Origin of the sequence: Pseudomonas sp. ML2-2023-3 (assembly GCF_037055275.1) — a bacterium.
In the GTDB taxonomy this organism is placed as follows: domain Bacteria; phylum Pseudomonadota; class Gammaproteobacteria; order Pseudomonadales; family Pseudomonadaceae; genus Aquipseudomonas.
In genome coordinates this window covers 4,628,179-4,743,521 of sequence record NZ_CP146343.1, presented here as the reverse complement: position 1 = coordinate 4,743,521, position 115,343 = coordinate 4,628,179, and the positions used below count along the sequence as shown (strand labels likewise).

Annotated in this window: 97 protein-coding genes, 6 tRNA genes, 1 pseudogene and 1 riboswitch (2 of these 105 only partly in view); of the genes and pseudogenes, 52 read left to right on the top strand and 52 right to left on the bottom strand. The window is 57.4% G+C overall.

Going from position 1 to position 115,343, the window contains the following annotated elements; all coding sequences use genetic code 11:
* A protein-coding gene (locus tag V6P94_RS21860) for a DegQ family serine endoprotease (RefSeq protein ID WP_133077673.1) crosses the window boundary here: on the top strand, positions 1-693 show its end. It extends 729 nt beyond the left edge of the window; 693 of the gene's 1,422 nt are visible here — the last part of the coding sequence; its start codon lies off the left edge, out of view; its stop codon occupies positions 691-693.
* A gap of 148 nt (positions 694-841) precedes the next feature.
* On the opposite strand, the gene V6P94_RS21855 is transcribed toward V6P94_RS21860, so the two are convergent.
* From V6P94_RS21855 to arcD (V6P94_RS21795), 13 genes are all read right to left on the bottom strand, one after another.
* Positions 842-1,330, bottom strand: coding sequence for an RDD family protein (locus tag V6P94_RS21855; RefSeq protein WP_133077672.1), 489 nt, complete (start codon positions 1,328-1,330; stop codon positions 842-844).
* Positions 1,331-1,422: 92 nt separating this feature from the next.
* Positions 1,423-1,635, bottom strand: a complete 213-nt coding sequence (locus V6P94_RS21850) for a cold-shock protein (RefSeq protein WP_019822293.1) — start codon at positions 1,633-1,635, stop codon at positions 1,423-1,425.
* 377 nt (positions 1,636-2,012) lie between these two features.
* Complete coding sequence (gene gcvT, locus V6P94_RS21845; RefSeq protein WP_326397470.1) at positions 2,013-3,137, bottom strand: glycine cleavage system aminomethyltransferase GcvT; 1,125 nt, start codon at positions 3,135-3,137, stop codon at positions 2,013-2,015.
* Positions 3,138-3,154: 17 nt separating this feature from the next.
* The gene (locus V6P94_RS21840) at positions 3,155-4,531 is read right to left on the bottom strand and encodes an L-serine ammonia-lyase (RefSeq protein ID WP_133077670.1); all 1,377 of its coding nucleotides are present in this window, start codon (positions 4,529-4,531) and stop codon (positions 3,155-3,157) included.
* A 144-nt stretch (positions 4,532-4,675) separates the two neighbouring features.
* Complete coding sequence (gene gcvP / locus V6P94_RS21835) at positions 4,676-7,534, bottom strand: aminomethyl-transferring glycine dehydrogenase (protein WP_338648683.1); 2,859 nt, start codon at positions 7,532-7,534, stop codon at positions 4,676-4,678.
* Positions 7,535-7,544: 10 nt separating this feature from the next.
* Entirely contained in the window at positions 7,545-7,928 is a 384-nt protein-coding gene (gene gcvH / locus V6P94_RS21830) for a glycine cleavage system protein GcvH (RefSeq protein ID WP_326397472.1), read from the bottom strand.
* A 322-nt stretch (positions 7,929-8,250) separates the two neighbouring features.
* On the bottom strand, positions 8,251-9,294 hold the full coding sequence (locus V6P94_RS21825; RefSeq protein ID WP_338648682.1) for a transposase: 1,044 nt from the start codon (positions 9,292-9,294) through the stop codon (positions 8,251-8,253).
* A gap of 304 nt (positions 9,295-9,598) precedes the next feature.
* Positions 9,599-11,107: a sigma-54-dependent transcriptional regulator gene (locus V6P94_RS21820; protein WP_219262913.1), complete on the bottom strand. Its 1,509-nt coding sequence runs from the start codon at positions 11,105-11,107 to the stop codon at positions 9,599-9,601.
* A 151-nt stretch (positions 11,108-11,258) separates the two neighbouring features.
* On the bottom strand, positions 11,259-11,618 hold the full coding sequence (locus tag V6P94_RS21815) for a DUF5064 family protein (RefSeq protein WP_133077254.1): 360 nt from the start codon (positions 11,616-11,618) through the stop codon (positions 11,259-11,261).
* 55 nt (positions 11,619-11,673) lie between these two features.
* On the bottom strand, positions 11,674-12,603 hold the full coding sequence (gene arcC, locus V6P94_RS21810) for a carbamate kinase (protein WP_338648681.1): 930 nt from the start codon (positions 12,601-12,603) through the stop codon (positions 11,674-11,676).
* Positions 12,604-12,714: 111 nt separating this feature from the next.
* Positions 12,715-13,725 carry an ornithine carbamoyltransferase gene (locus V6P94_RS21805; protein WP_133077256.1) on the bottom strand — a complete coding sequence of 337 codons (1,011 nt, stop codon included), beginning with the start codon at positions 13,723-13,725 and terminating at the stop codon, positions 12,715-12,717.
* A 77-nt stretch (positions 13,726-13,802) separates the two neighbouring features.
* Positions 13,803-15,059, bottom strand: coding sequence for an arginine deiminase (gene arcA / locus V6P94_RS21800; protein WP_326397473.1), 1,257 nt, complete (start codon positions 15,057-15,059; stop codon positions 13,803-13,805).
* 33 nt (positions 15,060-15,092) lie between these two features.
* Positions 15,093-16,520: an arginine-ornithine antiporter gene (gene arcD / locus V6P94_RS21795; RefSeq protein ID WP_133077258.1), complete on the bottom strand. Its 1,428-nt coding sequence runs from the start codon at positions 16,518-16,520 to the stop codon at positions 15,093-15,095.
* A 453-nt stretch (positions 16,521-16,973) separates the two neighbouring features.
* Between arcD (V6P94_RS21795) and arcD (V6P94_RS21790) the strand changes: the two genes are divergently transcribed.
* Positions 16,974-18,401: an arginine-ornithine antiporter gene (gene arcD / locus V6P94_RS21790; RefSeq protein ID WP_133077259.1), complete on the top strand. Its 1,428-nt coding sequence runs from the start codon at positions 16,974-16,976 to the stop codon at positions 18,399-18,401.
* A gap of 94 nt (positions 18,402-18,495) precedes the next feature.
* Here the strand turns inward: arcD (V6P94_RS21790) and V6P94_RS21785 are convergent, their stop codons facing one another.
* From V6P94_RS21785 to gap, 7 genes are all read right to left on the bottom strand, one after another.
* Positions 18,496-18,915, bottom strand: a complete 420-nt coding sequence (locus V6P94_RS21785) for a YbaN family protein (RefSeq protein ID WP_133077260.1) — start codon at positions 18,913-18,915, stop codon at positions 18,496-18,498.
* Between the two features lie 55 nt (positions 18,916-18,970).
* Positions 18,971-19,579 carry a biliverdin-producing heme oxygenase gene (locus tag V6P94_RS21780; protein ID WP_133077261.1) on the bottom strand — a complete coding sequence of 203 codons (609 nt, stop codon included), beginning with the start codon at positions 19,577-19,579 and terminating at the stop codon, positions 18,971-18,973.
* 111 nt (positions 19,580-19,690) lie between these two features.
* Positions 19,691-22,288, bottom strand: a complete 2,598-nt coding sequence (locus tag V6P94_RS21775) for a TonB-dependent receptor (protein ID WP_326397474.1) — start codon at positions 22,286-22,288, stop codon at positions 19,691-19,693.
* 118 nt (positions 22,289-22,406) lie between these two features.
* Positions 22,407-23,312: a FecR domain-containing protein gene (locus tag V6P94_RS21770; RefSeq protein WP_257623035.1), complete on the bottom strand. Its 906-nt coding sequence runs from the start codon at positions 23,310-23,312 to the stop codon at positions 22,407-22,409.
* Positions 23,313-23,411: 99 nt separating this feature from the next.
* Positions 23,412-23,930, bottom strand: a complete 519-nt coding sequence (locus tag V6P94_RS21765) for an RNA polymerase sigma factor (RefSeq protein WP_133077264.1) — start codon at positions 23,928-23,930, stop codon at positions 23,412-23,414.
* 280 nt (positions 23,931-24,210) lie between these two features.
* Positions 24,211-24,675 (bottom strand): methylglyoxal synthase, encoded by a 465-nt coding sequence (locus V6P94_RS21760; protein WP_133077265.1) that lies wholly within the window; start codon positions 24,673-24,675, stop codon positions 24,211-24,213.
* Positions 24,676-24,679: 4 nt separating this feature from the next.
* Positions 24,680-25,681, bottom strand: a complete 1,002-nt coding sequence (gap, locus tag V6P94_RS21755; protein WP_133077266.1) for a type I glyceraldehyde-3-phosphate dehydrogenase — start codon at positions 25,679-25,681, stop codon at positions 24,680-24,682.
* Positions 25,682-25,890: 209 nt separating this feature from the next.
* Here gap and edd point away from each other — a divergent pair, with 209 nt between their 5' ends.
* The 4 genes from edd to V6P94_RS21735 all read left to right on the top strand — a co-directional run bounded on the left by edd (position 25,891) and on the right by V6P94_RS21735 (position 30,968).
* Positions 25,891-27,717, top strand: a complete 1,827-nt coding sequence (gene edd / locus V6P94_RS21750; RefSeq protein ID WP_133077267.1) for a phosphogluconate dehydratase — start codon at positions 25,891-25,893, stop codon at positions 27,715-27,717.
* Positions 27,714-28,670 (top strand): glucokinase, encoded by a 957-nt coding sequence (locus V6P94_RS21745; protein ID WP_133077268.1) that lies wholly within the window; start codon positions 27,714-27,716, stop codon positions 28,668-28,670. Before edd ends, V6P94_RS21745 begins: the two co-directional genes overlap by 4 nt.
* A 116-nt stretch (positions 28,671-28,786) precedes the next feature.
* The gene (locus V6P94_RS21740; RefSeq protein WP_326397475.1) at positions 28,787-29,518 is read left to right on the top strand and encodes a response regulator transcription factor; all 732 of its coding nucleotides are present in this window, start codon (positions 28,787-28,789) and stop codon (positions 29,516-29,518) included.
* Positions 29,508-30,968 carry an ATP-binding protein gene (locus V6P94_RS21735; RefSeq protein ID WP_133077270.1) on the top strand — a complete coding sequence of 487 codons (1,461 nt, stop codon included), beginning with the start codon at positions 29,508-29,510 and terminating at the stop codon, positions 30,966-30,968. Before V6P94_RS21740 ends, V6P94_RS21735 begins: the two co-directional genes overlap by 11 nt.
* Here the strand turns inward: V6P94_RS21735 and V6P94_RS21730 are convergent.
* Positions 30,937-31,584: an AP2 domain-containing protein gene (locus V6P94_RS21730; protein WP_326397477.1), complete on the bottom strand. Its 648-nt coding sequence runs from the start codon at positions 31,582-31,584 to the stop codon at positions 30,937-30,939. The two genes, V6P94_RS21735 and V6P94_RS21730, sit on opposite strands and share 32 nt — an antisense overlap.
* Before the next feature lie 354 nt (positions 31,585-31,938).
* On the opposite strand from V6P94_RS21730, the gene V6P94_RS21725 reads away from it, so the two are divergent.
* The 6 genes from V6P94_RS21725 (at position 31,939) to V6P94_RS21700 (ending at position 38,633) form a co-directional block, all read left to right on the top strand.
* A complete protein-coding gene (locus tag V6P94_RS21725; RefSeq protein ID WP_133077272.1) occupies positions 31,939-33,228 on the top strand; it encodes an ABC transporter substrate-binding protein in 1,290 nt (429 codons plus the stop codon).
* Between the two features lie 103 nt (positions 33,229-33,331).
* Positions 33,332-34,240: a sugar ABC transporter permease gene (locus V6P94_RS21720; protein ID WP_326397478.1), complete on the top strand. Its 909-nt coding sequence runs from the start codon at positions 33,332-33,334 to the stop codon at positions 34,238-34,240.
* Between the two features lies 1 nt (position 34,241).
* Positions 34,242-35,087, top strand: a complete 846-nt coding sequence (locus V6P94_RS21715) for a carbohydrate ABC transporter permease (protein WP_326398999.1) — start codon at positions 34,242-34,244, stop codon at positions 35,085-35,087.
* A 3-nt stretch (positions 35,088-35,090) separates the two neighbouring features.
* Positions 35,091-36,251, top strand: a complete 1,161-nt coding sequence (locus V6P94_RS21710) for an ABC transporter ATP-binding protein (protein WP_133077273.1) — start codon at positions 35,091-35,093, stop codon at positions 36,249-36,251.
* 83 nt (positions 36,252-36,334) lie between these two features.
* The gene (locus V6P94_RS21705; protein WP_133077274.1) at positions 36,335-37,672 is read left to right on the top strand and encodes a carbohydrate porin; all 1,338 of its coding nucleotides are present in this window, start codon (positions 36,335-36,337) and stop codon (positions 37,670-37,672) included.
* Between the two features lie 97 nt (positions 37,673-37,769).
* Positions 37,770-38,633 carry a D-hexose-6-phosphate mutarotase gene (locus V6P94_RS21700; RefSeq protein ID WP_133077275.1) on the top strand — a complete coding sequence of 288 codons (864 nt, stop codon included), beginning with the start codon at positions 37,770-37,772 and terminating at the stop codon, positions 38,631-38,633.
* Positions 38,634-38,712: 79 nt separating this feature from the next.
* On the opposite strand, the gene V6P94_RS21695 is transcribed toward V6P94_RS21700, so the two are convergent.
* From V6P94_RS21695 to V6P94_RS21680, 4 genes are all read right to left on the bottom strand, one after another.
* Positions 38,713-41,478 (bottom strand): RHS repeat-associated core domain-containing protein, encoded by a 2,766-nt coding sequence (locus V6P94_RS21695; protein WP_338648677.1) that lies wholly within the window; start codon positions 41,476-41,478, stop codon positions 38,713-38,715.
* 175 nt (positions 41,479-41,653) lie between these two features.
* Complete coding sequence (locus V6P94_RS21690) at positions 41,654-45,217, bottom strand: toxin TcdB middle/N-terminal domain-containing protein (protein WP_338648676.1); 3,564 nt, start codon at positions 45,215-45,217, stop codon at positions 41,654-41,656.
* 21 nt (positions 45,218-45,238) lie between these two features.
* Entirely contained in the window at positions 45,239-46,564 is a 1,326-nt protein-coding gene (locus tag V6P94_RS21685) for a SpvB/TcaC N-terminal domain-containing protein (RefSeq protein ID WP_326397482.1), read from the bottom strand.
* 481 nt (positions 46,565-47,045) lie between these two features.
* Positions 47,046-47,906, bottom strand: a complete 861-nt coding sequence (locus tag V6P94_RS21680) for a MurR/RpiR family transcriptional regulator (RefSeq protein ID WP_173667433.1) — start codon at positions 47,904-47,906, stop codon at positions 47,046-47,048.
* Positions 47,907-48,111: 205 nt separating this feature from the next.
* On the opposite strand from V6P94_RS21680, the gene zwf reads away from it, so the two are divergent.
* The 3 genes from zwf to V6P94_RS21665 are packed head-to-tail and all read left to right on the top strand — an operon-like array spanning position 48,112 to position 50,964.
* Positions 48,112-49,581, top strand: a complete 1,470-nt coding sequence (gene zwf, locus V6P94_RS21675; protein WP_219262906.1) for a glucose-6-phosphate dehydrogenase — start codon at positions 48,112-48,114, stop codon at positions 49,579-49,581.
* Positions 49,568-50,281: a 6-phosphogluconolactonase gene (gene pgl / locus V6P94_RS21670; RefSeq protein ID WP_133077278.1), complete on the top strand. Its 714-nt coding sequence runs from the start codon at positions 49,568-49,570 to the stop codon at positions 50,279-50,281. The genes zwf and pgl overlap by 14 nt, the downstream gene beginning before the upstream one ends.
* Positions 50,282-50,298: 17 nt before the next feature.
* Positions 50,299-50,964 (top strand): bifunctional 4-hydroxy-2-oxoglutarate aldolase/2-dehydro-3-deoxy-phosphogluconate aldolase, encoded by a 666-nt coding sequence (locus V6P94_RS21665; protein ID WP_133077279.1) that lies wholly within the window; start codon positions 50,299-50,301, stop codon positions 50,962-50,964.
* Between the two features lie 184 nt (positions 50,965-51,148).
* Here V6P94_RS21665 and V6P94_RS21660 read toward each other — a convergent pair whose 3' ends face one another.
* Positions 51,149-52,339: an aminotransferase class V-fold PLP-dependent enzyme gene (locus V6P94_RS21660; protein ID WP_338648674.1), complete on the bottom strand. Its 1,191-nt coding sequence runs from the start codon at positions 52,337-52,339 to the stop codon at positions 51,149-51,151.
* Positions 52,340-52,350: 11 nt separating this feature from the next.
* Positions 52,351-52,587 (bottom strand): DUF3820 family protein, encoded by a 237-nt coding sequence (locus V6P94_RS21655; protein WP_019829144.1) that lies wholly within the window; start codon positions 52,585-52,587, stop codon positions 52,351-52,353.
* A gap of 207 nt (positions 52,588-52,794) precedes the next feature.
* Here V6P94_RS21655 and V6P94_RS21650 point away from each other — a divergent pair, with 207 nt between their 5' ends.
* Positions 52,795-53,262: a PA2169 family four-helix-bundle protein gene (locus tag V6P94_RS21650; RefSeq protein WP_133077281.1), complete on the top strand. Its 468-nt coding sequence runs from the start codon at positions 52,795-52,797 to the stop codon at positions 53,260-53,262.
* A 133-nt stretch (positions 53,263-53,395) separates the two neighbouring features.
* Here V6P94_RS21650 and V6P94_RS21645 read toward each other — a convergent pair whose 3' ends face one another.
* Together V6P94_RS21645 and V6P94_RS21640 are read right to left on the bottom strand one after the other, a co-directional pair.
* Positions 53,396-53,866 carry a MaoC family dehydratase gene (locus V6P94_RS21645; protein WP_019829146.1) on the bottom strand — a complete coding sequence of 157 codons (471 nt, stop codon included), beginning with the start codon at positions 53,864-53,866 and terminating at the stop codon, positions 53,396-53,398.
* Positions 53,867-53,942: 76 nt separating this feature from the next.
* The gene (locus V6P94_RS21640; RefSeq protein WP_326397485.1) at positions 53,943-54,887 is read right to left on the bottom strand and encodes a lysophospholipase; all 945 of its coding nucleotides are present in this window, start codon (positions 54,885-54,887) and stop codon (positions 53,943-53,945) included.
* A gap of 209 nt (positions 54,888-55,096) precedes the next feature.
* On the opposite strand from V6P94_RS21640, the gene fadD2 reads away from it, so the two are divergent.
* Together fadD2 and fadD1 are read left to right on the top strand one after the other, a co-directional pair.
* Positions 55,097-56,785 (top strand): long-chain-fatty-acid--CoA ligase FadD2, encoded by a 1,689-nt coding sequence (gene fadD2 / locus V6P94_RS21635; RefSeq protein ID WP_133077283.1) that lies wholly within the window; start codon positions 55,097-55,099, stop codon positions 56,783-56,785.
* 359 nt (positions 56,786-57,144) lie between these two features.
* The gene (gene fadD1 / locus V6P94_RS21630; protein ID WP_133077284.1) at positions 57,145-58,836 is read left to right on the top strand and encodes a long-chain-fatty-acid--CoA ligase FadD1; all 1,692 of its coding nucleotides are present in this window, start codon (positions 57,145-57,147) and stop codon (positions 58,834-58,836) included.
* A 145-nt stretch (positions 58,837-58,981) separates the two neighbouring features.
* Here the strand turns inward: fadD1 and V6P94_RS21625 are convergent, their stop codons facing one another.
* Positions 58,982-59,359, bottom strand: coding sequence for a hypothetical protein (locus V6P94_RS21625; protein ID WP_326397486.1), 378 nt, complete (start codon positions 59,357-59,359; stop codon positions 58,982-58,984).
* A 279-nt stretch (positions 59,360-59,638) separates the two neighbouring features.
* On the opposite strand from V6P94_RS21625, the gene V6P94_RS21620 reads away from it, so the two are divergent.
* Positions 59,639-60,592, top strand: a complete 954-nt coding sequence (locus V6P94_RS21620; RefSeq protein ID WP_133077286.1) for a YihY/virulence factor BrkB family protein — start codon at positions 59,639-59,641, stop codon at positions 60,590-60,592.
* A 2-nt stretch (positions 60,593-60,594) separates the two neighbouring features.
* Positions 60,595-61,134, top strand: a complete 540-nt coding sequence (def, locus tag V6P94_RS21615; RefSeq protein ID WP_133077287.1) for a peptide deformylase — start codon at positions 60,595-60,597, stop codon at positions 61,132-61,134.
* Here the strand turns inward: def and V6P94_RS21610 are convergent.
* Positions 61,088-61,537 carry a GNAT family N-acetyltransferase gene (locus V6P94_RS21610; protein ID WP_326397487.1) on the bottom strand — a complete coding sequence of 150 codons (450 nt, stop codon included), beginning with the start codon at positions 61,535-61,537 and terminating at the stop codon, positions 61,088-61,090. The two genes, def and V6P94_RS21610, sit on opposite strands and share 47 nt — an antisense overlap.
* A 591-nt stretch (positions 61,538-62,128) precedes the next feature.
* On the opposite strand from V6P94_RS21610, the pseudogene V6P94_RS25135 reads away from it, so the two are divergent.
* Positions 62,129-62,899 (top strand): annotated as a pseudogene (locus V6P94_RS25135) (PAS domain-containing protein); the annotation flags it as partial.
* A complete protein-coding gene (locus V6P94_RS25130; protein WP_371928113.1) occupies positions 62,876-63,448 on the top strand; it encodes a methyl-accepting chemotaxis protein in 573 nt (190 codons plus the stop codon). The pseudogene V6P94_RS25135 and the gene V6P94_RS25130, both read left to right, overlap by 24 nt.
* Positions 63,449-63,469: 21 nt before the next feature.
* Here V6P94_RS25130 and V6P94_RS21600 read toward each other — a convergent pair whose 3' ends face one another.
* The gene (locus V6P94_RS21600) at positions 63,470-64,501 is read right to left on the bottom strand and encodes a LacI family DNA-binding transcriptional regulator (RefSeq protein ID WP_133077290.1); all 1,032 of its coding nucleotides are present in this window, start codon (positions 64,499-64,501) and stop codon (positions 63,470-63,472) included.
* A gap of 229 nt (positions 64,502-64,730) precedes the next feature.
* Between V6P94_RS21600 and V6P94_RS21595 the strand changes: the two genes are divergently transcribed.
* Positions 64,731-65,264 carry a gluconokinase gene (locus V6P94_RS21595; RefSeq protein ID WP_133077291.1) on the top strand — a complete coding sequence of 178 codons (534 nt, stop codon included), beginning with the start codon at positions 64,731-64,733 and terminating at the stop codon, positions 65,262-65,264.
* 85 nt (positions 65,265-65,349) lie between these two features.
* Complete coding sequence (locus tag V6P94_RS21590) at positions 65,350-66,702, top strand: GntP family permease (protein WP_019829158.1); 1,353 nt, start codon at positions 65,350-65,352, stop codon at positions 66,700-66,702.
* 112 nt (positions 66,703-66,814) lie between these two features.
* Here V6P94_RS21590 and alaC read toward each other — a convergent pair whose 3' ends face one another.
* Positions 66,815-68,023, bottom strand: a complete 1,209-nt coding sequence (alaC, locus tag V6P94_RS21585; RefSeq protein ID WP_219262900.1) for an alanine transaminase — start codon at positions 68,021-68,023, stop codon at positions 66,815-66,817.
* A gap of 199 nt (positions 68,024-68,222) precedes the next feature.
* Here alaC and V6P94_RS21580 point away from each other — a divergent pair, with 199 nt between their 5' ends.
* Positions 68,223-68,714: a GyrI-like domain-containing protein gene (locus V6P94_RS21580; RefSeq protein WP_326397490.1), complete on the top strand. Its 492-nt coding sequence runs from the start codon at positions 68,223-68,225 to the stop codon at positions 68,712-68,714.
* Here the strand turns inward: V6P94_RS21580 and V6P94_RS21575 are convergent.
* From V6P94_RS21575 to V6P94_RS21560, 4 genes are all read right to left on the bottom strand, one after another.
* Positions 68,711-69,217 (bottom strand): N-acetyltransferase, encoded by a 507-nt coding sequence (locus V6P94_RS21575; protein WP_133077294.1) that lies wholly within the window; start codon positions 69,215-69,217, stop codon positions 68,711-68,713. The genes V6P94_RS21580 and V6P94_RS21575 overlap by 4 nt on opposite strands.
* Positions 69,218-69,337: 120 nt before the next feature.
* Complete coding sequence (locus V6P94_RS21570) at positions 69,338-70,516, bottom strand: GAF domain-containing sensor histidine kinase (protein ID WP_326397492.1); 1,179 nt, start codon at positions 70,514-70,516, stop codon at positions 69,338-69,340.
* Positions 70,517-70,665: 149 nt separating this feature from the next.
* Entirely contained in the window at positions 70,666-70,971 is a 306-nt protein-coding gene (locus V6P94_RS21565; protein ID WP_133077296.1) for a PepSY domain-containing protein, read from the bottom strand.
* Between the two features lie 96 nt (positions 70,972-71,067).
* Positions 71,068-72,192 (bottom strand): glycerophosphodiester phosphodiesterase, encoded by a 1,125-nt coding sequence (locus V6P94_RS21560; protein WP_133077297.1) that lies wholly within the window; start codon positions 72,190-72,192, stop codon positions 71,068-71,070.
* 232 nt (positions 72,193-72,424) lie between these two features.
* On the opposite strand from V6P94_RS21560, the gene V6P94_RS21555 reads away from it, so the two are divergent.
* Positions 72,425-72,748 carry a DUF2025 family protein gene (locus V6P94_RS21555; RefSeq protein ID WP_133077298.1) on the top strand — a complete coding sequence of 108 codons (324 nt, stop codon included), beginning with the start codon at positions 72,425-72,427 and terminating at the stop codon, positions 72,746-72,748.
* Positions 72,749-72,788: 40 nt separating this feature from the next.
* Here the strand turns inward: V6P94_RS21555 and V6P94_RS21550 are convergent, their stop codons facing one another.
* Complete coding sequence (locus tag V6P94_RS21550) at positions 72,789-73,856, bottom strand: diguanylate cyclase (protein WP_326397497.1); 1,068 nt, start codon at positions 73,854-73,856, stop codon at positions 72,789-72,791.
* Positions 73,857-74,130: 274 nt separating this feature from the next.
* Between V6P94_RS21550 and V6P94_RS21545 the strand changes: the two genes are divergently transcribed.
* Positions 74,131-75,156, top strand: coding sequence for an MBL fold metallo-hydrolase (locus V6P94_RS21545; RefSeq protein ID WP_133077300.1), 1,026 nt, complete (start codon positions 74,131-74,133; stop codon positions 75,154-75,156).
* 12 nt (positions 75,157-75,168) lie between these two features.
* On the opposite strand, the gene V6P94_RS21540 is transcribed toward V6P94_RS21545, so the two are convergent.
* From V6P94_RS21540 to V6P94_RS21525, 4 genes are all read right to left on the bottom strand, one after another.
* Complete coding sequence (locus V6P94_RS21540; RefSeq protein WP_133077301.1) at positions 75,169-75,486, bottom strand: helix-turn-helix transcriptional regulator; 318 nt, start codon at positions 75,484-75,486, stop codon at positions 75,169-75,171.
* Between the two features lie 277 nt (positions 75,487-75,763).
* The gene (locus tag V6P94_RS21535) at positions 75,764-77,014 is read right to left on the bottom strand and encodes a ribonucleotide-diphosphate reductase subunit beta (RefSeq protein ID WP_095035466.1); all 1,251 of its coding nucleotides are present in this window, start codon (positions 77,012-77,014) and stop codon (positions 75,764-75,766) included.
* A 504-nt stretch (positions 77,015-77,518) separates the two neighbouring features.
* Entirely contained in the window at positions 77,519-77,776 is a 258-nt protein-coding gene (locus V6P94_RS21530) for a heme utilization protein (protein WP_219262896.1), read from the bottom strand.
* A 143-nt stretch (positions 77,777-77,919) separates the two neighbouring features.
* The gene (locus tag V6P94_RS21525) at positions 77,920-78,183 is read right to left on the bottom strand and encodes a DUF2790 domain-containing protein (RefSeq protein WP_133077303.1); all 264 of its coding nucleotides are present in this window, start codon (positions 78,181-78,183) and stop codon (positions 77,920-77,922) included.
* 415 nt (positions 78,184-78,598) lie between these two features.
* Between V6P94_RS21525 and acs the strand changes: the two genes are divergently transcribed.
* From acs to argR, 7 genes are all read left to right on the top strand, one after another.
* Positions 78,599-80,554: an acetate--CoA ligase gene (gene acs, locus V6P94_RS21520; RefSeq protein WP_326397499.1), complete on the top strand. Its 1,956-nt coding sequence runs from the start codon at positions 78,599-78,601 to the stop codon at positions 80,552-80,554.
* A gap of 556 nt (positions 80,555-81,110) precedes the next feature.
* The gene (locus V6P94_RS21515; protein WP_133077306.1) at positions 81,111-81,884 is read left to right on the top strand and encodes an ABC transporter substrate-binding protein; all 774 of its coding nucleotides are present in this window, start codon (positions 81,111-81,113) and stop codon (positions 81,882-81,884) included.
* 91 nt (positions 81,885-81,975) lie between these two features.
* The gene (locus V6P94_RS21510) at positions 81,976-82,665 is read left to right on the top strand and encodes an ABC transporter permease (protein WP_133077307.1); all 690 of its coding nucleotides are present in this window, start codon (positions 81,976-81,978) and stop codon (positions 82,663-82,665) included.
* Positions 82,662-83,360 carry an ABC transporter permease gene (locus V6P94_RS21505; protein ID WP_016782124.1) on the top strand — a complete coding sequence of 233 codons (699 nt, stop codon included), beginning with the start codon at positions 82,662-82,664 and terminating at the stop codon, positions 83,358-83,360. Before V6P94_RS21510 ends, V6P94_RS21505 begins: the two co-directional genes overlap by 4 nt.
* 3 nt (positions 83,361-83,363) lie before the next feature.
* Entirely contained in the window at positions 83,364-84,476 is a 1,113-nt protein-coding gene (locus V6P94_RS21500) for a succinylglutamate desuccinylase/aspartoacylase family protein (RefSeq protein ID WP_338648669.1), read from the top strand.
* Between the two features lie 23 nt (positions 84,477-84,499).
* On the top strand, positions 84,500-85,264 hold the full coding sequence (locus V6P94_RS21495) for an ABC transporter ATP-binding protein (protein WP_019823425.1): 765 nt from the start codon (positions 84,500-84,502) through the stop codon (positions 85,262-85,264).
* 115 nt (positions 85,265-85,379) lie between these two features.
* Positions 85,380-86,360: a transcriptional regulator ArgR gene (argR, locus tag V6P94_RS21490; RefSeq protein WP_133077309.1), complete on the top strand. Its 981-nt coding sequence runs from the start codon at positions 85,380-85,382 to the stop codon at positions 86,358-86,360.
* A 2-nt stretch (positions 86,361-86,362) separates the two neighbouring features.
* Here the strand turns inward: argR and V6P94_RS21485 are convergent, their stop codons facing one another.
* Both V6P94_RS21485 and V6P94_RS21480 read right to left on the bottom strand, forming a co-directional pair.
* A complete protein-coding gene (locus V6P94_RS21485) occupies positions 86,363-87,310 on the bottom strand; it encodes an NEL-type E3 ubiquitin ligase domain-containing protein (protein WP_326399002.1) in 948 nt (315 codons plus the stop codon).
* Positions 87,208-91,116, bottom strand: coding sequence for a dermonecrotic toxin domain-containing protein (locus V6P94_RS21480; RefSeq protein WP_338648668.1), 3,909 nt, complete (start codon positions 91,114-91,116; stop codon positions 87,208-87,210). The genes V6P94_RS21485 and V6P94_RS21480 overlap by 103 nt, the downstream gene beginning before the upstream one ends.
* Before the next feature lie 471 nt (positions 91,117-91,587).
* Between V6P94_RS21480 and V6P94_RS21475 the strand changes: the two genes are divergently transcribed.
* The 7 genes from V6P94_RS21475 to astE all read left to right on the top strand — a co-directional run bounded on the left by V6P94_RS21475 (position 91,588) and on the right by astE (position 99,429).
* Positions 91,588-92,808, top strand: a complete 1,221-nt coding sequence (locus V6P94_RS21475) for an aspartate aminotransferase family protein (protein ID WP_326397503.1) — start codon at positions 91,588-91,590, stop codon at positions 92,806-92,808.
* A 168-nt stretch (positions 92,809-92,976) separates the two neighbouring features.
* Complete coding sequence (gene aruF / locus V6P94_RS21470; protein ID WP_133077313.1) at positions 92,977-93,996, top strand: arginine/ornithine succinyltransferase subunit alpha; 1,020 nt, start codon at positions 92,977-92,979, stop codon at positions 93,994-93,996.
* Between the two features lie 55 nt (positions 93,997-94,051).
* Positions 94,052-95,089 carry an arginine N-succinyltransferase gene (astA, locus tag V6P94_RS21465; protein WP_133077314.1) on the top strand — a complete coding sequence of 346 codons (1,038 nt, stop codon included), beginning with the start codon at positions 94,052-94,054 and terminating at the stop codon, positions 95,087-95,089.
* Positions 95,086-96,552: a succinylglutamate-semialdehyde dehydrogenase gene (astD, locus tag V6P94_RS21460; protein WP_326399004.1), complete on the top strand. Its 1,467-nt coding sequence runs from the start codon at positions 95,086-95,088 to the stop codon at positions 96,550-96,552. The genes astA and astD overlap by 4 nt, the downstream gene beginning before the upstream one ends.
* Positions 96,553-96,700: 148 nt before the next feature.
* Positions 96,701-98,047, top strand: a complete 1,347-nt coding sequence (astB, locus tag V6P94_RS21455; RefSeq protein ID WP_326397504.1) for an N-succinylarginine dihydrolase — start codon at positions 96,701-96,703, stop codon at positions 98,045-98,047.
* Between the two features lie 67 nt (positions 98,048-98,114).
* Positions 98,115-98,405, top strand: a complete 291-nt coding sequence (locus V6P94_RS21450) for a hypothetical protein (protein WP_019823410.1) — start codon at positions 98,115-98,117, stop codon at positions 98,403-98,405.
* A gap of 13 nt (positions 98,406-98,418) precedes the next feature.
* Positions 98,419-99,429 carry a succinylglutamate desuccinylase gene (astE, locus tag V6P94_RS21445; protein ID WP_133077317.1) on the top strand — a complete coding sequence of 337 codons (1,011 nt, stop codon included), beginning with the start codon at positions 98,419-98,421 and terminating at the stop codon, positions 99,427-99,429.
* 127 nt (positions 99,430-99,556) lie between these two features.
* Here the strand turns inward: astE and V6P94_RS21440 are convergent, their stop codons facing one another.
* On the bottom strand, positions 99,557-100,069 hold the full coding sequence (locus V6P94_RS21440; protein WP_133077318.1) for a 6,7-dimethyl-8-ribityllumazine synthase: 513 nt from the start codon (positions 100,067-100,069) through the stop codon (positions 99,557-99,559).
* A 131-nt stretch (positions 100,070-100,200) separates the two neighbouring features.
* Positions 100,201-100,370, bottom strand: a riboswitch (FMN riboswitch).
* A 215-nt stretch (positions 100,371-100,585) separates the two neighbouring features.
* Here V6P94_RS21440 and ltaE point away from each other — a divergent pair.
* The 10 genes from ltaE to mgtE all read left to right on the top strand — a co-directional run bounded on the left by ltaE (position 100,586) and on the right by mgtE (position 108,567).
* Entirely contained in the window at positions 100,586-101,590 is a 1,005-nt protein-coding gene (ltaE, locus tag V6P94_RS21435; protein WP_133077319.1) for a low-specificity L-threonine aldolase, read from the top strand.
* 146 nt (positions 101,591-101,736) lie between these two features.
* Positions 101,737-104,355, top strand: coding sequence for an alanine--tRNA ligase (gene alaS, locus V6P94_RS21430; protein ID WP_219263248.1), 2,619 nt, complete (start codon positions 101,737-101,739; stop codon positions 104,353-104,355).
* 83 nt (positions 104,356-104,438) lie between these two features.
* A complete protein-coding gene (locus V6P94_RS21425) occupies positions 104,439-105,674 on the top strand; it encodes an aspartate kinase (RefSeq protein ID WP_019823401.1) in 1,236 nt (411 codons plus the stop codon).
* 187 nt (positions 105,675-105,861) lie between these two features.
* A complete protein-coding gene (gene csrA / locus V6P94_RS21420) occupies positions 105,862-106,050 on the top strand; it encodes a carbon storage regulator CsrA (protein WP_003175645.1) in 189 nt (62 codons plus the stop codon).
* Positions 106,051-106,111: 61 nt separating this feature from the next.
* Positions 106,112-106,202 (top strand) — tRNA-Ser (locus V6P94_RS21415).
* Positions 106,203-106,308: 106 nt separating this feature from the next.
* Positions 106,309-106,385 (top strand) — tRNA-Arg (locus tag V6P94_RS21410).
* A 70-nt stretch (positions 106,386-106,455) separates the two neighbouring features.
* Positions 106,456-106,532, top strand: a tRNA-Arg gene (locus V6P94_RS21405).
* Positions 106,533-106,602: 70 nt separating this feature from the next.
* Positions 106,603-106,679: transfer RNA gene (locus V6P94_RS21400), tRNA-Arg, on the top strand.
* Between the two features lie 70 nt (positions 106,680-106,749).
* Positions 106,750-106,826 (top strand) — tRNA-Arg (locus V6P94_RS21395).
* A 298-nt stretch (positions 106,827-107,124) separates the two neighbouring features.
* Positions 107,125-108,567, top strand: coding sequence for a magnesium transporter (mgtE, locus tag V6P94_RS21390; protein WP_133077321.1), 1,443 nt, complete (start codon positions 107,125-107,127; stop codon positions 108,565-108,567).
* Between the two features lie 112 nt (positions 108,568-108,679).
* On the opposite strand, the gene V6P94_RS21385 is transcribed toward mgtE, so the two are convergent.
* The 5 genes from V6P94_RS21385 to V6P94_RS21365 form a co-directional block, all read right to left on the bottom strand.
* The gene (locus V6P94_RS21385) at positions 108,680-109,006 is read right to left on the bottom strand and encodes an Arc family DNA-binding protein (protein ID WP_133077322.1); all 327 of its coding nucleotides are present in this window, start codon (positions 109,004-109,006) and stop codon (positions 108,680-108,682) included.
* Between the two features lie 273 nt (positions 109,007-109,279).
* Positions 109,280-109,456: a PA3371 family protein gene (locus tag V6P94_RS21380; protein WP_219262041.1), complete on the bottom strand. Its 177-nt coding sequence runs from the start codon at positions 109,454-109,456 to the stop codon at positions 109,280-109,282.
* A 29-nt stretch (positions 109,457-109,485) separates the two neighbouring features.
* On the bottom strand, positions 109,486-109,716 hold the full coding sequence (locus V6P94_RS21375; RefSeq protein WP_326397505.1) for a hypothetical protein: 231 nt from the start codon (positions 109,714-109,716) through the stop codon (positions 109,486-109,488).
* A 233-nt stretch (positions 109,717-109,949) separates the two neighbouring features.
* On the bottom strand, positions 109,950-110,678 hold the full coding sequence (locus V6P94_RS21370) for an aspartate/glutamate racemase family protein (RefSeq protein WP_133077324.1): 729 nt from the start codon (positions 110,676-110,678) through the stop codon (positions 109,950-109,952).
* A 55-nt stretch (positions 110,679-110,733) separates the two neighbouring features.
* Positions 110,734-112,275: an NCS1 family nucleobase:cation symporter-1 gene (locus tag V6P94_RS21365; protein ID WP_133077325.1), complete on the bottom strand. Its 1,542-nt coding sequence runs from the start codon at positions 112,273-112,275 to the stop codon at positions 110,734-110,736.
* A 616-nt stretch (positions 112,276-112,891) separates the two neighbouring features.
* On the opposite strand from V6P94_RS21365, the gene V6P94_RS21360 reads away from it, so the two are divergent.
* A tRNA-Arg gene (locus V6P94_RS21360) sits at positions 112,892-112,968 on the top strand.
* Between the two features lie 59 nt (positions 112,969-113,027).
* On the opposite strand, the gene V6P94_RS21355 is transcribed toward V6P94_RS21360, so the two are convergent.
* Entirely contained in the window at positions 113,028-114,215 is a 1,188-nt protein-coding gene (locus V6P94_RS21355; protein WP_326397506.1) for a fumarylacetoacetate hydrolase family protein, read from the bottom strand.
* Between the two features lie 133 nt (positions 114,216-114,348).
* Positions 114,349-115,343, bottom strand: partial view of an IlvD/Edd family dehydratase gene (locus V6P94_RS21350; RefSeq protein WP_326397507.1) — the 3' portion only. 790 nt of this gene lie beyond the right edge of the window; the window shows 995 of its 1,785 coding nt (coding positions 791-1,785); its start codon lies off the right edge, out of view; the stop codon is at positions 114,349-114,351.

Below are 115,343 nucleotides of genomic sequence, written 5' to 3'. Positions count from 1 at the left end.
ATGGGCGTGTCCTTCGCAATCCCTATCGATGTGGCGATGGACGTTGCCAACCAGCTCAAGGCTGGCGGCAAGGTTAGCCGTGGCTGGTTGGGCGTGGTGATTCAAGAGGTCAACAAGGACCTGGCCGAGTCCTTCGGTCTGGAAAAACCTGCCGGTGCCCTGGTAGCCCAGGTACTGGATAACGGTCCGGCTGCCAAAGGCGGTCTGCAAGTCGGCGACGTGATTCTGAGCATGAATGGTCAGCCGATCGTCATGTCGGCAGATTTGCCGCATCTGGTTGGCGCACTCAAGGCCGGCAGCAAAGCAACGCTTGAAGTGATTCGTGACGGCAAGCGCAAAAACCTGGACCTGACTGTCGGTGCCATCCCCGATGACGCGAAAGACATTGCTTCGGGCACCGGTGCCGAACAAAGCAGCAACCGTCTGGGTGTGTCCGTGGCGGACCTGAGCGAAGAGCAGAAGAAAGCCAACGACATCAAGGGCGGTGTGATCATCACTGACGTTCAGGACGGTCCTGCTGCCTTGATCGGCCTGCAACCAGGCGACGTGATTACTCATCTGAACAATCAGGCGATTACCAACGGCAAGGAGTTCACTGAAATTGCCAAGGCATTGCCGAAGAATCGTTCAGTGTCGATGCGGGTTCTGCGCCAGGGTCGCGCCAGCTTCATTACCTTCAAGCTGGCGGAGTAAGTCTCTGTAGTCGCTGCCGAAGGCTGCGATGGGTTGCGCAGCAACCCTTGCTTGAAGATCCTTCGGATCTTCAAGCAGCCCGCTCCTACAGAGTCATGAGATGCAACGCAGTAACAAAAAAGCTCGTATCGAGAGATACGGGCTTTTTTTATTTCTTTGGCTTGGGGATCCGTACCAACTGAGTGTTGGAATACATGTCATGCCAGGTGCGGTTTTGCTTGTCGAATACCGACCAGATGAACCCCAGCCCCAGACACAGCCATGAGCCGATAGAGACGATAAAGCGCAGCAAGGCCTGCCACAGGCTGATGGCCGTGCCGTCCGCGTTCTGTACGCGTATGCCCCAGACCTGCATGCCCAGGGTTTGCCCGGAGTGAGTCCAGAACTTGGCAAAAAAACCGAACAGGACAAAGAACAGGATGGTTGAGAGCAGCGGGTCGCCATCCAGAGCGCCGGCTTCTGACAGCGCCCTCATTTTGGCTTCGCCGATAAAGCTCATCATGATCAGCTTGTAGATAAAGGTGGTGACGATCAGCAAGGCGGTACACAGCAGAAAGTCATAAAACATGGCTGCCAGGCGGCGCCCCAGGCCAACGGCGGGAAAATCGCCTTGGGGTCTAAGTGGTTGTTTCGACATGGCAGGGTCTCGTGAAGGAAAAACGCCATCTTACGGAATTACAGCCATAAAAAAGCCTCTGATGTCACCATCAGAGGCTTTTGTGTACGAGATCAGCCTTCGGCTTGAACTTCGTCAGCCTGCAGGCCTTTTTGGCCTTGAACCGAGATGAAGGTCACTTTCTGGCCTTCTTTCAGGCTTTTGAAGCCGTTGCCCTGAATGGCACGGAAGTGCACGAACAGGTCCGGACCGCTTTCCGGGGTGATAAAGCCAAATCCTTTCTCGTCGTTAAACCACTTGACGGTACCGCTCTGACGTTGGGACATTTCTTAATTCCTTGACGCTAACAATTAATGACAGCCTCTTTCACATGAAAGAGTACTGGTGCTGGGTTGCAGGAAAGTAAGAGACGCAGAACGGGTGTAGCAAACTTAGAGCTACTGCCCAGGTCACGATTCCAGCGACCCATGCAAACACAGTGGGCAAACTCTACGAAACTGGAATTGAAAAAACAAGCCCCTCGAATAACCCCGTAAACCGGGTTATTAACATAGGCGATGAAGTTATAAGTGAAGGTTAATCATAGGCGGGTTCAATTGTTTTCGTGTTTAAAACAGTGTGTTCGCTATCGAAAGTTAAAGGCGGTTTTAGCAGTTGCATGCCCTGAAAGTATCAGGAACATGCAACGCGCTAGAGTGAGGGCTTAACCTCTGTAATAACGTTGCGCGACAAACGGCATTTTCGACACTTTCATCGGTACGCGTTTGCCTCGCACGATCGCCCAGACTTCAGTGTCCACTGGCGTGAACGCGATATCCAGATAACCCATTGCCAGAGGCGAGCCCAGAGTCGGGCCAAAGCCGCCGCTGCAAACGGTGCCAATCACCGTGCCGTCGGCATCGACAATTTCAGCGCCTTCACGCACCGGTGTACGTTCTTGTGGCAACAAGCCCACGCGCTTGCGGGCAACACCGTTCTGCTGCTGCGCGAAGATGGTTTCGGCGCCCGGGAAGCCACCGGCACGAGGGCCGTCTGCACGGCGGGCCTTGGAGATGGCCCAGAGCAGGCTGGCTTCAATCGGCGTGGTGGTGTCGTTCATGTCGTGGCCGTACAGGCACAGGCCCGCTTCCAGACGCAGGGAGTCCCGAGCGCCCAGGCCGATTGCCTGCACTTCTGGCTCAGCCAGCAGGCGACGAGCCAGCTCTTCGGCGCGATCAGCAGGGACTGAGATCTCAAAGCCGTCTTCGCCGGTATAACCCGAGCGGCTGACGTAGCAGTCAGCGCCCAGTAACGTCACCGGGGCAAATTGCATGAAGGTCATTTTTGCCACTTCCGGTGCCAGGCGTTGCAGCACGTTGACGGCTGCCGGGCCTTGCAGGGCGAGGAGGGCGCGCTCTTCAAACAGCGGCTGGATCTGGCAGTGGGCGCTCAAGTGCTTGCGCAGATGGGCCAGGTCCTGATCCTTGCAGGCGGCGTTAACCACCAGGAACAGCTCGTCATTACCCAGGTTGGCAACCATCAGGTCATCGAGGATGCCGCCCTGTTCGTTGGTGAACATGGCATAGCGCTGCATGCCTGCTGGCAGATCGATGATATCGACCGGTACCAGGGCTTCCAGTGCCCTGGCTGCATCAGCGCCGGTCAGGCGAATCTGGCCCATGTGGGAGACATCAAACAACCCGGCTTGTTCACGGGTGTGCTGGTGCTCTTTCATCACGCCGAGCGGGTACTGCACGGGCATGTCGTAGCCGGCAAATGGCACCATGCGGGCACCGAGTTCAAGGTGCAGTGCGTGCAGCGGGGTTTTAAGCAGTTGTTCGGTGGACATTCCAGACTCCTTGAAAATCAGCACTCAATAATGTTTACAGCCAGACCGCCGCGAGCGGTCTCCTTGTATTTGCTTTTCATGTCGGCGCCGGTCTGGCGCATGGTGCGGATAACTTTGTCCAGGGACACAAAGTGTTGGCCGTCGCCACGCAGGGCCATGCGTACGGCGTTGATCGCCTTGACCGAACCCATCGCGTTGCGCTCGATACACGGCACTTGCACCAGGCCGCCAATCGGGTCGCAGGTCAGGCCGAGGTTGTGCTCCATGCCGATTTCAGCTGCGTTCTCGACTTGCTGCACGGTGCCGCCCAACACTTCACACAGCGCGCCTGCAGCCATTGAGCAGGCCACGCCGACCTCGCCCTGACAGCCGACTTCGGCGCCCGAGATAGAGGCGTTCTCCTTGTACAAAATGCCGATGGCGGCGGCAGTCAGCAGAAAGCGCACCACCCCGTCTTCGTTGGCTCCGCCGATAAAGCGCATGTAGTAATGCAACACGGCAGGAATGATCCCGGCCGCGCCGTTGGTGGGGGCGGTGACCACGCGTCCGCCATTGGCGTTTTCTTCATTGACGGCCAGTGCGTACAGGTTGACCCAGTCCAGTACCGACAGCGCATCGCGCAAGGCGGCCTCGGGGTTGCTGCACAGTTGACGGTGCAGTGCAGCGGCCCGTCGCTTGACCTTCAGCCCACCGGGCAAAATGCCTTCGTTGCGGCAACCCGCACTCACGCAGTCCTGCATCACTTGCCAGATATTCAGCAAGCCGGCGCGGGTCTCGGCCTCGGGGCGCCAGGCGCTTTCGTTGGCCATCATCACTTCACTGATCGACAGGTCATGAGTGACGCAATGGCGCAATAAATCCTTGGCGGTCTTGAAGGGGTATTGCAGCGGGGTGCTGTCTTCGACGATACGGTCAGCGCCCGCGGCGCCTTCATCCACCACAAAGCCGCCACCGACCGAGTAATACTCGCGGCTGCGGATCTGGATGCCGGCGGCATCCAGCGCCCTGAAAATCATGCCGTTGGGATGGTAGGGCAGGGGTTTGCGAATCATCGCCAAGTGGGATTTTTCGTTGAAATCGATGGGGTGTTCGCCCAGCAGGTTCAAGCGCCCGCTGTTGCGAATGGCAGCCAGACGTTCGGCCACGGTATCGGTGTTGACGGTGTCCGGGTGCTCGCCTTCAAGCCCCAGCAACACGGCCTTGTCGCTGCCGTGTCCTTTGCCGGTGGCGCCAAGGGAGCCGTAGAGTTCAACTTTTACGCAGGCGGTGTGTTGCAACAGCTCATCACGGCGCAGACCTTCGACAAAACGCGCAGCTGCGCGCATGGGGCCGACGGTATGGGAACTGGAAGGGCCGATGCCAATCTTGAACAGGTCGAACACGCTTAACGACATAGGGTTCTCCGGTTTCTTATAGGTTTATTGGCAAAAAATAACCTGTAGTCGCTGCCGCAGGCTGCGAAGGGTTGCGAAGCAACCCGTTTTTTTGAAAACCCTGCGGTCCCCAACGCAGCCTGCGGCAGCGACTACAAGTCTTGCTTACGCCTCCTGATAGCTCTCGATCGACGGGCATGCGCACACCAGGTTGCGGTCGCCGAACACGTTGTCGACCCGACCGACCGGTGGCCAGTACTTGCCTTCGATCAGGGATGCAACCGGGTACACCGCTTGCTCGCGGCTGTAAGGGTGGGTCCATTCACCGACTATTTCAGCCGCGGTGTGGGGCGCGTTTTTCAGCGGGTTATCTTCCTTGTCCAGACCGCCGCTTTCGACTTCGCGAATTTCTTCGCGGATGCAGATCATGGCGTTACAGAAGCGGTCCAGCTCTTCCTTGGACTCGCTTTCGGTCGGCTCGATCATCAGCGTGCCCGCGACCGGGAACGACATGGTCGGAGCGTGGAAGCCGAAATCGATCAGGCGCTTGGCCACGTCGTCGACGCTGATCCCGCTGGTTTCCTTGAGCGGGCGCAGATCCAGGATGCACTCGTGTGCAACCAGGCCGTTGCTGCCCGAGTACAGCACCGGGTAATGCTCTTCAAGACGGCGGGCGATGTAGTTGGCGTTTAGGATGGCCAGTTGCGAAGCACGCTTGAGGCCTTCGCCGCCCATCATGCTGATGTACATCCAGGTGATCGGCAGAATGCTGGCGCTGCCGAACGGTGCTGCGCAGACCGCGCCTTCCTTGCGTTCCATTGCCGCGTGACCCGGCAGGAACGGCGTAAGGTGGGACTTGACGCCAATCGGGCCAACGCCCGGGCCGCCACCGCCGTGGGGAATGCAGAATGTCTTGTGCAGGTTGAGGTGGGACACGTCGCCGCCGAACTTGCCCGGTGCGCACAGGCCCACCATCGCGTTCATGTTGGCGCCGTCGATGTACACCTGGCCGCCATTGTCATGAATGATGCCGCAGATTTCGCGGATGCCTTCTTCGAAAACACCGTGGGTCGACGGGTAGGTGATCATCAGCGCGGCGAGGTGATCGCGGTGCTCCAGGGCCTTGGCGCGCAGGTCTTCAATGTCCACGTTGCCGCGAGCGTCACAGGCAGTGACCACCACGCGCATGCCGGCCATGTTGGCGGTTGCCGGGTTGGTGCCGTGGGCCGAGGACGGAATCAGGCAGATATCACGGCGCTCTTCGCCACGGCTCTGGTGGTAGGCACGAATGGCCAGCAGACCGGCGTACTCGCCCTGGGAACCGGCGTTCGGTTGCAGGGAGATGGCGTCGTAGCCGGTGGCCGCGCAGAGCATGGCTTCCAGTTCGGTAGTCAGTTGCAGGTAGCCCTGGCTTTGCTCGGCAGGCGCAAACGGGTGCAGGTTGCCGAACTCGGCCCAGGTGACCGGGATCATTTCGCTGGCAGCGTTGAGCTTCATGGTGCACGAGCCCAGCGGAATCATGGTGCGGTCCAGCGCCAGATCCTTGTCGGCCAGCTTGCGCAGGTAGCGCATCAGCTCGGTTTCGGAATGGTAACGGTTGAATACCGGGTGGCTGAGGATCGGCGACTGGCGCAGCAAGGCCTCTGGCAGGGTGCCAGTGACGGTATTTGCCAGATCGTCAAAGTCAGGCAGGGCCTGGCCATCAGCGGCGAACAGGGCCCACAGGGCAACCACATCGGACTCGCTGCTGGTTTCATCCAGCGACAGGCCCAGATGCTGGTCGTCGATCACACGCAGGTTAATGCCCTGTGCGTGAGCCCTGTCGTGCAGGGCTGCGGTGTCGCCGCCGGTGTTGAGGGTCAGGGTGTCGAAGAAATGTGTTTGCTCGACGGCCAGCCCCAGCGCACTCAGGCCCTGGGCCAGAATCGCGGTCAACTGGTGAATGCGCTGCGCGATCTGGATCAGGCCCTTGGGACCGTGGTACACGGCGTACATGCTGGCGATGTTGGCCAGCAGCACCTGGGCGGTGCAGATGTTGCTCGTGGCCTTCTCGCGACGGATGTGTTGCTCGCGGGTTTGCATGGCCAGACGCAGTGCCGGTTTGCCGTGACGGTCAACCGAAACACCGACCAGACGCCCCGGCATGTCGCGCTTGTACGCGTCACGGGTGGCGAAGTAGGCGGCATGGGGGCCACCGAAACCCAGTGGCACGCCAAAGCGTTGGGCGCTGCCGATGGCCACGTCCGCGCCGAACTCGCCCGGAGGTGTGAGCAGGGTCAGGGCCAGCAGGTCGGCGGCAACCGCCACCAGTGCGTTGGCGGTATGGAAGCGCTCAACCAGTTCGCGGTAATCAAACACGTCGCCGTTGCTGGCCGGGTATTGCAGCAGGGCACCGAAGTAGGCCGTCACGTCAGTCAGTTCGCGCTCGTCGGCGACCACAACCTCAATGCCTAGCGGCTCGGCACGGGTACGCAGCACGTCAAGGGTTTGCGGGTGGCAGTGGCTGGAAGCAAAGAAGCGGTGGCTGGTTTTGTTCTTGCTCAGGCGTTTGCAGAAGGTCATCGCTTCGGCAGCGGCGGTGGCTTCGTCGAGCAGCGAAGCGTTGGCAATCGGCAGGCCGCTGAGGTCGCTGATCAGGGTCTGGAAGTTAAGCAGGGCTTCGAGACGGCCTTGGGAGATTTCAGGCTGATACGGCGTGTAGGCGGTGTACCAGGCCGGGTTTTCCAGCAGGTTGCGCAAGATCGGAGAAGGGGTGTGGCAGTTGTAATAGCCTTGACCGATATAGGTTTTGCACACTGTGTTCTTGGCGGCGATGGCCTTGATCGAAGCCAGTGCGTCGGCTTCGCTCAGACCGGCCGGCAGGTCGAGCACGCTGGTGCCCTTGATGCTTTCCGGGATTACGCTGGCGCTGAGGCCTTCAAGGGAATCAAAGCCGAGGGTGGCGAGCATCGCCTGCTCATCGGCCTGGCGCGGGCCGATGTGGCGCGCGATAAATTCATTGGCAGTGCTGAGATTAAGGGTCATGGCAGGCTTCTCAGTTGTCGTCTTGGGCTTTGATCAGGCGGTCGTAGGCGTCCTGATCGAGCAGTTGGCCTACAGCGTCGGCGTCGGCGGGCTTGAAGCGGAAGAACCAGCCCTGACCCAGCGGGTCTTCGTTGACCAGTTCCGGGCTGCTGTCCAGTGCCGGGTTGACTTCGAGCACTTCACCGTCCAGAGGCATGTACACGCCACTGGCCGCCTTGACCGACTCAACGGTGGCGGCTTCTGCGCCCTTGTCGTAGGGCTGCAACTCAGGCAATTGCACAAATACCACATCACCCAGAGCGTTTTGCGCAAACGCGGTAATCCCAACAGTTACGCTGCCATCGGCTTCGGCGCGCAGCCATTCGTGGTCTTCAGTAAAACGCAATTCGCTCATGGAAACTCCTCAGGGCCAGACATGTCTGGTGGTCACAGGTAAATGCTCGTGCAGCTCGAGCTTATGGAGGAGTTCACTGCAAGATGGTTGCCAGTTTGAAAATGTCGTTATTTATCAATGGCTTGTATGCTTGTTGAAGGGCGCTGGCAGATAGCTGTGTAGCGAAATCGATACAGTCTATGGGGCATGGAAAAATCCAAGAGGATCAAAGCCTTGCGCAGTATGGGTGCAGAGGGTGTGTATCGAATTCGTTCCGCTGGAGTGAATTCGATACAAGTCTTTGGGCTTTTCTGTGGGAGCAACTGTCATTGAGGATTTATTTTCAAATAATCCTTTCGGACATGGCTTCGCCAGCGATACCGCGTAGCGGTATTACTGGCGAAGCCCTCGCTTCAGTAAAGTGCCCCTCATTTGTTATCAAAATGCGGGGCCTGAGATTTCTTCTCCCTCCAACCCGTGCCATCTCGCAGCATTGCTTAAGACGAATCAATAGCTTGCGCATGCATGCCACAACAGCGACCTTCGCAAGCTTGCCTCGCGCTCGCAGAGCCTCATATTCGGCTTTGACTTGCGGATCGTGCTGGACCATTGACCAGGTCGACATATAGGTTGCGCCACGCACTGTATAGCGCCCGCCCTCGATTGATCTGGGGCCGCTCTTCTTGCCACTATCGTTGTTGTAGGGCGCTAACCCTGCCAAAGCCGCAATCTTGCGTCCCGACACGGTTCCGAGCTCAGGAAGAAATGCCAAGAGCGTTCCGCAGGTGATGGCTCCGATCCCTTTCACCGACCTCAGTCGTCTGGCTTTCTCCTGATCCAGCACGGTCGAGGCATCTTCAATCTCCTTACCCAATGACTTGATCTGGCCCTCCAGGTAAGCGATGTGATCGGTGTAAGTGGATATGGCTTTAGCGCATGTGGTTTGCTTCATCCGGCGCTTGTCGCTGTCCCGGCTCTTGACCAAGCTGCCTCGCAGCTTGAGCAATTCGCCCAGCTCATCCCGATCCTTATTCGGTTCAACATGCGGCAAGTCCTCGAAATCTCTCGCAAACTTCGCCAGCATCTGAGCATCGATCTTATCGGTTTTAGCTATCTTGCCCATAGCTCTCGCATAGTCGCGAGCGCGTTTGGGATTGACGCGAAAGACATTCAAACCCTCCAACCGCAAGGCTCTGAGCAATGCCCTTTCATAGCCGCCGGTGGCTTCAAGCAAGATCCGCCCCACCTCAAGCTCGTTCAGGCATGTGATCAGCCGAGTGAAGCCCTCAAGGTCATTACTGACCTGAAACTGCGGGTAATTTGCAGGAAGAAACCCCACATCCACAGTCGCTTTCGAAACATCGAGACCAACGTAGTAGGAAATCATCGCCAAGTCCTCTTACACTCAAGAAGTGAGAGCACTCTGACCTATCCCTAGCTTGTGATTTCGAGTTTGCCGCTCATCCAACTGTTCGGGCTTCTTGTCAGAGTGAGAGGTGGATGGCGACTTGGCTCCCACTCGTGCTTTAAGCACCGCTGGCTTTCAGTCTGCCATCCACTGCTCTCACCCTTCTGAGTTTAAGAGACCTTGAAGACACAAGCTGGCTTGCCTGCGATGCTTCGGCGAGGTATTTCAGGCTTGCCGCGCTTATACCATCGCGAGCAAGCCCGCTCCCACAAGGGGGTGAGCCTCAGGCTTTGCCCGGGATGCCGTACTTGCGCAATCGGTGGGCAATGGCGGTATGACTGGTCTGCAGGCGACTAGCCAGTTGGCGCGTCGAGGGGTAGCTGACGTAGAGCTTTTCCAGGAGTGCCTTTTCGAAGGTTTCAACGGCGTGTTCCAGGGTTTCAACCTCGCCGTCGCTTTGGCGTGCAACCGACGTGCCGGCAATGTCCAGATCGCCAATGTCGACCAGGGTGCTTTCGCAAATGGCGGCAGCGCGAAAGATCACGTTCTGCAACTGGCGCACGTTGCCGGGCCAGCGGTTGCCCAGCAGGGCCGGGTAGGTCCCGGGCGCCAGGCGGCACACCGGACGCTGGATCTGGGTGCAGGCCTGCTGCATGAAGGCGCGGGCCAGCAGCAAAATGTCCTGGCCGCGCTCGCGCAGGGGCGGCACTTCGATGTTGAGTACGTTCAAGCGGTAGAACAGGTCTTCACGAAACGTGCCCTCGTTGACCATTTTTTCGAGGTTGCGGTGAGTGGCGCTGAGGATGCGCACATTGACCTTGACCTCGCGCTCGCCGCCCACCCGCCGGAAGCTGCCGTCATTGAGAAAACGCAGCAGCTTGGCTTGCAGGTAGGGCGACATCTCAGCGATTTCGTCGAGAAAAACCGTGCCGTTGTTGGCCAGTTCCATCAGTCCCGGTTTGCCGCCGCGCTGTGCGCCGGTGAAGGCCCCGGGGGCATAGCCGAACAGTTCGCTTTCGGCCAGATTTTCCGGAAGTGCGGCGCAGTTGAGGGCCAGAAACGGCGCGCCAAAGCGGTCGCTGATGGCATGGCAGGCACGGGCGACCAGTTCCTTGCCGGTGCCGGTTTCACCCTGGATCAACAAGGGCGCGTCCAGGGCCGCCACACGCTGCGCCCGGGCTTTGAGCGTGCGAATGGCGGGTGAGTCGCCCAGCAGGGCATCAAAGCCTTCAGCGTGATCGTGATGCAGCGCAGCCAGGCGTTCGCCGATACGGCTTGGTTGGTAAAGGGTCAGCAGGGCGCCCGCATCGGTTATCGGGGTGGCATCGAGCATCAACGGATGGCCATTGAGCGTGACTTCGCGCAATGGCAGGCGAAAGCCGTTTTCCAGCAACACAGCCAGCAGTCCGGGGTCGCTGAACAGCTCGCCGATACTTTCGCCGGTCGGCTCTCGGCCATACAAGGCCACCAGTGCCGGGTTGGCCAGCAGCACATGGCCCTCGCTGTCCAGCGCCAATACCGGATCGGTCATGGCGGCGAGCAGGGCATCGAGTTGCAGGTGGCGGCGCTGGCCGGGAAGGATATCGACCACGGTCACGGTCTGCACACCCCTGACCCCGAACAGCGCTTCTCGCAGTTCGTCGAGTACTTGCGGGCTCAGGGTCGGGGCGTCGATATACACGTTGGGCGGGACCATCTCCACCGCATCCAGATTGAGGTTACGCCCGCCCAGCAACGCCAGGACTTCCTGGGTGATGCCGACACGGTCGATGAAACTGACATGGATACGCATGGGAACGGCAAACACTTCTGGCCAGCAGGGATGGCCAGTATGCCTTGGTGGGGGAGATAGGTGAAATTCCGTGGGAGCGGGCTTGCCCGCGATGGTACCAGCGCGAGCAAGCCCGCTCCCACAAAAGCGCAGCCACCATCAAGTGGCTGAATTACTCCAGATGTTCTGGTTTGATCGGATCACCCGGCTTGTGGTTGAGCTGGGCCAGGACGTCGGAAAACATCTTGTCGTAGTAACCGTGCATCGCGCGGATGTCAGCGGTTTTGGGAATGCCATGCTTGACGGCAATCCGGAAAGCGTCATGGGCAAAGTTGTAGGCCATGTCCTTGGGCAGCGTGAACGACTCTTTGAAGTCCTTCTTGTTGATCTGGCCATGCATGTCGAACTGCATCGACTTGCCTTCCTTGGGATCCTGAACGACCTGGTAATCAATCTTGATGTCATACCCAAAGTCGCCCGGTTGCAGCGGTTCGCGATGAATATGCAGGTGACCGGGTTCGAACGAGGCCATAGGGTTACTCCTTGATGCTATGGGAAAGGGCAGGCCCCTGGGCCTGCCCTGGGGCTCAAAAGTAAGTGATACCCGGTTTTTCGGTGCTGACCCGAGTACCGGCCTTACCTTGAACGATTGCTTCGATATCCGCCAGTGCGCCGATCACTGCGGTCTTGCCGGTTTTACGGGCAAACTCGCAAGCAGCTTCGACTTTCGGTCCCATTGAACCCGAGGCAAAACCGAGTTTTTCCAGTTCGTCCGGATGGGCCTGGGCAATGCCTTTCTGGGTTGACTTGCCCCAGTCAATAAAGGCCGCATTCACGTCTGTGGCGATCACCAGCAGGTCGCTGTCCAGCTGTTGGGCCAGCAGCGAGGACGCCAGGTCCTTGTCGATCACCGCTTCAATCCCCCTGAGCTTGCCGTCTTCGCCGTACATGGTCGGGATACCGCCACCGCCCGCACAGATCACGATGGTGCCTTTTTCCAGCAGCCATTTGATCGGGCGAATTTCGAAGATGCGCTTGGGTTTAGGGCTGGCGACCACGCGCCGGAATTTGTCGCCGTCCGGAGCAATGCTCCAGCCTTTTTCTGCGGCCAGGCTCTTGGCTTCGCTTTCGGTGTACACCGGACCGATCGGCTTGGTCGGGTTCTGGAACGCCGGGTCTTTTGGATCGACTTCAACCTGGGTCAACAGCGTGGCGAAAGGCGCTTCGGGTGGCAGCAGGTTGCCCAGCTCTTGCTCGATCATGTAGCCGATCATGCCTTCGGTTTCAGCGCCCAGCACGTCCAGCGGGTAAGGAGCAACGGCGGTGTAGGCGGCGGCTTGCAGCGATAGCAGGCCGACCTGAGGGCCATTGCCGTGGGCCACTACCAGTTCATTGCCGTGGGCTATGCGAGCGATTTGGGCGGTAGCGGTCTGGATGTTTTCGCGCTGGTTCTCTGCGGTCATGGGCTGTCCGCGACGCAAGAGGGCGTTACCGCCCAGTGCAACGACGATACGCATAAAAAATATCCTTTTAAATGTGTGGGAGCCGTGTGTGTGGGAGCGGGCTTGCATCGCGCGCAAGCCCGCTCCCACGGTAGTCATGCGTTCACATGACTACCGTGGACAGGCTTAGATATCAGCCAGTGCCGCGACCAGAATCGCCTTGATGGTGTGCATGCGGTTTTCAGCTTGCTCGAAGGCGATATTGACTGGGGACTCAAACACTTCCTCGGTCACTTCAATGCCGTTTTTCAGGTTTGGATGGTGCTCGGCCACGTCCTTGCCGACTTTGGTTTCACAGTTGTGGAACGCAGGCAGGCAGTGCATGAACTTCACGCGTGGGTTTTCTGCCGCTTTGATCATGTCGCTGTTGACCTGATAAGGCAGCAGCAGCTTGATGCGATCGTTCCAGGCTTCGACCGGTTCGCCCATCGATACCCAGACGTCGGTGTGGATAAAGTCCACGCCCTTGACTGCCGCTTTAGGGTCTTCGGTGAGGGTGATTTTGGCACCGCTTTCCTTGGCGAATTCCTGGCACTGCTTAACGAACGCTTCTTCTGGCCACAGGCTTTTCGGTGCGGCGATACGTACGTCCATGCCCAGTTTTGCGCCGATCAGCAGCAGCGAGTTACCCATGTTGTTGCGGGCATCGCCCAGGTACGCGTAGCTGATGTTGTGCAGCGGCTTGTCGCTGTGTTCACGCATGGTCAGCACGTCGGCGATCATTTGCGTCGGGTGGAATTCAGCGGTCAGGCCGTTGAACACCGGTACGCCAGCGTACTTGGCCAGTTCTTCCACGATGGCCTGTTCAAAACCACGGTACTCGATGGCGTCAAACATGCGGCCCAGAACGCGGGCGGTGTCTTTCATGCTTTCTTTGTGACCGATCTGCGAAGAAACCGGGTCGATGTACGTCACGTGTGCGCCCTGGTCGTGGGCCGCCACTTCGAACGCGCAGCGGGTGCGGGTCGAGGTTTTTTCGAAGATCAGCGCAATATTTTTGCCTTTCAAGTGCGGCTCTTCAGTACCGGTGTACTTGGCGCGCTTGAGATCGCGGGACAGATCGAGCAGGAAGTGCAACTCACGTGGTGTGTGGTGCACCAGGCTCAGAAGGCTGCGGTTTTTCATGTTAAAAGCCATGGTGATCTCCTTGGTTTCGGGTTAACCGGCTTGCACCGGCCCCTTTTGGGGGCCGTGCAAGCAATCAAATGGGTTACTTAATAGTCGATTGGGTCACGTACGATCGGGCAGGTCATGCAGTGACCGCCGCCACGGCCGCGTCCCAGTTCGGAGGCGCTGATGGTGATGACTTCAACGCCCGCCTTGCGCAGCAGGGTGTTGGTGTAGGTGTTGCGGTCGTAGCCGATTACCACGCCAGGCTCCAGGGCGACCACGTTGTTGCCGTCATCCCACTGCTCGCGTTCTGCCGCGAAGGAGTTGCCGCCGGTTTCGACGACCCGCAGTTTTTTCACGCCCAGGGCCTTGGCCACGACGTCGAGGAAGTGACCTTCTTCACGGCGCACGTCCACGCCGCCGTGTTTCTTGTCGTCCGGGTACACCGAGAACGCAACGATCTGGTTCACGACTTCAGGGAAGATGGTGACCAGGTCGCGGTCGCAGAAGCTGAACACGGTGTCCAGGTGCATCGCAGCGCGGGACTTGGGCATGCCGGCAACGATCACGCGTTCTACGGCGCCATGCTTGAACAGGTTCTGCGCCAGTTGGCCGATGGCCTGGCGCGAGGTGCGCTCGCCCATGCCGATCAGTACCACACCGTTGCCGATGGGCATTACGTCGCCACCTTCAAGGCTGGCATTGCCGTGGTCGACAGTCGGGTCGCCGTACCAGACCTGGAAGTCGGCGTTGGTGAACTCGGGGTGGAACTTGTAGATCGCAGTGGTCAGCAGGGTTTCCTGACGACGCGCCGGCCAGTACATCGGGTTCAGCGTCACGCCACCGTAGATCCAGCAGGTGGTGTCACGGGTGAACTGGGTGTTGGGCAGCGGTGGCAGGATAAAGCTGGTGTGACCGAGAAAGTCACGGAACATCTGGATGGTCTTGCCACCAAAACTGTCGGGAAGGTCGTCTGCCGACACACCGCCAATCAGGTATTCGGCTGCCTGGCGAGGCTCAAGGCTCTTGATCCATGATTTGACTTCGTTGACCAGGCCCACACCCACCTGATTCGGTGTCACTTTGTGGTCCAGGATCCAGTCCAGGGCTTCTGGAATGGCAACGATATCGGTCAGCAGGTTGTGCATTTCCAGCACATCAATGCCGCGGTCGCGCATTTTGGTCACGAAGTCGAAGTGGTCACGCTTGGCCTGATTGACCCACAGCACGTCATCGAACAGCAGCTCATCGCAGTTGCTTGGGGTCAGGCGCTGGTGAGCCAGGCCTGGGGAACACACCATAACCTTATGCAGCTTACCGGCTTCGGAATGCACGCCGAACTTCACTTTTTCCGTGGTCATTACAGTCATCCTCCAAAGTACACAAACAGGTTGTTACAGGGTCAGGAATCCGTCGTAGAGGCCATAGGCAGCCACCAGGGCGCCGATCACTACTGCGGCAAAAATCACTTTCTCGATGTGGGTGAAAACAGGTTGGCCGCTTTCACGCTTGGCCTTGGCGAACAGAATGGCGCCAGGTGCATACAGCAGGGCCGAGAGCAGCAGGTACTTGAGGCCGCCGGCATAGATCAGCCAGATGGCGTAGATCAGCGCGATACCACCGATGATCAGGTCTTTCTTGCGTTCGGCCAGGGCGTTCTCGTAAGTCTCGGCGCGTACTGCCAGCAGGAAGCCGTAGGCCGCCGACCAGAGGTAAGGCACCAGGATCATCGAGGTCGCGAGGTAGATCAGTGACAGATAAGTACTGGCCGAGAACAGGGTGATGATCAGGAACAGTTGCACCATGGCGTTGGTCAGCCACAGGGCGTTGACCGGTACATGGTTGGCGTTTTCCTTTTTCAGGAAGGCCGGCATGGTGTGGTCTTTGGCGGCCGAGAACATGATCTCGGCACACAGCAGCACCCAGGACAGCAGGGCACCCAGCAGAGAGATGATCAGGCCGACGCTGATCAGCACCGCCCCCCAGTGACCGACAACATGCTCAAGCACGGCCGCCATCGACGGGTTCTGCAGTTTTGCCAGTTCAGGCTGAGTCATGATGCCCAGCGACAGTACGTTCACCAGTACGAGCAGCAGCAGCACGGTGATAAAACCGATCACGGTGGCCCGACCTACGTCGGAGCGTTTTTCGGCACGGGACGAGAAGATGCTTGCCCCCTCGATACCGATGAACACCCACACGGTGACCAGCATCATGTTGCGCACCTGATCCATCACGCTGCCCAGGTCCGGGTTTTTTACGCCCCAGATGTCACTGGTAAAGATGTCCAGTTTGAACGCGAAGATGGCGATCAGAATAAACAGGACCAGCGGTACGACCTTGGCAACGGTCGTCACCAGGTTGATGAAGGCTGCTTCCTTGATCCCGCGCAGTACCAGGAAATGCACGGCCCACAGCAGGATCGAGGCGCCGATGATGGCGGCGGGGGTGTTGCCTTCGCCGAAGATCGGGAAGAAGTAGCCCAAGGTGCTGAACAGCAACACGAAATAGCCGACGTTACCCAGCCAGGCGCTGATCCAGTAACCCCATGCGGATGAGAAACCCATGTAATCGCCGAAGCCGGCCTTGGCGTAGGCGTAAACACCACCGTCCAGGTCAGGTTTGCGATTGGCGAGGGTTTGGAACACAAAAGCGAGGGTCAGCATACCGACTGCGGTGATTGCCCAGCCGATCAGGATTGCACCTACATCAGCACTGGCGGCCATGTTTTGCGGCAATGAAAAAATACCGCCGCCAATCATGGAACCGACTACCAGAGCAACCAGCGCACCCAGTCGCAGTTTTCCAGGAGTATCAGACATTGTAGTGACTCCAATCTAGGAGAAGTTAGGCTTCGAAGTTAAGTCCATTGATAATCAAGCCATTTGACATAGATCAGGGCATTACTACATTCCATTGTCAGTAGAGCGGGGAAGGTCGCGATATCGTATTTTTATGACGCTTGCTCAAAGCCTTACGCCAGAGATGTTTGCAGGTGTTAATACGTTGCTTAATCGCGTTGTCGTGGAGATTGAAGCTAGACAGTATTTTGAGATTTGCAAATGTCATCTTCATGTTTCATGCCCCTGTCGATGAAATTAAATCGTCATCTATATGTGTACTGATTTTTAGGTTTCAATAGAAAATAACGTTATTAATAAGGGCGGGCTTATTGCGTAACTCTACTAAACGTTCGGCGGGTACATATAATTAGTCGGTGAACGTTTTAAACCCGATAATGATGAATTAACTAACCAGCACATTCAGAGGTGTCGATGTCGCAACAGACGCAGAAGCTTCGGCTAAACGCCTTGATTGCATTGGTGGTGGGCTCGATGATTGGCGGCGGGATTTTTTCGTTGCCACAAAATATCGCCGAGCGTGCCGCGGGTGGTGCCGTGTTGATCGGTTGGGCGATCACTGCCGTGGGCATGCTGGCGCTGGCCTTCGTGTTTCAGACCCTTGCCAACCGCAAGCCGGAACTGGATTCGGGGGTGTATGCCTACGCCAAGGCCGGTTTCGGCGACTACATGGGCTTCTCGTCCGCCTGGGGTTACTGGATCAGTGCCTGGATGGGTAACGTCGGCTATTTCGTGTTGCTGTTCAGCACTCTGGGGTATTTTTTTCCGGTGTTTGGCCAGGGCAACACGCCTGTCGCCATCGGCTGTGCGTCGCTGCTGCTGTGGGGAGTGCATTTTCTGGTGCTGCGCGGGATCAAGGAGGCGGCGTTCATCAACCAGTTGACCACCGTGGCCAAGATCGTGCCGATCGTGATGTTTATCGTGCTGACCGCCGTGGCCTTCAAAGCGGATATTTTCACCCGGGACTTTTGGGGCACTGAAACCCCAAGCCTGGGCAGCGTGATGGACCAGGTACGCAACATGATGCTGGTCACGGTGTTTGTCTTTATCGGCATTGAAGGTGCCAGTGTGTACTCGGGCCGTGCGGAAAAACGCTCGGATGTCGGCAAGGCCACGGTCATCGGCTTTCTCGGGGTGCTGGCGCTGTTGGTGCTGGTGAACGTGCTGTCGCTGGGGATCATGAGTCAGCCGGAGCTGGCACACCTGCAAAACCCGTCGATGGCCGGTGTGCTCAAGCATGTGGTGGGGGAGTGGGGTGCGATCCTGATCAGTATCGGCCTGGCGATTTCGCTGCTGGGCGCGTTGTTGTCGTGGGCATTGCTGTGCGCCGAAATTCTGTATGCCACGGCCAGGGACAACACCATGCCGGCGTTCCTGAAAAAGGAAAACGCCAACCATGTGCCGGTCAATGCCCTGTGGTTGACCAACTCCATGATCCAGATTTTCCTGGTGATTACCTTGGTGTCAGCGGGGACCTACACCAGCCTGATCTACCTCGCCTCGTCGATGATTCTGGTGCCTTATCTATGGTCGGCAGCCTATGGGGTGCTGCTGTGCGTGAGGGGTGAGACTTACGAGAGGGCGAGACGGCGGCGCATCAAGGATCTGCTGGTGGGGGCTGTCGCGCTGATCTACGCGATGTGGCTGTTGTATGCGGCGGGGCCCAAGTACCTGCTGCTCTCGGCATTGCTGTATGCGCCGGGGATCATCTTTTTTGCCAAGGCCAAACGCGAACAGGGCGAGACACTGTTCACACCCTGGGAGAAAGTCATATTCGCGATGGTGCTGCTGGCTGCCATGGCGGCAGCTTATGCGCTGTATAGCGGGGCGTTGGCGTTGTAGGCAGGCTGTGTAGTCGTCGCAATGGTTGCGAAGGGTTGCGTAGCAAACCGTTTTCTCGAAAACCCTGCGATCCCCTCGCAGCCTGCGGCAGCGACTACAGCTGTTTAGTCGTCGCAATGGTTGCGGGCATATTCTCCGGCCGCGACCAGATCCACAGGTTGCCCATGCTCATGCCGGCAATCGCCAGAAACACCGGCCAGTTGTGATCCAGTACATAAAGCATCAGCCCTGCACACAACAACATGCTGACAGTGGCGCTGATTTTGGCGTTGCGCTTGATGATCTTGCCGTTGCGCCAGTTGGTCAGGATAGGGCCGAACAATCGGTGGTTTTCCAGCCAGGCACTCAGGCGCGGAGAGCTTTTGGTCGCGGCCCAGGCGGCGAGCAAAATGAATTCGGTGGTCGGCAGGCCCGGAATCACAATCGCGATCAAGCCAATGCCCAGGCTCACGTAGGCCAGCAAGCCGAACAGGATGCGCGCGATTTTCGACGAGGATTGGGTTTGGCGGGTCATAAGCTCAAGACGCGTAAAGGACGCCCGGTCAGCGAGTGCTGGCCGGGCAACAAGCTTAAGCCAGTTCTGGCTGTTTCACGTAGGTCTGTTCCAGCAGGAAGGTAAAGCGGCTGAAGGCATCGTTGGCGGCTTGTTCCAGCTCGGCATCTTCCTCTGGGGTGAGTTCGACGCTGTCGAGCATTTCGATAAAGCTCTTCCAGTTACGACCACGGCCTTCGGCAGGTTCACCCATGTGACGGGCACCGTGGGTCTCGCTAAGGCCCAGGAGGCGGGCTTGCTTGATCAATACGCCCGCGCCCAGCTTGGAGCCTTCGGACACAAATACCCAACCCAGTGCCTGTGCCTTGCTCGGTGCATTGACCGCGCCGGCAACCGGTGTCGGCAGCTCGACGCCCAGGTCGATCAGGTCAGCCTTGATTTGCTCTGCACGGCAGCGCTCAGGCAAGTTGGGGATGTGCTGGGTCAGGCGTGGATCGGTGTGCAGCGCGGCCAGCTCGGTCAGGAACAGGTACTGGGCGGTCGCGAAGTGGGTGTAGTTTTCGAGGCTGCCAAAGGGGTCGCGGCCCATGACTTTCTCGCCCAGGGTGTCGTGAGTCTCACGGGTGGCGAGGGTCAGGCGCTTGGAGCGCTCGGAAGGACGCGGTGCGGAATCTGGAGTGGTCATGCCAATATCCTTGAGAATGAGATGCGCTTTGTAACTAGACGATCAGGAAGACGGATCACAGTAAAAAATCCTCACTGCGCAGAACAAAAGTCTGCGCAGTGAGGCGCGCGGTCAGATATCCCAGACCAGATTGATTGCGAAGTTGCGGCCCGGAGCGGTCAAGCGCTCCATATTGGCCGGGTTCAGCACACCGGCTTCGCCCACGCTGTCGTAACCGCGCACGTCATCCCAGTTCCAGTATTTCTTGTCGGTCAGGTTGTACAGGCCAGCATTGACGGTGACGTCCTGGGTGACCTTGTAGAAACCGGTCAGGTCGAGCACGCCATAGCCCGGCGACTTGAACTGTTTGCTGGTGCCATCCGGGGAAAAGAAGGTGTTGTCGTCGACCTGGTTTTTGCTCTTGACCAGTGTCCAGCTCACCAGACCACCGTAGTTCTGTTGTTCGTAGCCCAGGCCCATGACGGCGGTCAGCGGGTTGACGCTGTTGATCGGCTGGCCAGTGTCGTTGTTGCGGCCGTGGGCATACGCCACCGAGCCCTTGGTGTAGAGGCCCTGCGGTGCGCCGAAGGCGTCCAGGTTCAAGCGGCCTTTGACTTCAGCCCCCCTGATGGTGGCGTGCTTGATGTTATTGCTCTGGAACGCAAGTTCGTTGTAGCCGGGGGTGATGGCGTCTTCATTGATGAAGTCGCGGTATTTGTTATAGAAAACTGCGACGTCGAATGACCCCGCCTCAAAGTTGCCGCGCAGGCCCGTCTCGTAGCTTTTGCTTTTTTCCGGTTCCAGATTCGGGTTTGGCTCGACCGTGTAGCCCGCCTGAAGGTTGTCATAGCGACCATACAAGGCCTTGGCGCTTGGGGTGCGGAAGCCTTCGCTGTATTGGCCGTACCACGTGTAGTTATCGTTGAACGCGTAGGTCACGCCAAATTTGGGCGACAGTCGATGCCAGACTTTTTCATCGTCGTTCACCGTGCCTCGCTGGTCACTGTTGACGGTATTGAGGAATTCCTGTGTGACGTGCGGCGTCAGCTTGGTGTAGTCGTAGCGAAGACCGGGCATGAAGGTCCAGTCGTTCCAGCTGATCTGATCCTGGGCGAACAGGCTGTAGGTGTTGATGGTCGGGTCGGGGAAGTCGCTGGACTTGACCAGATAATCGCTCGGGCTGTTGGCGCCAACAGCCGTGCAGCCTCTGCCCACTGCCAGGCAGGTGCCCGAGCCGCTGCGCGAACCGGTGACATTCTGATGCTTGACGGTGGCGCCATAGGTCAGCAGGTGATCGGTGTCGGCAATATGGAAAGCCTTGTCCGCCTGGACGTCCAGTACCCACATTTTTTCTTCATATTTAGTGTTGCGCGAGCGCATCACATTGCGGGTGAAGGGGAAGTAGTTTTCCAGGGTGTTCTGGTCGGTCTTGGCGATCTGGTAGTTCAGGCTCCACTTGAAGTGATCGGTCAGCATGGTGTCGAGAACCATGCTGTTTTCCACACCGAAACGTTCGCGAGTGATGGTGTCCTGGCCGGTTCGGGAGCGATACATGCCCAGCGGCTGGCCGTTGTTGAACGGGCCACCGACGGCACTTTTCACATCGATATCAGTACGGTCCTTGTACTTCTCGTAGGTGAAGGCCAGGCGATCGTCATCGTTGTAGTTCCAGCCGGCCTTGGCCAGCACGTTGGTGGTTTTCACGTCTTCGGGGTTGGCCGCGGTCCGGGAGAGGCCGGTGCCGCCGTGATCGCCATAAGATTTGGTTTCATGCCCGTCGCGCTGGCTCAGGTGCAGCAAGCCATCGAATTCACCCGAACGACCGGCCACCGTGCCCGATTTCAGCCAGCTGCGATCGGCCGAGCTGTAGCCTGTTTTCAGGCGGGCACCGACATCCTGGCCCGGCTTGATGATGTCATCCGGGTCCAGGGTGAAGTAGCTGACGGCGCCGCCGATGGCGTTGCTGCCATACAGCACTGACGCCGGACCACGGAGGATTTCAACACGCTTGATGATTTCCGGGTCGACGTAGTTGCGCTGGGTCTTGGCGTAAGGGCCGTTGAAGAACGAGCTGGGGATTTCAACGCCATCAATCTGGGTCAGAATCCGGTCGCCATCGATACCGCGGATATTGTAGTTGCTGATACCGCCGCGCTGACCGGCGCCACCTACCGTGACACCCGGCTCATAGCGCACCAGATCCTTGATGGTATTGACGTTATCGCGGTCCAGCTCCTGGCGGTCATGGACGGTGACGGTGCTGGGCACCGAGTTCACGTCCTGTTCCTGGCGAGTGGCGCTGATGGTCACTTGTTGCAAGGCCAGGGTGCCGGTGGAGCTGCTGCGCTTTTCCAGCACAATGTTGTTGTTGCCCAGTTTGCGGTAGCCCAGGTTGGTACCGATGAGCAGACGTTCAAGGGCTTTTTCCGGGGGCAGGGAGCCGCGTACGCCGGGCGAGGACACATTCTGCGCCAGCTCTGCCGGTAACCCGACCTGCCAGCCGGTGACGGCGCTGAAATCGTTCAGGGCAGACGCCAGCGGCTGCTGGGAAATCGCGAATTTGTAATTGCCCACGGAGCGGGTGGCCGACTGCCCATCGGTCGCGGCCATGACGGGAGCCGCCTGTACACCGGCCAGGAGCATGGCAGCGGTCAACAACGACAACGTGCACTGCTGCAAACCGCCCGTGCGGACGTTGGATGAGGACCGGCTGTTGAAACGAGTGGGCATTGATAGCGCTCCGTGGTGAACGAATCTTATAGTTGCGAAGCTGATTCAAAATGCGAATCAGTTGCATTGACTACAACGAGACGAACGACCTGTGGCTATCGCGTAAAAAAACTTACAACTAATTAAGAATGACCAGCGCGGGGAATTCCGAGATGTTGCTCGAGGTGATGTGGGCGAGTGAGCGCAGGATGTCCAGCGGCTGGTCGAGCCGGTAGTTTCCGGTCACTGCAATGCTGGCCAGTTTGTCGTTGTTGCTGACGATCCATCCGGGGTAATAGCGGCGCACTTCATCCAGTACTTTGCCCATCGGGCAGTTTTCAAACACCAGGCGCCCTTGAACCCAGGCCAGGTCGGTCTGGGGGTTGAGCCTGGCGGTCTTGCTGAATCCGTTGGGGCCGATGCGCACGCTGTTACCGGCAGACAAACGCATTTGGGTGCCGACACTGCTCACCCGCAAGTCAACATCGCCGCGTTGCACCCGCACTTGGGCTTCGCCATTGAGGTAGCTCACGGCAAAGTCGGTATCGCGCACACTGACACGCACGGGGCCAGCATCAAGGACCATGGGCAGTTCCAGGTCGGCCGGGATTTCGAAGTACGCTTCGCCCTGGTACAGGCGAGCGCTGGCCTGGGCATTGACCACTTTGCTGGAGAACGCGGAGTTGGTGTTAAGCAGTACTTTTGAACCGTCTTCCAGTTGCAGGCGCTGGCGCTCGCCGACCACGGTCAGATGATCGGCTTGCAGTCGCAAGGGCACATTGCCGTAACTGCCGACACAAAGAATCACGACCGCCGCTGTTGCCAGGTGCTTCCAGTGCCGCCCGATGCGTTGCAACAGGCGTGGCGTGCGGCGGGTTTGCAGGGTTTGCGCGGCAGCCAGAACCGGCTCTCCATTCCAGATCGCATTGGCTTTGGCAAAGGCGAGGGCGTGGGCAGGGTCGGCATTGAGCCAGTTTTGGAAGGCGGCTTTTTGTTCGTCGCTCGCACACTCAAGGGTGATCAGCCAGTCCAGTGCCTGATCCATGGCGCTGTCTTGCAGCACGTCTTGCGCAGAATTATGAGTGTCCGGCACGGGTGTTCCTTGGCAGTTACAGAGCGTTCTTACAGGCATAGCCCGTCAAGGTTAAGGCCGATTCAGCCTGTCGGCTACCCCGATGCAGATTGCCATGATTAATTTGAGCTCCTTTTGAACCGTGCTCAAGGACACATCAAGCTCTTCGGCAATCTCCTGATAACTGCAGCCATGAAGGCGGCTCAGGATGAAAATTCGCTGTTGGCGGGCGCTTAGCTGGCTCAGGCTCACACTCAAACGCTCCAGTAATTGCGCGGCTTGATGGGCTTCTTCCGGGGTGCTGAGAGGGGAGGCGACGCCTTCGATGACTTCCAGCGGCACATCTTCGACGACGGTGCGTGACTGAATGCGCCGGGCGCGCAGATGATCGAGCGCCAGGTTGCGTGCGGTCTGGAAAACAAAGGGTTCAAGGTGTTCGACGGAGCGCTCGCTCAAGGCCCGCGTCACGCGCAAGTAGGTTTCTTGCAACAAGTCTTCGGCGGTGCTGTGGTTATTGACCATCCGCTCCAGCGTGCGCAGCAAGGTGACCCGCTGGGTCAGGAAGACTTGATTGAAGTGGGACTGACTCACAGTGCTACCCGACCGATTTTGAGCAAATGATAATGCTTATCATCTATGCCGTTGGTCAAGCGCTGTTTTGAAAAGCCATGAATAACAAAAAACGCTAGCCCCGTGATGAACGCCCCCTGACCTGTAGCCGCTGAGGAGCGCACCGAGGCTGCGTTCGGCGGCGAAGCCGTCGTAAACCCGGGCAATCCGTACGTTCAGACACTTCGCAGCTACCGATTTTGCGACCGCTTCGCGCTCGGACGCAGCCTCGTTCTACTCGTCAGCGGCTACAGAGGGATGGTTAAACGCGGCCTTTGAGGTACGCGCTGTAATCCGGGATGCGGTATTCGTGGGGCTGGCTCATCAGGGGGCTGCTGAGCATGTAGTCAGCGCTGCACTCATTGCAGGCCACCGGAATGTTCCAGACCGCAGCCACCCTCAACAAGGCCTTGATGTCCGGATCATGGGGCTGGGGTTCAAACGGGTCCCAGAAAAACACCAGCATGTCGACCCGCTGCTCCGCGATCCTGGCGCCCACCTGCTGATCGCCGCCCAACGGGCCGCTGATCATGCTTTCGATCGGCAGCCCAAGGCGTTGGCTCAAGAGCAGGCCCGTGGTGCCGGTGGCGCACAGGTCGTGCTGGCTGAGTTCCGATTTGTGGCGCTCGGCCCAGTCCAGCAAGAAACCCTTGCAGTGATCATGGGCCACCAGGGCGATGCGCTTGCGCGCCGCCAGGGTGGCCGTGGTGAAGCTGATACCGATCATCGCGTTACTCCGCGTTGCACAGCGCCAGGCAGTTATCGAGCATGCGGTTGGAGAAGCCCCACTCGTTGTCATACCAGGCCAGTACTTTCAACAGTTTGCCGCTGACTTTGGTGTGATTGGCGTCGAAGATCGACGAAAGCGGGTTGTGGTTGAAGTCGCTCGATACCAGCGGCAGGGTGTTGTAGCCCAGAACTTTGGAGTGCTGGCTGGCTTCCTTGAACAGCGCGTTGACTTCAGCCACGGTGGTTTCGCGCTTAAGCTCGATGGTCAGGTCAACCAGCGACACGTTGATCACCGGAACCCGAACGGCCATGCCGGTCAGCTTGCCGGCCAGCTCAGGCAATACCAGGCCCACGGCTTCGGCGGCACCGGTTTTGCTCGGGATCATGTTCTGGGTGGCCGAGCGCGCACGGTACGGGTCCGAGTGATAAACGTCGGTCAGATTCTGGTCATTGGTGTAGGCGTGGATGGTGGTCATCAGGCCGTTTTCAATGCCGAACTCGCGGTGCAGGATTTGCGCCACAGGTGCCAGGCAGTTGGTGGTGCAGGAAGCATTGGAAATAATTTGGTGGGATTGGCGCAGAATGTCGTGGTTAACGCCGTAGACCACCGTCGCATCGGCATTTTTACCGGGTGCAGAGATAATCACCTTGCGGGCACCAGCGCTAATATGCGCTTCAGCTTTGCTGCGATCTGTGAACAAACCTGTGCATTCAAACACCACATCTACTTTCAGCGCCGCCCAAGGCAGTTCGGCCGGGTTGCGAATGGCGGTCACGCTGATGCGGTCGCCATTGACCGTCAGGCTCTCCTGATCATGCTCGACAGTTGCGTCGAACGTGCCGTGAACCGTGTCGTACTTGAGCAGATGAGCGTTGATCGAACTGTCACCCAGATCGTTGATTGCGACGATCTGCAGGTCCTGACGGTAGCCTTGGGTATACAGTGCGCGCAGGACGTTACGGCCGATCCGGCCAAAACCATTGATTGCGATTCGTAGAGTCATGGAAAGCGCCTGCCATCGATTTGTTGTTGGAATTACAAGATTATTCGCATAAAAATAGAAAACAAGCCATTTAAGTGGCAATATTTTGTTTTATCTACAACGAGTGACCTGAATCAACGGGTCCGAATGGTCGAAGGCGCTCCTCAAAGCCCTTCGGTCAGCATAGGACACGTACAGGTCGCCACATCCGTTAGCCTGGAGTTCAACACATGCATCCCCGCGTTCTTGAAGTCACCGAGCGTCTTATTGCCCGCAGTCGTGCCACCCGTGAGGCGTACCTGACGCTTATTCGCGGTGCCGCCAGTGACGGCCCGCAACGCGGCAAGCTGCAATGTGCCAACTTCGCCCACGGCGTGGCCGGGTGTGGCGCTGAAGATAAAAACAGCCTGCGGATGATGAACGCCGCCAACGTCGCAATTGTTTCGTCATATAACGACATGCTGTCGGCGCATCAGCCCTACGAACACTTTCCTGAGCAAATCAAAAAAGCACTGCGTGAAATCGGCTCGGTGGGCCAGTTCGCGGGCGGCACGCCGGCCATGTGCGATGGCGTGACCCAGGGCGAGCCGGGCATGGAGCTCAGCCTGCTGAGCCGTGAAGTGATTGCGCTGTCGACGGCCGTGTCGCTGTCCCACAACATGTTCGATGCGGCAATGATGCTGGGCATATGTGACAAGATCGTGCCGGGCCTGCTGATGGGCGCGCTGCGCTTCGGTCATCTGCCCACCATCTTTGTGCCGGGCGGGCCGATGCCGTCGGGTATTTCCAACAAGGAAAAGGCCGACGTGCGTCAGCGTTACGCTGAAGGCAAGGCCAGCCGCGAAGAGCTGCTGGAGTCGGAGATGAAGTCCTATCACAGCCCTGGCACCTGTACGTTTTACGGGACCGCCAACACCAACCAGTTGCTGATGGAAGTCATGGGGCTGCATTTGCCGGGCGCTTCTTTCGTCAATCCCTACACGCCATTGCGTGATGCGCTGACCCGCGAAGCCGCTCATCAAGTCACTCGCCTGACCAAGCAAAATGGCGACTTCACCCCGTTGGGCGAAATCGTCGACGAGCGCTCCCTGGTGAACTCCATTGTTGCGCTGCATGCCACTGGCGGCTCGACCAACCACACCCTGCACATGCCGGCGATTGCGATGGCCGCGGGCATTCAGCTGACCTGGCAAGACATGGCGGACCTGTCCGAAGTGGTGCCGACCCTGTCCCACGTGTATCCAAACGGCAAGGCCGATATCAACCACTTCCAGGCCGCAGGCGGCATGGCGTTCCTGATTCGCGAACTGCTGGAAGCCGGCCTGCTCCATGAGAATGTCAACACGGTGGCGGGCTTCGGTCTGAGCCGTTACACCCGCGAACCGTTCCTGGTGGATGGCGAGCTGGTCTGGCGCGAAGGCCCGATCGAGAGCCTCGACGAGTCGATTTTGCGTCCGGTTGCACGTGCGTTTTCGGCCGAGGGCGGGTTGCGGGTGATGGAAGGCAACCTGGGGCGCGGCGTGATGAAAGTCTCGGCGGTAGCGCTTGAGCATCAAATCGTCGAAGCCCCGGCACGGGTATTCCAGGATCAGCAACAACTGGCCGATGCGTTCAAGGCCGGTGAGCTGGAACACGACTTTGTGGCCGTGATGCGCTTTCAGGGCCCGCGTTCCAACGGCATGCCCGAGCTGCACAAGATGACGCCGTTCCTGGGTGTGTTGCAGGATCGGGGCTTTAAAGTGGCACTGATCACTGACGGACGGATGTCAGGCGCCTCGGGCAAGATCCCGGCAGCGATTCATGTCAGCCCGGAAGCTTCGATCGGCGGCGCTCTGGCCCGTGTTCAGGACGGCGACATGATTCGCGTGGACGGCGTAAAAGGAACATTGCAACTGTTGGTGGATGAGGCAGAATTCGCGGCGCGCACCCCGGCAATCGGCACTCTGGATAATGCCGTTGGGTCCGGGCGTGAGTTGTTTGCGTTCATGCGTCAGGCTTTCAGTTCGGCCGAGCAGGGCGCGAGTACCTTTACCTCGTCTCTGGAAAATCTGAAATGAAGCTTGCACTGGTCGGTGACATTGGTGGAACCAACGCCCGGTTTGCGTTGTGGGATAACGACCAACTGCGCTCGGTTCGTGTGCTGGCAACAGCTGATTTCGCCTGCCCGCAAGAAGCCATCAAGCTTTACCTGAGCGACCTGGATCTGGCCCTGGGTGCTGTAGGTTCGGTGTGCCTGTCAGTGGCAGGTCCCGTGAGTGGCGATGAGTTTCGCTTTACCAACAACCACTGGCGCTTGAGCCGGTCGGGGTTCTGTAAGGACCTGCAGGTCGACAATCTTCTGTTGATCAACGACTTCAGCGCTATGGCCCTGGGCATGACCCGCCTGCAACCTGAAGACGTACGTCAGGTGTGCCCTGGCATCCCGGACCCGACACGACCCGCCGTGGTTATCGGGCCGGGAACCGGGCTGGGCGTGGGTACCTTGCTGAACCTGGGTGAGGCGCAGTGGATGGCCTTGCCGGGGGAGGGTGGTCACGTTGACCTGCCCATGAGCAACCCCCGTGAAGTGCAGTTGTGGCAGCACATTTACAACGAAATTGGCCATGTGAGTGCTGAAAGCATTTTGAGCGGCAGCGGTTTGCCGCGGGTCTATCGGGCGATTTGCGCGGTGGATGGCCATACGCCGGTGCTGGACAGCGACCGTGCAATCACGGCAGCGGCCCTGGCCGGTGATCCGGTCGCCCTGCAGGTGCTGGAACACTTCAGTTGCTGGCTGGGGCGTGTGGCGGGCAACAATGTATTGACCATCGGTGGGCGGGGCGGGGTCTATATCGTGGGCGGGGTCATCCCGCGCTTTGCCGATATTTTTCTGGCCAGCGGCTTTGCCCGCAGCTTCGCCGACAAAGGCTGCATGAGCGACTACCTCAAGGGCATCCCGGTGTGGCTGGTGACAGCACCGTATCCGGGATTGATCGGCGCGGGAGTGGCGTTGCAACAGGCATTTGGCTAAAAGCCATGCACACACTGTGGGAGCGGGCTTGCTCGCGTTAGCGCAGACATCGAGTCGCTTGCATCGCGAACAAGTCCGCTCCCACAGGCGTGATAAAAACAATAAGGAACATCACTGTGAGTGCACCCGGCAAATCCATTTTGCTGGTCGATGATGACCAGGAAATTCGAGAACTCCTTGATATCTATCTCACCCGCGCCGGTTTTCAGGTGCGTACCGTGGGCGATGGTGCGGGCTTTCGTGAAGCACTTGATGGGACCGCCAGTGATCTGCTGATCCTCGATGTCATGTTGCCCGACGAAGATGGCTTCAGCCTGTGCCGATGGGTGCGACAGCATCCGCGCTTTGCCCAGATCCCGATCATCATGCTCACCGCCAGTTCTGACGAGGCCGATCGCATCATTGGCCTTGAACTGGGCGCCGACGACTACCTGGGCAAACCCTTCAGCCCCCGTGAACTGCTGGCACGAATCAAGGCATTGCTTCGCAGGGCGCAATTTGCCAATACCAGTTCGGGTAACGAAGTCCTGGCGTTCGAAGAGTGGCGACTGAACACCGTGACCCATCGACTGTTTCATACCGATGGCGAAGAGGTGATTCTGTCCGGGGCTGATTTTTCGTTGCTCAAGCTGTTTCTGGATAACCCGCAACAGATTCTTGACCGCGACACCATCGGCAATGCGACCCGCGGTCGGGACCTGATGCCTCTGGACCGAATTGTCGACATGGCCGTCAGCCGCTTGCGCCAGCGTCTGCGCGACACCGACAAGCCCCCCCGGTTGATCCGTACCGTACGCGGCAGCGGCTATCAGTTGGCGGCTCAGGTCTTGTCCGGCAATGACCTTTAATTTCCTGCGCAAATGGCACATGCCCCGCTCATTGCTGGGGCGTATGTTGCTGCTGACGTTGCTTGCCATTTTGCTGGCGCAAACCTTGTCGAGCGCGATCTGGCTGTCGCAGTTGCGCACCACGCAACTCGAAGGGCTGGTCAACAGTGCGCGCAGCATGGCGCACTCGATGAATGCGACCGTGGCTTACCTGCGCTCCCTGCCGCTGGCCTATCGTCCGCTGGTGCTGGATCAATTGCGCAGCATGGGCGGAACACGGTTTGTGGTGAGCCTCAATGACAGGCCCCTGGACATGCCCGTATTGCCGCCGACCCAGCGCAAACAGGCGGTGCTGGACGCCGTGGACAAGGTGTTGCGCGAGGCAGTGGGACCCGATGTCGACATGTCGGTGACGTTTGTCAGCCCCCAGGACCTGCGCATTTTCAATGCGGGCCTCAAGCTCGATGAGTTGCCCCGTTCCTGGGCGCATTTCGCCTTGACGCTTGAGCCGGTCAATCCACCGGTGCTGGTGACGCAAATCCAGATGGTGCCGGGCGAGTGGCTGTATATCGCGTCCCTGTTGCCGCAGCCGTACACCAGCCTCGAAGAAGAAGGACTGCCGGCATTGCAGGTGTGGTTCATCGTGCTCAGCAGCGTCTTTTTATTGTTGTTCATCGGCTTGCTGGTGCATTGGCAAAGCCGCCCGCTCAAGCGTCTGGCCCGGGCGGCCCGTGACATGTCGCTGGGTGAGGATGAAGTCAGGCCGGTCGAGATCGGAGGCGGCAGTGAGGTGGTCGAAGTGGGGCGAGCCTTCAACACCATGCGTGCTCGCATCAGCCGTTATCTGACCGAGCGCAGTCAGTTGTTCAGCGCCATTTCCCATGACCTGCGCACCCCGATCACCCGCCTGCGCCTGCGGGTCGAACTGCTTGAAGACGAGCAGTTGCAGCACAAGTTCGGACGCGATCTGGATGAGCTGGAGATGCTGGTCAAAGGTGCGCTGCAGTGTGTGAAAGATACGGACATTCACGAAAACATCGAGGCAGTGGACTTGAATCACCTGCTCGACTGCTTGATCGAGCCGTATTTACTCCCCCAGGGAAACGGTCGCGTAACCCTTCAGGGGCGAGCCCTCAAACCTTACCCCGGCAAGCCGCTGGCCCTGCGCCGCTGCATGGGCAACCTGATCGACAACGCCCTCAAGTACGGCAACAACGCGCACTTGCGTATCGATGACAATGAGCAGGCCTTTGTGCTGACCGTTGATGACGAAGGACCGGGGGTGCCCGAGCAACGCCTGGAGCAAGTCTTCGAGCCTCACTTTCGCCTGGCCGGGCAGCAGCAGGGTTACGGGCTGGGGCTCGGGATTGCCCGCAGTATTGCCCATAGCCACGGTGGTGAAGTCAGTCTGCAAAACCTGCGCGTGGGCGGCCTGCGGGTCACTTTGCACTTGCCGCGAAATGGCGATTGATCGACTGGCTCGCCTGTTCGGCACTGATGGGTAGCAAGGGTTCCAGTGGGCGGTCTGAGGCCACTTCCATCATGGACGTTGGCTGGCGGTGACTGCTCATCGCGGCGTTGATACGGTTTTCGCGCACCCGCCTGCTGGTCTGACTGAAGTGCAGCTGCAGTTTTTCCATGGCCACATCATAGGGTTCGTTGCACAGGGTCAGTTGCCTCTCGCGCTCTTGCAGCGCCAACCGCTTGGCCTCGTCATCGCCATAGCGATCCACACGAAAACTCTTGCTCAGGTTGTAACCGTGAATGCGGGTCGTGGCGCGCCAGTAATGGATCTGGTTGGCGTGCACCCGATAGACCCCGGGGTGCCCGCTGGTGTTGAGGCGCGTCAGGCGTTGGCGATTTTCATAGGTGAGGGGCTGGGGCATTTCCAGCACCAGCTGGTTGCGCAAATGTTCAGCTGCATCCAGGGCCGCGGCCTCACCGCCATACTCGGCTAAGTCGAATTGGTGGACATGCACTTTGCCTGAGCGCCGGATGTCCAGTTTCCAGGCGTAGCGGCAACCGTCCGGATACTCCAACGGGCAAATGAAACAGTGGTTCTGGGCCGTTGCACGATATTTCTGCATGAGTCTCATCTCCTGATGGGTGTCTGCATCCGTTCTTGAAACGTGGCGATGTGTTGCAGACTCGCTGAAGTTATTTACAGGTTCAACGTGGGAAAACGACTTCGGGATGCGTCCTACAGTCAACGCAGAAAATGCCTTACGTGGCTTTGGGGGCAGCTTTATGGCTTACAGGAAAGCAGAGTCAGACATCGTTGAAATATCCTCGGAACCAAACGCCCTCACCCTGCTTCTGTGTCACCAGGTTGTGACATTTGAGCGTCTCTTCGTTACGTGCGGGCAGACGGTGATGGATACACTCTTTGGCAGCGCAAGCAAAAAGACTTGCACAGCTATAACAACAAGAAAGGTCCAGACATGAATTCATTCAATCGCCTCGCCGTTGTCATTTCTCTGGCTACATTATTCCCCCTGGGTGCTTATGCCGCTGCCCCTGCCGACTCCAAAGGCACGGTTGAAGTGGTGCATTGGTGGACCTCCGGTGGTGAGGCCAAAGCGGTTGATGTGCTTAAAAAGCTGATCGAAAAAGACGGTTACACCTGGCAGGACAGTGCCGTGGCAGGCGGTGGCGGTGCCGCCGCCATGACCGTACTGAAAACCCGGGCCGTCTCCGGCAACCCGCCTTCAGCAGCACAAATCAAAGGCCCTGACTTGCAAGAATGGGGCGCGCTCGGTTTGTTGACCAACCTCGATGAGGTTTCCAAGGCCAATCACTGGGACACCCTGCTGTCGAAAACCGTCTCCGACACCATGAAATACGACGGCCATTACGTGGCTGTACCGGTGAACATTCACCGGGTGAACTGGTTGTGGATCAATCCCGAAGTCTTCAAGAAGGCAGGCATCGACAAAGCGCCAACCACCCTTGATGAACTCTACGCGGCAGGCGACAAACTCAAGGCCGCGGGCTTTATCCCTCTGGCCCACGGTGGTCAGCCGTGGCAGGACAGTACGGTCTTTGAAGACCTGGTGCTCAGCGTCATGGGGCCAGATGGCTACAAGAAAGCCTTCGTCGATCTTGACGAGAAAACCCTGACCGGCCCCCAGATGGCTGAAGTTTTCACCCACCTGAAAAAACTGCAGGGCTACATGGACCCGGATGGCACCGGTCAGGACTGGAACCTGGAAGCCGCCAAGGTGATCAACGGCAAGGCCGGTATGCAGATCATGGGTGACTGGGCGAAAAGCGAGTGGGCTGCTGCGGGTAAAAAGGCCGGCACTGATTTTGAGTGCGTGCCATTCCCGGGCACCCAGGGCAGCTTTACCTACAACATCGACTCGCTGGCGATGTTCAAACTGTCGGCCAAGAACAACACGCCGGGCAATATCGCCGCGCAAAACGACGTGGCCAAAGTCGCGCTTGAGCCTGAATTCCAGTACGTGTTCAACCAGAACAAAGGCTCGATCCCGGTACGCAGTGACCTGGACATGAGCAAGTTCGACAGCTGTGGTCAGGCCTCAGCCAAAGACTTCGCCCAAGCGGGCAAGGCCAACAGCCAGCTGCCGAGCATGGCGCACAACATGGCCACTTCACTGGCGGTGCAAGGCGCGATTTTCGACACCGTCAGCAACTTTATGAGCGACAAGAGTGCTGATCCGGCCACGGCCGGTAAAAAGCTCTACTCGGCCATCAAGTCCGCACAGTAATTCGTTGATCTGACCTGCCACGCCTGCGCGTGGCTCCCCCTTATCCCTGGTTGTGCGGCATCTGCGTGTGCAGATGCCGGCATACCCTCTCGGGAGTATTTCGATGAGTTCCGTGGCTGTGTTCATCAAGGCCTCGCCGTTTGATGCGCTGCAACGCTGGTTGCCCAAGCTGGTCCTGGCACCGAGCATGCTGATCGTATTGGTTGGCTTTTATGGCTACATTTTTTGGACGTTCCTGCTCTCGTTCACCAATTCCAGCTTTATGCCCAGCTACAAATGGGTTGGCTTGCAGCAATACGCACGACTGATGGACAACGACCGCTGGTGGGTCGCCAGCAAAAACCTGGCGGTTTTTGGCGGGATGTTCATCGTCATCAGCCTGGTGATCGGCGTGTTTCTGGCCATCCTGCTCGACCAGCGGATTCGCAAGGAAGGCTTCATCCGCACGATCTACCTGTACCCGATGGCACTGTCGATGATCGTCACCGGTACGGCCTGGAAGTGGCTGCTCAACCCGGGCCTGGGCCTGGACAAAATGCTCCGTGACTGGGGCTGGGAAGGTTTTCGTTTTGACTGGCTGCTGGATCAGGACCGGGTGGTGTACTGCCTGGTGATCGCTGCGGTGTGGCAGGCTTCGGGATTTGTGATGGCGATGTTCCTGGCCGGATTGCGCGGGGTCGATCAGTCGATCATTCGTGCGGCCCAGGTCGACGGTGCGAGCTTGCCGACCATCTACCTGCGCATTGTGTTGCCGAGCCTGCGCCCGGTGTTTTTCAGCGCCTTCATGATCCTTGCGCACATTGCCATCAAGAGCTTCGATCTGGTGTCGGCAATGACCGCCGGTGGTCCGGGATATTCCTCCGACTTGCCAGCCATGTTCATGTACTCCTTCACCTTCAGCCGTGGGCAAATGGGCATTGGTTCTGCCAGCGCGATCATGATGCTGGGAGCGATTCTGGCCATCCTCGTGCCGTATCTGTATTCCGAGCTGAGGAACAAACGCCATGACTAACATGACAAGCGGCATCGGCGCGTCCCGATTCACCTTCAGCCGCCTGGCCATTTACGCCACCCTGATTCTTGCTGCGGCGGTCTATTTGATCCCCTTGGTGGTGATGCTGCTCACCAGCTTCAAAAGCCCGGAAGACATCCGTACCGGCAACCTGTTGAGCTGGCCGCAAGTGATTGACGGCATTGGCTGGATCAAGGCCTGGGATACGGTGGGCGGGTATTTCTGGAACTCGGTCAAGATCACCGTGCCTGCGGTATTGATCTCGACTTTTATCGGGGCCATGAACGGCTATGTGCTGTCGATGTGGCGTTTTCGCGGCTCACAGCTGTTTTTTGGCTTGCTGCTGTTCGGCTGCTTCCTGCCGTTTCAAACCGTGTTGCTCCCGGCCTCGTTCACCATCGGCAAGCTCGGGCTGGCCAATACCACCACCGGCCTGGTGCTGGTGCACGTGGTGTATGGCCTGGCCTTCACCACGCTGTTTTTCCGCAACTACTACGTGAGCATCCCGGATGCGCTGGTCAAGGCTGCACGGCTGGATGGCGCGGGTTTCTTCACGATTTTCGGGCGAATCCTGCTGCCGATGTCGGTGCCGATCGTGATGGTCTGCCTGATCTGGCAGTTCACTCAAATCTGGAACGACTTTCTGTTTGGTGTGGTGTTTGCCAGTGGTGATGCGCAGCCGATTACGGTGGCGTTGAACAACCTGGTCAATACCAGCACCGGCGCCAAGGAATACAACGTTGATATGGCTGCGGCCATGATCGCGGGGCTGCCGACGCTGCTGGTTTACATCTTTGCGGGCAAGTATTTTCTGCGCGGGCTGACGTCCGGCGCGGTCAAGGGGTAAGGCATGGCGACTCTCGAATTACGCAACGTGAATAAATCCTACGGCAAGGGTTTGCCCGACACGCTGAAAAACATCGAACTGAAAATCGATGACGGCGAGTTCCTGATTCTGGTGGGGCCTTCGGGCTGCGGTAAATCGACCCTGATGAACTGCATCGCCGGTCTTGAAACCATCAGCGGCGGGGCGATCCTGGTGGACGATGCCGACATCAGCGGCATGAGCCCCAAAGACCGTGATATCGCCATGGTGTTCCAGTCCTACGCGCTGTACCCGACCATGAATGTGCGGGACAACATTGCCTTCGGTCTCAAGATCCGCAAGATGAGCGCGGCGGCGATCGATGAAGAGGTGGCGCGGGTTTCCAAGCTGCTGCAAATCGAACACCTGCTGACCCGCAAGCCCGGCCAACTGTCGGGTGGTCAGCAACAGCGCGTGGCCATGGGCCGGGCGCTGGCACGGCGGCCCAAGATCTACCTGTTTGACGAGCCGCTGTCCAACCTCGATGCCAAGCTGCGGGTCGAGATGCGCACCGAAATGAAACTGATGCACCAGCGCCTGAAAACCACCACTGTCTACGTCACCCATGACCAGATTGAAGCCATGACCCTGGGCGACAAAGTGGCCGTGATGAAGGACGGGATCATTCAGCAGTTCGGTACGCCCAAGCAGATCTATAACGATCCGGCCAACCTGTTTGTGGCGAGCTTTATTGGCTCGCCACCGATGAACTTCATTCCCCTGCGCCTGCAACGCCGCGAGGGCCGCTTGCTGGCCTTGCTCGACAGCGGCCAGGCACGCTGCGAACTGCCGTTGAGCATGCAGGACGCGGGGCTTGAGGACCGTGATGTGATTGTGGGCATACGCGCCGAGCAGATTGTACTGGCGCCCGCAGAGCCCAACGGCTTGCCCGTCATTCGCGCCGAAGCCCAAGTCATCGAGCCTACCGGCCCGGACACCCTGGTTTTTGTAAACCTGAACGGGAGCAAGGTCTGCTGCCGAATGGCCCCTGATGATGCGCCTCAGGTGGGTCAGAGCCTCAATTTGCAGTTCGATCCAGCCAAAGTGCTACTGTTTGATGCGAATACGGGCGAGCGTCTGGGGGCGATGGGTTCGCCTCAGACGCTCGGCCGGGCTGATAACGTGGCGCAATTCAAGGGTCGTTAAGTCAACAGGGAGCCTGTTACCGGGCCTCCTTGGGTGGTGCCGCGTTATAGAAAGCCAATAAGAAAACAACGAGGATTTAAGGGATGACTAACAGAATGACCCGTACCCGTCTGGCCTGCCAGCTATCGGCGATTGTCGCGCTAAGCCTGGGTGCAAGCAGTGTCTACGCTGACGAAGCGTTCAGTGCCGATTCGAAATGGATGACCGGCGACTGGGGCGGTGAGCGAACCAGACTGATCGAACAGGGCATCGACATCAAGGCCGATTACGTCGGTGAAGTCGGCGCCAACCTGCATGGCGGTTACAACGATGACAAGACAGCGCGCTACAGTGACCAGTTCGGTCTGGGCGTCGCGCTGGACCTGCAAAAGCTGTGGGGCTGGGACAACACCCAGGCCAAGATCCAGCTCACCAACCGTAATGGCCAGAACATCTCCAATGACCGTATCGGCGACCCCCGTGCCGGTACCCTGAGCTCCTCGCAGGAAGTCTATGGCCGTGGCCATATGGTGCGTTTGACCCAATTGTGGATTCAGCACCAGTTCCTCGACGGCAAACTGGACGTCAAGGCCGGTTACTTCGGTGAAGGCGAAGACTTCAACACCTTCCCGTGCGAATTCCAGAACCTGGCGTTCTGTGGCTCCCAGGTGGGTAACTGGGCCACCAACGTCTGGTACAACTGGCCGGTCAGCCAGGCGGCACTGCGGGTGAAATACAACATCACCCCTGAGTTGTATGCCCAGATCGGCGCGTACAACCAGAACCCGTCGCAACTGGAACACGGCAACGGCTTCAAACTCAGCGGCAGCGGCACCAAGGGTACGGTGTTGCCGGTCGAGCTGGTCTGGTCGCCGAAGGTCAACGACCTGCCGGGCGAATACCGTGTTGGTTACTACAAGAGCACGGCGCCTGCCGATGACGTGCGCGTCGACATCACCAGCACTGGTCAGGACTATCGTGTACGCGACAGCAAGCACGGTTACTGGTTTGTGGTGCAGCAGCAACTCACCAGCCACAACGGTGACCCGTCGCGCGGTCTGAATATCGCGGCCAACGCCACTTTTCACGACAAGGCCACCAACATCGTCGACAACTACCAGTCGCTGATGTTTGTGTACAAGGGGCCTTTCGATGCCCGTCCCAAGGATGACATCGGCATTGGCGCCGCCCGCATCCACGTCAATGATGACGTGAAGAAAAGCGCCGAGCAGATCAACGCCTCCATTGGTGCCACCGATTACAACGATCCGCTGTACTCGCCACTGCGCTCCACCGAGTACAACTACGAACTCAACTACGGTTTTCACGTGACCAACTGGTTGACCGTGCGTCCAAACCTGCAGTACATCACTCACCCGGGTGGTGTGGACAAGGTTGACAACGCACTGGTGGCCGGTCTGAAGATTCAGTCGACGTTCTAAATGCGCTAAGCTCCTTGTTTTTCCAGCGGATAGCCTTGGCTATCCGCTTTTTTTCGGGGCTGCACACCTCGGCGCATGATTTTCAGGACTGCGGCACATGCATGAGCATCCGCTTCACCGTTTTTTCAAATCCAGGCGCGAGCAGCCGGTCTTCCAATGGGAGCGTTTTCAGCAGCGCGACGTGCTGGTGATCGATCACCCCCATTGTCAGGCGGTGTTCAGCCGTCAGGGCGCGCAGCTGCTGCATTTTAAGCCAACCGGGCAAAAGCCCTGGTTGTGGTGCGCTGCCAAGTGGCCGCAGGTGGGTGCGATTCGCGGTGGAGTGCCGATTTTCTGGCCCTGGTATGGTCGCCACCCCAGTGAAAATGCATGGCCATCCCATGGCTGGGCGCGGTTGATCGACTGGAAACTGCTCGATAGCAGCAGCGACGAAGAAGGGGTGACCCTGCACTGGCGCTTGAAGTTGTGCGATTGGCAGGTCGATTTACATGCACGACTGGGCGAAGAAATGGAACTGCGCTTGAGCACCGAGCATCAGGATGATGAGCCTTGCCAGGTCAGCCAAGCCTTACGTGCTTACTGGCGCATCGGAGATGTTGCCAAGGTAGCGCTGTCTGGTCTGGACGGTGTTCACGGCTACGATCAGTTGAATCGTGAGGTTTGCCAGCAGCAGGGTGAGTTGCGGGTGGCGGGCGGTTGTCAGCGCGTGTTCCAGCATGACGGAGAAATGCAGCTCAATGATCACGCCTGGCAAAGGGCGCTGAGCATCGATACCGGGCATCAGGCCAATACGGTGGTCTGGCACCCGGGCAAACGACCCTTGCTGGGCGTGAGCTGGAATGAGGTGATGGGTTTTGTGTGCGTGGAGTCCACCAGCGGTGGCATCCACAACCAAACCCTGGCGCCGGGGGAGCAGGCGCATTTGAGTTTGCAGGCGCGGGCGAGGTTGGTGGGGGTTTGAGAGCTTTGTGAAGTCGGCAGGCCAGAGCAGCGACAAGAGAGTCTGAGGTCGGGTTTTATTAACCCAACCTCAGAGATGCTCAAATCATTACATGGCCGGGTGCGGACATGGCATTAAAAAGTGCAATCATTTGATCCTCATCAAGATCCCCTGCTCCCGTGGTGGTGGTGGGCTTGAAGTATTTATCGAATACGATGTTGCCTTCATCATATTTGTTGCTAGTCAGCATCAGATTTTCCAGCGCGGAATTAAAGCCCGTATCGAGTCTCTTCAATTCGCGGGAAAAATGTAAAGAACCTGCGGTTTCCGAAACCATTTTGAAGTGGTCGTCAGGGTTGGCTGTCATATCATTTTTACGGTAAATGATGTGCTGAATTGCTTTGAACTTTTTGAAGCTTTCTTTGTTCATCTCTTTCAAGATCGGATTTTTTTTGTAAGTGGCAAACGTACTGGAATGAATGCCTTTTTCTCCGCCCCAACGATTGAATTGAGTCGGGCCTGCAGTCATTAATGTTTTTTCCTGGTGCTGCAGGGAGGCGGGCAGAGGTGCGATAGGCACGTTGTCCACATCATTGAACACGCCACCCAATTTATAAGTCAGCTCGGTTTTTAAAATGTCCGAACCGGATGCCAGATGGGCGCGTTCTCCGCTTCTTGATGCTTCAAATTGTGTGTAACGCTCCTTGGTCTGGAATTTTTTAAACCACTTTTCCTCTTTGATATTAATCACTTTTACACCACTGCCAAGGCTGCTTTGCAGGGCCTTGAGCTGAGTGTCTTCCCCCGGATTTGGCAGGACGTGCAATTCAACTTTATAGGCACTGTTAGTGAGCGCTATTTTTTTCAAGTTGGAATGATGCTGCTCAAGATTTTTGAGTTCTCCTTGCCAGAAGTGATGGATAACGTTCGGTACTGATTTTTCTTTGGCCAGTCCGTGCAAGTCCCGGTGAGTGACAGGATTGTTATTGACCATTGAGTACACATTAAGCCCATCGACACTGCCCGCCGGATCCGGGCAAATCCACCGCTGCAACCACGGTGCGTAATACCGTGCGCCGTAGTAATACAACCCTGTGGCATCGCGCTCTTTGCCGGAATAACGCAGGGTCTTGTATCTGGCCTGCACGGCACTGCGTGCGGCCCACCAGGATGTACCGCCGTAGGGGGAGTAACTTTCCTGGCTGATCAGTTCGCCCGCGTGATCCAGCTCCAGGGTGCTGCTGCCCAGATGATCACCCAAACTGTAGCGCCACTGATCGGGCTCGGTCGCCCAATGCAGCACCCGGACCTGGTTGCGACCGGCCTGGGTCGTCACGACATGTAACTGCTCGCCCGTGGTGGGTGTGCGGATTTCCAGACCCGGCAAATACAGCACCTCAATGACCTGTTCACCACCGCCGGTCTTGGCCCGGCGTACCTTGCGCACGCGCTGACCCGTGCCGTCATAGATATAAGTCTCGACATCGTCGTCCCGGCCATCAGGTGCCTCGCGCACCACCTGCGTGACCTGATGCAATTGATTGCGAGTATTCCAGTGCATGAGCTGCCCCGGTGCCAGTGCCTGTTGATTGCCGTTGGCATCGAAACCACTGGCAAACTCCGCGGGTGCTTCACCCTTGAACAGGCTGCGGTTGCTGTGTTCTGCCACCACCATCTGGCGCAGATAGGTGTTACCGGCGCCAGCATCATGTTTGAGTGAAGTCAGGTTGGCGCCGCTGTCATAGGTGTAGGTCTGGGTGTAGTTGCGCCAGTGGCTGTCATCCCTGGCGCCGAAAATCTCCAGCCCGGGCAGTTCAGGTCCGATACGTTGGCTGGCGTTTTCCCGGCCCGTGGCTTCGATCAGTTGGTAGAGGGAGTCGTAACGGTAGGTGCTGATTGCCTCAACCTGTTGTTGGGCAAACCACTGTACGGGCTGGGCCAGATCTTCGATGCGCTCGATATTGCCCACCGGGTCGTACTGGTAGTGCAGGTCTTGCAGTAAATGCCCGGTCAGAGTGCTGGCCTTGAGCCGTTGCAACCGACCATTTGCCGCTGAGTAGCTCGCGATGGTCAGTACATTGTTGCCAGCTTGCTCTGTCTCCACCTGATCGAAGGCGTTGTATTCGCAGCTTTTGAGCAGTGCTATACCGTCCAGCTGTGACGCGCAGGGCCGGCCGGTAATGTCGACGTTTATCGAGCTTACGTGGTTTGCTGCATCGGTTTGCGCGATCACCGCGCCCAGTGCGTCGTACTGCCAGCGGGTGCTGTAGCTGACGGTCTGAAGCGGGGCATCCGGCCAGTGGGGAGCGGTCAGCGAGACGCAAAAGCGCCGGGTCTCAATCAGTGGCTGGCCGGTTACGGCGAACGCTTCATGCCACACACTGCTGGCTGGATCGTCGTGACGCAGCATGCGGCCACACCGGTTGCGTTGAGCATCTTCAGTATTGTTTGCGGCATAGGTAAAGCGTTCGACGCACTGCTCTACGTTTTCATCAGCCCCTTTTTCAAACAGTGCAACAGGTCGCAGTTGCTCATCGTAGTCCAGGCGCATAAAGCTTTCACGCCCGTCCCAACTGTGCACGGCCTGTGCGGCCGCGTTGTAGAAACGCACGCGCCAGCCTTCATCCACCGAATCACTGCATAGCTCCTGCCCCGTCAGGCTGAAGCGAGTTTGCTGATTGGCCACCGACAGTCGCGCATCCCATTGTTCGGTGAGATGACCCAGCGCGTTATACCGTTGCCGCGTGGTGTGGACCGATGGTGTCTGACTGATGTCCCGGCGATGGTAAGCCACGCTGCGCAGCAGGGCTGCCCGCGGATCTATCGAGATCAGTAATGGCGTTTTTTGGTGCAATTGATAAGTCATCGTTGCCATACCTGATTGTTGCGTTGGCTATCGAGACTCGTCGTCCATTACGAGGCATTTGTACTGTCAAGAATGACCAGTTTTTTCAAGGGGAGCGCTAACGCCTGTGTTTCATCGCTACCCGAGAGTGCGACTTTGAAAATCACCGTGAACGTGCTGCCGTCAGCCAGTTGCATCAGGTAGCTGGCGGGGGGGACGTCGCAATGTTCAGATCAAGGACCTGCGAATTGAGCACCTCGCTTGTGCGTGTCACGGTATAGGCCACTTCCACCGTTTTGCCGATGTTGGCAGCCACGGCTGTTTTTGGAATATCAAACAGCACTCGACCTGTCGCACTGCCTTGTTTTGCTGCCAGCGAAGGTGAGCCTGCACCGGCGACACCACTCCAGCTCATCGTAATGCTGTCGGTGGCCAGCATGCCCGGGTATTCAACCCGCACCGTTGCGCCTTCAAGGGCTTGCATCGGATCGAGCCGGTTGCCGCGCGCCTGCAATACGCTGGCGACTCTCGGGTGTTCCAGTGCCTCTTGATACAGGTCGTTCTCATCCTCGGCAATGGTGTACCAGTTCATGTACGTCTGGCGGCGCCAATAGCCACTGGCGGTAATGGTTTTGGTGGGGCGCCCCAGGGGGTCATAGAACTGCTGGTCGCTGTAGCCGAACTGGCGGAACGACTCATCGTTGATGTAACGGTATTGGTTCGCGAAATAAGGCCGGTAGATGCGAACGGCCAGCCCTTTGTTGTTGTATTCCACACGCTCACTGACGCACCAGCGCTCGGTGGCCTGCACTTGAACCGGTTCACCGCCCAGGGTTATCAGGTTGCCCTTGTCGTCGACGGCGTAGGCCAGGCCCGGTTCGACTTTCTGTTTGCTTTGCAAGGCACGGCCAAAACCATCCGAGGCGCTCAGCGACATCCTCACCTGTTTATCGGGATCCTCCGGATAGCGGTCAGCTTGCAGAACGGCACTGTGTGCCGGTTCGCGAGGCAGGGCCAGCAAGGCTGAGCAGGTCTGGGCCGGAATCTGGCTTACAGGGTAATCACCCTTGGCCAGGCGCTTGCGCGCACTGGCACGCAAATGTCCGGAGGGCATCAGCACGCCCAGCTCAACTCCGTTGGGTAACAGGTCCGGCGGGGCTTGGCCCATCCAGCTACTGCTTTCGTAGAAGAGTGCGGTTGCCAGATCGCCCATGACCGAGCTGTCGGCAATGGCCTGGGCGGCGCTTGCCGGCACCCACGAATGACTGTCCATGTTACCAAAGCCGACCTCTTTAACGGCTTGAGTGCCTTCGTCCCATTCGGTGCCCCAGAAGGTGGTCAGCACCACACGGCCCATCCCGTCGTAGCGGGCCTGGCTGACATTCTGATTGGGGTCGCGAATCCATTTGACCTGCAACGTGCTGTAGTCATGGACTGCATCGGTCACGCCGTCGTCAGGTGCCGTGAATCTGACAGGCAATAGGCAGAGGCTGTCATAGCTGACCTTCGATGGCTTGACCCATGCGACCGCTTTTTGCTCAAGCACCGTGTTGAAATGCTCGACCCCGGCAAAGGTTGTGTATCCCGTGCGCGCTGCCCAAATGCTGGTGGACGTGTCAACGGTATTGCTGGTTGGCCGCCACAGTCCGACATCGACATAGCCCGCTGATTCGAGTCGGGCTTTCACCTCGCCAGGGGTGCTGCCCAACAGGTTTTTGTCTGCGCCCTGATCATCTTTCACGACGTAGGCTTGCAGGGCAGCGGCATCCAGCTGGCCCTGTTCGCTGTATTCAGGCAGCGCATCGAAGTTCACCGTGCCGTCCGTGCAGCCCTGGTATTGCACGCGGCTCTGGCCCGCCAGCATGCGCTGGCCGTTGGCCGGGTCTTTGCCCAATGGCGATTGCGGACCAAGAAAGGCTTCGTAACCGATGACGTCGACCGACGGATCGTCAGCGGGCACAACATAGGCGCTCGCCTGGCTGCGGTAGGGCAGGCCCAATCGCAGGTAATCGGTCTGGTGGATATGCAAGACCCGTTCACGCATCTCGCTCAGGTAGAAGCACAGTTGGGCGTCATCCCTGGCATCCATCCACCAGCGCCGCAAATGGGTGTGCTCTTCATCGTCGGGATAGGGCGGTTGTGCGCTGGCACGGCGGGCGTAAGCAACGCTGACGCCGTGGCTGACACTGCCATAGTCATCAATGGCCAGGGTGATTTGGTGCTGGCAAAGCGGGTCATCGGCCAGGCGCTCGTACTGCAGGCTGCGTTGCTCGATGACAAACCCCAGCATGACGCTGTAAGGCGCAACGTCGGAGCGCGCTTGCAGCAGGCGAACGCCAAACCGGCTTTGCGTGACGCTGTAAGGCACGGCGTTGCCATCGACGCCCAGAGTTTCGGCGCGTAACACCGAGCCGCTCAAGGTTCTGGCCGCGTCGCGCAGTGTCGGGGCATCCCAGTCAGTGTGCGTTTGCTCGGTGCCATCAATGTGTTGGGTACACAGGGTGTTGCCCAGCGGTGCCAGTTGGATATCACCGGCCCAGGCATCAGGCACGTCCATATGCAAGGTTTTGCCGGTGTGGAACCAGGTCTTGCTCTGTACGGGTGCGCTGTAGCCCTCGGTATCGCTGGTGACAGCCTCGGTGTCGGTTTGCAGCAGCAGTCCAAACCCGCGAAACTCCCGTTCCACGCCATCGTAATAGCCGTGCCGATAGCTAAAGAACTGGGACAAATGGTTGTCGGTAATCTGGTCGAACTGGCGCTGCTCGCTGACCAGATGCATTGCGAAGGGCAATTCCGATACGGCCAGGGACGGATCTGGCAGCAGGGCTTTTTCGTCCAGCCATTCCTGCGCCGATGAGCGATACACCACCTCGCCCCCGGCGCCCATGTTGTTGTCCGAGGCACACAGCAAATACGGTTTGTTGCCAGCGACAAAGTCACAGCGCCAATGCTCGGGTCGCAGCTGGGTGTTGTGGGTACTGCTGGTCACGACCAGGCTGGAGCAGCCCAGTCCTTGCAGGTCGGCCACGCTGACTCGGGTCAAGGACTCGTACTTCAGTCCTTCAGGCAAAGTGATCGTGACAGGGGCGGCGAACCCGTGTCCGCTGAGGTTCATGAAAACCTGCACCGAATCACTTTGCAGGTACAGGATATCGACCGCGCCGGAGCCATCCAGGTCGGCGAGGCGGATATGGGCAGGGTTGAACTCGCCCGCAAAGTCCAGCTTGCCAAAGTTGACCGGTTCGCCAAATCGGCCGCGCCCCAGGTTCGGGAAGCAGCGCACGGACTGGGCGGTGATATGGATCAAATGCTGCTGCCCGGAGCCCAGCATGTCACTGAACGCCATCAGTTCGCAGCGTTGGTCACTGACCGCGGGCAAAGGCGTCTCAGTGCTTGAGCGGCTGACGTCGACGGGGTTGTCGAAGCCCTTGTTTTTCAAATTCACATACAAGCGCACGCTGCGGGTCCCGATCATTGCCAGGTCCGACAGGCCGTTTCCCATCAGGCTGGCCAGCTGTGCCTGCGGGTGGAAAAACTCGGTGGGGAAGGCCGCGTAGGGCGTGAAGTGGTTCCATTGCTGGTCGGTATCCAGGGTGAAAAAACCCGCTAAGGACGGTTGGGCCACCAGCCAGTCGAGCTTGCCGTCACCATTGATGTCCGTGAGCACCTGCAGCGTTGGCGAGTTGTTGTTGGCGACCGGAATCTGTTTGAGCTGCTCCTGGGCCGCGTAACTCACCGCGTTTTTATTCGGGCCGGGCATCGGATGACGGATGGGGCGACGTTAGTACCAGGCGTTTTGCAGGCGATAGAGGATCCCGGCCAATCCGTCGCCAAACAGATCCACCAACTGGTAGTTATCGGCATCGATGCCAGGGCTCTGGGGGGGCGTCTGCTCGGTAAAAAACGGTGAGAACGTTGCGGACTCCGGGGTGAAAGTGAAGGGGGTGTAGTCGAACTCTTGCGGCGGGTTGAATTGCGCTTCTTGCCCGACATAGCCGATGACGTGGGCCGCGGTCAGCAAGGACACGGCCGGTTCCTGGCGGTATTCCAGTTGCAGGCGCTGTACCAGCGAGGGCTCGCCCTGGAGCAGGACAGGGCCGCTATTGTCCGGGCCATCGGCGCACCAATGGAACATCAGCACCTGATGGCACAGTCGCAGCGTGCGCTCCTCGAACCCGTAGCGGTAATTGCTGACCGGATCGGCCCGCAGCGGCCACTGCGTACCCTGGGTTTGGGGGTACAGGGGCTTGACCGTCAGTCGGGCATCACATTCGCCATAGTCGAAGACCAGATCAAACAGCCAGGTGGGTACCACCGGCTTTTGCAGCAAGAAGGGCACCCGATCCCCTGTCAGGTTGCCGTATCGCACCCGTTGCAGGTAACGATGGGTGCTGCTGTCGCGGCCTAGCCAGGTATCGGCTACTGGCCCGGTCAGTGTGTTGAGCGATGCATCGTTCTCAGAGATGTATTCGTACAGCACGTGCTCGCCATTGGCGGCGACCGACTCTTCAAGAAGCCACTCGGCCACCCAGGTCGAGGCGCCCCGCAGGTGTTGCAGGCGGGCGTTGTGACTGTGGCCGTACACATGAACGCTGCCGTCCGCGAGCTGGATCAACCAGAACGAGTCGGTTGTACCGACATAGTGCTCGAACGTGCTGAAGTCGCCTTCTACCCGTGGACGGTAAGCGGTCACTTGATAGTTTTCAGGCAGCTGTCGGTCGCGAAACAGTGAAGTGTCTCGGGTGATGATCTGGCCGCTGGCATCCCGTTGCGCCAATAACACATCGCCACTGGGGGAGAGGTAAACCGGCTCGGCCAAATGGCCATTGGAGTCGGGCTCGAACTGAGGTGTTTGCAGACTGGTTTGCCGGCTGATCGAGGGGCGGTTGATGGACCAGCCCTGACCAAACTCGGTGCGCCCACCGCCACTGCTGTAGCTCAGGCTTAGTGCGGGGGCATAACCGCGACCTGGAGTAATGGGCAGCGGGATTGCCAATGAAGCGGCACCGGTAAAACCTACGGCTCCCCAGCCCTTGCCAATGCTTTGAATGGCGCCGCCGCCTTTAGGCAGTGAGGGTGCAGCAATACTGAGCGGTTCTTGGGCCATGATCATGAGCTCCTGCCACGGGGACTTTTCAGATAGATCGATCTGAATGTGTAGGGGCAGGAGCAGCAGGCGCAGCAACGTCTGAACCCCGTTTCAAAAAATGACCCCGAGGTGTTCACGTTATGACTGTTTTCGACAGCTGTAACCTGTCATATCTGACAGTTAAACGTCTTTGGAGCTACAGCTTTATAGGCGGTAAGGGAGCGATTGTTTTAGAAAACAGGGGCTGGAAAGAGGAGGGGGGGAAGAGCAGGGCGCTGCCGCTTGTCGGCTGGCACGGTAGTCGTATTTGTAGCCGCTGAGGAGCGTAGCGAGGCTGCGATCGGCGGCGCAGCCGTCGTAAAGTCAGCCTCCCAGTTTAATCAGGCAAACCGTGTATTGCGGTTTAACGACCGCTACGCGGCCGATCGCAGCCTGCGGCAGCGGCTACAAAAGCGGGCAGGCGGTGAATGTGTAGCCGCTTAGGAACGTAGCGAGGCTATCAGTTGAACTCGTCGCCTACCGGGTAGCGGCTGGCATTGAGGCTTTCCTTGATTTTGCGCAGGTGCGGCTGGAAGTCCACGCCCCGGCGCAGGGTCATGCCGGTGGCAAGTACATCGAGTACGGTGAGCTGGATGATGCGCGAGGTCATCGGCATATAGATGTCGGTGTCTTCGGGCAGTGGAATGTTCAGGCTCAGGGTACTGGCCTTGGCCAGTGGCGAGTTTTCTGCCGTCAGACCCAGCACTGAAGCGCCGTTGGCTCGCGCAATGCGCGCCACTTCCACCAGCTCGCGGGTGCGTCCGGTGTAGGAAATAATCACGAACAACTCACCGGTATGGGCCACGGACGCGATCATGCGTTGCATCAATACGTCGGCATGGGCGGTGACCGCCAGGTTGAAACGAAAGAACTTGTGTTGTGCATCCAGCGCCACCGGAGCCGAAGCACCCAGGCCAAAAAAGTGGATTTGCCGGGCCTGGATCAGCAAGTCGACGGCGCGGCTGATAAGGTTCGGGTCCAATGCCTGGCAAGCGCTGTCCAGTGAGGCAATGGCGCTGCCGAAAATCTTTTGGGTGTAGGCTTCGGGATTGTCGTCGGCTTCGACCGCGCGGCTGACATAGGCTGCGCCGCTGGCCAGGCTTTGTGCCAGTTGCAGCTTCAGTTCAGGGTAGCCGCTGACGCCAAATGAACGGCAGAAACGGTTAACCGTCGGCTCGCTGACCGAAGCCGCCTGAGCCAGTGCTGCGATGCTGAATCGGGTTGCCTGCTGCGGGTTCTGCAAAATGATTTCAGCCACTTTGCGCTCGGCCTTGTTCAGGTCTTCGAGGCGGCCCTTGATCTGTTCGAGTAAATTTCGCACGCGGTCCATTTATGATCCTTGGGTCAGCGATGCAAGAACCGCTCTAAAGCGGTTCTGGAAGGTGGCCTATCCTACTGGTGGCCTGTGATGACCACTAGCAGGAATCTGTATTTTGAGAAAATGTTGTGTTTATTACTACATTTTTCCTTGAGTGATGCCTTGAAAAAAGGTATTTGTAGCTTAACTTGATAAAAGAACAAACATCATGCCTTCGATTACGGTTGAACCGTGCACCTTTGCCTTGTTCGGCGCCCTTGGCGATTTGGCCTTGCGCAAGCTGTTTCCTGCTTTATACCAACTGGACCGCGCCGGTCTGCTCCATGCGGATACGCGCATTCTCGCCCTGGCCCGTGAGCCGGGCGAAGCCACTGCGCATCTGGCGCACATCGACAGCCAGTTGCGCCAGTATCTGGGCGAGAAGGAAATCGAAGTTGAGGCGCTGACCCGCTTCCTGGCTCGGTTGAGCTACCTGCATGTGGATTTTTTCAAGACTGAAGATTATGTGCCTCTGGCAGAGCTTGCCGGAACAGAACAACGCCTGATTGCCTACTTCGCCACACCGGCTGCGGTTTACGGCGCCATTTGCGAGAACCTGTCGAAAGTCGGCCTGGCTGAAAATACCCGCGTGGTGCTGGAAAAGCCCATCGGCTCGGACCTCGAGTCGTCGCGCAAGGTAAACGACTCCGTGGCGCAGTTCTTCCCCGAGAACCGCACCTACCGCATCGACCACTATCTGGGCAAAGAAACGGTCCAGAACCTGATTGCTTTGCGCTTTGCCAACAGCCTGTTCGAAACCCAGTGGAACCAGCGCTACATCTCCCACGTTGAAATCACCGTGGCCGAGAAAGTGGGCATCGAAGGTCGTTGGGGTTATTTCGACAAGGCTGGCCAGCTGCGCGACATGATTCAAAACCACCTGCTGCAGTTGCTGTGCCTGATTGCGATGGATCCGCCAGCGGACCTGTCGGCTGACAGCATTCGCGACGAAAAGGTAAAAGTGCTCAAGGCCCTGGCCCCGATCAGCGCCGAAGGCCTGACCACCCAAGTGGTGCGCGGCCAGTACATCGCCGGTTACAGCGAAGGCCAGTCAGTGCCGGGTTATCTGGAGGAAGAAAACTCCAACACCCAGAGCGACACCGAAACCTTCGTTGCACTGCGTGCCGATATCCGTAACTGGCGTTGGGCGGGTGTGCCGTTCTACCTGCGTACCGGCAAGCGCATGCCACAAAAGCTGTCGCAGATCGTGATCCACTTCAAGGAACCTTCGCACTACATCTTCGCCCCGGAGCAGCGTTTGCAAATCGGCAACAAGCTGATCATTCGCCTGCAGCCGGACGAAGGTATTTCCTTGCGTGTGATGACCAAGGAGCAGGGCCTGGACAAAGGCATGCAACTGCGCAGCGGTCCGTTGCAATTGAATTTTTCCGACACTTATCGCAGTGCTCGGATTCCGGATGCCTACGAGCGTCTGTTACTCGAAGTCATGCGTGGCAACCAGAACCTGTTTGTACGCAAAGATGAAATTGAAGCGGCATGGAAATGGTGCGACCAGTTGATCGCGGGCTGGAAAAAGTCCGGTGATGCGCCCAAGCCGTACGCGGCGGGTTCCTGGGGACCGATGAGTTCCATTGCATTGATTACGCGGGACGGGAGGTCTTGGTATGGCGATATCTGATTTGAAACTGCCTGAGGGTGTCCATGCGCACACCTTCAAGAACCCGGCGTCCATGGCCGAGGGGCTGGCAATAAGCGTTGCCGGGCAATTGAACCAGGCCATTGCCAGTCAGGGCGTTGCGACGCTGGTGGTGTCTGGTGGTCGCAGCCCGGTGGCGTTTTTCGAGAGCTTGATCAAACAACCGATCGACTGGTCGAAAGTGGTCGTCAGCCTTGCCGATGAACGCTGGGTGCCGGTTGAACATGCCGACAGCAACGCTGGCCTGCTCAAGAAGCATCTGCTGCGAGGCCCGGCTGCCAAGGCCCGTTTTGTCGGCTTGTACAACGCGGCTGCGACAGTTGAAAAGGCTGCACTGGAAGCGGATCAGGGCCTGGCCGAGCTGCCGCCGATTGATGTCCTGATTCTGGGCATGGGCGATGACGGGCATACCGCGTCGTTGTTCCCCAACAGCCCGAACCTGACCGAAGCCCTGCAACTGGACAACCCTCGTCGTTGCTGGGCGATGCTGGCGCCTACGGTGCCGCATCAGCGCCTGAGCATGAGCCGCAGCCTGCTGGCGAGCGCCAGGCACAAGGTGCTGTCGATTCAGGGACAGTCCAAATTGAACACCCTCAACGAAGCGCTGGGGAGCAACGATGTTGCCGCCTTGCCGATTCGTGCCTTTCTGCAACCTACGTTAGAGATTTACTGGTGCCCATGAGCCAAGGATCAGCTGCCATGACAACAACAATTGCGAACGTATCGATGGCGGATAAAGTCGCCCTGATCGACAGCCTCTGTGACCGTGCACGCATTCTGCCGGTGATTACCATTGCTCGCGAACAAGACATTCTGCCATTGGCAGATGCGCTGGCGGCAGGTGGCCTGACGGCCCTTGAGGTGACTCTGCGCTCGGCGTTCGGCCTCAAGGCCATCCGCATTTTGCGAGATCAGCGCCCTGAACTGGTGACGGGAGCGGGTACTGTGCTGGATCGGCACATGCTGGCGGCGGCTGAAGAAGCCGGTTCGCAATTTATTGTCACCCCAGGCATCACCCGTGACCTGCTCCAGGCCAGCGTTGCCAGCGACATCCCGCTGCTGCCGGGTATCAGCAATGCCTCCGGGATCATGGAAGGCTACGGGTTGGGCTACCGTCGTTTCAAACTGTTCCCGGCTGAAGTCAGTGGCGGTGTGGCCGCGATCAAGGCATTGGGCGGCCCGTTCGGTGAAGTGAAATTCTGCCCGACTGGCGGTGTCGGTCCGGCCAATATCCGCAGCTACATGGCGTTGAAAAACGTGATGTGCGTGGGTGGTAGCTGGATGCTGGACAGCGAGTGGATCAAAAACGGCGATTGGGCCCGTATCCAGGAATGCACCGCTGAGGCGCTTGCTCTGCTGGATTGATGTTTTAGTACGAATAGTTGTGTGTTCTACGGTTTTTGGTGCGCTTGGTCGGCGCACCTTTTTTTTGCCTGAAAAACACATGGTCGGTGATGTGGGAGCGGGCTTGCTCGTGATGATCTCACTGCGGTCTATTTGAAAAACCGCGTCGTCAGCATCGCGAGCAAGCCCGCTCCCACAGGATCGACTAATTGCCCTGCGACAGCTCGCGCAACGCGTTGACCAGCTGATTGATGTCATCCAGGGTGGTAGTGAACCCAACGGTAATCCGGATGCAGCTGCCACACGCCGAGCCATTGCGCGCGACGGTGAACAGGTTGTAGTCCTTGAGCAGGCGCTCAACCATCGGCTGCTGATCCTGCACATGGGTAAAGCGCAGCGAGGTAATCGCGCAGCGCAGTCGCGGATCATCCTCGATCAGCACTTCAATCCCCGGCATTTTTCGCGCTTCACTGACCCACAGGTCGCGCAGGTAGTTCAGTCGTGCCCCTTTGGCCTGTGTGCCTCCCATGTCCTGGTGCTCCTGCAACACTTTGGGCAGGGTCAGCCAGGCCGGTATGTTTGGCGTGCCATAGGGTGAGCGGTTACGAATATCCGGTTCGGGGTAATGCTGGTTGCCCATGTCGGGGTCAATATCGGCCAGGCGCCGGGGGTCGATATACATGAAGCCCAGGGTCAGCGGTCCGCCGATCCATTTGTGCAGGTTGTACCCCGCAAAGGCAACGCCCAGAGCCTGCAGGTCGAACTCGATCTGGCCCAGGGCGTGGGCGCCGTCAAGGATCACGTCCACACCATGGGATGTGGCCGCCGCGACAATGTCCTGCACGGGTAATACAAGCCCGGTGCGGTGGGTGACGTGGGTGAGCGCCATCAGTTTGATCCGTGGGTGACGGTCAAAGGCTTCGCGATAACTGGCCACCAGACTTTCATGGGTGGCGGGGTGCTTGTGGGATATTTCAATGACCTCAAGCCCGCGCTGCTGTGCGACCCAGCGCATCGCATATTCGACGCTGTGGTACTCCAGGTCGCAGATCAGTAACTGATCGCCGGGCTGCAGGCGGTTGTAGTTGCGAATCAGCGATTGCAGGGCATCGGACGCGCGCGAAGTCAACGCGACGCCGGACGGGTCAACGCCCAGCAGGTCAGCGAGCTGGTCGCGGATCTCAACGCTCTGAGTCTCATCGAAGTGCTGGCGCACCGGTAGCGAGTTGATGCGGTTAATAAAGTCGACAGTGCGCTGATAGTCCTGCGCCACGTCGCGAGTCATGCGCCCGAAGTAGCCGTTCTCCAGATTGATCGGGCCGGGAGCTACGTCGTAGCGCTCGGCGATGGCGTGCCAGAAGTTTTCGTCGCGGGCGTTATCTTCAATCCTTGGCATGGGCAACTCTATTAGTGACGGGGTTTGGGTTTCGAGTGTTTGGCGCGTAATGGGTCGAGCAGGTCCGACAGGCCGTTGTGATCGATCTCTTGCATCAGGGCCAGCAAGCCGCCCAGTTCACCGTGGGGGAAGCCCTGGCGGGCAAACCAGTTCAGGTACTGGCCGGGCAGGTCGGCGATGATTCGGCCCTTGTATTTGCCGAAGGGCATCTCGCGAGTGATCAGGAGTTCGAGTTTTTCGGGGTTCATGCAAAGGCCTTCAGGTGCGTAACGCGATGGAATGAAAATACAGGCAATTTGCATGAAGGCCAATTGACAGATCATGCATATAAACCGGATACAGTTTTTTTGTGTTTTTGTAAGCTATTGATATTCAAGCATTTTATTTAATTAAAAAACTGGCACGAGCCCTGCAATCTCTATTGCACGATCCTCAACCTTGTAAGGAATTGAACAATGACTGACCTCAATAAAGAAGCCATTAGCGTCCTGAACGATTTGATCGAAACCAGCAAAGACGGTCAGGAAGGGTTTAAAACCTGCGCCGAAGACATCAAGCACCCAGAGCTCAAGGCGCTGTTTGCCAAGCGCTCAGCCGAATGTGCAGCCGCTGCTGCCGAGTTGCAGGCTCAGGTACGCGCTTTGGGCGGCGATCCTGAAACCAGCACCAGCGTGGCCGGTGATTTGCACCGCCGTTGGGTAGACGTGAAATCCGTGTTTACAGGCAAGGATGAAGAAGCGGTGCTCAACGAAGCCGAGCGCGGCGAAGATCATGCCCTGAAAGCCTACAAGGAAGCGCTGGAAAAAATCAGCAAGCACAATCTGGTAGGTATTCGTGATCTGGTAGAGCGTCAGTTGCATGGCGTGCAACGCAATCACGATCAGGTCAAGGCCTTGCGTAACGAGGCACGTGCCCGGGCTTGATTAGCCCGGGGCGGGTAGATCCAGTTTAGATCTACAGCGGGAGCGGGCTTGCTCGCGACAGCAACAACCCGGTATGAGGCATGTACCGGGTTGATTGCATCGCAAGCAAGCCCGCTCCCGCATGCATTGGGTTTTAGCCAATGCTGATTGCCGGCAGCACCGGCAAGGTCACGGTTTGTTGTTTGCGTGGCGCAATGATTTCAGCCTCGCCATCAACGACAATTTCATCGCGCTGATTGAAGACACGGGTCGCAATGCGCACGCGAAATTTTGGCAGCTTTTCCAGAATTTCCAGACGCACGGTGAGGGTGTCACCGATTTTTACCGGCTTCTGAAAGCTCATTTGCTGGCCGACATAGATAGTGCCAGGGCCCGGAAGTTCGCAGGCCACGGCAGCACTGATCAGTGCGCCACTGAACATGCCATGGGCAATGCGCTCTTTGAACATGGTCGCAGCCGCGAACTCAGGATCGAGGTGCACAGGGTTGTGGTCGCCGGACATGGCCGCAAAAAGCTGAATGTCGCGCTCTCCGACGGTCTTGCTGTAGCTGGCAGTCTGGCCGACTTCGAGGGCTTCGTACGGGGTGTTGGTAACCTGGGTCATCTAGCGCATGTCCTGTGACGAGTGTTCGGTTTTAAGATATTGATTTTAAAGTACTTTATAGCGAAATTGTGGTTGCTCATTCGCTGCGCGGCGGGCGGGTATGGCTCAATGCATGATTGAGCCAGGCGATCACATCCGCCATCACTGCGTCGCGATTGGTTTCGTTGAAGAGTTCGTGCCGCGCTTGCGGATACAGATTCAGCTGCAACTGGCGATTGCCGGCATCTCGCAAAGCCTTGGCCAGATCAGTGAGACGCTTGCCTTCACTCACCGGATCACATTCGCCGCCCATTATCAGTAAAGGCAGGCCTGGATCGATCTGAGCGAGATTGGACGCTTTGCTGATTTGCTGCAACCCGCCAAGCAAATCGATCCATAGCTGGTTGGTGCACCGAAACCCGCACAGAGGGTCGCTGGCATAGGCATCGACCTGCGCCGGATCACGGCTAAGCCAGTCATAAGGTGTGCGATTGGGCTTGAAGGCTTTATTGAAAGAGCCGAAGGACAGCCACTCGATCAACGCACTTCGACCTTTTGGTCCCTGGCGCAAACGCTCGAAGCGGGCGATCAGGCTGGCTGCACGATAGAGCGCCACCGGCTGGAAATTTGAGGCGCTGAGAATTGCGCCTTGCAGGCTGGCACTGTGATGCATCAAGTACGCCTGGGCGATGTAGCTGCCCATGCTGTGGCCCAGCAGGAAAATCGGCACCCCGGTGTGAGCCTGGCCGATGTGTTGAGCAAGGCTGGCCACATCGCTGACGACTGCGCACCAGCCATCATTGTCGGCAAAGTACCCCAGAGTCCCCTGTTCGGCCGTTTTGCCGTGTCCGCGCTGGTCATGGGCATACAGTCCAAAACCGGCATCATTCAGGGTTTTGCCCAGGAGGGAATAACGACCACTGTGCTCGGCCATGCCATGAACCAGCAGGACTATGGCCTTGGGCGTGCCAGCAGGCAGCCACTGGTTAACGAAAAGACCACTTCGGTCATTCGCGTCCAGCCAAAAAGTCTCAGGGGTCATGGCAGTTCCTTCATTTGTTGTCGTAGCAGTGTATAGCGCATTTGCAGAGCGGCCACTTATCAAGGAGTCGTGTTGTAATAAGATTCAAGATGTAAATGGCGAAGATCGCTGTATTTGCCTACAACTTGATAACTGTTACCGTCCGCAAGTTCCGCTTTTCACGAAGTGAAAGTTGCGGCAAGACACGCTCAGGTACGAGGATAAAAATAATGCAACCTGATTTCTGGAATGACAAACGTCCCGCCGGGGTACCGCTGGATATCGATATGACGACCTACAAATCGGTCGTTGACGTGTTTGAGCGCTCCTGCAAGAAATTCGCGGACCGCCCGGCCTTCAGCAATCTGGGCGTGACCATCAGCTATGCCGAACTGGAGCGCTACAGTGCTGCTTTTGCCGGTTACCTGCAGGAACACACCGATCTCAAGCCCGGCGATCGTATCGCCGTGCAAATGCCCAATACCCTGCAGTACCCGATTGCCGTATTTGGTGCGATGCGTGCGGGGCTGGTGGTGGTCAACACCAACCCGCTCTACACCTCGCGCGAGATGCACCATCAGTTCAAGAGCGCCGGGATTCGTGCGCTGGTGTACTTGAACATGTTTGGCAAGCGCGTGCAGGAAGTGCTGCAAGACATCGAAATCGACTACCTGATCGAAGCCAGAATGGGCGACATGATGCCGGCCGTAAAAGGCTGGGTCACAAATCTGGTGGTCGACAAGGTTAAAAAGCTGGTGCCGGCCTATCAGTTACCCCAGGCGATCCCCTTCAAAAATGTTTTGCGCCGTGGCGCGGGTCAGGTTATCCGCCCGCTGACGACATCCCTGGATGACACCGCGGTGCTGCAATACACCGGCGGCACCACCGGCTTGCCCAAGGGCGCGATGCTGACCCATGGCAATCTGATCGCCAACATGCTGCAACTGCGTGCCTGCCTGTCCCAGCATGGCCCGGATGGTCAGCCGATGCTCAAGGACGGCCGCGAGATCATGATCGGCCCATTGCCGCTCTACCATATCTATGCTTTCACCGCCAATTGCATGGGGATGATGGTCACGGGCAACCATAACGTCCTGATCACCAATCCGCGCGACATCAAAGGGTTTATCAAGGAGCTCAAAAACTGGAAATTCACTGGTTTCCTGGGCCTTAACACCTTGTTTGTTGCGCTCATGGATCACCCTGACTTCAAGACCGTGGATTTCTCCGGGCTCAAAATCACCAACTCGGGCGGCACGGCGCTGGTCAAGGCCACGGCAGAGCGTTGGGAAAAACTCACGGGGTGCCGGATTGTTGAAGGTTACGGGCTCACTGAAACCTCCCCGGTGGCCAGTGCCAACCCTTGCGGTTCACTGGCAAGGCTGGGGACGGTGGGCATGCCGGTTCCCGGTACGGCCATGAAGGTGATCAGCGACGAAGGTGTCGACCTGGGCCTGGGCGAGAGAGGCGAACTGTGCGTCAAAGGCCCTCAAGTGATGAAAGGCTACTGGCAAAACCCCGAGGCCACGGCCGAAGTACTGGATGCCGAGGGCTGGTTCAGGACCGGTGATATCGCAGTGATTGATCCGGATGGTTTTGTCCGTATTGTCGATCGCAAAAAAGACCTGATCATCGTCTCCGGTTTCAATGTGTACCCCAACGAAATTGAAGACATCGTGATGGCCCATCCAAAAGTGGCCAATTGCGCGGTCATTGGCGTACCGGACGATCGCACCGGGGAGGCGGTCAAATTGTTTGTCGTGCCTCGTGCAGGCGGAGTGACCGTTGAAGAACTGAAGGCTTACTGCAAGGACAACTTCACCGGTTATAAGGTGCCCAAGCAAATCGTGTTGCGCGATTCCTTGCCCATGACCCCGGTGGGCAAAATCCTGCGTCGCGAGTTACGAGATATCGCCTGATTCGTTCAGCCTGGCGACAGACGCCCGCTTGCCTTGAGGCAGTGGGCGTTTTTTTCAGCCATGAAAATGACCAATCGTTATCGATAGCCCCAAATGAATGATCTGTGAGGCCCGATATAGAGGGGTTTTGTCGTTAATAGAGTTTTTGCACTAATGATGACTTTGGATTGTCCTACAGTCAGGTTGGTGACTCTAAACCCTGTTTTTGGCTCTAGGCGGCCTTTGGCAAAGCTGCTACTCTCGGCGCGCTTTGTGACTTCTAGGTAAGTAAAAGCCAGATCTGTCCATTATAAAAATCAAACAAATAAGAACCGCACCCGATGCGGTGAAGAATTCGCGACGCTGAGGAGTGGGCTTCCATGATTGAAGGCTTTTGGAAGGATAAGTACCCAGCTGGGATTGCTGCTGAAATCAATCCCGATGAATATCCAAATATTCAGACGGTACTGCGAGAGTCTTGCCAGCGTTTCGCTGATAAACCGGCGTTCAGTAACCTCGGCAAAACCATCACCTACGGTGAGCTTTACGAGCAGTCCGGCGCATTTGCTGCCTGGTTGCAGCAGCACACCGACCTGCAACCCGGCGATCGCATCGCCGTGCAGTTGCCCAACCTGTTGCAATACCCGATCGCTGTGTTCGGAGCCATCCGCGCCGGCTTGATCGTGGTCAACACCAACCCGCTGTACACCGCGCGGGAAATGGAGCACCAATTCAAGGACTCCGGCGCCAAAGCGCTGGTATGCCTGGCGAACATGGCGCACCTGGCCGAGAAGGTCGTACCGCAGACCTCGGTCAAGTATGTGATTGTCACCGAAGTGGCTGACATGCTGGCGCCCTTCAAGCGTGTGCTGATCAACGCTGTCATCAAGTATGTGAAAAAGATGGTCCCGGCCTATTACTTGCCTCAGGCCATCAAGTTCAACGACGTGTTGAGCAAAGGCCGTGGCCAGCCGGTCAAGGAAGCGAACCCGGTAAGCAGTGAAGTTGCCGTGCTGCAATACACCGGTGGTACCACGGGTGTGGCCAAGGGCGCGATGCTGAGCCATCGCAACCTGATCGCCAACATGCTGCAGTGCAAGGCGTTGATGGGTTCCAACCTCAACGAGGGCAGTGAAATCCTGATTACGCCATTGCCGCTTTATCACATCTACGCATTTACCTTTCACTGCATGGCAATGATGTTGCTCGGCAACCACAACGTGCTGATCAGCAACCCCCGTGATTTGCCTGCGATGGTCAAGGAACTGTCCAAGTGGAAGTTCAGCGGTTTTGTCGGTCTTAACACCCTGTTTGTTGCGCTATGCAATAACGAGGCGTTCCGCAAGCTGGACTTTTCGGCCCTCAAGATGACGTTGTCGGGCGGCATGGCCTTGCAACTGTCGGTAGCTGAACGCTGGAAAACCGTGACGGGCAGCCCGATCTGCGAAGGTTATGGCATGACCGAAACCAGCCCTGTGGCTTCGGTGAACCCGATCCAGAACATTCAGGTAGGCACTATCGGCATTCCGATGCCTTCGACCCTGTGCAAAGTGATCAATGATGCCGGTGAAGAACTGCCGCTGGGCGAAATTGGCGAGCTGTGCATCAAGGGCCCGCAGGTCATGAAGGGTTACTGGCAGCGTCCCGACGCGACCGCCGAGATCATGGACAGCGATGGCTGGTTGAAGTCCGGTGATATTGCGGTCATTCAGCCTGATGGCTACATGCGTATCGTCGACCGCAAGAAAGACATGATCCTGGTGTCGGGTTTCAATGTTTACCCGAACGAACTGGAAGATGTGATGGCTTCCTTGCCTGGCGTATTGCAGTCAGCAGCAATCGGCATTCCGGATGAAAAGACCGGTGAATTGATCAAGGTGTTTATCGTGGTCAAGCCGGGCATGACGCTGACCAAGGATCAGGTCATGGCGCACATGCGTGCCAATCTGACTGCCTATAAGGCTCCGAAATTCGTCGAGTTCCGCGACAGTTTGCCGACTACCAACGTAGGCAAGATTCTGCGCCGTGAACTGCGAGACGAAGAACTGAAGAAACTGGGCCTCAAGAAGTAACGGACCTGGATACGAAAAAGCCCCGCATTGCGGGGCTTTTTTGTTTTGAACGCAACGCTTGTAGTCGCTGCCGAAGGCTGCGGTGCAGGTGTGTGGCGTTCAAAAAACGGGCTGCTACGCAACCCTTCGCAGCCTTCGGCAGCGACTACAACACAAACTGTGCGAAGTTGACGCCGGTACCTGTCGGACGCACGTCCTGCAAGTAGGAGTCTTTGTCCGCGCTCAGCTCAAGGCTCATGGTCGGCGTACGTTTGTGCGTTGCGCGAACGACCATGCCTTCGCGTTTTTCACGCAGGAATGCAGTGGTCACCTTCAGGTGGAGCAGTTCGTCGGTGCTTGGGGTGTGCAGCAACAGGTGCACCCATTCGTATTGACCGACGGCCAGGCGGGCCAGCGGAATATCGAACCACCAGATGTTCTTGTTGGTGTTCAGTGCGGCGAAATGGCAGTTGTTGACGCCGAGTACCGCGCCGCCGAGTTCCTGGTTTCTGCGGGCAATAGCCAGCTTTTTATCGAGTTTCATAAACTTCCTACAATTGCGGATCTTCAGCGCCATAGCCTGAATACGTCGCGTATTCTCGGGGGTTAGCGAGCAAACATAAAGCCCAACCTGCTCTGATCGACGAAATGATCGGCAGAATTAAATGAAACTCGCTGCCGGGCCGGGGGGTCAACCTTGGAGTGGGCTTTTCACAGGTTTGGCGATCAAGTGCTTTCAAAGTCGCCAATTGGACTACTTTTAGGTACAACCCTTCGCTTGGAGGCGTGTGATCTCAATAACTCAGCGGCGAAAGGAGACGCTATGTTTTTTCCAGGCTTGAACGGCCTGCCTTTGGGCAAAGTCTTGATCAGAACGGTCAAGGAATTTATCGACGATGAGATGTCGACCTATGCCTCGGCGTTGGCCTATCAAATGCTGTTTTCGTTATTTCCATTCATTCTGTTTCTGATTGCATTGATCGGCTTTTTGCATCTTCCCGATTTCTTTACCTGGCTGCGCCTGCAGTCCGAACTGGTGCTGCCACCGCAAGCGCTGGAACAGGTCAATCCGGTGATCGATCAATTACAGCAATCCAAGGGCGGATTGCTGTCGGTGGGTATCGTGATTGCGTTGTGGACAGCTTCCGCAGGCGTGCGGCTGATGATGAGTGCAATGAATGCCGCTTATGACGTGGTAGAAGGGCGTCCCATCTGGAAGCGTTTTCCGCTGTCGATTTTTTACACCATCGGTATTGCCGGCATGCTGCTGGTTGCTGCGGCACTGATGGTGCTCGGGCCACAGGTGATGAGCTGGCTCGCGGGGCAGGTAGGCCTTGAAGACTTTGTGGTGACGTTGTGGACCATCCTGCGCTGGCCGGTGATCATCCTGCTGCTGATGGTGGCCGTGGCGTTGATGTATTACGTGATGCCCGACGTGGAGCAGAAGTTTCGCTTCATTACGCCGGGCTCGGTGCTGGCAGTGGTGGTATGGATCATCGCGTCATTGGGTTTTGCCTTTTATGTCAAAACCTTCGCGGACTACAACGCCATGTATGGCAGTATCGGGGCAATCATCGTGCTGTTGCTGTACTTCTACATTTCGTCCGCAGTGCTGTTGTTGGGCGCTGAAATGAATGCTGTGATTGAACACATGTCGGCTGAAGGCAAGAATCCGGGTGAGAAGACGTTCGATGAGTCTGACGACCCTGATCCAAAGAAGCATGTCTCCGGCCTTGGGCGCGACCACTCCCTTAAACCCACTTCTGATGAATACTGACCATGATTCGTGAAATCTTGAAAATGGGCGATGAGCGTCTATTGCGTGTCGCAGAGCCAGTGCCGGATGAAATGTTCGACACGCCAGAACTCTGGCAATTGATCGACGACATGCTGCAGACCATGGAGCACGCAGGAGGCGTGGGCCTGGCGGCTCCGCAAATCGGGGTTGACCTGCAATTGGTCATCTTTGGATTCGAGCACAGCGAGCGTTACCCGGATGCTGAAGCCGTGCCTCAGACCATCCTGATCAATCCCTTGATCACGCCTCTGAGCCCGGCCCTTGAAGAAGACTGGGAGGGGTGCCTGTCAGTGCCCGGTCTGCGTGGGGTCGTTGAGCGTTTTCACAAGATCCGCTACGAAGGCTTCACGCCCAAGGGTGAGCCGATCGTACGGGTGGCCGAAGGTTTTCATGCGCGGGTGGTACAGCATGAGTGTGATCACCTGATAGGTCGCCTTTATCCGTCACGGATCAAGGATTTCAGCAAGTTCGGTTTTATCGAGGTGCTGTTTCCTGATCTGGAGCCGGGTACCCAGGAGTAGTGGATCCCAGCGCTATCATCGCCTTGTTGCGTTGATAGCGAACCAGCCGCTCGTGCAGGGCGTGGGGCAACTCCACGTCCAGGCTGAACCCCAGCTTTTCATAGAACCCTTGCAGCTCGGGATCGCAGAACAACCAGACCGGTCCTTCGCAGGCTTTCACCGCATGCCTCACCAGCTCCCCTGCAACGCCTTGGCCGCGCAGTGCTGGTGCGACAAACAACCCGGTCAGCCAGTGGCCGTGAGCCATTGGCCGCAGACACAATCCGGCGACAATGTCCTCTTGGCGAGCGACCCATAATTGTGCGTCCTTGACCGCTTTCATCGACGATTGATGGGCACGGTAAAACTTGTTCATTAACGGCCATAAAGGTGCGTCAAGCGGGGCGTAAACAATCGCAGTCATAAGTCCACAGGCTTTAGGGAAGGGCTCGCAGTATAAACAAACAACGGAGTGGTTTTGTGCCGTTGTCGGTTTTTACTGGAAAGGGTTATTCGAAATTAAAACGCAAGAGCATTCATTCTTTTTTGAATAACGGGTTTTAATTAAAAGTTCGCAACGGATCAGTGTTATACCTGAGTTCACATCCTTGAACACTGGAGCGCACGACATGGCTAAAGGCATGGATTCAAAAAAGGCGGCGAAGAAAAAGCCGGCCAAAACAGCGGATGAAAAACGCGCTGATAAAAAATCCAAGAAATCCGATACTGGATTGTTTGGGCATTAAGTAATTTGCCGGGGGCTCAGTTCTTGGGCCCCTGCCAGTTTTAAAGTGCACATCCTCCATTTAGCTATTTTTTAAAGCGTGAGCGCTCCGTCGCAGCTTGATGGCTATGTGCTTGCACGGATCATTTGCCTAGCTATGCTCCACCGTTACGGGGCGTAGGCGATAAATGCTTTAACCCTCGAAGTGCGTACAGCTCTAACGTTAAAAGTTTAAAGCGCAGCCTTGAAACTTTTGAATTATCAATAGACAGCACCTCCAGGGATTGAGCCATGTTTAATTTGCATAACAAAGCCGACCTGCTTGAGAACAAACGTCTAAACGGCTCATTGAATGACACGTTAGCGAAGGTGCAGGCCATCAGTCGGTCCATGGCCATTATTGAATTCGCTCCGGATGGCACCATTCTTGATGCCAACGAGAACTTTTGCAGGGTAATGGGCTATTGCGCTGACGAAATCCGGGGTAAGCATCACCGGATTTTTTGCGAAGATAGTTACCAGAGGTCCAGCGACTACAGTCATTTCTGGAGTGATCTGGCCCGTGGAGAACCGTTGAACGGTACCTTTTCACGGCTCGACAAGGCCGGGCGCGAGGTGTGGCTTGAAGCCAGTTACATGCCTATTGTCGGCGCAGATCAGCACGTCACCCGCGTGATCAAGGTGGCTTCGGATATCACCGCTCGAATCAACAAAGAGCACGAAAACCAGAGCATTGTGAACGCCTTGAGCCGCTCGATGGCAATGATCGAGTTTTCTCCTGATGGCCGGGTGATCAATGCCAATCAGAACTTTCTCAATACCATGCATTACTCGCTGAGTGAAATCGTCGGTCAGCACCACGGCATGTTCTGTCGGCCCCATGAGGCCGAATCATCGGGTTATAAAGCATTTTGGGCTTCGCTCAATCGTGGCGAGTATCACTCCAGGCGTTTTGAACGGGTCGACAAACATGGGCACACGGTTTATCTCGAAGCCTCCTACAACCCGATTTTTGATGCCAAGGGCCGTTTGTACAAGGTGGTGAAGTTTGCCAGTGATATCACAGCTCAAGTCACCAATCTGCAAACTGCCGCCGAATCGGCCCACAGCACGTCGGTGCAAAACGACGCCTGTGCGCAGAAAGGCTCACAGGTGGTTCAGCAGACTGTGCAAATCATTGAAGCCATCTCCAAAGACCTCAACGAGGCGGCGCAAAGCATTGATGCGGTGAGCAAGCAGTCGGACAGCATCGGGAAGATTGTGCAGACCATTCGCGGGATTGCCGATCAAACCAATTTGCTGGCGCTCAATGCCGCGATCGAAGCGGCGAGGGCAGGGGAGCATGGTCGCGGGTTTGCCGTGGTGGCGGATGAGGTGAGAAGTCTGGCGGCGCGTACCAGTGCGGCCACCCTGGAGATTGTCGAAGTGGTCCGCAGAAACCATGACCTCTCGCTGAGTGCAGTGACCAGTATGCAGTCAAGTCTGAGTCGAACCGGCCTGGGGGTCGAACTGGCGAATGAAGCCGGGGAGGCGATTCTGGAAATCCAGCAAGGCTCCAGGCATGTGGTCGATGCCATCAGCCAGTTCAACTCAACGTTGCAACTGCATTAATTAACTGCGGGAGCAGGGGCCTTAGCTGCTCTCACGCACCATCAGTTCAAAACCCATGTCTTGCACCGGATTGGCCACTTTGTTGCCGGCCATCAGTGTGAGCATCTGCTCGGCCGCACGACGGCCGATGGCTTCTCGGGGGGTACGAATACTGCTTAAGCGCGGCACCATGAATTCCGAGGACGGCAGGTCGTTAAAACCTAATATGGCGATTTGCTCCGGGATTTTAATGCCGGTGCGTGCGGCTTCCAGCAGTGCGCCCTGGGCAAGGTCATCGTTGCCGAAAAAGATCGCATCTACCTGCGGATGGCTGGCCAGCAACTGCAGGAACAGTTCGCCACCAAGGCCAACAGAGGACGGGCGCGGCGTCAGCAGTTCAAGCTCCGGGTTGTACAAACCCGCCTGCTGCAAGGCGCGGCGAAAACCTTCGCCACGCAACAGCGTGCGCTGATCAAGTTGGGCGCCTATATAGGCCAGGCGCTTGCGGCCACGGGAGATCAGGTGCCGGGCAGCGGTTTCACCGGCCTTCAATTGGGAGAACCCGACGCAGTTCAGGCCCTCGGCGGCATCCAGCTCCATCATGTACACGCAGGGTACATTGCTGCTTTCAATCATCCGTCGTGAGCTTTCGGAACGGTCAAATCCGGTCAGCAGGAGGCCGCGCGGCTGATAGGCCATATAGTTGCGCAGCAGGTTCTCTTCTTCATCACGGGAGTAGTGAAAGTTGCCGATCAGCACCTCAAAACCCCGAGGACGCAATACGTCATGTATGGCTTCGAGGGTGTCGATAAACAGCAGGTTGGACAAGGACGGAACCAGCACCACGACGGAGTGGCTCTGTGCTGAAGCCAGTGCCCGGGCGGCCGGGTTGACCACGTAGTTCAGCTCATCGGCGGCAATTCGCACCTTTTCGGCAAGGTCCGTGGCGACGCTGCTGATACCGCGCAAGGCACGGGAGGCAGTGATGGGGCTGACCCCGGCCAGGCGGGCTACTTCGTTAAGGGTGGGGCGACCCGTGGTTCGGGTGTTTTTATCGTTTTTAGAGGTGGTCATCGGGGCGGCTTGCCAAACAAAAAACAAGTCACTAAGGTAGCGCTGTCCTGACGTGCCCGCAATTGCCTGATTGTGTGTAAATCAGTTACCCCAGCTTTGTATGTCGAGAGCGTCACCGCGTCTCCCCATAAAAATGAGAAATAGACGTCGGTAGCCTAGGCTTTGTGCTTTGCTTTCAAGTATTGAACGCATGGACAAAGACAGCGCTGTCTACGGACTGAGGTGTTTCATGAGTCAACCTATCACTGCTCTGGTCATCATGGGCGTTGCCGGCTGCGGCAAGTCCAGCGTTAGCCAGGCACTGTGCCAGCTCAATGGCGCGACCCCGATTGAAGGCGATGCGTTTCACCCTGCGGCCAACATCGACAAAATGAGTGCCGGTATTCCCCTGACCGATGAAGATCGTGCCGGCTGGTTAGATAGCTTGTGCGATGAATTGCGTCGTGCGGTTGCCAGTGGCCAGCGTCCGGTCTTGACCTGCTCGGCGCTAAAACTGCGTTATCGCGAGCGTTTGCGTGATGCGGTTGACGGTCTGGGCTTTGTTTTTCTGGAGCTGACCCCCGAGGTTGCCGCTGCGCGAGTGGCCGATCGTCCTGGGCACTTCATGCCCAAGACCCTGATTGACAGTCAGTTCGCTGCACTTGAGTCTCCGACCAATGAGTCATTGGTGCTGACCTTGAATGCAGCCGAGATGAACATTAAGCAATTAGCGAGCGCTGCCCGGGATTGGTGGTGCGAGCAGACGGTAATGGCAACCTCATGATGTTGTTTCAAACAGATAGCGCTACCTGCCTCGGCTGTAGCGGCACCTACGTACTTGATAAGAACAAAAAGGCAGGAGACGCCCCATGCTAGGCATGTCCCACAATACGTTTCTGCTGCTCGATGCAGTGGTCACCATCATCGGCCTGATCGTATTGATCACCCGATTCAAGCTGCACCCGTTTATTGCCTTGATCATTGCCTCGGCGTTTCTTGGCTTGACCGCCGGCATGCCTGCCAACCTGATCATCAAGTCGTTCCAGGACGGTTTTGGTGGTGTATTGGGCTTTGTCGGGATCATCCTGGCGCTGGGCACCATGCTTGGCAAAATGATGGCCGACTCCGGGGGGGCTGACCAGATCGCCCGGACCCTGATTCGTGCCTTCGGCAAGGAAAAGGTGCAATGGGCAATGATGTTTGCCGCCTTCCTGGTGGGTATTCCGTTGTTCTTCGAAATCGGCTTTGTGCTGCTGATTCCGTTGGTGTTTATCGTTGCGCGTCGTACCGGCGTGTCGATCATCAAAATCGGTATTCCGTTGCTCGCAGGTTTGTCAGCCGTTCACGGTCTGGTGCCGCCGCACCCGGGGCCGCTGCTGGCCATTGGTGTATTCGGTGCTGACATCGGCAAGACCATTTTGTACGGCCTGATCGTTGCACTGCCTACCGCGATCATTGCCGGTCCGATTTATGGCACGTTCATCTCCAAGTACATCCCGGGTCACGCTTCCCAGGAGTTGATGGACCAATTGGCGAGCGAGCCGGAATCCAGCACGCTGCCGAGCTTCTCCATCACCTTGATCACTGTGCTGCTGCCAGTATTCCTGATGCTGCTCAAGACGTTTGCCGACGTTGCGCTGCCTGATGGCAACTTCTTCCGTGTCTGGATGGACATGATCGGTCACCCGATCAGTGCCCTGTTGCTGGCATTGCTGCTGGCGTTGTACACCTTTGGCGCGCGCCAGGGGATCGACTCCAAGCGCATCCTCAAACTGCTGGACGCGAGCCTGGCCCCTACCGCAGCGATCATTCTGATCATCGGCGCGGGCGGCGGGTTCAAGCAAATGCTGGTAGCCAGCGGTGTGGGTGACGTGATCGGCCATATGGCGGTGAACGCGCAAATTTCGCCAATCCTGCTGGCCTGGCTGGTGGCGGCGGTGATTCGTATTGCAACAGGTTCTGCGACCGTGGCAACGATTACCGGGGCGGGGATTGTATTGCCGGTAGTGGATATGATTCCGGGCGTTAACCGCGAACTGCTGGTGCTGGCAACAGGGGCGGGCTCGTTGATTCTGTCTCACGTCAACGATGCCGGTTTCTGGTTGGTGAAGCAGTACTTCAACATGACAGTGGCTGAAACGTTCAAGACCTGGACCGCGATGGAAACCATCCTGTCGATTGTAGGTTTGATCTTTATTCTGCTGCTGTCGTTGGTGGTTTAAGCGCCACCAAACCTGTGGGAGCGGGCTGGCTCGCGATAAGCGCAACGCGGTGTATCTATTGCACCGCGGCGATCCAATCGCGAGCCAGCCCGCTTCCACACTGGTTTATGGCTTAGCCCGGGTTAAAGCCGTCAGCCCGGAACATGGCGCGGATACCACGTAGCGCCTGGCGAATGCGGTCCTGGTTTTCAATCAGGGCAAAACGCACATGATCGTCGCCGTATTCACCAAATCCTACGCCTGGGGACACACAGACTTTGGCATCCGCCAGCAACTTCTTGGCGAATTCCAGTGAGCCCATGTGTGCATAAGCCTCCGGGATCTTGGCCCAGATATACATCGAAGCTTTCGGGTTTTCGACCATCCAGCCCAGTTCGTGCAGCCCTTTGACGATGACGTTACGGCGCTGGCGGTACTGCTCGGCAATATCCTTGACGCACTGCTGGTCGCCTTCGAGCGCAGCGATCGCGGCCACTTGCAGCGGAGTGAAGGTGCCATAGTCGTGGTAGCTCTTGATCCGCGCCAGAGCGTTGACCAACTCCGGATTGCCCACCATGAAACCAATACGCCAGCCTGCCATGTTGTAGCTTTTGGACAGCGTGAAGAACTCCACGGCTACGTCCTTGGCGCCAGGTACTTGCATGATCGAAGGTGCTTTCCAGCCGTCGTAGACGATATCGGCGTAAGCCAGATCGTGAACCACCAACACATCGTATTGCTTGGCCAGGGCCACCACGCGCTCGAAAAAGTCCAGCTCCACGCATTGCGCCGTCGGATTGGACGGGAAGCCCAGAATCATCATTTTTGGCTTGGGGATCGAGCCGCGAATGGCTTTTTCCAGCTCGGCAAAAAAGTCCACACCGGGGATCAGCGGCACCGAACGCACCTGGGCGCCGGCAATCACGGCACCGTAAATGTGGATCGGGTAGCTGGGATTAGGCACCAGCACGGTATCGCCCTGATCCAGGGTGGCCAGCATCAAGTGTGCCAGGCCCTCTTTGGAGCCGATGGTGACGATGGCTTCGTGTTCCGGATCGATCTCAACGTTGTAACGGTCGGCATACCAACGAGAAATAGCCCGGCGCAGACGGGGAATACCCCGCGAAGTCGAGTAGCCGTGAGTGTCTTCACGCTGTGCGACGGTGCAGAGTTTTTCGACGATATGAGGAGGCGTCGGGCCGTCAGGGTTGCCCATGCTGAAGTCGATGATGTCTTCGCCGCGACGTCGGGCGGCCATCTTCAGCTCAGCCGTGATGTTGAAAACGTAAGGGGGGAGTCGATCGATGCGCGCAAAACGGCGCGGCGAACCTTGGTCTGCCATGTGAGCCTCTGATACGTAAGCGCCCGGAACCGTCCGAGCGACGTTGACCACTGCGGTGGTCCGGGCAAAACAATACGGGCGGTGATGGCCTTTTGTCTAGATGCTGTCGGGGTCTATTTTTCCGCTGATCCGACCCAGCTGTATATTTGTTCCTATACTCAGCTGCTAAGTTTCCTACTTACTCTATCGAGCATGCCCCATGGATCAAATAGAAAAGTTCGAACTGTCAGCTCCGCGATTTGCCAAAGGTCAGTTTCAACTGATCGCGGGTTTGGGTGGCCGTTTCACTGAGGAGACCGCTGATCGAATTCCACAATTGTGGGAAAAATTCATCCCGGAAATCGGAAAAGTGCCAAGTCAAATTGGCGATGAAACCTACGGCGTTTGTTGTAACCCTGATGGCAAAGGAGGCTTCGAATACATTGCCGGCGTGGCCATCAGCAAGTTGGACGATCTTCCTGAACGGTATCGCTGGATCGAACTGCAAGAGCAGTCGTATGCGGTCTTTGAACATCGCGGCCCACTGGACACCCTTGCGCAGACGTTTCAGGCAATCTGGCAAGACTGGTTGCCTCATTCGGGCTACGAAGCTGCTGATGCGCCCGAGTTTGAACGTTACAGCGCGGACTTCAATCCGGACACCGGCGCAGGGCTGTTAGAAATCTGGTTGCCTGTTAAAAAGCCGATTTAGCTTGCGCGCAGTTGGGGCTGCGACGGTGATATCAGGGGCAGTACCAGGCGTCGCTCGCCACGGTAGGCTTCGCCTTGTTCGATCCAGCCCTGGCTCAGATAAAAAGCCAGGGCGCTGGCGTTGAACGGGCTTACCGACAGCATCAATAGCCGAATTTCGGGCCAGAACTGTCGAATGGCCCGGGGGAGTTCGCGCAGGCAGGCTTTACCCAACCCCAGGCCCTGAACGCCGCTGTCGACTTGAAACGCATGCAAGGTTGCGCTGCCAGGCTCAGCCCAATGGGCCAAAAGCGGCTCACGCTTGAGCAGCATAAAGGCAACCGGAAACTCCTCACTGAGCAGCGCCAATCCCTTGATCCCCGCGTGCGGCTGAGCAGGCAGTGAGTGCAAGGCCGAAGCAATGTCGCCGCAAAAAGCGATTTGCTCAGGAGCTACCTCAATCTTGCGCAGTTGCTCGCGTTGCAGGGGGGTAAGGTCTTCATAAGCGCAGAGGCGGGTGTTCATATCTGGATTCTGTCGAGGCGCAATAGGGGGCAACTGACGGGTTGGATCAGTTACTGCTGAGCAGCACGTCAGTTTCTACCCATCAGGGGGCCAAATACAGATTTATTCGTCTATCGGTTTTCAGTTCATCGGCAAGCTGAAGGTGAAAACCGTGCCATGAACTTCATCGGAGGCGACTTCGAGTTGGCCTCCATGGGACAGGGCGATCTGGCTGGCAATGTACAACCCAAGTCCAAGACCGGCTTGCGGGATGTGGTTGGCCGGACGTGAATAGGGTTTGAACAAGTGTGGCAGCACATCAGCCGGAATGGTCTTGCCCTGGTTGGCCACCCTGATACTGAACACGCCATCCTGGGTCTGGATGGCGACGCGCACCGTGCCGGTGGAAGAGCCATGGGTGATGGCGTTGATCAGCAGGTTGGAGAGCAGTTGTGCCAAGCGGCCACTGTCACATTGAAGACCTTTGAGTTGACCTATCTGCGAGAGGATCAACCGCTCGGGATGAACATTTTGTATCTCTGAAATCACGTGGCTGAATACCTGATTCAGATCCCGGCATTCGCTCAAGGTCACGGGGATTCCGCTGCCGAGCCGTCCCCGGGCAAAGTCCAGGACGTCATTGACCAGCTGCGAGGCCCGATGGCCAGAGGTCAGGATGTGCTGCACCAGAACGTAGGTCTGCGGGTTGGAGTGCTTGCGCAGCAAGCGCTCGGCGGCGGCCGTAATGGCGAATAACGGGTTGCGCAAGTCATGGCCGATAACGGCGATAAATTGTTCGCGCAACTCAGCATTTTCTCGCTCCTGCTGCAGCGCTGTTTCTGTGCGCTGCAGGTTTTCTTCTGCTTCGATTTGCAGCGATAGCAGGCGTGAAAAAGACTCCATTGTCGACTGGATGGTGCTGTCCCTGAGGCGTGCAGGCTCTGGGTCAAGTGCACACAGGGTGCCGAAAAAACTGCCGTCGGTACGCCACACCGGAATCGTGATGTAGCTCTTGAAACGATACATTTTTGGCGTGTGATGGTTCTGGTACAGCGGATCTTCGCTGGCGTTGTCGATGACGATCGGCAGGTGCGAGTTCATGCTTTCAAAGCACAGGGTACTGACCAGGTCCAGCTCTCCACCCGGCTGCAAACCAAAGTTCAGATTGTCGAGTACCGCGCAGGCGGTCCAGGTTGTTTGGGTGACACGGGCAACGGCGGCAAAGCGCATTCCGGTCATTTCAGTAATGACCTTGAGGATCGCTGGAACAGCACTGATCCGGTTAATCGTTGCGATATCGTCAATCGCGCCTTGCGCCATGGTGGATGCTCTTGCTTAAAAAATTGATTCTAGTCATAACACTGAGCGTGGCACAAATTCCTGGAGGATTTGTATACAGGCCTGAGTTGGGCCAATAAAAAAGGCCGCCTCCTTCATAAATAAGGGGCGGCCTTTTTATTTAAATCAACTCAAGTGTCTTGTTTGTCCTGCAGGACCTCAGCTGTTTTGGCGTCGAGATCAACGTCCCACTTAACGCCTTTGGTATCGCGTAATTCAACTTCATAAACCAGTTTGCCGTAGGAATGATCAAGCTCTGTATCGAGAATGGTTGCGCCTGGGTGTTTATCCAGCGCCGCTTGATTCAACTTTTCAAATGAGGTGATTTCACCCGACTTGATCAGCCCTGGAATATGGTCTGGGCGTACATCTGCCTGGGCAACACCGGCAGTCAGTGCCAGGGCAAGAGTGGCGAATACTATATTCAGTGCTTTCATGTTTAATCCCTTGGGGTTGAGGTGTTTAAGTGGGATCAGATTATCCGGCGCAACTTAACTCATCCTTAATTTCCACCCCGTTACAGGTTAGCGGTTTCAGTAGCCATTCTTTTCCAGCACTTGGTTGACGCTGTGTGGAGCCGATCGCTGGTAGTACGTGAGCAGTTCGCTTGCGCGGTTAGTGAAAATACCGTCGACGCCTGCGTCCATTGCCTTCTTGAAGTCCACGGGTTCGTCGAGGGTGTACACGTGTACCAGCAAGCCCTTGTCGTGGGTCGCCTTGTTCATCCACGGCTTGATCAGGTCGAAGTAGCTCTGGTCACCGCCGCGGGTCAACGCTGCCGAAGGGCCTGTACCGATGGCTCCGTTGGCCTTGGCAAAGTCGAGCCACTGGATGAACTCGGCCTTGTCCTTAGGCTGCAGCTTGGCGTAATACGCAGCTTTATCCTTCTCGCCCGAGTCGGCGAAGCGCTGAGTGGTGTTCGGTGTCATACCGCCTTCACCGACCCATAACAGCAGGATTTTTGGTGTGTTGGGCATTTCTTTTTGCAGCAGTTCGAGGCTGTTTTTGTCAAAGGTTTGCAACATTATCCGGCCTTTTCCCTGGCCGACCAGAGGCTCTGCCGTTGTTGTTGCCGGTTCGAGCCAGCCACGTTCGCTCAGTTTGTTTTTCAGGTCGTGCTCAAGCCCCGGGAACTGTTTGGGCTCTTTGGTTTCGATGTACAGGCCAGGCTTGTGTTGCGGGTTGCCTTGGGCAATATCGATTATTTCGTCCAGCGTCAGAATGGGCAGCCCAACATAGGATGGGCGCGCACGATCGGGATAAGCCTGATTGAACCAGCTACCGGCATCCAGGGTTTTAAGCTCGGCCAGCGTGAAGGCGCTGGCGGGACTGTCCTTGCGTTCCGGGAATTTTTTGGCCACGTCGGTGGTGCGTAACAGGCTGTTGTCATGTAACGCAAACAGAACCCCGTCCTTGCTGCGTTGAAGGTCCATTTCCAGATAGTCGGCGCCCAGGTCCCGGGCGAGGGTATAGGCTGCTGCTGTTGATTCCGGGGCGTCGAAGGAGGCACCCCGATGTGCAATCACTGCAGGACGCGGTATGCCATGAGCGTTGGCCAGTGCCGCCTCGGTCGTGCTGGATGCGCTGGCGGCCTGTGCGCCGCCCATGCCCAGAAGCAGGCTCAGTAGCAGGGCGGTTTTGCCAAAAGGGTCAGGCATGGGTTGAGTTCCTTTCAATCAGAAAAATAGAGGTCGCCTTTTTAACAACACGGCAGCCATGGGTACTATCAAGAATCCGACACAAACGAGTGTCTTGTTTGGTTTTAAGCGTTTTTTCTTACAAATGTGCAGTATTCTTGGCCACATCAGTGCCCCCGGCAGAGGGGCAGGCGTTAAATCTTGCGTGTAAACCATCGTTCCAGAGCCTCTGGGCTCGTCAGTGAGGTTTACCATGCGTATCACTTCGCAACTAATCTGCCAGGCCGCCGACCAGCTAAACGGCTTTGTCGGTTTAAATCGCAAGACAGGCCAGCACATTGTCCGTTTCAGTGAGGATTCCTTCGGGATGGATGTCGCTGACGACAACATTACGCCCGCCAGCGAGTTTGTCTGGCACGCCGATGGCGCAGACACCATGACCCTCAAGCGCGAGCTGATTCAGTTATTACTGGATCAAAATATTGATGATCGTTTGAACATCACCGAGCCATTGCGTGTGTACATGCAGCGTCTGGACGTGCCTGAGATTTCGGCTGTACGCCGTTGCGTCAATTGAGTGGAGCAGCCCAGGACACTATTTTTTCCTGGGCTGCTATTCAATACGGCTGTGAAAGAGTGTCTGCAGCGCTGATACTGATTTTGTTACGGCCCGTATTTTTTGCGATATACAGTGCTTTATCGGCTTCATTCAACCAAGTGGAAGCGTTTTGAAACTCGGGGCGGCAAGAGGCCAGTCCAATGCTCAGGCTTACGCTTATCCGCAGTTCAGGCTCGTCCGCGTGTTGAAAGTTGCAAAATACCTGACGCAGTCGCTCCATGATTTCCTGGGCCTGATGCAGAGAGCGGTTGGGCAGGATGATGCAGAATTCATCACCGCCATACCGACCAGCCAGGTCTTGAGCGCGCAAGTTGTCCTTGAGCTCCTTGCTGAGCTGGCGCAATACACAATCACCGACGATATGCCCGTAGGTATCATTGATCTGCTTGAAATGGTCGATATCAATCAGGGCCAGGGTGGCGGGCGAACGACTCTCCCGGCTTTGCAGGAAGCTCAGGTGCAGCAGGTCTTTCCATGAGCCGTGATTGAGCAGCCCGGTCAGGCTGTCGGTGCGGCTCAGGGTGCTCAGTGCGCGTTTATGCTCGGCCAAGGTTATCGCCAGGCGATAGCTGACCATGCCTACAGAAAACGGATAAAGAATCAGCACCGGTATGCAGGCATAGACTTGCAGGCTGTTGGTTTCAGGCGTGAAGGCAGCTCCCAGAAACAGAAGCGAAATCAGGACCCCTGCCAGCTGCGCCAACACACCGTACAGGAGAAATCTTGGCCCTCCTGCCGCGACGTTATGCATCATCATCATGGACACAATAATGACTGTCGGCAGCGCGTTGAACTGGATGGTTGCTGCCCAGAACCCCCCGCACAGCGAGTCAATCAAGATGTTTCGCCGCTCAGTCCGATACGGATAGGTCGCACGTGAAGACAATTGGAATGCCAGGTGTGGCCATACGAGTGCATTGAACAGCAGCAGTCCCCATAGCCAGATGGGCTTGTCGAGAGGGTACAGGGCGGCTACCAGACTGAGCCCGCCAAACCCTGAACCTATGGCACGTGGCGTATAAATACGCTTGGCAAACGACAAGCCTTTGCCTCTTTTATTGTCCATGGTTATCTGCGTGAGATGTTTGGACCATGAGTCCGGATACCGCTGGGTATCCGGGCCGCCGATTGCTTGCTGACACCCGTTGTCGAGAATACATCGCACATATTCCGCACATTTTTGGAACGGTTATGGATGCAGACTAGCTCTATTAAGTCGAAGGCGAGTCAGCGTTGGTGACAATGTCTGTGGCCACTGTTAGTTCTTATAGAATGACGATCAACCGCTAACAGGCCGGAAAGCAAGATAATACTCATTTTTTCACCGGAGGCTTCATGCCATGGCACTCGACTCACGCAGTGCTGAGCGGCTTAAACCCGCTGAGCGTTATCAAGGTGCATTTCGAAATGATGGCGCCCGGCCGTCCTCCAGTCTTGGCAAGACCTTGGGTATTTTTTGGAGAATGCTTTTTCAAAAGCCTGCGAGTACACGTCCTGCAGGTGTGATTCCGGTCAAGCCGTTAACCTGTGAACAGTTGGCTGCGGCACCTGACTTCAGTGTCTATCGATTGGGGCACTCGACCTTGCTGCTCAAGCTCAATGGCAAGTACTGGCTGACCGATCCCGTCTACGCGCAGCGTGCCTCACCGCTGCAGTGGATTGGCCCCAAGCGTTTCCATGCTCCCCCCATCAGCCTTCAAGAGCTTCCACCGTTGGAGGCCGTGATTCTTTCCCATAATCACTACGATCACCTGGACCAAAAAACCGTGTTGCAACTGGCGGCTAAAACGCAGCATTTTTTGGCGCCGCTGGGTGTCGGCGACCTGTTGATCAAATGGGGAGTACAGGCCAGCAAAGTTCAGCAACTGGATTGGTGGCAAGACACCCATGTTGCAGGCATTCGTTTTATCGCCACTCCATCCCAGCACTTTTCAGGCCGCGGCCTGTTTGATCACAACCAGACGCTTTGGGCATCCTGGGTGATGATCATTGATGGGGTGCGGATTTTCTTCAGTGGAGATTCGGGGTACTTCGACGGCTTCAAGCTGATTGGTGAACAGTTGGGACCATTCGACCTGACTCTAATGGAAACGGGGGCCTACAACGTCGATTGGCCACATGTACACATGCAGCCCGAGCACAGCCTGCAAGCCCACATCGACCTCAATGGACGTTGGCTAATGCCGATTCACAACGGCACCTTTGATCTGGCTTTCCATGCCTGGTCCGAGCCGTTTGACCGTATTGTGGCGTTGGCGGAGCAACGCAATGTACTCATTACAACGCCACAAATGGGGGAAGTGTTCAACCTGATGCAGCCCCACAAAGGGCGTGCCTGGTGGCTTGAAGTACACACCCCGGAGTAGTAGGGCCGGGGTTTACTCGATCATGGCAAAGTCTTCGCGGCCCATCGGGTCGGGTGTAGTGCCGCGAACATTGCCCCCGCGACCGGGCGCAAACCCGGGAAAGAACACCAGCCCTTGCGCCTCCAGGCTGTAGGCGAGGGCCAGCCGGGTAACGTCGCGCACAGGGCCTTGGGCTTCGAAGCGTTCAATTGCCGGGACTGAAACCCCGGACTGCTGGCTCAGATACTCGAGATTCCAGCCAAGCATTTCGCGGGCTTGCGCGCAGTGCAGCGGGGTAAATTGATTAATGACAATGCGTTCAAACGTACTGCGCGTGGCTGAATGAGGCATGGGTGTTCTCCAGGGCTGAGTCAGTGCTTGAAAATATACTGTGTTTTTATACAGTTATTTTTGGCGTGGATCAAACTCGTTATCTGATAAGTCCCGACCGGAAAAGTCGCCTCATTTATCTCCTCTCAAGATACCGACCACTCGGTTGGACTGCCCCCCAGTCGATTCACGGGTGTCGTATCTGTTGGCCACACGCAGTTAATTTTTTCACAAAAAAAAGGGCCAACAATCGTTGGCCCTTCTTGTTTGCTACGTATGGCTTAACTCAAGCCTCGTATCAATCCCAGCTCAATGCACCACCGGTTTGGTATTCAATTACCCGCGTTTCGAAGAAATTTTTCTCTTTCTTCAAGTCCATGATTTCGCTCATCCATGGGAACGGGTTGGTCGTGCCCGGGTATTCTTCTTTCAGGCCGATTTGCGACAGGCGGCGGTTGGCGATGAATTTGAGGTAGTCCTCCATCATCGCGGCGTTCATGCCCAGTACGCCGCGCGGCATGGTGTCGCGAGCGTATTCGATTTCCAGTTGGGTGCCTTGCAGGATCATCTGCGAAGCTTCTTCCTTCATTTCAGCGTCCCACAGATGCGGGTTTTCGATTTTGATCTGGTTGATCACATCGATGCCGAAGTTCAGGTGCATGGATTCGTCGCGCAGGATGTATTGGAACTGCTCGGCGACACCGGTCATTTTGTTGCGACGGCCCATCGACAGGATCTGGGTAAAGCCGCAATAGAAGAAGATGCCTTCCAGAACGCAGTAGTAGGCGATCAGGTTGCGCAGCAGCTCTTTATCGGTCTCAACGGTGCCGGTTTCGAACTTCGGATCGGAGATCGAACGGGTGTATTTGAGGCCCCAGGTGGCTTTTTTAGCGACCGACGGGATCTCGTGGTACATGTTGAAGATCTCGCCTTCATCCATGGCCAGCGATTCGATGCAGTACTGGTAGGCGTGGGTGTGGATCGCCTCTTCGAATGCCTGGCGCAGGATGTACTGGCGGCATTCAGGGTTGGTGATCAGGCGGTACACGGCCAGCACCAGGTTGTTGGCAACCAGGGAGTCGGCGGTGGAGAAGAAGCCCAGGTTGCGCATCACGATGCGGCGCTCGTCGTCGGTCAGGCCTTCCGGGTTTTTCCAGAGGGCGATGTCGGCGGTCATGTTGACTTCTTGCGGCATCCAGTGGTTTGCGCAACCGTCCAGGTACTTCTGCCAGGCCCAGTCGTACTTGAACGGCACGAGCTGGTTGAGGTCGGCGCGGCAGTTGATCATCATCTTTTCGTCAACCGCAACACGGGCGGAAGCGCCTTCGAGTTCGGCCAGACCTTCAGCGATGTCGAGGTTGTCCAGGGCAGCCTTGGCGCGAATGATCGCGGCCGAGTCGCTGGCGGTCACTGCACGGGCTTCCTGGGCTGCTACGCCGCCGGCGGCGTCGAGGCGGTCCATGTTGGCTTCGGTTGCGTGGCCTGCGTTGGCGCCTTTAACAGCGACTTCGCCTTCGTCTTCTTTGTCGAATTCGTCCCAGCTCAGCATGACGTATCGTCTCCTGCGTGAGGGCCTGTTGGCTGTGTGAAAACACTGATGGTTTGGTTTTTACACGGCCATAGGCCACTTGGATCTAAGAAATGTTGCTTGCAGTAGCGTTGTGCTCACGCAAAAACATGAATGTGTACGTTGGCTTGTACCGCTGTCGCTCAGGGGAGGAGGTTTTACCTGCACTCACCCTGGGCCTTGAGGCCGTAGCAGCGTGGATTTACAGCCCGCCAAGGGGATATATCAAGCCTTTTTGATGGCCGCAGTATACGGCTTTTGCACAAGGTATTTCAGCCAGTTTTTTTTCAGGGGATGCGACGAAACGCCCTAAATTTATCCTGGGCTTAAGGAAGGCTGGGGCTGGGCGAGGGTTTATAGGAGCAGAAGTTTTTTTGTCATGGGGCCAAGAGGTCGAATGACCTGTGGCTAGAGGGGGAATGAGTCGGGCTTTGGTGCGAGGCAGGATCAAGCCCGGCCGAAACCGGGCGTTAAGTCGATGCGGTGTCAGCTGAGGCGATGGCCGTTGGTACGGTCATAACCATCTTCGGCAAAACCTGCCGAGCGGGTGTTGTCATAGCCATCTTCGGCAAAGCTGGCCGAGCGTGTGCTGTCGTAACCGTCTTCTGCAAAGCTGGCCGAGCGTGTGCTGTTGTAGCCGTCTTCTGTAAAGCTGGCTGCGTGAGTGCGGTCATAACCGTCAGCGGCAAACGCTGCGCTGGCCAGAACTGACAAACTAAAAGCCACTATCAAGGAGCGTTTCATTTAATAATTCCCGTGCGATACAGGCGCAGGCGCACAACTGTTCAAGGGCGATATAAGTTGCGTTGAAAGTTGCAATTAAGTGCCGCGAGGGATCGCTTATATAAGTAAGTTGATTAACGCTTTAATAAACCGGGTGCGATGAATCAGCCGTTGGAACAACCGTTACCCATCACGCGGTATTCGAGGGTGTGCTGCATGCCCTGGGAGTCTTCGTAGACCATTTGCGCCGGTACGACTTCGCAGACGCTGGGGATTTCGCTCATGGAAATCACTTTGGCAATGTCCAGTTCGGAAGAGTAGGAATACTGTTCAACGGCAGGTTGCTGGTGCGTAGCCTGTGTGCTTGTTTCATCCGCCATGGCGGTTAAACACACACTGCTCAGAGCCAGAACTAACAACGCTTTCATTTCGAAATTACCTGTTTTAGGTCGAGTGGGGTCACACAGCCCTTGTGAGGCTGTGTGTGAAACTGAGTGATGAAGAGCGACTAAACTTGCCTTCGTGGGGGCTGTAACTTGGGTTAATCGCGGTGCCTTGGTTGGCGAGATGAATTTTAGGCCTGCGCCGCACGGGCATATAGAGGGGGTTTTGATAAAGACTGTTGACAGTTTCTGCAACAATCGTCGAAAACAGGGTTGGTTTTGGACGTTTGCAAGGTGGGCACCCAGCCGTAACGGGCTGTAAGTACTGTGCTTGAGCCTTGCGCAGGAAAACCATAGTTTTTTTGCGTGTTTCTTACTACCAACGTCGAATGGATCTCACGGCTTGGCCCGGCTAAAACAGGGTCATAAAACAACAACTACAAGCATTGAGGTATGAAACATGAGTGCCGCTTCCCTGTATCCCGTACGCCCTGAAGTCGCTGCCAACACGCTGACTGACGAGGTGACCTACAAGGCGATGTACCAGCAGTCCGTCGTCAACCCGGATGGCTTCTGGCGCGAACAAGCAAAGCGTCTCGACTGGATCAAGCCTTTTACTACCGTCAAGCAGACGTCCTTCGACGACCATCATGTCGACATCAAATGGTTTGCAGATGGCACGCTCAACGTTTCCTACAACTGCCTGGATCGCCACCTTGCCGAGCGCGGCGATCAGGTCGCTATCATCTGGGAAGGGGATGACCCTTCCGAACAGCGCAACATCACCTACCGCGAACTGCACGAAGAAGTGTGCAAGCTTGCCAACGCCCTGCGCGGTCAGGATGTGCACCGTGGTGATGTCGTTACTATCTATATGCCGATGGTGCCTGAAGCCGTAGTCGCCATGCTGGCCTGTACCCGGATCGGCGCGATTCACTCCGTGGTGTTTGGTGGTTTCTCGCCTGAGGCACTGGCCGGACGGATCATCGATTGCAAATCCAAGGTGGTCATTACCGCTGACGAAGGTCTGCGTGGTGGCAAGCGCACAGCGCTCAAGGCCAATGTCGATGTGGCATTGACCAACCCGGACACTTCCAGTGTGCAGAAGATCATTGTGTTCAAGCGTACCGGTGGCGACATCGCCTGGTACAAGCACCGTGACATCTGGTACCACGACTTGATGGCCGTTGCTTCGAAGCACTGCGCTCCGAAAGAAATGGGGGCCGAAGAAGCCCTGTTCATCCTGTATACCTCTGGCTCAACCGGCAAGCCCAAGGGCGTTCAGCACACCACGGGCGGCTATCTGCTCTATGCGGCACTGACCCACGAGCGCGTGTTCGATTACCGTCCTGGCGAGATTTACTGGTGCACGGCCGATGTGGGCTGGGTGACCGGTCACACCTATATCGTTTACGGGCCATTGGCCAATGGCGCGACCACCCTGTTGTTTGAAGGTGTGCCGAACTATCCGGACATCACCCGCGTGTCGAAAATTGTCGACAAGCACAAGGTCAACATTCTCTACACCGCGCCAACCGCCATTCGCGCCATGATGGCTGAAGGTCAGGCTGCGGTTAAGGATGCCGATGGCTCCAGCTTGCGTTTGCTGGGTTCGGTGGGCGAACCGATTAACCCTGAGGCCTGGAACTGGTACTACACAACCGTGGGCAAGGAGCGTTGCCCGATCGTGGATACCTGGTGGCAGACCGAGACCGGTGCTTGCATGATGAGCCCGCTGCCGGGGGCGCACGCACTCAAGCCTGGCTCTGCGGCGCGTCCGTTCTTCGGCGTGGTGCCGGGGCTGGTGGATAACCTGGGTAACCTTATAGAAGGGGCTGCCGAAGGCAACCTGGTGATTCTGGATTCGTGGCCGGGGCAGGCGCGGACCCTGTATGGCGATCACGACCGTTTCGTCGACACCTACTTCAAGACCTTCCGTGGCATGTACTTCACCGGTGACGGCGCGCGTCGCGATGAGGATGGCTACTACTGGATCACGGGTCGCGTGGATGACGTGCTCAACGTGTCCGGCCACCGGATGGGTACCGCCGAAATCGAAAGCGCGATGGTGGCGCACCCTAAAGTTGCCGAGGCCGCAGTTGTCGGCGTGCCGCATGACATCAAGGGGCAGGGGATCTATGTCTACGTCACGCTCAATGGTGGCGAGGAGCCGAGTGAAGCGCTGCGCCTTGAGTTGAAAAACTGGGTGCGCAAGGAAATCGGCCCGATCGCCTCGCCGGATGTCATCCAGTGGGCACCGGGGCTGCCGAAAACCCGCTCGGGCAAAATCATGCGCCGCATTTTGCGCAAGATTGCCACCGGTGAATACGATGGTCTGGGTGATATCTCTACCCTGGCTGACCCGGGTGTGGTGCAGCACTTGATTGAAACCCACAAAGGCATGAAAGTCGCATAACACGTGCTGAGTGTCATCGAGCCCCGTCCGGCGTTGCCTGGCGGGGCTTTTTTATGGTGGCCTGGAATCTGCAGTGGGAGCGGGCATTTAGGGCCAGTAAGACGGTTGCTCCTGTAGGTGTAGGCCCTCAGTGTTACCGAATGTGTAACCGGCTGCTCCAAGGTGGGGCTTTGCGATACCCAAAGCACTGATTTAGAGCCCTTTTCAGCCCGTCATAAAATAAGATGAAACGCTACACTTGCCGGAATAGAAGGGTTTGCGAATAATAGGCCCGCTATTTGCAACTCATATAGGTTCTACATCTTTTGCTCTTGCATTATTTTGGAGAGCTGTCAATGCCTAGGGTCGCCTTTTTCGGTGCATCTGTAATTAGTTGTCGCATTGAAGAAATTACGGCTTGAAGCCTGTCGTTAGAATGCCGATCACTCGCTCGTCGTTGTTGTGCTGATCCCAGTGCAACGCCAGTAGGACGTGGCGCCGCATTCCCGGTTTAACCTCCGCATATTGGGCCTAGGCTCACTCTGCATTTATTGCCCTTTACCGATGGAGTCCTAAGATGAAGAAACTCGTGCTTCTTGGCGCCCTGGCACTGTCCGTGCTGTCCCTGCAGGCTTTTGCTGCTGATAAACCTCTGAAGATTGGTATTGAAGCGGCGTACCCTCCGTTCGCCTCCAAGGCCCCGGATGGCAGTATCGTGGGTTTTGACTACGACATCGGTAATGCTCTGTGCGAGCAGATGCAGGTCAAGTGTGTGTGGGTCGAACAAGAATTCGACGGTCTGATCCCTGCGCTGAAAGTGCGCAAGATCGATGCCATCCTGTCCTCGATGTCGATTACCGAAGACCGCAAGAAGTCGGTTGATTTCACCAACAAGTACTACCTCACTCCGGCACGTCTGGTGATGAAGGAAGGCACTGTGGTCGGCGATAACCTTGAAGAGCTCAAGGGCAAGAAAATCGGCGTACAGCGCGGTTCGATCCACGACCGTTTCGCCAAGGAAGTTCTGGCGCCTAAAGGTGCAACCGTTGTTCCTTACGGTTCGCAGAACGAAATCTATCTGGACGTAGAAGCGGGCCGCCTTGATGGCACCGTTGCAGACGCCACCCTGCTCGAAGACGGTTTCCTGAAAACCCCGGCGGGTAAAGGCTATGCATTTGCAGGTCCGGCATTCACCGACGTCAAATATTTTGGTGACGGCGTAGGTATCGCAGTGCGCAAGGGCGATGCCCTCAAAGACAAGATCAACACTGCAATTACCGCTATCCGTGAAAACGGCAAGTACAAGCAAATCCAGGACAAATACTTCAACTTCGATATTTACGGTCAGTAATACATCGCAGCGGTAAGTCCGAAATGGCGCAAGCAACAGATTCTCTGAAGTTTGCGCCATTTTTTCATCCCCATTTCTGAGGACCTGAATCATGTTGAAAGGCTACGGGGCTGTCATCCTCGATGGCGCTTGGCTGACGCTTCAGCTCGCCTTGTCGTCCATGGCCCTGGCCATTGTTCTAGGTCTGATCGGTGTTTCGTTACGCTTGTCGCCGGTACGCTGGCTGGCCTGGATGGGCGATCTGTATTCGACGGTAATCCGCGGGATTCCCGATCTGGTGCTGATTTTGCTGATTTTTTACGGTGGCCAGGATTTGCTCAATCGCGTGGCGCCGATGCTGGGCTACGACGACTATATCGACTTGAATCCGCTGGCGGCCGGTATCGGCACCCTGGGCTTCATTTTCGGTGCCTACCTGTCCGAAACCTTTCGTGGTGCGTTCATGGCCATCCCCAAGGGGCAGGCTGAGGCCGGCATGGCGTATGGCATGAGTTCGTTTCAGGTGTTTTTCCGGGTATTGGTGCCGCAGATGATTCGCCTGGCGATTCCGGGCTTTACCAATAACTGGCTGGTATTGACCAAAGCCACGGCCCTGATTTCGGTGGTCGGCTTGCAAGACATGATGTTCAAGGCCAAGCAGGCGGCTGATGCCACCCGCGAGCCGTTCACCTTCTTCCTGGCCGTAGCAGCGATGTATCTGGTGTTGACCAGTGTTTCGCTGCTGGCGTTGCGACAACTTGAGAAGCGCTACTCGGTAGGCGTAAGGGCGGCTGAGCTATGATCTTTGACTACAACGTCATCTGGGCCAGCATGCCGCTGTACTTGAGCGGGCTGCTGGAAACCGTGAAATTGCTGGGCATTTCACTCTTTTTCGGTCTGCTCGCAGCAGTGCCACTGGGGCTGATGCGGGTTTCCAAGCAGGCGTGGGTCAACTTCCCGGCCTGGCTGTTTACCTACGTGATTCGCGGCACGCCGATGCTGGTACAGCTGTTTTTGATCTACTACGGCCTGGCCCAATTCGAAGTCATTCGTGACAGCTTCATGTGGCCACTGCTGTCCAGCGCAACCTTCTGCGCATGCCTGGCGTTTGCTATCAACACCAGCGCCTATACTGCAGAAATCATTGCCGGTAGCCTCAGGGCCACGCCTAATGGCGAGATTGAGGCGGCCAAGGCCATGGGGATGTCGCGGTCCAAAATGTACCGCCGTATTTTGCTGCCGTCGGCCATGCGCCGGGCGCTGCCGCAATACAGCAACGAAGTGATCATGATGTTGCAGACCACCAGTCTGGCCTCCATCGTGACCCTCATCGACATTACGGGCGCTGCACGTACCGTCAATGCGCAGTACTACTTGCCGTTTGAGGCCTACATCACGGCAGGTGCTTTCTACCTGTGCCTGACCTTCATTCTGGTGCGCCTGTTCAAACTGGCCGAGCGCCGCTGGCTGGGCTACATGGCCCCGCGCAAGGCCTGACCCATGGAACGTATTGATCACGTGTTGCCGTGGAGTACCCTGGGTTCTGAGCGCCACTTGACGGTGTTTCGTTTCGGTGCAGGTGAGCGCAAGGCCTATATCCAGGCCAGCTTGCATGCCGACGAACTGCCGGGCATGCGGTGTGCCTGGGAGCTGAAGAAACGTCTGGCCGAGCTTGAAGCACAAGGCGCCTTGAACGGTGTGATCGAGCTGGTGCCCGTGGCCAATCCCCTGGGGCTTGGCCAATTGCTGCAGGGCAGCCATCAGGGGCGCTTTGAGTTTGGCAGCGGCAAGAATTTCAACCGTGATTTCGTTGAGTTGAGCGAGCCGGTAGCGCAGAGACTGGCCGGGTGCCTGGGGGATGACCCCCACGCCAACACCCGACTGATCCGTCAGGCGATGATGGATGTATTGTCTGAACTGCCCCCTGCGACCAGTCAGTTGCAAGGTATGCAGCGTGTGCTGCTCAGCCATGCCTGCAGTGCTGACATTGTGCTCGACTTGCATTGCGAGACCGACGCCGCACTGCACATGTACGCCTTGCCTCAGCATTGGCCGCAGTGGCGTTCTCTGGCTGCGCAGCTGGATGTGCGTGTAGGGCTGTTGGCCGAAGATTCGGGCGGCAGTTCCTTCGATGAAGCCTGTTCGGTGCCCTGGTTGCGGTTGCAGCGCCAGTTCAGCGACGCGCAGATCCCTTTGGCTTGCATGTCGACCACGCTGGAGCTGGGAGGGCAGGCCGACACCGGACGCCCAGAGGCCGAAGCTTATGCCGAGGGCATTCTGGCGTTTCTGGCCGAGCAGGGGCTGATCACGGGCCAATGGCCTTCTGCGCAGTATGAAACGTGCGAAGGGATGCCGTTTGAAGGCACTGAGCTGTTATTTGCACCGCACCCCGGTGTGGTGAGTTTTTTACGACCGGTGGGCGCCTGGGTAGAGACTGGCGAGCCGCTGTTCGAAGTGATTGATCCTATATCTGACCGGGTCAGTACGGTATGCGCAGGCACCTCCGGCGTGTTATTTGCCGTTGAGCGACTGCGTTATGCCCAACCCGGTTTCTGGCTGGCTAAAGTGGCGGGGCGCGAGCCTTTGCGCCACGGGCGCTTGCTCAACGACTGACTGTTTTTGTGAGAACCGACAGCATGTACAAACTTGAAGTCCAAGACCTGCATAAACGCTATGGCAGTCATGAAGTGCTCAAAGGCGTTTCACTGGCCGCCAAGGCAGGCGATGTGATCAGCATCATCGGCTCCAGTGGCTCCGGCAAAAGTACCTTTTTGCGTTGCATCAACCTGCTCGAGCAGCCCCATGCCGGCAAGATCCTGCTCAATGGCGAAGAGCTCAAGCTGATTGCCAACAAGGACGGCGCTCTCAAGGCCGCTGATCCCAAGCAGCTGCAGCGCATGCGCTCGCGTTTGTCGATGGTGTTTCAGCATTTCAACCTGTGGTCGCACATGACCGCACTGGAAAACATCATGGAAGCGCCGGTGCATGTGCTGGGGATGACCAAATCCGAAGCCCGTGAAAAAGCCGAGCACTACCTCAACAAGGTAGGTGTGTCCCATCGCAAGGATGCCTACCCGGGGCATATGTCCGGCGGTGAGCAGCAGCGTGTGGCGATTGCCCGCGCACTGGCGATGGAGCCTGAGGTCATGCTGTTTGATGAGCCGACCTCGGCCCTCGACCCGGAGCTTGTGGGTGATGTGCTGAAGGTGATGCAGGACCTGGCTCTGGAAGGCCGGACCATGGTGGTAGTGACCCACGAAATGGGCTTTGCCCGTGAAGTGTCGAACCAGTTGGTATTCCTGCACAAAGGTATTGTTGAGGAAAGCGGCAACCCCCGTGAAGTGCTGGTTAATCCACAGTGTGAGCGGTTGCAGCAGTTTCTGTCGGGCAGCTTGAAGTAACTGCAATTTTAAGACTGCCTCTGTGCACCAAAATAGGTCATGCTCCGCATCCAGCGCAGTTGGCTTAGGTCAGGTGCACATGTTTTATTCCCGTTTTCGTTCCGGATAGCACGCTATGACCGCCCATCGAATTGGTTTCCTCATTTGGCCCAGCACCAAAGCCTTGACCCTGGCGCTGGCCGAGGAAGCGTTGCGTGTTGCTCAGCGCGTGCATCCTGAAGTCGTCTACGAGTTGTTGTTCCTGCAGGCAGAACCTGCGCCCGAGGGCGCCTGGAAATTGCCCGGCGAGCCCTGGAACGGCAAGCTTGAAGGCTGCCAAAAGCTGTTCCTGTTGGCTGATGAGCCCCCGACCACCCTGGCTCCGGCCTTGAGCAGTGCGCTCAAGCAACTGGTGCGGGCAGGGTGTGTGATTGGCGGGCTGTCGGCCGGGGTGTATCCGCTGGCGCAATTAGGTTTGCTTGATGGTTATCGTGCTGCAGTGCATTGGCGCTGGCAGGACGATTTTGCCGAGCGTTTCCCCAAGGTGATTGCCACCAGTCACTTGTTTGACTGGGACCGTGATCGTCTGAGCGCCTGTGGCGGGTTGTCGGTGCTCGATTTGTTGCTGGCTGTTCTGGCTCGCGATCACGGGGCTGAACTGGCCGGTGCGGTGTCCGAAGAGCTGGTGGTGGAGCGCATCCGCGAAGGTGGCGAGCGCCAGCGTATTCCGCTGCAAAACCGTCTTGGCTCCAGCCATCCCAAGCTGACCCAGGCCGTGTTGCTGATGGAGGCCAACATCGAAGAACCCCTGACCACCGACGAAATCGCCCAGCATGTGTGCGTATCCCGTCGGCAGTTGGAGCGGATTTTCAAGCAATACCTCAACCGCGTGCCTAGCCAGTATTACCTGGAACTGCGCCTGAACAAGGCTCGGCAAATGCTGATGCAAACCAGCAAGTCGATTATCCAGATCGGCTTGTCCTGCGGCTTTTCATCGGGGCCGCATTTCTCCAGTGCGTATCGCAACTTCTTTGGCGCGACACCCCGTGAAGACCGCAATCAGCGCCGAAGCAGCAGCCCGTTCGAGTTGTCTTCGGCTCCTGCCGAGCGTGGCTGAAGTCAGAGCCGCTTGGCCTGGGCAAGGGCGATGCGGGTCATATTCCGGCTTACTTCCAGGCGCTCATCGGCGAGTTGCAGGTAAATCCGGTTATACAGGCTGTCGCTGAGGGGCTCTTGGGTCAGCACTTCAGCTTCAGTGACCTTCAGTTTTGCGGCTATTTCTACCAGCGAAGCTCTCAACACCGGATCGCGATTTTGCAGTTGCTCCTGTGACTTGATCCAGGCGTTTTGTAGTTCCAGCAACTGGTTTAGCCAGTCCACGCGCTCGTCGAATATCCGTGCGTTGTCTTCAAGCGGTCCCGGATAGGTTTTGTTCAAGTATGTTTCCCAGAACGGCGCTTCTGCCAGGATCTGGTTAACCAGGCCATCACCTTTTTCGCCCTCCTTGATCAGGTTGTAGGCCCGCGTAAATTCTGCGTTCCCCACCCCTGCGGTGAGGCGGTACACCATGTAATTGGGCACCCAGGGCAGTTCGAGGCTGGAGCTCAGGCGAGCCTGATAGCCGGTGTGTACTTCGACCTCATCCACGGTGCCGGGTACACCATCGATGACTTCAGAGCTGAACCTCAAGCCCAGGCCGCCCTCGCTGACAGGCTTTACTCGCTGAGCGACATCAGCGCGGGCGATATCATGGATTTTCGCCAGCCGGGCCTTGCCCCGTGCCAGGGTGATGAGGTTGTTTTTCAGTTCCCTGGCAGGGGTTGCTGCTTCGTAGTATTCGTAGGCCATGACCTCAAGGCCCATCGCATTGAAAATCTGTGCCCCGGCATCCGCGCAATGTGTGGGGGCGCTGGCAAGGGTGAAGAGTTTTTCGCGCATAAGGGTATCGTTATGGGCGGCATCGATCAGTCGCCACACTTTGCTGGCCAGATCCTCCCAGGCTTCTTCATAGTTGATCCTGTCACTTTCGGTCTCAAATACCTCTGGCTGGACTTCCATTCTGGAAATGACTTCAAAAAAGCCCTGGGATCCGTGCTCTTTTTCGACGTTATCCCAATGGCCGGAGGTTGTCCAAGGGGATTGTTACTCAGGTCCAGATGCAAAAGCCGCGTCAGGCCATTGAGACGATCCTGTGCCTCGCGGGTCATCACCAGCTTGTTGTTGGGGAGTGTCAATTGCCTGAGTCGGCGCAGCCTGGTCAGGGCTGGTGGAAAGCGTTCCAGCTGATTGGACGCCAGAGAAAGCACCCGCAGGTTCGGAAAGTGATTCAGGAACTCTTCACTGGAGGACGACAACTGGCAATCATCGAGAAACAGCCCGGCGACATGACGCAAGGGGCTGCTCAAGTTCAGGCTGTCGAGTTCGATAGCGCCCAGCTCGGCGTGGCTAAAGTCGAGCACTGCACGTATCTCGATTCTGCCGGCCTTATTGATGTGTGGTTTATCTGCCGTGTGCCATGAGTCCTTGATCCTGGCACTGACATATTTGCGGGTTTCGTGAATTTCGAGGCCGTTGGTGTCTGATGCTGAGCTGGCGCGGGGCGACTGTACCCACTCATCCAGTTCGCGAAACAACAGGTTTTTTTCATCCATAAGAACATTGAGCTGGGTCAACGCCTGTTCGGTGTTGATGCGTGCGGTTATCAGCCCGATTTCGGCCTCATCGCGCATCGGGTAAAGCGCTCTGACCTGGTTTTTCAGGGGGCTGGACGGGGAGTTGGGATCTATATGGCTGCTGCCGATGCCGCGCAGTAGCGTTTCAGTCTCCAGGGTCACGGAGCGATTGGCATTACCAAACTCCAGGGCGGTTCGCACCTGATTGTTGAGCTGGTATTTTTCGATGAGCCATTGCTTGAAGTTTTGCCCAGGCTTGAGGTGTGATCTCACGTGTTCAAGGCTGGTCTCGGGCAGTGATTTCTGAAGGGCGCTGTAGAAGCCCGAGGCCGGGTGGAGCAAAGCCCCATGCTCATCATAAACTTCGTACTTGCCCGGCCCCAGCCGCACGATGACTCGTGACTGACTGGCCCCCTCCGGGTGATGGGCATGGCGCAAAGCCCCGTCCACGACTGATTCACGAACATCGAGCTTAAGGTCGCTGATGGCGTCGGTGTGCATTCTCAGCGTGTTAATGGCGGCTTTCTCGGCGTCGGGGCTGACCAGGTCTTCTTCAAACAGCCCCTCCTGTGCGTGGGCGATCCTTGTCTGGATTTGCAGCTCCGTGGCCAGGTTCCTGATCCGTAGCGGCAGGTTATGACCCATCAGCAAGTCTTTCTTTTCAAGGGTGCTGGCGGTATCGAGCATGGCCTGGGTCGCGGGGGCGGGAAGCTGCGCAAAGGCGGTTTCAATCAAGCGGGCCTGGGGGCTATGTGTGAGTCGCTCTTTGGCGTAGGTGTGGTTGAAAATATCTTCCCGGCGCTGATAGGCGTAATCGGCCACTTTGGCGTGGAGTGCTTTCACGGCATCCGCCTTGACGGTCTCGGGGCCCAGCAATGCGTTGAGCTGGCTTGAGTCGAGGCTGTCGACAATCAGTGGCCAAAGCTGTCCCTGCTTGACCTCGCCCTGGGATATTTTCAACGTGTCTTCAGGCAGGGCGTCACGGTTGCCGTACACATGGGGCTGGCCGGACAGAGTTTGATCCGAGTAGATGGCTAGTGCCTTTTCCTCAGGCCAGCCTTGCAACTCGGTTGGCAGGCTTTCAAGCCAGTTGCTCTTCTCTGACGTGGTCAGGCCCTGGCGCACATGCTCAATATCCTTGATGTTTTGTTTGTGCAGCTTCAAGCGCGTCAGGCTGTCTTTGAGCAAGGGCGGGATCTTCTCGCTGTTCATGTGTACCCGGCGCAAGACCCCATTGGAGGTCGCACTGACACGTCGCAGGTTTTGCAGCTCCGTGTCGCTGAGTCCGTCCGTTGCATGCCCCAGTCGCCGCATCAGGGTGGCATCCTTCCAGGTCTGCGGGCGCTCGCCCTCCATCAGCCAGGCCCCTTCGCCGTTATGCAGGATTTTGGGCCGGTACGCGTGCGGGCGAGTGGGATGGTGCAGGGTGAACTGTTGCGCGCCTTCGGCTTTCTCAAGCACCAGGGTGTGTTCAGCCAGACCGGTGCTGTTGAGTGTCAGCAGCATTTGATCGTTGTGGTGCCGCAGGCCCAGTTCGTCAGTGGCTACGCTGTCGGGCACATTCAACTCATGGTTGTAGACGCTGATGTCAGGATTCCATAGCCGGGTGTTGCCGTCGCTGCCCGTCACGGGTGTCATGCCCTCTACAAAGGCTGACGATTTTGGCAGCAGGTCACTGACGATGTGTCCTCCCGCGGCAAACAGCCCTGCCTGTACTGTGCTTTCCAGCACTGCTATCAAATGCTCGAAGGCCTCGGTTGTCTGGCCTTCCACCCAGTCGTGCACGCCCTCATAGACGTCATCCAGCAGTTGATAGGCCATTTGTAGCAGCATCAGCTCGCCGACCACCGGCACAAACGGGGCGATGACAAAGGCTGCCGCATTGAACAGGGCCAGGCCGATGCGCTTCCAGCGCTCCAGTCGATCCTGGCGGGTCTTGCGGTCTTCTGCGTCGGTAGAGACGGCAATGCTCTTGGCGTCACTGAATATCCTGACCAGCTTTCTGCTGTAGAGGGTTTCCCACAGGTCTTCAGTGATCGGCTCAATCGAACAATCGAGCAGGGGGTTGTCGATCGGGATCAGGGATTGTCCGACCCCGAAGTCGCGGTCTTCCAGGTCGGGGGCATTGGGGGTGTCGGTGATGATGTGGAAGTAGGTTCTTTTCAATGCTGAAAAGTACGTCGCCAGATGCTCGTGAGGGATGAAACGACGAAAGAAATGCTGGTAGTCGTCAGCGCTCAGGCGTGCGGTCAGGTGCTCAACAAAGCTACCGATGGATGAGTATTCTTTTATCGGGTGCAGCGGATCGTGGGGGAGGTACACCACAATGGAGCGCTGATGCTCGGGAATGAAGATGACCGGTCCTTCTGCCGCCAATGCGCACACCGAGAGGCTGTAGGTCAGCCACTTGTCGCTCGTGCCGCTCATAAAGCCATTCAAAGACTCGTACAGGGGCGCGTGCATTTGCCGGGTGAGAACCCCATGGAGCAGGTCAGCCTTGAGATCGGCCTGATGGCATTCGCCCAGGGTGGTTTTTAGCCGTAATTGCCTGGCACGGTCATTGAGCCCCAGATGGGTTCTCAAATGAGCGTCATAGCGGGCGCCAAGGTTGAGTGCGCGGCACAGGGCGGTGAAGGCCAGTACCGGCATTTTTTCGGTGATATCGTCCCTGAGTTTGTAATGACCCAGCTCGTCGGGGCGAGTGATATAGCCGGAGTCAGGCTCGTAGGCATAGGGCAAGGTTTCATGCAGTTCAAAGTTGTGCAGGGCGGCGTCCAGTAGCGACACGCGCCACGTTGTAGCACCGCTGTCCCGAAGGCCGATCACTGGCAGGTAGGTAGGTATGTAAAGGTTGATGTAGATCTGGTTGACGTCCAGGTCCAGGCCGTGGCGTTGCTTGATCAGTCGCTTGAGCAACGGTTCGGCAAAGGCGCGCACATCGAGGATGTGCTCAAGTTGCTGGTTCACAGCGCCGTGCGCGGCCCAGCGCTCGGTCAGTGTGTTTTTGAAGGTGCGGTTTTGAGTGGCGGTGAGGGCTGCAAGGGAGCGGTGCAGGGTTGGTTTGATTGTTTTCAGGCGCTGCAAATCGGGGTTTTTCAAGTGCCCTGCCCAGCTCGGAAGGGCCTTGCTCACATGGGTGAAGTGAGGGCTGTAGTGAAACAGCTGTTCGGGGGGCGGCGGGGTTTCGGGAATGCTGCTCATGATGAGTCCATTTTCAGAGAGTGGAACAAGAGGGTGCGCATTAGCCTGGCGTCGTTGCCCAGGCCCTGGCCCAAGTCGACACCTTGCAATTGCCTCGAAGAATGGCCATCAAGATCGGCCAGCCCGGGACTGAAAAAAAGCGCAAATACCTGCTCAACCCACTGGGGTTCCGATCAATAAACAGCGTTCAGCCGATACACATTTGGCACCCGAAAGCGGTCCGCCTAAGCCGCTCTGGAAACGCTCACGCTTTTCGCGCAAACAAAACGCCAGAGTGCTGCCGTAAAAGTGCCTCAGCGTTTAAACTGCGCCTTTGTGACGGAATATGTCGCATTGTCGTAATGCCTTGGAAAATCATGGTTGGGCGCTATAAGAAGTTGTCGCTTGGCGACAAGGCGTGCCCCCCGTGTGTCCCTACAATCCTCCCATCGCTCGCCAGTTTAGGCAGGCGTTCCTCTTCAGGAGACTCCGATGTCCGTTGAGCAAGCCCCGGTGCAACGCGCCGATTTCGATCAGGTCATGGTTCCCAACTACGCGCCTGCAGCCTTTATTCCTGTGCGCGGCGCCGGTTCCCGAGTGTGGGACCAGGCCGGTCGTGAATTGATCGACTTCGCTGGCGGCATTGCCGTTAACGTGTTGGGGCATGCGCATCCGGCACTGGTCGGCGCGCTGACCGAGCAGGCCAATACCCTGTGGCACGTATCCAACGTTTTCACCAACGAGCCGGCGCTGCGCCTGGCCAAAAAGCTGGTGGACTCGACCTTTGCCGAGCGTGTGTTCTTCTGTAACTCCGGTGCCGAAGCAAACGAAGCCGCCTTCAAGCTGGCCCGTCGTGTGGCCTTTGATCGGTTCGGCAGCGAGAAGTACGAAATCATCGCCGCACTCAACAGCTTCCACGGTCGTACGCTGTTTACCGTGAACGTCGGCGGGCAGTCGAAGTACTCCGACGGCTTCGGTCCGAAAATCACCGGCATTACCCACATTCCGTTCAACGATCTTGACGCACTCAAAGCGGCCATTTCGGACAAGACCTGCGCGGTGGTACTGGAGCCGATTCAAGGTGAAGGCGGCGTGCTGCCAGCCGAGCTGGCTTACCTGCAAGGCGCCCGCGAGCTGTGCGACGAGCACAACGCGCTGCTGGTGTTCGACGAAGTGCAAACCGGCATGGGCCGTACCGGCCAGCTGTTTGCCTACATGCATTACGGCGTGACCCCGGACATTCTGACCAGCGCCAAGAGCCTGGGCGGCGGTTTCCCGATCGCAGCCATGCTGACCACCGAAGCACTGGCCAAGCATCTGGTTGTCGGTACTCACGGCACCACCTACGGCGGCAACCCGCTGGCATGCGCGGTGGGCAATGCGGTGATTGATGTGATCAACACCCCTGAAGTGCTGGCTGGCGTCAAAACCAAACACGATCAGTTCAAAACCCGTCTTGAGCAGATCGGCCAGCAATACGGCCTGTTCACTGAAGTGCGTGGCATGGGCCTGTTGATCGGCTGCGTGTTGAACGATGCCTGGAAAGGCCGCGCCAAAGACATTTTTAACGCCTGCGAAAAAGAAAACCTGATGATTTTGCAGGCTGGCCCCGACGTGGTGCGCTTTGCGCCAAGCCTGGTGGTAGAAGAAGCCGATATCGAAGAGGGCCTGAACCGCTTCGAGCGCGCCGTAAAGAATCTGACGCAAGCCTGAGTGTGACCTCGACGCCCGGCTTGCCGGGCGTCGAACCGAATTAATGTGGGAGCGGGCTTGCTCGCGATGGCAGCACCGCGGTCTGTCTGCACAACCGCGCTGATGCCATCGCGAGCAAGCCCGCTCCACACCCCCTCTATGTAGTTCAAGGATTTAAGGAGTGACACCATGCTGGTGATGCGCCCTGCGCAAATGGCTGATCTGGGCGAGGTACAGCGTCTGGCTGCGGACAGCCCGATTGGTGTCACTTCATTGCCGGACGATATCGAACGCCTGCGCGACAAGATCGCTGCGTCCGAAACCTCGTTTGCCGCCGAAGTCAGTTTCAACGGTGAAGAGAGCTACTTCTTCGTCCTTGAAGACACCGCCACCTCCACGCTGGTGGGGTGTTCGGCGATCGTGGCCTCGGCCGGTTACTCGGAGCCGTTTTACAGCTTCCGTAACGAGACCTTCGTGCATGCCTCCCGCGAGCTGAAGATTCACAACAAGATCCACGTGCTCTCGCAGTGCCATGACCTGACCGGTAACAGCCTGTTGACCAGTTTTTATGTGGTCCCGCAGCTGGTGGGTTCGGCCTGGTCGGAACTCAACTCCCGTGGACGCCTGCTGTTTGTGGCCAACCACCCGGAACGCTTTGCCGATTCTGTCGTGACCGAAATTGTTGGTTATAGCGACGAAAATGGCGACTCGCCGTTCTGGGACGCCATTGGCCGCAACTTCTTCGACTTGAACTATGCCGCCGCCGAGCGCCTGTGCGGGCTCAAAAGCCGCACCTTCCTCGCCGAGCTGATGCCCCATTACCCGATTTACGTGCCGCTGCTGCCAGACACTGCCCAGGAAGCCATGGGGCAGGTTCATCCGCGGGCGCAGATTACCTTCGACATCCTGATGCGCGAAGGCTTCGAGACCGATCATTACATCGATATTTTCGACGGCGGCCCAACCCTGCATGCGCGGGTTTCGGGTATTCGCTCGATCGCCCAAAGCCGTGTGGTGCCGGTCAAGATCGGCACGCTGAGCAAAGGTGGCGGTCGCCAGTACCTGGTGGCCAATGCCCAGTTGCAGGATTACCGCGCGGTGTTGCTGGAGCTGGATTGGGCACCGGGCAAGCCGGTCACGCTGGATCTGGAAGCGGCCGAAGCACTGGGCGTTGGCGAAGGTGCCAGCGTACGAGTCGTGGCGGTTTAACGCGTTTGAGCGAGTTTCGCGAGGTTCGTCAGCGAGCCCTGTTTGAGGAGATAGCATGATCGTTCGTCCTGTACGCAACAGCGATTTACCGGCCCTGATTGAGCTGGCACGCAGCACCGGAACCGGCCTGACCACCTTGCCGGCCAACGAAGAGCGCTTGCTGCATCGTGTGACCTGGGCTGAAAAAACCTTCCGTGGCGAAGCCGAGCGCGGCGATGCGGACTACCTGTTTGTGCTTGAAAACGACGAAGGCAAGGTGGTGGGTATTTCCGCCATTGCCGGTGCCGTTGGCCTGCGTGAGCCCTGGTACAACTTCCGGGTGGGCCTGACCGTCAGCGCCTCCCAGGAGTTGAATATTTATCGCGAAATTCCAACCCTGTTTCTGGCCAACGACCTGACTGGCAACTCGGAACTGTGTTCGTTGTTCCTGAGCGCCGATTACCGCACCGGTCTCAATGGCCGCATGCTGGCCAAGGCACGGATGCTGTTTATCGCCGAGTTCCCGGAGCTGTTCGGCAACAAGATCATTGCTGAAATGCGCGGGATGTCCGATGAAGCCGGGCGCTCGCCGTTCTGGGAAAGCCTGGGCCGGCACTTCTTCAAAATGGAATTCAGCCAGGCGGACTACCTGACTGGTGTAGGCAACAAGGCTTTTATTGCCGAGTTGATGCCCAAATTCCCGGTGTACACCTGCTTCTTGTCTGAAGATGCCCGTGGGGTGATCGGCAAGGTCCATACCCACACCGAACCTGCCTTGAACATGCTTAAAAGCGAAGGGTTCAGCTATCAGGGCTACGTCGATATTTTCGACGCAGGCCCGGCGGTTGAATGTGAAACCAGCAAAATCCGCGCTGTACGCGACAGCGAAGCGCTGGTGCTGGCGATCGGCACACCGGGTGACGATGCCACGCCTTACCTGATGCACAACCGCAAACGCGAAGATTGCCGCATCACGGCCGCGCCTGCGCGCCTGGCTGCGGGCACTCTGGTGGTCGATCCGTTGACTGCCAAACGCTTGCAACTGACGGCGGGCGATCAAGTGCGCGCTGTTGCGTTGTCTGCCCAGCCAGTTGTCCCACGGGAGTCGAAATAATGAGCACGTTGTACATCGCAGGCATCTGGCAGGACGGGCAGGGCGAAGCCTTTGAATCGCTGAACCCGGTGACGCAGCACGTGCTGTGGACAGGCAATGGCGCGAATGCCGAGCAGGCAGATGCCGCCGTCAAGGCCGCACGCCAGGCATTTCCGGCCTGGGCCAGGCGCACGTTTGAAGAGCGCCTGAGCGTGCTCGAAGCGTTTGCCGCAAGTCTTAAAAGCCACGCGGACGAACTGTCCCGTTGCATCGGTGAAGAAACCGGCAAGCCCCTGTGGGAGTCGGCCACCGAAGTCACCAGCATGATCAACAAGGTGGCGATCTCGGTACAGAGCTACCGTGAGCGTACCGGTGAAAAGAGCGGCCCGCTGGGTGATGCCACCGCCGTTTTGCGTCACAAGCCACATGGCGTGGTCGCCGTGTTTGGCCCGTACAACTTCCCGGGGCATCTGCCCAACGGGCACATTGTTCCGGCGTTGCTGGCCGGTAACAGCGTGGTTTTCAAACCGAGTGAGCTGACCCCGAAAGTCGCCGAGCTGACGGTCAAGTGCTGGATCGAAGCCGGGTTGCCAGCCGGGGTGCTGAACCTGCTGCAAGGTGCCCGTGAAACCGGTATCGCGCTGGCGGCGCACACGGGTATCGACGGGTTGTTCTTCACCGGTTCGAGCCGTACTGGCAATGCGCTGCATCAGCAGTTTGCCGGTCGCCCTGACAAGATCCTGGCCCTGGAAATGGGCGGCAATAACCCGCTGGTGGTCGATCAGGTCGAGGATCTGGATGCTGCGGTGTACACCATCATTCAGTCGGCGTTTATCTCCGCCGGGCAACGCTGTACCTGCGCCCGCCGTTTGCTGGTGCCGCAAGGCGCCTGGGGCGACAGCCTGCTGACGCGTCTGGTTGAAGTCAGCCAACGTATCGAAGTGGGTGCTTTTGACCAGCAGCCAGCGCCCTTTATGGGGTCGGTGATTTCCCTGGGCGCAGCGCGTGCCTTGATGGATGCGCAGGAAGTGTTGTTGGGTTCGGGCGCCGTGGCCTTGCTGGAAATGCATCAGCCTGACAGCAATGCAGCCTTGCTGACGCCGGGCATTATCGATGTGACAGAGGTCAGCGACCGCTCGGATGAAGAGCTGTTCGGGCCACTGCTGCAAGTGATTCGCTATGCCGACTTTGACGCGGCCATTGCCGAGGCCAATAACACAGCGTTTGGTCTGGCGGCAGGCTTGTTGTCGGATTCCGAAGCACGTTATCAGCAGTTCTGGCTTGAAAGCCGTGCAGGGATCGTGAACTGGAACAAGCAGTTGACGGGCGCAGCTAGCAGTGCCCCGTTTGGTGGTATCGGAGCGTCGGGTAATCATCGCGCCAGTGCCTATTACGCGGCGGATTATTGCGCATATCCGGTGGCATCCCTGGAAGCGCCGGCGCTGGCCTTGCCTGCTGCGCTGACCCCGGGCGTGCGGATGTAAGCGGGCTTTGTAGTCGCTGCCGCAGGGTGCGAAGGGATCGGTGGGGTTTCAAGAAAACGGGTTGCTCCGCAACCCTTCGCAGCCTGCGGCAGCGACTACAGAAGTGCATTTTTCGTGTCTATAACAACCGTTTTCCGGAGCCTCGCTGATGAAGTCCTTTGAAGTCAATTTTGACGGTTTAGTGGGGCCGACCCATAACTACGGCGGTTTGTCGTTTGGCAACGTCGCCTCCCAGAGCAATAGCCAGCAGGCTTCCAACCCCAAGGAAGCCGCGCTGCAGGGCCTGGAAAAAATGAAAGCGCTGATGGACATGGGTTTTGTCCAGGGCGTGCTGGCGCCGCAAGAGCGCCCGGATGTCGCGGGTCTGCGCAGTCTGGGGTTTTGCGGCACTGACGCTCAGGTCATCGAGCGCGCCGCCAAAGAAGCCATGCCATTGCTGGTAGCCAGTTGCTCGGCATCGAGCATGTGGGTGGCCAATGCCGCGACGGTCAGCCCAAGTGCCGACACCGCAGATGGCCGCGTGCACTTCACCGCAGCCAACCTCAACTGCAAATACCACCGCAGCATCGAGCATCCGACCACCAGTCGCGTGTTGGGCGCGATGTTCGCCGACCCGCAACACTTTGCGCACCATGCTGCGTTGCCTGCAGTGGCTCAGTTTGGCGACGAAGGCGCCGCCAACCACACGCGTTTTTGCCGTGAATATGGCGAAGCGGGTGTCGAGTTTTTTGTCTACGGGCGCAGTGCGTTCGACAGCCGCTACCCGGCACCGCAAAAATACCCGGCACGCCAGACTCTTGAAGCTTCACAGGCTGTGGCGCGTCTGCACGGCCTGAGCGAAGAGGGCGTGGTATTCGCTCAGCAAAACCCGTCGGTCATCGACCAGGGCGTGTTTCACAACGACGTGATCGCAGTGGGTAATGGCGAGCTGCTGTTCCATCACCAGGATGCGTTCCTCAACACCGAGCAAATGCTGGCCGAGCTGCATGGCAAGCTGGCAGCACGTGGCGGCAATTTCCAGTCGATCAGCGTGCCGCGCGATCAGGTGGCGGTGGAAGATGCAGTGCGTTCGTACCTGTTCAACAGCCAGCTGCTGAGCCGTGCAGATGGTTCGATGTTGTTGATCGTGCCTGAAGAGTGCCGCTCCAATCCGCGAGTCTGGCAATACCTGCAAGGGCTGACCGCTGCTGGCGGACCGATTCGTGAGGTCAAGGTGTTTGATCTCAAGCAAAGCATGCAGAACGGTGGTGGCCCGGCGTGCCTGCGGTTGCGTGTAGCGCTCAATGAAGCTGAACTAGCGGCGGTCAACCCCGGCGTGATCATGACGCCGGCGCTGTACGACACCCTGACGGCCTGGGTGAACAAACATTATCGCGATGCTCTGCGCGAAAGTGACCTGGCTGATCCACAATTGCTGCTTGAATGCCGCGCGGCATTGGATGAACTGACGCAAATCCTTAAACTGGGCGCGGTTTACCCCTTCCAGATCAATTGAACGGCTGCGTGCCTGAGGGATTATTAACCTGTGGCACGCACCTTCACCTCCAAATGAGAGCGAAATAATGACCGATACCCTGAAGCTGATCCTTGAAGACACCGATGGCACTCAACTGGAAACCTCTTGCACCCGCGTTGCCGTGATGTGGCAGGGCAAGGAATTGTGGATCCAGCATGACGGCCGTGGCCAACTGCTGATCGGTGTTGATGTTGAAGAAGGCGATGCCGAATACGCCAACCTGCTGCTGCGTCCATTGGCGACTAACCTTGTCAGCCTGCAACTGGAAATGGAACCGGCAGACATTGAAGAAGACGGTGAAGATGGCCACGTACACGGTCCAGACTGCAACCACTGATTAAGGATGCACCATGCTCGCTCTCGGCAAACTGCTTGAACTGACCTTGGCCGGACGTGAACCGGCCGAGAAAACTCAACTGACTGTCGACGGCGTGCGGATGCGCTGGCTGACCGAGGGCGCGCTCGAAGTACGCCCGCCCCAGGCGAGTGACAACGGTATGGATCTGCTGTTGTCAGCCGGCATCCACGGCAATGAAACAGCGCCGATCGAATTGCTCGATCGCCTGTTGCAGGCCATTGCCCGGGGCGTTATCAAGCCCCGCGCACGAATTCTATTCTTGTTCGGCAACCCGGGTGCCATGCGCACCGGTGCGCGCTTTGTCGAAGAAGACCTTAACCGGCTGTTCAACGGCCGCCACGAAAGCAGCAGTGGCCCCGAGGCTCTGCGTGCGTGTGAACTTGAACACCTGGCCGAAACGTTTTTCAGCCTCCCTGAGCGCTCCCGCCTTCATTACGATTTGCACACGGCCATTCGTGGGTCGAAGATCGAGCAGTTCGCGCTGTATCCCTATAAAGAAGGGCGTGTCCACTCTCGCGATGAGCTGGCCCGCTTGCGCGCAGCCGGGATGGAAGCGGTCTTGTTGCAGAATAAGCCATCGATTGTGTTCAGTGCTTACACCTACGATCAGTTGGGCGCCGAGGCGTTTACCCTTGAGCTGGGCAAGGCCCGGCCTTTTGGGCAGAACGGCGGAGTCAATGTCGAGCGTCTTGAGCTGCGCTTGCAGCAGATGATCGAAGGCACCGAGCCGCCACTGGCCGATGACTCGCTCGAAGGCTTGCAGCTGTTCAGCGTGGCCCGCGAGGTGATCAAGCACAGCGATGCCTTTATCCTGCACTTGCCGGCGGACGTCGAAAATTTCTGTGAGTTGCCCAAGGGCTACTTGCTGGCGCAAGACGCGGGCAAGACCCGATGGGTTGTCGAAGAAGAGGGTGCGCGGATTATCTTTCCCAACCCGAAGGTGAAAAACGGCCTGCGGGCCGGGATGATCATCGAGCCGGCTCGCGCTCTGGCGTTAGCGTAGCCAGGGCAGTGCCTGTCAGTTAAGGATAACTGTGGGAGCGGGCTTGCTCGCGATGCAGGCGACGCGGTCAGAGAGTCAAACCGCGCCGCTCCAGTCGCGAGCAAGCCCGCTCCTGCAAGAGCTGGCTTTACACCGCGCGTTTTTGCTGGGAGTCCATGCGCTTGATGGTGCGGATTTTGTGCAGGGTGTCGGCGCAGGTTTTCGCGGCTTCTTGGCCTTTGTGTTCGAAATGGTCGAAGAAGAACTTCTGGTGCTCTTCACCTGCATGGAAATGGTGCGGTGTCAGGCTGACCGAGAAAACCGGGACTTCGGTTTCCAGCTGCACTTGCATCAAGGCGCTGACCACGGTCTGGGCCACGAAGTCGTGACGATAGATGCCACCATCCACTACCAGCGCTGCGCCGACGATGCCTGCATAACGGCCAGTCTTGGCCAGCAGCTTGGCGTGCAGCGGGATTTCGAAGGCGCCGCCGACTTCAAAAAAGTCGATGTCGCTTTCCTGATAGCCCTGTACCAGCATTTCGGCCAGGAAGCCTTTACGGCTCTGGTCGACAATATCTTTGTGCCAGCAGGCCTGGATAAATGCCACGCGTTCGTTGTGGTGGCTTTTGCTTTTGCTGTCGATTGCAGTGGGTTGCATGTTCAGATTCCTGTTTGTGTGAAAAACAGGGCATATGAATCGAATGGGATTAAAGGGTGCGTTCAGGAGGGCAGCGCATGGCCTTTCGGCATCGCCACTTGCCCACCTGGTTGACGGCCCTTTGGCGCCAATCCCGTTCTCTCTTCATCCGGACTATGACCGTCGGCCCCGGGATCACACCGGGTCTGCTGACCTTGACTGCCCACAACCCAAGCGGGTGGATCAGCCAAGCGCTCGCGGGCTATGCGCATTGCGCGCAATTACCGCCGGTGGGGAGTCGCACCCCGCCCTGAGAACGTTGCCACCAGCTTTTCTGGTGGCGGACATTTTGTATCATAATTTTTTCGCAGATGCATGGCTGCTTTTGGCTAATAGCCATCAATTTTTTCGCTGGGTTATCAGCGCGATCCCGCTCAAGCCGCTGAATATGTCAAATCCTGGCCGCACGACTCTTGTCCGAAAGGGAGCTCCCCGATTAGCATCCAGAGCTGATCACTTATTGCCGAGGCCGCTCCAATGACTGTTATCGATCTTCGTAGTGACACCGTTACCCAACCCAGCACCGGCATGCGCGAGGCCATGGCGAGTGCGCCGATGGGCGACGATGTGTATGGCGAAGATCCTTCGGTGAACAAGCTGGAGTCCGAACTGGCGCTGCGTCTGGGCTTTGCCAGAGCGTTGTTCGTGCCCACCGGCACCATGAGCAACTTGCTGGCACTGATGGCGCATTGCGGGCGCGGGGATGAGTACATTGTGGGTCAGCAGGCGCACACCTATAAATATGAAGGCGGCGGAGCGGCGGTTCTGGGGTCCATCCAGCCACAGCCGCTGGAGGTTCAGGCTGATGGCTCGCTGGACTTGGGGCAGGTTGCAGCTGCAATCAAGCCTGACGACTTTCACTTTGCCCGCACGCGTTTGCTCGCACTGGAAAACACCATGCAGGGCAAGGTGCTGTCACTCGAGTATCTGGCAGCTGCCAGTCGCCTGACCCGTGAACATGGCCTGGCGCTGCACCTTGATGGCGCGCGGCTGTACAACGCAGCGGTCAAGCTGGGTGTCGATGCGGGTGAGATCACCCGGCATTTCGATTCGGTATCGGTGTGCCTGTCCAAGGGACTGGGCGCTCCGGTGGGTTCCGTGTTGTGCGGCACTGCTGACTTGATCGCCAGGGCGCGGCGCTTGCGCAAAATGGTCGGTGGCGGCATGCGCCAGGCCGGTCAACTGGCGGCAGCCGGTCTGTATGCGCTGGATCATCAGGTCGAGCGTCTGGCCGATGACCATGCCAACGCCCAGTTACTGGCTGAAGGTTTGCGTGCGGCCGGTTATGACGTCGAACCGGTGCAGACCAACATGGTGTACGTTCAGATCGGTGAGCGGGCCGAAGCCCTCAAGGCCTTTGCGGCCGAGCAGGGGATTGTGCTCAGTGCCGCGTCGCGCTTGCGAATGGTGACGCACATGGATGTCAATCGCAGCCAGATTGAACAGGTAATAGCCGTTTTTGCCGAGTTTTCCAGCCAATAAGCTTGCGATCCGTCCAATTGCTTGTCGCTATCGTATAAACACGCTGTACCCGGGGCGAAGGGCCGATATAATGCGGCCCTTTGCGAGTCGCACTGTCGATTGACGTGATTTACTTGCCTCTGGCCGCAGCCTCCGTGGAAGAACCTATGAAAAGCGCAGAAATCCGTGAAGCCTTCCTTCGCTTCTTCGAGGAGCAAGGTCACACCCGTGTCCCTTCCAGCTCCTTGGTCCCTAATAACGACCCGACCCTGCTGTTCACCAACGCGGGGATGAACCAGTTCAAGGACTGTTTTCTGGGTCAAGAAAAACGTGCCTACACCCGAGCGACCAGCAGCCAGAAGTGCGTGCGAGCCGGCGGCAAGAACAGCGACCTGGAAAACGTCGGTTACACCGCCCGTCACCACACCTTTTTTGAAATGCTCGGCAACTTCAGCTTTGGCGATTATTTCAAGAAAGACGCGATCAACTTCGCCTGGACCTTCCTAACCGGCGTACTCAACCTGCCTAAAGACAAGCTCTGGGTAACGGTCTACGCCAGCGATGACGAAGCGTATGACATCTGGACCCAGGACGTCGGCGTACCTGCCGAACGCATGATCCGTATTGGCGACAACAAGGGTGCTCCGTACGCGTCGGATAACTTCTGGACCATGGGCGATACCGGCCCGTGCGGCCCGTGCACCGAGATTTTCTACGATCACGGTCCAGAAATCTGGGGTGGCCCGCCAGGTTCGCCAGACGAAGACGGTGACCGCTACATTGAAATCTGGAACAACGTGTTCATGCAGTTCAACCGCACCGCCGATGGCGTGTTGCATCCGTTGCCAGCGCCGTCGGTAGACACCGGCATGGGCCTGGAGCGGATCAGTGCGGTGATGCAGCACGTCAACTCCAACTATGACATCGACCTGTTCCAGAGCCTGTTGACGGCTGCAGCCGATGCGATCGGTTGTGCCAACGAAGGCCAGGCATCGCTCAAGGTGGTGGCTGACCACATCCGTTCGTGCAGCTTCCTGATTGCTGACGGCGTGCTGCCATCGAACGAAGGTCGCGGCTATGTACTGCGCCGCATCATTCGTCGCGCCTGCCGTCACGGCAACAAGCTGGGTGCTACCGGTAACTTCTTCTACAAGATCGTCGCGGCACTGGTTGCCGAGATGGGCGAAAGCTTCCCGGAGCTGGTGCGCGAGCAGGCCAACATCGAGCGCGTACTTAAAGCCGAAGAAGAGCAGTTCTCCAAGACGCTGGAGCAGGGCCTGAAAATCCTTGAGCTGGATCTGGCAGAGCTCAAGGGCACCGTAGTGCCTGGCGACGTGGTGTTCAAACTCTACGATACCTATGGCTTCCCGATGGACCTCACGGCCGATATCGCCCGTGAACGCAACCTGACCGTGGACGAAGAAGGCTTCGAGCGCGAGATGGAAGCCCAGCGTGTTCGCGCACGTTCGGCCAGCTCTTTCGGCCTGGACTACAACACGCTGGTTAAAGTTGACGTGCCGACCGAGTTTGTCGGTTACAGCGCGACCCAGGCTTCGGCCACCATCGTTGCTCTCTATAAAGACGGTCAATCGGTTGCCAGCCTGAGCGAAGGCGACGAGGGCGTGGTCATTCTTGATCAGACCCCGTTCTACGCCGAATCGGGCGGCCAGGTTGGCGATTGCGGTTTCCTGCAAGCTGGCGCGGCGCGCTTTGACGTGCGCGACACCACCAAAACCGGCGGCGCATTCCTGCATCACGGCGTGGTTGCCGCGGGCGGCCTGAATGTTGGCGAAACCGTTGAAGCCCAGGTTGACGCCGATGTGCGTCACGCCACGGCACTGAACCACTCGGCGACCCACTTGCTGCACGCGGCCTTGCGTCAGGTGCTGGGCGAGCACGTTCAGCAGAAAGGCTCGTTGGTCGACAGCCAGCGCATGCGTTTCGACTTCAGTCACTTCGAGTCGATCAAGCCCGAGCAGATCAAGGCGCTGGAAGATATTGTCAACGCCCAGATTCGCAAGAACACTCAGGTCGAGACTGAAGAAACCGACATCGAAACCGCCAAGCAAAAAGGCGCCATGGCGCTGTTTGGCGAGAAGTACGGCGACAACGTGCGCGTGCTGAGCATGGGTGGTGATTTCTCGGTTGAGCTGTGTGGCGGTATTCACGCCAAACGCACCGGTGACATCGGCCTGATGAAAATCATCAGCGAAGGCGGCGTAGCTTCCGGTATCCGTCGTATCGAGGCGGTTACGGGTGCAGCCGCACTGGCTTACTTGAACGCCGCCGAAGAGCAGCTCAAGGAAGCCGCGAGCCTGGTCAAGGGTTCTCGTGAGAATCTGGTCGACAAGCTGTCGGCGGTACTTGAGCGCAATCGCCAGTTGGAAAAACAACTTGAGCAATTGCAGGCCAAGGCAGCAAGCGCGGCCGGTGACGATCTGTCATCGTCGGCGGTGGACGTAAAAGGCGTGAAAGTCCTGACTGCCCGCCTGGACGGTCAAGATGGCAAGGCGCTACTGGCGCTGGTAGATCAGCTGAAGAACAAACTCGGCCGTGCGGTGATCCTGCTCGGCAGTGTCCATGAAGACAAGGTTGTACTGGTTGCAGGCGTAACCAAAGACCTGACTGGCCAACTCAAAGCCGGTGATTTGATGAAGCAGGCTGCTGCGGCAGTGGGCGGGAAGGGCGGTGGTCGTCCTGACATGGCGCAAGGCGGCGGTGTTGATGCTGCAGCCCTTGATGCCGCATTGGCCCTGACTGTGCCATTTGTCGAACAGGGTATCTGAGGTCCAGTACGCGCCATCGTCTAGTGATGGCGCGTCGTTTGAATGATAAATGGGCGCCCTTTATGGGCTGAGGCTGCTTTGAAATGGCTTTGATCGTACAGAAATTCGGAGGCACCTCGGTCGGCACTGTCGAGAGAATCGAGCAGGTCGCCGATAAAGTTAAGAAGTTCCGCGAAGCCGGCAATGATCTGGTGATCGTGCTATCTGCAATGAGCGGCGAAACCAACCGCCTGATCGAACTGGCCAAGCAGATCAGCGATCAGCCGTTACCCCGTGAGCTGGATGTGATTGTGTCCACGGGTGAGCAGGTGACGATTGGTCTGCTGGCAATGGCGCTGAACAAGCGCGGCGTGCCAGCGGTGTCCTACACCGGCAGCCAGGTGCGCATCCTGACGGACAGTTCGCACACCAAAGCCCGCATCCTGAAAATTGACGATCAGAAGATTCGCGCCGACCTGAAGGCCGGGCGTGTGGTTGTGGTTGCAGGTTTCCAGGGCGTTGATGAGCACGGCAACATCACCACCCTGGGTCGTGGCGGCTCTGACACCACTGGTGTGGCGCTGGCGGCGGCCCTCAAGGCTGATGAGTGCCAGATCTATACGGATGTCGACGGTGTTTACACCACTGACCCGCGGGTTGTGGCAAAAGCTCAGCGTCTGGAAAAGATCACCTTCGAAGAAATGCTGGAAATGGCCAGCCTGGGCTCCAAGGTGTTGCAGATCCGGGCGGTCGAGTTCGCAGGCAAGTACAACGTACCGCTGCGCGTTTTGCACAGCTTCAAGGAGGGTCCAGGCACCCTCATTACTATTGATGAAGAGGAATCCATGGAACAGCCGATCATTTCTGGTATTGCGTTCAATCGCGATGAAGCCAAGCTGACCATCCGTGGCGTGCCAGACACCCCGGGCGTGGCGTTCAAGATTTTGGGTCCGATCAGTGCGACCAATATCGAAGTCGACATGATCGTGCAGAACGTTGCGCACGATAACACCACCGACTTCACCTTCACCGTGCACCGCAATGACTACAGTGCTGCGCAAAGCGTGCTGGAAAACACGGCGCGTGAGATCGGTGCCCGTGAAGTGGTCGGCGACACCAACATTGCCAAGGTTTCGATTGTCGGTGTGGGCATGCGCTCTCACGCGGGCGTTGCCAGCCGCATGTTTGAGTCCCTGGCCAAAGAGAACATCAACATCCTGATGATCTCGACCTCCGAGATCAAAGTGTCGGTGGTGATTGAAGAGAAGTACCTGGAGCTGGCAGTGCGCTCCTTGCACACCGCTTTTGATTTGGACGCGCCAGCCCGACAGGGCGAATAAGGCGTTGTCTGGAGGGCGCGGTTAATCCGCGCCCTTTGTTTTTTTGGCGGGCATGAACGAAGACCTCCTGTTTCGTCATGTTGGTCAATACTAAGGAGCGGCGGGCTATAGCTGTTTAGCGAATAGCCCGAAGCCCTTTTTTTTTGCAGACTGTGGCCACTGAAATGAAAAGTGTGAGGAGAAAAGTATGCTGATTCTGACTCGCCGTTGTGCGGAAAGCCTGATCATAGGCGATGGCGAAATTACTGTGACCGTACTCGGCGTCAAAGGAAACCAGGTGCGTATCGGTGTGAACGCCCCCAAGGAAGTGGCGGTGCACCGTGAGGAGATCTACCTGCGGATCAAGAAAGAAAAGGATGAAGAACCAAGTCTCTAATTTTATTTAAGTTTTTAGTTGCAAGCGGGGAAAAGGCTGGTTATTATACGCCCCGTGTTGCGGAGAGGTGGCCGAGTGGCCGAAGGCGCTCCCCTGCTAAGGGAGTACATCTCAAAAGGGTGTCGGGGGTTCGAATCCCCCCTTCTCCGCCATTATTCATGTAGCACGTTGGGTCTGGGTAGTTTCGGTAAGTTATTGAATTTACTGAAAAAAATCTTGCCAGAGAGATTCAACGGTCTATAATGCGCCGCTTCAAATGCACTCGTAGCTCAGCTGGATAGAGTACTCGGCTACGAACCGAGCGGTCACAGGTTCGAATCCTGTCGAGTGCACCATTTAAGAGTCAATCGCTGCGGCGGTTAACTTGGCTTCAACCAGGGTGGTCTGGTCTATCAAGCACAACTTGCACTCGTAGCTCAGCTGGATAGAGTACTCGGCTACGAACCGAGCGGTCACAGGTTCGAATCCTGTCGAGTGCACCATTTAAGAGTCAATTGCTTCGGCGATTAACTTGGCTTCAACCAGGGTGGTCTGGTCTATCAAGCACAACTTGCACTCGTAGCTCAGCTGGATAGAGTACTCGGCTACGAACCGAGCGGTCACAGGTTCGAATCCTGTCGAGTGCACCATTTAAGAGTCAATTGCTTCGGCGGTTAACTTGGCTTCAACCAGGGTGGTCTGGTTTATCAAGCACAACTTGCACTCGTAGCTCAGCTGGATAGAGTACTCGGCTACGAACCGAGCGGTCACAGGTTCGAATCCTGTCGAGTGCACCAAACACCAAAAAGCCCGCATTATATGCGGGCTTTTTGCTATCTGCGATTTGGCTATTGCTGTCATCCTGACGACTTCTCTTCTGTTTATTCTGGCAGTGCTGCGCAAGCTTTTGTTATTGCCAAGATTTTTGCGTCATTAATTTTTAAGCCGTGTATGATTGCGCCCGTCAGCCCCGCCGGGGCTTGTGGAATACCTCCATGGACTTACCCAGTAGTAACTCAGCATCCCGTTTTTCCAATCATGAATTGACTGATTGATCCTTCCGGCGTGCCCTGCTGCTGGGAGTGGAGTTCGCCTATGACCGAAGTTGAAGTAAAGAAAACACAAGAAAGCCTGCAAAGCCGCCTCGCTCAAGTCATTGAGCTGCTTAATCGCCAGCGTGTGGTCGAAGACCTGACTCATCGTCAGGAAGGCCATCACCATGACCGGGTTGAAAACCTGGTTCATCGGCAGAACCTTGTTGAGCTCCAGCGCAAGCTGGAAGACCTGCACTCCGCAGACGTTGCCTACATCCTTGAAGCATTGCCACTGGACGACCGCCTGACGGTCTGGCAGCTGGTCAAGGCCGATCGCGATGGCGACATCCTGCTTGAAGTCTCTGACTCGGTACGTGAAACCCTGATCGCCGACATGGACGATCACGAGCTCCTGGCAGCTGCCAAGGAGATGGACGCCGACGAACTTGCTGACCTGGCCCCCGAGCTGCCGCGAGACGTCGTCCATGAGCTGATGGAGACCCTTGATGGTCAGCAGCGTGAGCGTGTTCGCTCCGCGCTGTCCTATAACGAGGATCAGGTCGGCGCACTGATGGACTTCGAGATGGTGACGATCCGTGAGGACGTCAGCCTTGAAGTGGTATTGCGTTACCTGCGTCGTCTCAAAGAATTGCCGGGCCATACCGACAAACTGTTCGTGGTTGATTACGACGGTGCGCTCAAAGGCGTGTTGCCGATCAAGCGTTTGTTGGTCAACGACCCCGAGAAACAAGTGTCCGAGGTCATGGCCAGCGATCCGGTAAGTTTTCATCCGGACGAGGACGCCTACGATGCTGCACAGGCGTTTGAGCGTTACGACTTGATCTCGGCCCCGGTGGTCGACAAGAACGGCAAGCTGATCGGCCGATTGACCATCGATGAAATGGTCGACCTGATCCGTGAAGAGAGCGAGAACGAAGTGCTCAACATGGCCGGTCTGCGTGAAGAAGAAGACATCTTCGCTTCGGTCTGGAAGTCCCTGCGTAACCGCTGGGCCTGGCTGGCAGTCAACCTGGTCACCGCGTTTATTGCTTCGCGGGTGATCGGTCTGTTCGAAGGTTCGATTGAGAAGCTGGTGGCACTGGCAGCACTGATGCCCATCGTGGCCGGTATTGGCGGTAACTCCGGCAACCAGACCATTACCATGATCGTACGGGCGATGGCGCTCGATCAGGTCAATACCGGTAGCACCTCGCGTCTGATGCGCAAGGAGCTGGCCGTGGGCTTGATCAATGGCCTGGTGTGGGGTGGGGTGATCGGTGTTGTCGCGTATCTGTTGTACGGCAGCTGGTCACTGGGCGTGGTGATGACCGCGGCCATGACGCTTAACCTGCTGCTGGCAGCGCTGATGGGCGTCTTGATCCCCATGACACTTGCCCGGCTTGGGCGTGACCCGGCGATGGGTGCAAGTGTGATGATCACAGCCATGACTGACAGCGGCGGGTTCTTCATCTTCCTGGGGCTGGCAACCATCTTCCTGCTCTGACGGCCAGCGGCCTGATCTGACAGCTGTCAGATCAGGCCGTTTTTGTTTCTGGCGCAAATGGCGCCCATAAAAAAAGCCAGCGCAATGCTGGCTTTTTGTTACCTGAATTAAATCAGGCTTCCTCCGAAGCTGCCTCAGCGTCGTGAGCAATCAGTGAAACCAGAGCGTTTTGCTGGCGATGGGACAGTTGGCGGAAGCGTTGCAGTAGTTCGCGCTCGTGCAGGGAGAGCTCGGGGCTGTCCAGGCGCATGCTGAGTTCGTCACCCAGTACGCCTTCCTGAATAAGGCTTTGCTCAAGGCGAGCAATGATTTCTGAGTTCATGCTGCGGTGATGATTGCGAGCCACTTCGGCGATGCGCTCGCGCATTCCGTCTGGCAGGCGTACGACGAACTTGTCAGCCGTACGGCTGGAGTAAATTGCCTGTTTCAATGGGCGCATTTTAGTTAACCGGTTAGTTCAGGGGAGCGGTTCTCGGGAATTGGCCGCAGGATGTGATTAAGACCGTCCTTATAGCCAAAGTTCAACCTGAATTGCTAGGAGGCGCGCATCATGCCTCAAATCTGCCACTTCCCTGGCGTCAATTCTGTGACAAATATTGAACCGGATAAAGGCGTTATGCCAGTAGTGATTATTAAAAAAATGCATCGACGTGGATAGTGCACAAATCCACCGTTCATCCTGAAAGGTCTGTTCTCCAGCAGAAGGGCGCTCTCAGCGTAATTGCGGGTCAAATTTGAACCTGCGCCCGATGATCAGCGCCACCAGCCAGCAACTGAAAAATACTCCCGCAGCGATCAAGGGCAGGTTTCCGAATTCGTTACGGGCGAAGACATCAAGTGCAAGGCTTGATAGCGCCAGCATCAACAAACTCAAAGCAATTTTGGACATGATTTACTGCCAACCTCTCAATATGCGCTTCAAAAGACCCAGCGCTCACCCTCGGGAGCCAGGTTGGCTGCAGGGTGGTCTGTAGTCAGATGAGGTGTCGCGCTGCTCACGCTATTCATGACCGCCACTTGCGGCAGCGGCGCGAGGGGTTTGTCATAGGTCTGGACGTATTGCTCATCGGTGGCGGGTTCAGGTTGAAAGTGAAAAATCACTAAAACAGCCAGTGCCAGGGCATTTAACAGTAACAGGGTGCTGTTCATGGCGGTCATCTCTGAGAGCATGGACGGGATACTGTTAATAGAGCAGTCTTCGTGCCAACTGTTAAAGAGCTAAAAACCCTTATAAAACAGCTGCTTGGAGTATGTATTCAAGAGGGTTTCAGTGCAATTTGCAATGATGGCTTTTTGATGTAGTGCAAATTGCACGATACAGGCCAGAGCCCGCGGGAGCGGGCTTGGCAAGGATTCAGTCGATATCGCCTGCAGGCGATCGGTTATCGCCCGAAACGTTCGGCCCATCCACTGATAACCTTGGGCCGTGGGGTCGCGTAAGTGCGTACTTTTGACGTCGACAGCCCCAGGCGAACCAGCGACTCGGCAATGGTCACCGCAGCGGTAACGCCATCGACCACGGGCACGCCGGTGCGCTGGCGAATCTGCTCATCAAGGCCCGCCATACCGCCGCAGCCCAGGCAAATGACCTCTGCCTTGTCCTCGCTGACGGCCAGTTCTGCCTGGTGAACAATGGCTTCAACCGCGCGTTGCGGCGAAGATTCGAGTTCCAGAACGGCAAGGCCGCTGGCGCGCACCGATGCACAGCGGTACCAGAGCCCGGACAGTTTCAGGCGATCTTCAATCAGCGGCACGGTGCGATCCAGCGTGGTGACAACCGAATAGGCGCGGCCCAAAAACATGGCGGTGCTGGCCGCTGCGTCAGTGATGTCCACCACGGGCACGTTGAGCAGTTCCTGTAACCCTTCACGGCCATGCTCGCCATACCCGGCCTGTATCACGGCATCGAAGGGCTGGTCGTAGGACATGACGCAGTCCATCACCGCGATTGCGGCCAGATAACTTTCAAAATTCCCCTCAACCGACTCGGCGCCGAAACCGGGCGTCAGCCCGATGATTTCGGTGCCCGGCGCGGCGACGGACTGCGCCTGACGTGCAATGGCCTGGGTGATGCTGTCGGTCGTGTTGACATTGACCACGAGAATTCGCATGGGGGCTCCTTCAAATCAAGAGTGGGCGGTCTGAATTGGCCAGACCGCAAACGTATCAATGGCCAGCGTTGTCGACCGCGATCGACTCGCCGCTGACGTGGGCGTAGTGGGGTTGGCGCCTGGCGATGATCAGGTAAAGCATTGCCGCGATGCCGGCCCCGATCATCCAGGAGAACGGCGAAACAGTATGAAAACCTGGCACCAATGCCAGCACGATGGCGATCAGAGCAGCAGGAATAAACGCCGCGACGGCGCGTAAATTAACGCCTCGGCTGTAGTAATAAGCGCCGCTCGGGTCTTCGCTGTACAACGCCGGCACGTCGATACGGCCTTTTCGTACAAGCCAGTAGTCGACCATGATCACCCCGTACAGCGGGCCAAGCAGGGCACCCAGGCCGGACAGGAAGTACACGATAACCAGCGGGCTGTTATAGAGATTCCACGGCAGGATCAGCACTGCCAGGGTTGCGCTGATCAGTCCGGCGCGCTTGAACGTCAGATGCCTGGGTGCCAGGTTGCTCAGCACAAAAGCCGGTGCGACGAAGTTGGCCATGATGTTCACCGCCACCGTCACAATCAGGAATGCCAGGCAGCCCAGCACCAGAAAGAAGGTGTTCGGGATCGACGCGATAATCTGCGTCGGGCTTTCGATAATGGTGCCGTTGATTTGAAACTGGGCGCCGCACAGCAGGACGGTGATACCGGCAAACACCAGAATGTTCACCGGCAGGCCCCAGAAATTACCAACCTTGATGGTTTTGCAGCACGGCGATGAACGTGAGAAATCACTGAAATTCAGGATCAGCGTGCCGTAGATCGCCAGCCACAGCGCGGCTCCGGCAAACACGTTGCGCCACACCTCGGCGGTGCTCAAGGGCACGCGGTCTGACCAGGCAATGGTGCCGTTGGCCTGAAAGTACATCCAGCCTGCCAGGCACAGTACCGTCAGTAAAATGACCGGTCCGGCAAACGCCTCGTAGCGGCGAACCATTTCCATGCCGTAGGCCAGGATCGTCAGCTGCACCAGCCAGATCGCGACAAAACACACCCAGCCCAAGCTCGACAGGCCAAGGATCGAGTCATGGTCGTAAGCGTCGAAACCAGGATGCACGGCCACCAGTAGCACCCGTAACACCACCGAGGCGAGATACGTCTGAATACCGAACCAGGCGATAGCAATGACCGCGCGTATCAGCGCAGGAATCTGCGCACCATGAATGCCGAAACTTATCCGGCTGATGACCGGGAAGGGCACGCCGGTGCGCTGGCCCATATAGCCCGACAGGTTCATGAAGTTGAACACCAGCAGAGCGCCGATCCCGAGTGAAAGCAGGATCTGCCAGCCGTTGAGGCCCAGGGCGTAAAGCCCGATGGCGAACGAGTAGTTGGCGATGTTGTGCACATCGTTGGTCCACAGGGCAAAGATGCTGTAGCGGCCCCAGCGGCGGCCTTCGGTTTTAGTGGGGGCCAGGTCACTGTTGTGCAGGCGCGGACTGAGCGCCAGGGTGGATGCAGTAGCGTCCAGGGAGTCGGGGAGGGGAGTTGAAACCGGTGAAGGTAAATCCAGAGCGAGGGTATCGGAGAGTCTTGAACGCATTCTGGCAAGCTCCTGATGTCCGCTGGTGTGATGACTGTTCATGAGCGTTGGCTCGACAAATCTTCGTCACGGCAGCGGAAATCACTGGTTGTGAGAATTCGCGGTATGCCTGCTTTTATGTAGCAGGCCACGAAACAATGTGTACTTAGTTTTTGTTCGTTTTGTATACAAGTGTCGTGTGGGTGTAAGCGATATTCATGCCAGCAGAAACACACAGATCAGTAGCCGTGTTCACGGATCCCTATGCTGTTTTTTATCTGTATGAAATTAATGGATTTTTTATTTTTTGCGGGCCAGCTGAAAAACCAGCGAATAGAAAGGGAGATGGATCGTGGTCAATTGTGACCAGAGAGAGGGTTGTTACTTTTTGATGCATAAAAGGTTTGTGGCGCGGTTGGGTGCACCGTTATGTGACGTTTTGTATACGATCATTAGGCGCTGTATGCGCCTGTGGTTGTCGTTGAGCTGCGTGAGGTTGTGATCGGTCGTAAGTCCTGGGCGTCAGGTCTGACGGTTACACGGCATTAACGGTCAAGGGGCGTGTGTCTGACCGTTAAAAAGGCCACGCACGACATGACAAACAAAGGCATGACCGTTACCATGCTCGCCGTCATTTGTCTCAGTAGCTCAATTGGATAGAGCATCCCCCTCCTAAGGGGAAGGTTGCAGGTTCGAACCCCGCCTGGGACACCAGATACGCAAAGGCCCCGCACTGTTGAACAGGCGGGGCCTTTTTTGTGGCTTTCAATCAGTCAGGCCTGGCCCAGCAGCCCGCGCCCCGCCAGGTTCTTCATCAGTGCCCCAACCCCGAATGCCCATTGTGGAGCCTGGTCGCTACCCGTCACGCGATTGTGCAGGGCGCCCAGGGCGGGTGACGAAATGCTCACTACGTCGTCCGCCTTGTGGGTGAACCCCTGACCCGAATGGTCGCGGTCTTCTGTGGGCGCGAACAGGGTGCCGAGAAACAGCACAAAGCCGTCCGGGTACTGGTGGTTGGCATTGAGGGTTTGCTCCGCCAGATTGGCCGGGTCGCGGCTGATCTGGTTCATGGAACTCTTGCCGTCCAGTACGTAGCCGTCCGTGCCTTCGACGCGCAAGGTCACTTCGCATTGGCGCACGTCGTCGAGACTGAAGTGTTCGTCGAACAGGCGAATAAACGGTCCCAGTGCGCAGGATGCGTTGTTGTCCTTGGCCTTGCTCAGCAGCAGCGCACTGCGGCCTTCGAAGTCGCGCAGGTTGACGTCGTTGCCCAGGGTTGCGCCGTGAATCCGGCCCTGGCTGTCCACCGCGAGCACGACTTCCGGTTCCGGGTTGTTCCAGCTTGAACCCGGGTGAATGCCGATGGCATTACCGCTGCCCACCGCCGCCAGTATCGGGGCCTTGGTGAAAATCTCGGCGTCCGGGCCGATACCGACTTCCAGGTACTGGGACCACATGTTCTGTTCGATCAGCACCTGCTTGAGGCGCATGGCCTCGGGCGAGCCGGGGAGCAGGTCGCGCAGGTTGTCACCGATGACGTCCTGTACCAGGGCGCGGATCTCTTGAGCACGCAGGGCATCGCCGCCTGCTTTTTCTTCGATGACTCGCTCGATCATGCTGGCGGCAAATGTCACGCCTGCGGCCTTGATCACTTGCAGGTCTGCAGGGGCCAGCAGATAGGGCTTGGCCATGTCACGCTGCTCGCCACTGTTGGCCAGCAGGGCCTGAATCGTACCCAAGGCCGTACCGCTGATTTCGCGTACGCTTTGCAGCGGTTTGTCGCTTTCCAGTAGCGCGCTCAGGGTGGCGAAGTGCGCGGTGCAGTCGATCACCTCGCCGTCTCGAATCACCACCACGGCCGGACCACCACGCTCGCCAGGTAGCCATACACGACCCACCAGCGTCGCGCGCTGCCAGTCGTTCGGCAGGGAGTTTTCTACGGTCAATTGCAGCGTTTGCATAGGCCTGATCCTTGAAAAAATGGGCAGTGCGGGAGCGGACTTGCTCGCGATGACGCCGCTGCGGTGTACCTGAGAGAGCGCGCCGCCTGCATCGCGAGCAAGCCCGCTCCCACAGGTCATGTGTCCATAGTGTTTAGTGAGAGTGGCGGGGCGGGCCGTTTTCCGGGATCACGCGCCAGTACAGTGTTGCCGGTTCCAGGCAGCCGCCCGTGGACAACTGGCCTACCAGTTGGCGATACAGTTCCTGCCACGGCGTTTGCGACGGGGCCAGCGGTGGCAGGGGTTCCTGGCGACGCTCGTTGAGCACGCTTTCGTCCACCAGCAAATTGACACTGCGCGCATTCAGGTCGACGCGCAGGCGATCCCCCGTGCGCAGCAACGACAGGCCGCCGCCCACGGCAGACTCCGGAGACATGTTGAGAATCGACGGGCTGGCCGAGGTGCCGCTTTGACGGCCATCGCCCATGCACGGCAGCGAGTCGATCCCTGCCTTGATCAGGTTGGAAGGCGGTGCCATGTTCACCACCTCGCCACTGCCGGGAAAACCGACAGTGCCGCAGCCGCGAATCACCAGAATGCAGCGTTCATCGATGTCCAGCGTCGGGTCGTTGATGCGCGCCTGATAGTCTTCGGGCCCCTCGAACACAATGGCCCGCGCTTCGAAACTGTTGGGTTGCAACGGGTCGCTGAGATAGGTCTTGCGGAAGGCTTCACCCACCACCGACATTTTCATGATGGCGCTGTCGAAGAAGTTACCGCTGAGTACGATAAAACCGGCGCGGTGCATCAGCGGATCTTCGTATGAGCGGATCACGTCGCGATCGCCGGTGACGCAGTCGGCAACCACGTCCCCCATGCTGCGGCCACTGACGGTGAGGCAGTCGCGGTGCAGGCGCCCAACCTTGTCCAGTTCATGCATCACTGCCGGTACGCCGCCCGCGCGGTGGAAGCTTTCGCCAAGGTATTCACCGGCAGGCATGCAGTTGACGAGCAACGGGACGTCTTCGCCCACACGCTGCCAGTCTTCCAGCGACAGATCGATGCCACTGTGGCGGGCAATGGCAATCAAGTGTGGCGGGCAGTTGGTGGACGCGCCCAGTGCCGAGGCCACGGCGATGGCGTTTTCAA

Excerpts from the sequence above, each read along its gene's own strand:
- pgl (WP_133077278.1), top strand. The coding sequence starts at position 49,568 with ATGGCGATATCTGATTTGAAACTGCCTGAGGGTGTCCATGCGCACACC.
- V6P94_RS21640 (WP_326397485.1), bottom strand. The coding sequence starts at position 54,887 with ATGACCCCTGAGACTTTTTGGCTGGACGCGAATGACCGAAGTGGTCTT.
- V6P94_RS21700 (WP_133077275.1), top strand. The coding sequence starts at position 37,770 with ATGCATGAGCATCCGCTTCACCGTTTTTTCAAATCCAGGCGCGAGCAG.
- V6P94_RS21365 (WP_133077325.1), bottom strand. The coding sequence starts at position 112,275 with ATGCGTTCAAGACTCTCCGATACCCTCGCTCTGGATTTACCTTCACCG.
- V6P94_RS21770 (WP_257623035.1), bottom strand. The coding sequence starts at position 23,312 with ATGGATCAGGCACTGGACTGGCTGATCACCCTTGAGTGTGCGAGCGAC.
- fadD2 (WP_133077283.1), top strand. The coding sequence starts at position 55,097 with ATGCAACCTGATTTCTGGAATGACAAACGTCCCGCCGGGGTACCGCTG.
- V6P94_RS21655 (WP_019829144.1), bottom strand. The coding sequence starts at position 52,587 with ATGAACCCCGAAAAACTCGAACTCCTGATCACTCGCGAGATGCCCTTC.
- V6P94_RS21425 (WP_019823401.1), top strand. The coding sequence starts at position 104,439 with ATGGCTTTGATCGTACAGAAATTCGGAGGCACCTCGGTCGGCACTGTC.
- V6P94_RS21660 (WP_338648674.1), bottom strand. The coding sequence starts at position 52,339 with ATGCCAAGGATTGAAGATAACGCCCGCGACGAAAACTTCTGGCACGCC.
- V6P94_RS21625 (WP_326397486.1), bottom strand. The coding sequence starts at position 59,359 with ATGAAACTCGATAAAAAGCTGGCTATTGCCCGCAGAAACCAGGAACTC.
- arcA (WP_326397473.1), bottom strand. The coding sequence starts at position 15,059 with ATGACCACGGAAAAAGTGAAGTTCGGCGTGCATTCCGAAGCCGGTAAG.
- V6P94_RS21690 (WP_338648676.1), bottom strand. The coding sequence starts at position 45,217 with ATGCCCGGCCCGAATAAAAACGCGGTGAGTTACGCGGCCCAGGAGCAG.
- V6P94_RS21370 (WP_133077324.1), bottom strand. The coding sequence starts at position 110,678 with ATGCGAATTCTCGTGGTCAATGTCAACACGACCGACAGCATCACCCAG.
- V6P94_RS21505 (WP_016782124.1), top strand. The coding sequence starts at position 82,662 with ATGATCTTTGACTACAACGTCATCTGGGCCAGCATGCCGCTGTACTTG.
- V6P94_RS21695 (WP_338648677.1), bottom strand. The coding sequence starts at position 41,478 with ATGACTTATCAATTGCACCAAAAAACGCCATTACTGATCTCGATAGAT.
- V6P94_RS21385 (WP_133077322.1), bottom strand. The coding sequence starts at position 109,006 with ATGCGCCCATTGAAACAGGCAATTTACTCCAGCCGTACGGCTGACAAG.
- arcC (WP_338648681.1), bottom strand. The coding sequence starts at position 12,603 with ATGCGTATCGTCGTTGCACTGGGCGGTAACGCCCTCTTGCGTCGCGGA.
- V6P94_RS21545 (WP_133077300.1), top strand. The coding sequence starts at position 74,131 with ATGGCACTCGACTCACGCAGTGCTGAGCGGCTTAAACCCGCTGAGCGT.
- V6P94_RS21575 (WP_133077294.1), bottom strand. The coding sequence starts at position 69,217 with ATGAACACCCGCCTCTGCGCTTATGAAGACCTTACCCCCCTGCAACGC.
- V6P94_RS21550 (WP_326397497.1), bottom strand. The coding sequence starts at position 73,856 with ATGGACAATAAAAGAGGCAAAGGCTTGTCGTTTGCCAAGCGTATTTAT.
- V6P94_RS21725 (WP_133077272.1), top strand. The coding sequence starts at position 31,939 with ATGAATTCATTCAATCGCCTCGCCGTTGTCATTTCTCTGGCTACATTA.
- V6P94_RS21590 (WP_019829158.1), top strand. The coding sequence starts at position 65,350 with ATGCTAGGCATGTCCCACAATACGTTTCTGCTGCTCGATGCAGTGGTC.
- zwf (WP_219262906.1), top strand. The coding sequence starts at position 48,112 with ATGCCTTCGATTACGGTTGAACCGTGCACCTTTGCCTTGTTCGGCGCC.
- V6P94_RS21580 (WP_326397490.1), top strand. The coding sequence starts at position 68,223 with ATGGATCAAATAGAAAAGTTCGAACTGTCAGCTCCGCGATTTGCCAAA.
- V6P94_RS21495 (WP_019823425.1), top strand. The coding sequence starts at position 84,500 with ATGTACAAACTTGAAGTCCAAGACCTGCATAAACGCTATGGCAGTCAT.
- V6P94_RS21715 (WP_326398999.1), top strand. The coding sequence starts at position 34,242 with ATGACAAGCGGCATCGGCGCGTCCCGATTCACCTTCAGCCGCCTGGCC.
- V6P94_RS21665 (WP_133077279.1), top strand. The coding sequence starts at position 50,299 with ATGACAACAACAATTGCGAACGTATCGATGGCGGATAAAGTCGCCCTG.
- V6P94_RS21815 (WP_133077254.1), bottom strand. The coding sequence starts at position 11,618 with ATGGCCTCGTTCGAACCCGGTCACCTGCATATTCATCGCGAACCGCTG.
- V6P94_RS21645 (WP_019829146.1), bottom strand. The coding sequence starts at position 53,866 with ATGACCCAGGTTACCAACACCCCGTACGAAGCCCTCGAAGTCGGCCAG.
- V6P94_RS21500 (WP_338648669.1), top strand. The coding sequence starts at position 83,364 with ATGGAACGTATTGATCACGTGTTGCCGTGGAGTACCCTGGGTTCTGAG.
- astB (WP_326397504.1), top strand. The coding sequence starts at position 96,701 with ATGAAGTCCTTTGAAGTCAATTTTGACGGTTTAGTGGGGCCGACCCAT.
- V6P94_RS21745 (WP_133077268.1), top strand. The coding sequence starts at position 27,714 with ATGAAGCTTGCACTGGTCGGTGACATTGGTGGAACCAACGCCCGGTTT.
- astA (WP_133077314.1), top strand. The coding sequence starts at position 94,052 with ATGATCGTTCGTCCTGTACGCAACAGCGATTTACCGGCCCTGATTGAG.
- V6P94_RS21600 (WP_133077290.1), bottom strand. The coding sequence starts at position 64,501 with ATGACCACCTCTAAAAACGATAAAAACACCCGAACCACGGGTCGCCCC.
- alaS (WP_219263248.1), top strand. The coding sequence starts at position 101,737 with ATGAAAAGCGCAGAAATCCGTGAAGCCTTCCTTCGCTTCTTCGAGGAG.
- V6P94_RS21710 (WP_133077273.1), top strand. The coding sequence starts at position 35,091 with ATGGCGACTCTCGAATTACGCAACGTGAATAAATCCTACGGCAAGGGT.
- arcD (WP_133077259.1), top strand. The coding sequence starts at position 16,974 with ATGTCGCAACAGACGCAGAAGCTTCGGCTAAACGCCTTGATTGCATTG.
- gcvP (WP_338648683.1), bottom strand. The coding sequence starts at position 7,534 with ATGACCCTTAATCTCAGCACTGCCAATGAATTTATCGCGCGCCACATC.
- V6P94_RS21705 (WP_133077274.1), top strand. The coding sequence starts at position 36,335 with ATGACTAACAGAATGACCCGTACCCGTCTGGCCTGCCAGCTATCGGCG.
- csrA (WP_003175645.1), top strand. The coding sequence starts at position 105,862 with ATGCTGATTCTGACTCGCCGTTGTGCGGAAAGCCTGATCATAGGCGAT.
- V6P94_RS21570 (WP_326397492.1), bottom strand. The coding sequence starts at position 70,516 with ATGGCGCAAGGCGCGATTGACGATATCGCAACGATTAACCGGATCAGT.
- V6P94_RS21475 (WP_326397503.1), top strand. The coding sequence starts at position 91,588 with ATGTCCGTTGAGCAAGCCCCGGTGCAACGCGCCGATTTCGATCAGGTC.
- V6P94_RS21685 (WP_326397482.1), bottom strand. The coding sequence starts at position 46,564 with ATGGCCCAAGAACCGCTCAGTATTGCTGCACCCTCACTGCCTAAAGGC.
- V6P94_RS21855 (WP_133077672.1), bottom strand. The coding sequence starts at position 1,330 with ATGTCGAAACAACCACTTAGACCCCAAGGCGATTTTCCCGCCGTTGGC.
- V6P94_RS21850 (WP_019822293.1), bottom strand. The coding sequence starts at position 1,635 with ATGTCCCAACGTCAGAGCGGTACCGTCAAGTGGTTTAACGACGAGAAA.
- V6P94_RS21480 (WP_338648668.1), bottom strand. The coding sequence starts at position 91,116 with ATGAGCAGCATTCCCGAAACCCCGCCGCCCCCCGAACAGCTGTTTCAC.
- V6P94_RS21610 (WP_326397487.1), bottom strand. The coding sequence starts at position 61,537 with ATGACTGCGATTGTTTACGCCCCGCTTGACGCACCTTTATGGCCGTTA.
- def (WP_133077287.1), top strand. The coding sequence starts at position 60,595 with ATGATTCGTGAAATCTTGAAAATGGGCGATGAGCGTCTATTGCGTGTC.
- gap (WP_133077266.1), bottom strand. The coding sequence starts at position 25,681 with ATGACTCTACGAATCGCAATCAATGGTTTTGGCCGGATCGGCCGTAAC.
- gcvT (WP_326397470.1), bottom strand. The coding sequence starts at position 3,137 with ATGTCCACCGAACAACTGCTTAAAACCCCGCTGCACGCACTGCACCTT.
- V6P94_RS21515 (WP_133077306.1), top strand. The coding sequence starts at position 81,111 with ATGAAGAAACTCGTGCTTCTTGGCGCCCTGGCACTGTCCGTGCTGTCC.
- V6P94_RS21820 (WP_219262913.1), bottom strand. The coding sequence starts at position 11,107 with ATGCGTATCCATGTCAGTTTCATCGACCGTGTCGGCATCACCCAGGAA.
- fadD1 (WP_133077284.1), top strand. The coding sequence starts at position 57,145 with ATGATTGAAGGCTTTTGGAAGGATAAGTACCCAGCTGGGATTGCTGCT.
- V6P94_RS21555 (WP_133077298.1), top strand. The coding sequence starts at position 72,425 with ATGCGTATCACTTCGCAACTAATCTGCCAGGCCGCCGACCAGCTAAAC.
- gcvH (WP_326397472.1), bottom strand. The coding sequence starts at position 7,928 with ATGAGCGAATTGCGTTTTACTGAAGACCACGAATGGCTGCGCGCCGAA.
- V6P94_RS21735 (WP_133077270.1), top strand. The coding sequence starts at position 29,508 with ATGACCTTTAATTTCCTGCGCAAATGGCACATGCCCCGCTCATTGCTG.
- V6P94_RS21720 (WP_326397478.1), top strand. The coding sequence starts at position 33,332 with ATGAGTTCCGTGGCTGTGTTCATCAAGGCCTCGCCGTTTGATGCGCTG.
- V6P94_RS21355 (WP_326397506.1), bottom strand. The coding sequence starts at position 114,215 with ATGCAAACGCTGCAATTGACCGTAGAAAACTCCCTGCCGAACGACTGG.
- V6P94_RS21535 (WP_095035466.1), bottom strand. The coding sequence starts at position 77,014 with ATGCTGAGCTGGGACGAATTCGACAAAGAAGACGAAGGCGAAGTCGCT.
- V6P94_RS21595 (WP_133077291.1), top strand. The coding sequence starts at position 64,731 with ATGAGTCAACCTATCACTGCTCTGGTCATCATGGGCGTTGCCGGCTGC.
- V6P94_RS21780 (WP_133077261.1), bottom strand. The coding sequence starts at position 19,579 with ATGACCACTCCAGATTCCGCACCGCGTCCTTCCGAGCGCTCCAAGCGC.
- argR (WP_133077309.1), top strand. The coding sequence starts at position 85,380 with ATGACCGCCCATCGAATTGGTTTCCTCATTTGGCCCAGCACCAAAGCC.
- ltaE (WP_133077319.1), top strand. The coding sequence starts at position 100,586 with ATGACTGTTATCGATCTTCGTAGTGACACCGTTACCCAACCCAGCACC.
- acs (WP_326397499.1), top strand. The coding sequence starts at position 78,599 with ATGAGTGCCGCTTCCCTGTATCCCGTACGCCCTGAAGTCGCTGCCAAC.
- edd (WP_133077267.1), top strand. The coding sequence starts at position 25,891 with ATGCATCCCCGCGTTCTTGAAGTCACCGAGCGTCTTATTGCCCGCAGT.
- astE (WP_133077317.1), top strand. The coding sequence starts at position 98,419 with ATGCTCGCTCTCGGCAAACTGCTTGAACTGACCTTGGCCGGACGTGAA.
- V6P94_RS21805 (WP_133077256.1), bottom strand. The coding sequence starts at position 13,725 with ATGGCTTTTAACATGAAAAACCGCAGCCTTCTGAGCCTGGTGCACCAC.
- V6P94_RS21540 (WP_133077301.1), bottom strand. The coding sequence starts at position 75,486 with ATGCCTCATTCAGCCACGCGCAGTACGTTTGAACGCATTGTCATTAAT.
- V6P94_RS21840 (WP_133077670.1), bottom strand. The coding sequence starts at position 4,531 with ATGTCGTTAAGCGTGTTCGACCTGTTCAAGATTGGCATCGGCCCTTCC.
- V6P94_RS21565 (WP_133077296.1), bottom strand. The coding sequence starts at position 70,971 with ATGAAAGCACTGAATATAGTATTCGCCACTCTTGCCCTGGCACTGACT.
- V6P94_RS21530 (WP_219262896.1), bottom strand. The coding sequence starts at position 77,776 with ATGAAACGCTCCTTGATAGTGGCTTTTAGTTTGTCAGTTCTGGCCAGC.
- V6P94_RS21650 (WP_133077281.1), top strand. The coding sequence starts at position 52,795 with ATGACTGACCTCAATAAAGAAGCCATTAGCGTCCTGAACGATTTGATC.
- mgtE (WP_133077321.1), top strand. The coding sequence starts at position 107,125 with ATGACCGAAGTTGAAGTAAAGAAAACACAAGAAAGCCTGCAAAGCCGC.
- V6P94_RS21760 (WP_133077265.1), bottom strand. The coding sequence starts at position 24,675 with ATGATCGGTATCAGCTTCACCACGGCCACCCTGGCGGCGCGCAAGCGC.
- V6P94_RS21380 (WP_219262041.1), bottom strand. The coding sequence starts at position 109,456 with ATGTCCAAAATTGCTTTGAGTTTGTTGATGCTGGCGCTATCAAGCCTT.
- arcD (WP_133077258.1), bottom strand. The coding sequence starts at position 16,520 with ATGTCTGATACTCCTGGAAAACTGCGACTGGGTGCGCTGGTTGCTCTG.
- V6P94_RS21375 (WP_326397505.1), bottom strand. The coding sequence starts at position 109,716 with ATGAACAGCACCCTGTTACTGTTAAATGCCCTGGCACTGGCTGTTTTA.
- alaC (WP_219262900.1), bottom strand. The coding sequence starts at position 68,023 with ATGGCAGACCAAGGTTCGCCGCGCCGTTTTGCGCGCATCGATCGACTC.
- V6P94_RS21730 (WP_326397477.1), bottom strand. The coding sequence starts at position 31,584 with ATGCAGAAATATCGTGCAACGGCCCAGAACCACTGTTTCATTTGCCCG.
- V6P94_RS21450 (WP_019823410.1), top strand. The coding sequence starts at position 98,115 with ATGACCGATACCCTGAAGCTGATCCTTGAAGACACCGATGGCACTCAA.
- V6P94_RS21510 (WP_133077307.1), top strand. The coding sequence starts at position 81,976 with ATGTTGAAAGGCTACGGGGCTGTCATCCTCGATGGCGCTTGGCTGACG.
- V6P94_RS21620 (WP_133077286.1), top strand. The coding sequence starts at position 59,639 with ATGTTTTTTCCAGGCTTGAACGGCCTGCCTTTGGGCAAAGTCTTGATC.
- V6P94_RS21525 (WP_133077303.1), bottom strand. The coding sequence starts at position 78,183 with ATGAAAGCGTTGTTAGTTCTGGCTCTGAGCAGTGTGTGTTTAACCGCC.
- V6P94_RS21775 (WP_326397474.1), bottom strand. The coding sequence starts at position 22,288 with ATGCCCACTCGTTTCAACAGCCGGTCCTCATCCAACGTCCGCACGGGC.
- V6P94_RS21825 (WP_338648682.1), bottom strand. The coding sequence starts at position 9,294 with ATGATTTCCTACTACGTTGGTCTCGATGTTTCGAAAGCGACTGTGGAT.
- V6P94_RS21560 (WP_133077297.1), bottom strand. The coding sequence starts at position 72,192 with ATGCCTGACCCTTTTGGCAAAACCGCCCTGCTACTGAGCCTGCTTCTG.
- V6P94_RS21785 (WP_133077260.1), bottom strand. The coding sequence starts at position 18,915 with ATGACCCGCCAAACCCAATCCTCGTCGAAAATCGCGCGCATCCTGTTC.
- aruF (WP_133077313.1), top strand. The coding sequence starts at position 92,977 with ATGCTGGTGATGCGCCCTGCGCAAATGGCTGATCTGGGCGAGGTACAG.
- V6P94_RS21440 (WP_133077318.1), bottom strand. The coding sequence starts at position 100,069 with ATGCAACCCACTGCAATCGACAGCAAAAGCAAAAGCCACCACAACGAA.